At 70.3% G+C, this 115343-nt stretch carries 88 protein-coding genes and 1 pseudogene (1 of these 89 running past the window's edge); 38 read left to right on the top strand and 51 right to left on the bottom strand.

The window, feature by feature from the left end:
- The 3 genes from WMF26_RS13500 to WMF26_RS13490 form a co-directional block, all read left to right on the top strand.
- On the top strand, window positions 1-636 hold the 3' portion of the coding sequence (locus WMF26_RS13500; protein ID WP_438000667.1) for a metal-dependent hydrolase. Its footprint begins 192 nt before the window's first position; 636 of the gene's 828 nt are visible here — the last part of the coding sequence; its start codon lies off the left edge, out of view; its stop codon occupies window positions 634-636.
- 293 nt (window positions 637-929) lie between these two features.
- A complete protein-coding gene (locus tag WMF26_RS13495) occupies window positions 930-2555 on the top strand; it encodes a protein kinase domain-containing protein (RefSeq protein WP_438000666.1) in 1626 nt (541 codons plus the stop codon).
- 118 nt (window positions 2556-2673) lie between these two features.
- Window positions 2674-3915 carry a hybrid sensor histidine kinase/response regulator gene (locus tag WMF26_RS13490; RefSeq protein ID WP_061623227.1) on the top strand — a complete coding sequence of 414 codons (1242 nt, stop codon included), beginning with the start codon at window positions 2674-2676 and terminating at the stop codon, window positions 3913-3915.
- Window positions 3916-4072: 157 nt separating this feature from the next.
- On the opposite strand, the gene WMF26_RS13485 is transcribed toward WMF26_RS13490, so the two are convergent.
- The 3 genes from WMF26_RS13485 to WMF26_RS13475 all read right to left on the bottom strand — a co-directional run bounded on the left by WMF26_RS13485 (window position 4073) and on the right by WMF26_RS13475 (window position 8431).
- Window positions 4073-5674: a glycoside hydrolase family 43 protein gene (locus WMF26_RS13485; RefSeq protein ID WP_438000665.1), complete on the bottom strand. Its 1602-nt coding sequence runs from the start codon at window positions 5672-5674 to the stop codon at window positions 4073-4075.
- A 280-nt stretch (window positions 5675-5954) separates the two neighbouring features.
- Window positions 5955-6881 (bottom strand): response regulator, encoded by a 927-nt coding sequence (locus WMF26_RS13480; RefSeq protein ID WP_438000664.1) that lies wholly within the window; start codon window positions 6879-6881, stop codon window positions 5955-5957.
- Window positions 6878-8431, bottom strand: a complete 1554-nt coding sequence (locus tag WMF26_RS13475; protein ID WP_438000663.1) for a sensor histidine kinase — start codon at window positions 8429-8431, stop codon at window positions 6878-6880. The genes WMF26_RS13480 and WMF26_RS13475 overlap by 4 nt, the downstream gene beginning before the upstream one ends.
- Before the next feature lie 682 nt (window positions 8432-9113).
- On the opposite strand from WMF26_RS13475, the gene WMF26_RS13470 reads away from it, so the two are divergent.
- On the top strand, window positions 9114-12452 hold the full coding sequence (locus WMF26_RS13470) for a beta-propeller domain-containing protein (protein ID WP_438000662.1): 3339 nt from the start codon (window positions 9114-9116) through the stop codon (window positions 12450-12452).
- A 162-nt stretch (window positions 12453-12614) separates the two neighbouring features.
- Here the strand turns inward: WMF26_RS13470 and WMF26_RS13465 are convergent, their stop codons facing one another.
- Window positions 12615-13532: a hypothetical protein gene (locus WMF26_RS13465; protein ID WP_438000661.1), complete on the bottom strand. Its 918-nt coding sequence runs from the start codon at window positions 13530-13532 to the stop codon at window positions 12615-12617.
- The gene (locus WMF26_RS13460) at window positions 13532-14317 is read right to left on the bottom strand and encodes a hypothetical protein (RefSeq protein WP_438000660.1); all 786 of its coding nucleotides are present in this window, start codon (window positions 14315-14317) and stop codon (window positions 13532-13534) included. The genes WMF26_RS13465 and WMF26_RS13460 overlap by 1 nt, the downstream gene beginning before the upstream one ends.
- Before the next feature lie 1038 nt (window positions 14318-15355).
- On the opposite strand from WMF26_RS13460, the gene WMF26_RS13455 reads away from it, so the two are divergent.
- Window positions 15356-15811, top strand: a complete 456-nt coding sequence (locus WMF26_RS13455) for a hypothetical protein (RefSeq protein WP_438000659.1) — start codon at window positions 15356-15358, stop codon at window positions 15809-15811.
- A 386-nt stretch (window positions 15812-16197) separates the two neighbouring features.
- Here WMF26_RS13455 and WMF26_RS13450 read toward each other — a convergent pair whose 3' ends face one another.
- Together WMF26_RS13450 and WMF26_RS13445 are read right to left on the bottom strand one after the other, a co-directional pair.
- The gene (locus tag WMF26_RS13450; RefSeq protein WP_438000658.1) at window positions 16198-16947 is read right to left on the bottom strand and encodes a phytanoyl-CoA dioxygenase family protein; all 750 of its coding nucleotides are present in this window, start codon (window positions 16945-16947) and stop codon (window positions 16198-16200) included.
- 1021 nt (window positions 16948-17968) lie between these two features.
- Entirely contained in the window at window positions 17969-19102 is a 1134-nt protein-coding gene (locus tag WMF26_RS13445; RefSeq protein WP_438000657.1) for a substrate-binding domain-containing protein, read from the bottom strand.
- A 567-nt stretch (window positions 19103-19669) separates the two neighbouring features.
- Between WMF26_RS13445 and WMF26_RS13440 the strand changes: the two genes are divergently transcribed.
- Window positions 19670-20095, top strand: a complete 426-nt coding sequence (locus tag WMF26_RS13440; protein WP_438000656.1) for an STAS/SEC14 domain-containing protein — start codon at window positions 19670-19672, stop codon at window positions 20093-20095.
- Between the two features lie 85 nt (window positions 20096-20180).
- Complete coding sequence (locus WMF26_RS13435) at window positions 20181-20606, top strand: STAS/SEC14 domain-containing protein (protein WP_438000655.1); 426 nt, start codon at window positions 20181-20183, stop codon at window positions 20604-20606.
- 281 nt (window positions 20607-20887) lie between these two features.
- Here WMF26_RS13435 and WMF26_RS13430 read toward each other — a convergent pair whose 3' ends face one another.
- Entirely contained in the window at window positions 20888-22399 is a 1512-nt protein-coding gene (locus tag WMF26_RS13430) for an ArnT family glycosyltransferase (protein WP_438000654.1), read from the bottom strand.
- Complete coding sequence (locus WMF26_RS13425) at window positions 22381-22788, bottom strand: nuclear transport factor 2 family protein (protein ID WP_438000653.1); 408 nt, start codon at window positions 22786-22788, stop codon at window positions 22381-22383. The genes WMF26_RS13430 and WMF26_RS13425 overlap by 19 nt, the downstream gene beginning before the upstream one ends.
- A gap of 368 nt (window positions 22789-23156) precedes the next feature.
- Here WMF26_RS13425 and WMF26_RS13420 point away from each other — a divergent pair, with 368 nt between their 5' ends.
- The gene (locus tag WMF26_RS13420; protein ID WP_438000652.1) at window positions 23157-24638 is read left to right on the top strand and encodes a PQQ-dependent sugar dehydrogenase; all 1482 of its coding nucleotides are present in this window, start codon (window positions 23157-23159) and stop codon (window positions 24636-24638) included.
- Here WMF26_RS13420 and WMF26_RS13415 read toward each other — a convergent pair.
- The 3 genes from WMF26_RS13415 to WMF26_RS13405 all read right to left on the bottom strand — a co-directional run bounded on the left by WMF26_RS13415 (window position 24571) and on the right by WMF26_RS13405 (window position 27039).
- The gene (locus tag WMF26_RS13415) at window positions 24571-25953 is read right to left on the bottom strand and encodes a hypothetical protein (RefSeq protein WP_437337444.1); all 1383 of its coding nucleotides are present in this window, start codon (window positions 25951-25953) and stop codon (window positions 24571-24573) included. The genes WMF26_RS13420 and WMF26_RS13415 overlap by 68 nt on opposite strands.
- Before the next feature lie 163 nt (window positions 25954-26116).
- On the bottom strand, window positions 26117-26608 hold the full coding sequence (locus tag WMF26_RS13410) for a DUF6691 family protein (RefSeq protein WP_438000651.1): 492 nt from the start codon (window positions 26606-26608) through the stop codon (window positions 26117-26119).
- Window positions 26605-27039: a YeeE/YedE family protein gene (locus WMF26_RS13405; protein ID WP_437946526.1), complete on the bottom strand. Its 435-nt coding sequence runs from the start codon at window positions 27037-27039 to the stop codon at window positions 26605-26607. The genes WMF26_RS13410 and WMF26_RS13405 overlap by 4 nt, the downstream gene beginning before the upstream one ends.
- Window positions 27040-27370: 331 nt before the next feature.
- Between WMF26_RS13405 and WMF26_RS13400 the strand changes: the two genes are divergently transcribed.
- Both WMF26_RS13400 and WMF26_RS13395 read left to right on the top strand, forming a co-directional pair.
- The gene (locus tag WMF26_RS13400; RefSeq protein ID WP_438000650.1) at window positions 27371-29122 is read left to right on the top strand and encodes a protein kinase domain-containing protein; all 1752 of its coding nucleotides are present in this window, start codon (window positions 27371-27373) and stop codon (window positions 29120-29122) included.
- Window positions 29123-29300: 178 nt separating this feature from the next.
- Window positions 29301-32216 (top strand): TonB-dependent receptor domain-containing protein, encoded by a 2916-nt coding sequence (locus WMF26_RS13395; protein ID WP_438000649.1) that lies wholly within the window; start codon window positions 29301-29303, stop codon window positions 32214-32216.
- 204 nt (window positions 32217-32420) lie between these two features.
- On the opposite strand, the gene WMF26_RS13390 is transcribed toward WMF26_RS13395, so the two are convergent.
- Window positions 32421-34637 carry a M12 family metallopeptidase gene (locus tag WMF26_RS13390; RefSeq protein WP_438000648.1) on the bottom strand — a complete coding sequence of 739 codons (2217 nt, stop codon included), beginning with the start codon at window positions 34635-34637 and terminating at the stop codon, window positions 32421-32423.
- A 513-nt stretch (window positions 34638-35150) separates the two neighbouring features.
- On the opposite strand from WMF26_RS13390, the gene WMF26_RS13385 reads away from it, so the two are divergent.
- The 5 genes and pseudogenes from WMF26_RS13385 (at window position 35151) to WMF26_RS13365 (ending at window position 38895) form a co-directional block, all read left to right on the top strand.
- Window positions 35151-35906, top strand: coding sequence for a transposase zinc-binding domain-containing protein (locus WMF26_RS13385; RefSeq protein ID WP_438000647.1), 756 nt, complete (start codon window positions 35151-35153; stop codon window positions 35904-35906).
- A gap of 113 nt (window positions 35907-36019) precedes the next feature.
- Window positions 36020-36178 (top strand): hypothetical protein, encoded by a 159-nt coding sequence (locus WMF26_RS13380; protein WP_438000646.1) that lies wholly within the window; start codon window positions 36020-36022, stop codon window positions 36176-36178.
- Between the two features lie 149 nt (window positions 36179-36327).
- Window positions 36328-37428, top strand: a complete 1101-nt coding sequence (locus WMF26_RS13375; RefSeq protein WP_438000645.1) for a transposase — start codon at window positions 36328-36330, stop codon at window positions 37426-37428.
- Between the two features lie 284 nt (window positions 37429-37712).
- Window positions 37713-38165, top strand: a pseudogene (locus WMF26_RS13370) (SDR family NAD(P)-dependent oxidoreductase); the annotation flags it as partial.
- Between the two features lie 136 nt (window positions 38166-38301).
- Window positions 38302-38895 (top strand): cupin domain-containing protein, encoded by a 594-nt coding sequence (locus tag WMF26_RS13365; protein WP_438000644.1) that lies wholly within the window; start codon window positions 38302-38304, stop codon window positions 38893-38895.
- A 20-nt stretch (window positions 38896-38915) separates the two neighbouring features.
- Here the strand turns inward: WMF26_RS13365 and WMF26_RS13360 are convergent, their stop codons facing one another.
- Window positions 38916-39314, bottom strand: coding sequence for a hypothetical protein (locus WMF26_RS13360; protein ID WP_438000643.1), 399 nt, complete (start codon window positions 39312-39314; stop codon window positions 38916-38918).
- Window positions 39315-39577: 263 nt separating this feature from the next.
- On the opposite strand from WMF26_RS13360, the gene WMF26_RS13355 reads away from it, so the two are divergent.
- Window positions 39578-39937, top strand: a complete 360-nt coding sequence (locus WMF26_RS13355) for a hypothetical protein (RefSeq protein WP_438000642.1) — start codon at window positions 39578-39580, stop codon at window positions 39935-39937.
- A gap of 664 nt (window positions 39938-40601) precedes the next feature.
- Window positions 40602-41081, top strand: coding sequence for a hypothetical protein (locus WMF26_RS13350; RefSeq protein WP_438000641.1), 480 nt, complete (start codon window positions 40602-40604; stop codon window positions 41079-41081).
- A 71-nt stretch (window positions 41082-41152) separates the two neighbouring features.
- Here WMF26_RS13350 and WMF26_RS13345 read toward each other — a convergent pair whose 3' ends face one another.
- The gene (locus tag WMF26_RS13345; RefSeq protein ID WP_438000640.1) at window positions 41153-42712 is read right to left on the bottom strand and encodes an amidohydrolase family protein; all 1560 of its coding nucleotides are present in this window, start codon (window positions 42710-42712) and stop codon (window positions 41153-41155) included.
- A 159-nt stretch (window positions 42713-42871) separates the two neighbouring features.
- Here WMF26_RS13345 and WMF26_RS13340 point away from each other — a divergent pair, with 159 nt between their 5' ends.
- The gene (locus WMF26_RS13340; RefSeq protein WP_438000639.1) at window positions 42872-43207 is read left to right on the top strand and encodes a hypothetical protein; all 336 of its coding nucleotides are present in this window, start codon (window positions 42872-42874) and stop codon (window positions 43205-43207) included.
- Window positions 43208-43759: 552 nt separating this feature from the next.
- Here the strand turns inward: WMF26_RS13340 and WMF26_RS13335 are convergent.
- Both WMF26_RS13335 and WMF26_RS13330 read right to left on the bottom strand, forming a co-directional pair.
- Window positions 43760-44176: a hypothetical protein gene (locus WMF26_RS13335; protein ID WP_438002521.1), complete on the bottom strand. Its 417-nt coding sequence runs from the start codon at window positions 44174-44176 to the stop codon at window positions 43760-43762.
- The gene (locus tag WMF26_RS13330; RefSeq protein ID WP_438000638.1) at window positions 44161-45714 is read right to left on the bottom strand and encodes an eCIS core domain-containing protein; all 1554 of its coding nucleotides are present in this window, start codon (window positions 45712-45714) and stop codon (window positions 44161-44163) included. The genes WMF26_RS13335 and WMF26_RS13330 overlap by 16 nt, the downstream gene beginning before the upstream one ends.
- Before the next feature lie 570 nt (window positions 45715-46284).
- Between WMF26_RS13330 and WMF26_RS13325 the strand changes: the two genes are divergently transcribed.
- Window positions 46285-47358, top strand: coding sequence for a hypothetical protein (locus tag WMF26_RS13325; RefSeq protein ID WP_438000637.1), 1074 nt, complete (start codon window positions 46285-46287; stop codon window positions 47356-47358).
- A gap of 148 nt (window positions 47359-47506) precedes the next feature.
- Here WMF26_RS13325 and WMF26_RS13320 read toward each other — a convergent pair whose 3' ends face one another.
- The 4 genes from WMF26_RS13320 to WMF26_RS13305 form a co-directional block, all read right to left on the bottom strand.
- Window positions 47507-49360: an RCC1 domain-containing protein gene (locus tag WMF26_RS13320; RefSeq protein ID WP_438000636.1), complete on the bottom strand. Its 1854-nt coding sequence runs from the start codon at window positions 49358-49360 to the stop codon at window positions 47507-47509.
- A gap of 35 nt (window positions 49361-49395) precedes the next feature.
- On the bottom strand, window positions 49396-50391 hold the full coding sequence (locus WMF26_RS13315) for a hypothetical protein (protein WP_438000635.1): 996 nt from the start codon (window positions 50389-50391) through the stop codon (window positions 49396-49398).
- 21 nt (window positions 50392-50412) lie between these two features.
- The gene (locus WMF26_RS13310; RefSeq protein ID WP_438000634.1) at window positions 50413-51891 is read right to left on the bottom strand and encodes a protein kinase domain-containing protein; all 1479 of its coding nucleotides are present in this window, start codon (window positions 51889-51891) and stop codon (window positions 50413-50415) included.
- A 504-nt stretch (window positions 51892-52395) separates the two neighbouring features.
- A complete protein-coding gene (locus tag WMF26_RS13305; protein ID WP_438000633.1) occupies window positions 52396-52842 on the bottom strand; it encodes a nuclear transport factor 2 family protein in 447 nt (148 codons plus the stop codon).
- A 290-nt stretch (window positions 52843-53132) separates the two neighbouring features.
- Between WMF26_RS13305 and WMF26_RS13300 the strand changes: the two genes are divergently transcribed.
- Window positions 53133-55208, top strand: coding sequence for a hypothetical protein (locus WMF26_RS13300; RefSeq protein ID WP_438000632.1), 2076 nt, complete (start codon window positions 53133-53135; stop codon window positions 55206-55208).
- A gap of 114 nt (window positions 55209-55322) precedes the next feature.
- Here the strand turns inward: WMF26_RS13300 and WMF26_RS13295 are convergent, their stop codons facing one another.
- From WMF26_RS13295 to WMF26_RS13260, 8 genes are all read right to left on the bottom strand, one after another.
- On the bottom strand, window positions 55323-55754 hold the full coding sequence (locus WMF26_RS13295; RefSeq protein ID WP_438000631.1) for a class I SAM-dependent methyltransferase: 432 nt from the start codon (window positions 55752-55754) through the stop codon (window positions 55323-55325).
- Entirely contained in the window at window positions 55744-56403 is a 660-nt protein-coding gene (locus WMF26_RS13290) for a hypothetical protein (protein ID WP_438000630.1), read from the bottom strand. Before WMF26_RS13290 ends, WMF26_RS13295 begins: the two co-directional genes overlap by 11 nt.
- Before the next feature lie 215 nt (window positions 56404-56618).
- Window positions 56619-57827 carry a right-handed parallel beta-helix repeat-containing protein gene (locus WMF26_RS13285; protein WP_438000629.1) on the bottom strand — a complete coding sequence of 403 codons (1209 nt, stop codon included), beginning with the start codon at window positions 57825-57827 and terminating at the stop codon, window positions 56619-56621.
- A gap of 341 nt (window positions 57828-58168) precedes the next feature.
- Window positions 58169-61144 carry a glycoside hydrolase family 3 C-terminal domain-containing protein gene (locus WMF26_RS13280; RefSeq protein ID WP_438000628.1) on the bottom strand — a complete coding sequence of 992 codons (2976 nt, stop codon included), beginning with the start codon at window positions 61142-61144 and terminating at the stop codon, window positions 58169-58171.
- Window positions 61145-61176: 32 nt separating this feature from the next.
- Window positions 61177-63495 carry an alpha-xylosidase gene (gene yicI / locus WMF26_RS13275; RefSeq protein WP_438000627.1) on the bottom strand — a complete coding sequence of 773 codons (2319 nt, stop codon included), beginning with the start codon at window positions 63493-63495 and terminating at the stop codon, window positions 61177-61179.
- Entirely contained in the window at window positions 63492-64271 is a 780-nt protein-coding gene (locus tag WMF26_RS13270; protein ID WP_438002405.1) for a carbohydrate ABC transporter permease, read from the bottom strand. The genes yicI and WMF26_RS13270 overlap by 4 nt, the downstream gene beginning before the upstream one ends.
- Window positions 64272-64375: 104 nt before the next feature.
- Window positions 64376-65272, bottom strand: a complete 897-nt coding sequence (locus tag WMF26_RS13265; protein WP_437946506.1) for a carbohydrate ABC transporter permease — start codon at window positions 65270-65272, stop codon at window positions 64376-64378.
- A gap of 11 nt (window positions 65273-65283) precedes the next feature.
- Complete coding sequence (locus WMF26_RS13260; RefSeq protein ID WP_437946505.1) at window positions 65284-66570, bottom strand: ABC transporter substrate-binding protein; 1287 nt, start codon at window positions 66568-66570, stop codon at window positions 65284-65286.
- Between the two features lie 826 nt (window positions 66571-67396).
- Here WMF26_RS13260 and WMF26_RS13255 point away from each other — a divergent pair.
- Window positions 67397-68179, top strand: coding sequence for an SDR family oxidoreductase (locus WMF26_RS13255; RefSeq protein WP_061621278.1), 783 nt, complete (start codon window positions 67397-67399; stop codon window positions 68177-68179).
- A 9-nt stretch (window positions 68180-68188) separates the two neighbouring features.
- Here WMF26_RS13255 and WMF26_RS13250 read toward each other — a convergent pair whose 3' ends face one another.
- Complete coding sequence (locus WMF26_RS13250; RefSeq protein WP_438000626.1) at window positions 68189-68458, bottom strand: hypothetical protein; 270 nt, start codon at window positions 68456-68458, stop codon at window positions 68189-68191.
- Between the two features lie 229 nt (window positions 68459-68687).
- On the opposite strand from WMF26_RS13250, the gene WMF26_RS13245 reads away from it, so the two are divergent.
- On the top strand, window positions 68688-70235 hold the full coding sequence (locus WMF26_RS13245) for a DUF4215 domain-containing protein (protein WP_438000625.1): 1548 nt from the start codon (window positions 68688-68690) through the stop codon (window positions 70233-70235).
- A gap of 106 nt (window positions 70236-70341) precedes the next feature.
- Here WMF26_RS13245 and ribB read toward each other — a convergent pair whose 3' ends face one another.
- Both ribB and WMF26_RS13235 read right to left on the bottom strand, forming a co-directional pair.
- On the bottom strand, window positions 70342-71445 hold the full coding sequence (gene ribB, locus WMF26_RS13240) for a 3,4-dihydroxy-2-butanone-4-phosphate synthase (protein WP_438000624.1): 1104 nt from the start codon (window positions 71443-71445) through the stop codon (window positions 70342-70344).
- A 434-nt stretch (window positions 71446-71879) separates the two neighbouring features.
- Window positions 71880-72830: an aldo/keto reductase gene (locus tag WMF26_RS13235; protein WP_438000623.1), complete on the bottom strand. Its 951-nt coding sequence runs from the start codon at window positions 72828-72830 to the stop codon at window positions 71880-71882.
- A gap of 228 nt (window positions 72831-73058) precedes the next feature.
- Here WMF26_RS13235 and WMF26_RS13230 point away from each other — a divergent pair, with 228 nt between their 5' ends.
- A complete protein-coding gene (locus WMF26_RS13230) occupies window positions 73059-73865 on the top strand; it encodes a class I SAM-dependent methyltransferase (RefSeq protein WP_438000622.1) in 807 nt (268 codons plus the stop codon).
- Between the two features lie 94 nt (window positions 73866-73959).
- Here the strand turns inward: WMF26_RS13230 and WMF26_RS13225 are convergent, their stop codons facing one another.
- The 3 genes from WMF26_RS13225 to WMF26_RS13215 form a co-directional block, all read right to left on the bottom strand.
- Window positions 73960-74925 carry an NADP-dependent oxidoreductase gene (locus WMF26_RS13225; protein ID WP_438000621.1) on the bottom strand — a complete coding sequence of 322 codons (966 nt, stop codon included), beginning with the start codon at window positions 74923-74925 and terminating at the stop codon, window positions 73960-73962.
- Window positions 74926-75129: 204 nt separating this feature from the next.
- A complete protein-coding gene (locus WMF26_RS13220; RefSeq protein ID WP_438000620.1) occupies window positions 75130-75714 on the bottom strand; it encodes a protoglobin domain-containing protein in 585 nt (194 codons plus the stop codon).
- A gap of 354 nt (window positions 75715-76068) precedes the next feature.
- Complete coding sequence (locus WMF26_RS13215) at window positions 76069-76728, bottom strand: MarR family winged helix-turn-helix transcriptional regulator (protein WP_437337422.1); 660 nt, start codon at window positions 76726-76728, stop codon at window positions 76069-76071.
- A 251-nt stretch (window positions 76729-76979) separates the two neighbouring features.
- Here WMF26_RS13215 and WMF26_RS13210 point away from each other — a divergent pair, with 251 nt between their 5' ends.
- From WMF26_RS13210 to WMF26_RS13195, 4 genes are all read left to right on the top strand, one after another.
- Window positions 76980-77234 (top strand): hypothetical protein, encoded by a 255-nt coding sequence (locus WMF26_RS13210; protein ID WP_438000619.1) that lies wholly within the window; start codon window positions 76980-76982, stop codon window positions 77232-77234.
- Window positions 77235-77256: 22 nt separating this feature from the next.
- The gene (locus tag WMF26_RS13205; protein ID WP_438000618.1) at window positions 77257-79014 is read left to right on the top strand and encodes a hypothetical protein; all 1758 of its coding nucleotides are present in this window, start codon (window positions 77257-77259) and stop codon (window positions 79012-79014) included.
- Between the two features lie 18 nt (window positions 79015-79032).
- On the top strand, window positions 79033-80007 hold the full coding sequence (locus WMF26_RS13200; protein WP_438000617.1) for an alpha/beta hydrolase: 975 nt from the start codon (window positions 79033-79035) through the stop codon (window positions 80005-80007).
- Window positions 80008-80211: 204 nt separating this feature from the next.
- Window positions 80212-82935 carry an nSTAND1 domain-containing NTPase gene (locus WMF26_RS13195; protein WP_438000616.1) on the top strand — a complete coding sequence of 908 codons (2724 nt, stop codon included), beginning with the start codon at window positions 80212-80214 and terminating at the stop codon, window positions 82933-82935.
- Window positions 82936-83049: 114 nt separating this feature from the next.
- Here WMF26_RS13195 and WMF26_RS13190 read toward each other — a convergent pair whose 3' ends face one another.
- Window positions 83050-86076 (bottom strand): WD40 repeat domain-containing protein, encoded by a 3027-nt coding sequence (locus WMF26_RS13190; protein ID WP_438000615.1) that lies wholly within the window; start codon window positions 86074-86076, stop codon window positions 83050-83052.
- On the opposite strand from WMF26_RS13190, the gene WMF26_RS13185 reads away from it, so the two are divergent.
- Window positions 86075-86932 (top strand): FRG domain-containing protein, encoded by an 858-nt coding sequence (locus WMF26_RS13185; RefSeq protein ID WP_438000614.1) that lies wholly within the window; start codon window positions 86075-86077, stop codon window positions 86930-86932. The two genes, WMF26_RS13190 and WMF26_RS13185, sit on opposite strands and share 2 nt — an antisense overlap.
- A 24-nt stretch (window positions 86933-86956) precedes the next feature.
- On the opposite strand, the gene WMF26_RS13180 is transcribed toward WMF26_RS13185, so the two are convergent.
- The 3 genes from WMF26_RS13180 to WMF26_RS13170 form a co-directional block, all read right to left on the bottom strand.
- Window positions 86957-89119, bottom strand: coding sequence for a serine/threonine-protein kinase (locus tag WMF26_RS13180; RefSeq protein WP_438000613.1), 2163 nt, complete (start codon window positions 89117-89119; stop codon window positions 86957-86959).
- A gap of 272 nt (window positions 89120-89391) precedes the next feature.
- Window positions 89392-90474, bottom strand: a complete 1083-nt coding sequence (locus tag WMF26_RS13175) for a transposase (RefSeq protein ID WP_438000612.1) — start codon at window positions 90472-90474, stop codon at window positions 89392-89394.
- Window positions 90475-90681: 207 nt separating this feature from the next.
- The gene (locus WMF26_RS13170; protein WP_438000611.1) at window positions 90682-91338 is read right to left on the bottom strand and encodes a hypothetical protein; all 657 of its coding nucleotides are present in this window, start codon (window positions 91336-91338) and stop codon (window positions 90682-90684) included.
- 22 nt (window positions 91339-91360) lie between these two features.
- Between WMF26_RS13170 and WMF26_RS13165 the strand changes: the two genes are divergently transcribed.
- On the top strand, window positions 91361-91606 hold the full coding sequence (locus tag WMF26_RS13165; RefSeq protein ID WP_438000610.1) for a hypothetical protein: 246 nt from the start codon (window positions 91361-91363) through the stop codon (window positions 91604-91606).
- Here WMF26_RS13165 and WMF26_RS13160 read toward each other — a convergent pair.
- The 5 genes from WMF26_RS13160 to WMF26_RS13140 all read right to left on the bottom strand — a co-directional run bounded on the left by WMF26_RS13160 (window position 91587) and on the right by WMF26_RS13140 (window position 95890).
- Complete coding sequence (locus WMF26_RS13160; RefSeq protein WP_438000609.1) at window positions 91587-91802, bottom strand: hypothetical protein; 216 nt, start codon at window positions 91800-91802, stop codon at window positions 91587-91589. The two genes, WMF26_RS13165 and WMF26_RS13160, sit on opposite strands and share 20 nt — an antisense overlap.
- A 125-nt stretch (window positions 91803-91927) precedes the next feature.
- Window positions 91928-92284 carry a hypothetical protein gene (locus WMF26_RS13155; protein ID WP_438000608.1) on the bottom strand — a complete coding sequence of 119 codons (357 nt, stop codon included), beginning with the start codon at window positions 92282-92284 and terminating at the stop codon, window positions 91928-91930.
- Window positions 92281-92844 carry a sigma-70 family RNA polymerase sigma factor gene (locus WMF26_RS13150; protein WP_438000607.1) on the bottom strand — a complete coding sequence of 188 codons (564 nt, stop codon included), beginning with the start codon at window positions 92842-92844 and terminating at the stop codon, window positions 92281-92283. The genes WMF26_RS13155 and WMF26_RS13150 overlap by 4 nt, the downstream gene beginning before the upstream one ends.
- A 540-nt stretch (window positions 92845-93384) precedes the next feature.
- On the bottom strand, window positions 93385-94365 hold the full coding sequence (locus tag WMF26_RS13145; RefSeq protein WP_061629236.1) for an ABC transporter substrate-binding protein: 981 nt from the start codon (window positions 94363-94365) through the stop codon (window positions 93385-93387).
- A gap of 283 nt (window positions 94366-94648) precedes the next feature.
- Entirely contained in the window at window positions 94649-95890 is a 1242-nt protein-coding gene (locus WMF26_RS13140; RefSeq protein ID WP_438000606.1) for a methyltransferase, read from the bottom strand.
- A 121-nt stretch (window positions 95891-96011) separates the two neighbouring features.
- Between WMF26_RS13140 and WMF26_RS13135 the strand changes: the two genes are divergently transcribed.
- The 3 genes from WMF26_RS13135 (at window position 96012) to WMF26_RS13125 (ending at window position 99232) form a co-directional block, all read left to right on the top strand.
- Window positions 96012-96314, top strand: a complete 303-nt coding sequence (locus WMF26_RS13135; RefSeq protein WP_438000605.1) for a hypothetical protein — start codon at window positions 96012-96014, stop codon at window positions 96312-96314.
- Window positions 96315-96396: 82 nt separating this feature from the next.
- The gene (locus WMF26_RS13130; RefSeq protein WP_438000604.1) at window positions 96397-97233 is read left to right on the top strand and encodes a hypothetical protein; all 837 of its coding nucleotides are present in this window, start codon (window positions 96397-96399) and stop codon (window positions 97231-97233) included.
- 553 nt (window positions 97234-97786) lie between these two features.
- On the top strand, window positions 97787-99232 hold the full coding sequence (locus WMF26_RS13125; protein WP_438000603.1) for a DUF2334 domain-containing protein: 1446 nt from the start codon (window positions 97787-97789) through the stop codon (window positions 99230-99232).
- A 1-nt stretch (window position 99233) separates the two neighbouring features.
- Here WMF26_RS13125 and WMF26_RS13120 read toward each other — a convergent pair whose 3' ends face one another.
- The 4 genes from WMF26_RS13120 to WMF26_RS13105 all read right to left on the bottom strand — a co-directional run bounded on the left by WMF26_RS13120 (window position 99234) and on the right by WMF26_RS13105 (window position 104183).
- Complete coding sequence (locus WMF26_RS13120; RefSeq protein ID WP_438000602.1) at window positions 99234-100277, bottom strand: DUF4434 domain-containing protein; 1044 nt, start codon at window positions 100275-100277, stop codon at window positions 99234-99236.
- Window positions 100262-101461: a non-hydrolyzing UDP-N-acetylglucosamine 2-epimerase gene (wecB, locus tag WMF26_RS13115; protein WP_438000601.1), complete on the bottom strand. Its 1200-nt coding sequence runs from the start codon at window positions 101459-101461 to the stop codon at window positions 100262-100264. The genes WMF26_RS13120 and wecB overlap by 16 nt, the downstream gene beginning before the upstream one ends.
- 131 nt (window positions 101462-101592) lie before the next feature.
- Entirely contained in the window at window positions 101593-103077 is a 1485-nt protein-coding gene (locus WMF26_RS13110) for a glycosyl transferase family protein (RefSeq protein WP_438000600.1), read from the bottom strand.
- 2 nt (window positions 103078-103079) lie between these two features.
- Window positions 103080-104183 carry a hypothetical protein gene (locus WMF26_RS13105; RefSeq protein WP_438000599.1) on the bottom strand — a complete coding sequence of 368 codons (1104 nt, stop codon included), beginning with the start codon at window positions 104181-104183 and terminating at the stop codon, window positions 103080-103082.
- A gap of 674 nt (window positions 104184-104857) precedes the next feature.
- Between WMF26_RS13105 and WMF26_RS13100 the strand changes: the two genes are divergently transcribed.
- The 5 genes from WMF26_RS13100 (at window position 104858) to WMF26_RS13080 (ending at window position 110771) form a co-directional block, all read left to right on the top strand.
- On the top strand, window positions 104858-106192 hold the full coding sequence (locus WMF26_RS13100; RefSeq protein ID WP_438002404.1) for an ATP-dependent 6-phosphofructokinase: 1335 nt from the start codon (window positions 104858-104860) through the stop codon (window positions 106190-106192).
- Window positions 106193-106272: 80 nt separating this feature from the next.
- On the top strand, window positions 106273-106755 hold the full coding sequence (locus WMF26_RS13095) for a hypothetical protein (protein WP_438000598.1): 483 nt from the start codon (window positions 106273-106275) through the stop codon (window positions 106753-106755).
- A gap of 285 nt (window positions 106756-107040) precedes the next feature.
- Window positions 107041-108546 carry a hypothetical protein gene (locus tag WMF26_RS13090; RefSeq protein ID WP_438000597.1) on the top strand — a complete coding sequence of 502 codons (1506 nt, stop codon included), beginning with the start codon at window positions 107041-107043 and terminating at the stop codon, window positions 108544-108546.
- A gap of 7 nt (window positions 108547-108553) precedes the next feature.
- Window positions 108554-109939, top strand: coding sequence for a hypothetical protein (locus WMF26_RS13085; RefSeq protein ID WP_438000596.1), 1386 nt, complete (start codon window positions 108554-108556; stop codon window positions 109937-109939).
- Window positions 109932-110771 (top strand): class II glutamine amidotransferase, encoded by an 840-nt coding sequence (locus WMF26_RS13080; protein ID WP_438000595.1) that lies wholly within the window; start codon window positions 109932-109934, stop codon window positions 110769-110771. The genes WMF26_RS13085 and WMF26_RS13080 overlap by 8 nt, the downstream gene beginning before the upstream one ends.
- Before the next feature lie 23 nt (window positions 110772-110794).
- Here the strand turns inward: WMF26_RS13080 and WMF26_RS13075 are convergent, their stop codons facing one another.
- The 3 genes from WMF26_RS13075 to WMF26_RS13065 form a co-directional block, all read right to left on the bottom strand.
- Entirely contained in the window at window positions 110795-111169 is a 375-nt protein-coding gene (locus WMF26_RS13075) for a zf-TFIIB domain-containing protein (protein ID WP_438000594.1), read from the bottom strand.
- Between the two features lie 76 nt (window positions 111170-111245).
- Entirely contained in the window at window positions 111246-112025 is a 780-nt protein-coding gene (locus WMF26_RS13070) for an N-acyl homoserine lactonase family protein (protein WP_438000593.1), read from the bottom strand.
- 70 nt (window positions 112026-112095) lie between these two features.
- Window positions 112096-112932, bottom strand: a complete 837-nt coding sequence (locus WMF26_RS13065; protein ID WP_438000592.1) for a DUF1206 domain-containing protein — start codon at window positions 112930-112932, stop codon at window positions 112096-112098.
- A gap of 501 nt (window positions 112933-113433) precedes the next feature.
- On the opposite strand from WMF26_RS13065, the gene WMF26_RS13060 reads away from it, so the two are divergent.
- The gene (locus tag WMF26_RS13060; protein WP_438000591.1) at window positions 113434-115257 is read left to right on the top strand and encodes an ArnT family glycosyltransferase; all 1824 of its coding nucleotides are present in this window, start codon (window positions 113434-113436) and stop codon (window positions 115255-115257) included.
- Window positions 115258-115343 lie beyond the last annotated feature (86 nt).

Genomic DNA, 115343 nt, shown 5'->3' with positions numbered 1-115343 from the left:
GCGCTGCGCGCGCAGGTGAAGGCGTTCTTCGGGCAGGAGGGCCACCACGCCAAGGCGCACGAGCGGTTCTTCGACCTGCTCCGCGGGCAGGGCTACGAGATCGACCGCTTCCTCCGCGCCTACGAGCGGGTCGCCTACGACGGCATCGAGCGCGTCTGCTCGCCCGAGCTGCGGCTCTCGGTCACCGCGGCCCTCGAGCACTACACCGCGATCATGGCGGAGGACGCGCTCCAGGCCGGCACGCTCGACCTCGCGCACCCGACCGCGAGGGAGCTCCTGCTCTGGCACGCCGCCGAGGAGATCGAGCACAAGACCGTCGCCTTCGACGTGCTGAAGCTCGTCAACCCGAGCTACGCCCTGCGCCTCGCCGGCTTCGCGCTCGCCACGATCACGCTGGCGATGTTCTGGCTCTCCGCCCTGCTCGTGCTGCTCGCCCAGGAGCTCCCCCGCCGCGGCGAGCGCGACGCGCGCGCGGCGCCGACGACAGCGCGCCTCCCGCCCCCCAGGTACAGGTCCGTGCTGAGGGGCGTGTTCCTCCGCGGCATCCGCGAGTACGTGCGCCGCGACTTCCACCCTTCGCAGAACGACAACATCCACCTCGCGCGGGCCTACCTCGCCGGGATCGGGGCGGCCTGAGCGCCGGATGGACGTCATGAGCGGCCGCGAGCAGCGCGCCTATGCCGATCGCTCCGGGCTCCGCGAGCCCATCGCCTTCCGCCCCCGCGCCCCTTTCCGCAGGATCCTTTCCAGCGGCTCCGCTCAGTCCGCATCAGCGAGCGCCGCTGCCGAGGCCGCCCCGCCCGGCGCCGCTCCTCCTGCGAGGGGCCCAGCCATGCTGGCGCGCGCCGCTCCGCGCGAGGGGCCAGCCGCGCTGAGCAGCGTGGCATTCCGACACACTCTCGACATCGTGCTTGACGCCGCGCGGACGCATGCACAGCCATGGCGGCGGACGTGACGCTCCCGCGACACGTCCACAGGCCGTCGCGTGCACGCCGCTTCGCAGCTGCAGCACGTGTCGCTCTTCGTTGATAGGCATGAGCAGGGCACGTATCATGCGCTCCATGGCAGATGCGGCGGGCGGCCCGCCTGGCTTCAGTTCCGGAAGCGAGAACGGCGGCGATCCCCCGGCGCCCCTCGTGCCCGACGTCGCGGATACGCTGCCGGGCGTGGACACCGTCGTGCGCGACCGGTCCCCCGCGCGGGTCGAGCCGCCGATCGAGCCCCACAGCGACAGCTCGACGCTGAGCGACGAGGACCTCGCGCTGGCCGCCACCCGCTCGAGCATGCACGAGGGCGGAGGCCACGTTCAGGTGCCTCCCGACGGCACTTTACTGGGAGGGGTCTATCGCATTCTGGGTCGGCTCGGCGAGGGGGCGATGGGCGTCATCCTCCTGGCGCGCGACGAGCAGCTCCAGCGCGACGTCGCCATCAAGCTGCTCCGGCCGGAGCAGCTCGACAACGCGCAGATGCAGGCCCGGCTGCTCGCGGAGGCGCGGGCGATGGCGCGCGTCCACCACCCGAACGTCGTCGAGATCTACGCCTTCGGGGAGTACGTCAACGCGCCGTACTTCGTGATGCAGTACGTGCCCGGGGTCACGCTCGACACCTATGTCCACAGCAAGGGCGGCCGGCTCGGGCTCGACGAGGCGCTGAGCATCCTCGACCAGGCCTGCCTCGGCGTGTCGGCGATCCACGCCTCGGGCATCGCCCACCGTGACGTCAAGCCGAGCAACATCCTCGTCGGCCAGGCCCTCCGCGTCGTGGTCGCCGATCTCGGCCTCGCGAAGCGCATCCCCCGCGGCGACCGGGTCGAGCTCGCCTTCTCGGGCACCCCGGCGTACCTGGCGCCCGAGGTGGCGCTGGGCCGGCAGCTCGACCCTGCGCTGCTGCCGCGGATCGACGTCTACGCGCTCGGGGTGGTCGCCTACTACCTGCTCGCCGGCCGCCTGCCGTTCCAGAGCACGAGCACCGTCGATCTGGTGATGCAGCACGCCTATCAGCCGCCGATCCCGCCGAGCGAGCTCTGCCTGGACCTGCCGGCGTCGTTCGACGCGCCGGTGCTCGCGGCGCTGGCCAAGGAGCCCGACCAGCGCATGGCGAGCGCGGACGCGCTGCGCGAGGCGCTCCTCGACGCCCGCAGCGCCATGCCGGCCTACGCCCGCACGACGCGCGTCATGGTGGCCGACGACAGCCCGTCGTTCCGCACCTTCCTCGCCAGCGTCCTCGCGCAGGCGCTGCCCGGCGCCGTCATCGAGACCGCGCCCGACGGCACGGCGGCGCTCGCCGCCATCGAGGCGAACCCCCCGTCGCTCGGCGTGTTCGATCTGGACATGCCCGGCCTGGACGGCATCGCCCTCACCGCGGCGGTGCGGAAGCTGCCGCGGGGGGACTTCCCGATCATCGTGGCGACCGGGACCGGGGGCGCGGCGGACTGGCAGTGCCTGTCGCGCCTCGGCGCCTCGGCGTTCCTCGTCAAGCCGTTCGACGCGGGGCAGCTCATCACCCTGGCGCGCGCGCTCGTGGGCGTCGCGGACGAGCAGAAGCGCAAGCAATGATTATCAAAACGGGGACCATGCCCACGGCGCCGGCGCTCTCGGCGCGGGCGGCGTGGCGCGTCGCGCGCCGGCGCGAGATCGCCGGTGTACCGACGGGTCGGCGACGTCGAGGCTCCTGATGAACGACAGCGAGATCAAGGTCCTGGTGGTCGATGACGACGAGGTCGATCACCTCGTCACGCGCAGGCTCCTCCGCGAGGTGTCCCGGACCCGCTACGACGTCACCTGGCTGAGCACCTCGGACGAGGCGATCGAGGCGCTGCTCGCCGGCGGCTACGACGTCTGTCTCCTCGATTACCGGCTCGACGCCCGCACCGGGCTCGACGTCGTGCACGAGGCGAACCGCTTCGGCTGCGCGATCCCCATCATCATGCTGACCGGGGTCGGCGACGAGGAGATCGACATGGCCGCGATGAGCGCGGGCGCGGCGGATTACCTCGTGAAGGGGCGGTTCGACGCGCAGATCCTCGAGCGCACGATCCGCTACGCCATCGAGCACAAGCGGAGCCAGCTCAAGCTCAAGCAGTACGCCGACACGCTGGAGGAGAGCAACCGGCAGCTCCTCCAGATGCACGAGGAGCTCGCGGCCAAGAACGCCGAGCTCGTCCGGCTGAACGAGGAGAAGAACCGCTTCGTCGGCATGGCGGCCCACGACCTCCGGAACCCGCTCGGCGTCATCCTGGGCTACAGCGACTTCATGCTGATGACCCACCGCCGCGGGGAGCAAGCGTCGCTGCTCCGGGAGGACGGGGTCGAGATCATCCAGATGATCCGGAGCTCGAGCAAGTTCATGCTCTCGCTCATCAACGACCTGCTCGACGTGTCGATGATCGAGCTCGGCAAGCTGAACCTCGACCGGAAGAGCACGGATGTCGTCCAGCTCGTCGAGTCGAACGTGGCGCTCAACATGGTGCTGGCCGGGCAGAAGAGCATGAAGCTCGTCGTCGAGAGCGACGAGAGCGTCCCGCGGGTCGACGTGGACGTCCACAAGCTGGAGCAGGTGCTCAACAACCTGATCAGCAACGCGATCCACTACTCCCCGCCGGGCACGACCATCCGCGTCCGGGTCGAGGGCGCCCCCGCCGCCGACGGGGGCGCGACCGAGGTGCTCCTGTCGGTCCAGGACGAGGGGCCCGGGATCGCGCCGGAGGACATCGGCAAGCTGTTCCGCCCGTTCGGCCGGGCGAGGACGGTCAGCACCGGCGGAGAGCGCTCGACGGGCCTCGGGCTCGCCATCGCGCAGCGCATCGTCGAGGGGCACGGGGGGCGCATCTGGGTCGAGAGCGTGGTCTCGAAGGGGGCGACGTTCTTCGTGGCCCTGCCCGTGGCGCCGGCGCCCGACGCCGAGGCGGCCGCCTAGAGCGGCGGTCACCCGCTTCGGATACGGGCCCATCTCGACGTTTTCGGTGCTCAGCGCACCGGAGTGCGCTTCCGCGCCGAAAACGCCGAGCTGGACACGTCTCCTGTGCGGGTGAACGCCGCTCTGTAACGCAGGGCGAAGACCGCTCTAGAGGGGATCAGGGCTCCTGCGGGAGCTCGGCGTAGTCGAGATAGTCGAAATCGGCGGGGAGGCCGCTGCCGGTGAGGTCGTGGGCGCACAGCGCCGCGAAGGCGCCGGTGAAGCCCAGGCCACGCGAGGTGCGCTCGTCGGACAGGAGCGACGCGTCGAGCACCGGCCCGAGCGGGTCGAAGCGCTCTCCGTCGCTCGAGGACGAGAACTGGAGGTCCTTGCCGGAGAGCTCGAAGCGGAGGTGGACGCGCGGGGCGGCGCAGGCGGCCGGGCGCGCGAGCCAGGTGAGCCGCCCGTGCTCGCTGCCGAGGAGCGCGATCGAGCGCCCGGCGCGCTCGTCGTGGCTGACCAGCGCGTAGAAGTAGCTCTCGTCGTCGTACATGCACATGAGCCCCGCCATCTGCTGGAACGAGGCGGGCTCGACCTCGAGGCAGGTCTCGACGCGGCAGCGGAGCGACTGGATGCGGCGGCCGACGACGCTCTGCCGGTGCAGCGACTGCGGCGACTCGCGGCCGCGGACGCGCAGGTAGCCGGGGCGCTCGCGCAGCGACACCCAGCTCTCGTCGGGCACGTCGCGCAGCGTCTGGTACGCGACGCCCAGCGCCGCTCGATCGAAGTGATCGCGCGCCGGGGGCTCCTTGAAGGGGTGGTCCGGCAGGCGTGGCGCCGGCACGCGGACGGCGGGCGCGGGCGGTCGCGGCGCCCCGTCGAGCGCGAGCCAGCCGTCGTCGGTCCATCGCACCCGCTGGATCGCCGTCTCGCGGCCGAGGATGCAGCGGCGCTCGCCCGGGAGCGGCCGCCCGACCAGGTGGGCGAGGTACCACTCGCCCGTGGTGGTCTCGACCAGGCAGCCGTGCCCGGCCTTCTGCAGCTCGATGGCCGGGTCGTGGACGGAGGTCAGGAGCGGGGAGCTCGGGTCGACCTCGTAGGGCCCCTCGATGCGGCGGGAGCGCGCCACGACGGCGGCGTGCTCGTAGCTGGTGCCGCCCTCGGCGACGAGGAGGTAGTAGTGGTCCCCGCGCCGGTAGAGGTGCGGCCCCTCGGTGCAGCTGCGGCCGCTACCGCTGAAGATCCAGCGGCGCTCGCCGACCAGGCGGCGCTGCTCGAGGTCGAGCTCCTGCAGCACGATGCCGGGGAACTGGTTGTTGCCGGGGCGGTGGTCCCACACCATGTTGACGAGCCACGCCCGGCCGTCCTCGTCGTGGAACAGCGAGGGGTCGAAGCCGCCGCGGTTCAGCGCGACGGGCTCGGACCACGGCCCCTCGATGCGGCTCGCGGTGACGTAATAGTTGTGCGCGTCGACGAAGCCGCCCCAGGACTTCACGTCGGTGTAGACGAGGTAGAACACGCCGCCGGCGTGGGTGAGGCAAGGCGCCCAGACGCCGCCCGAGCGGGGGTTGCCGAGCAGGTCGAGCTGCGAGCGGCGGTCCAGGGCATAGCCGATGGGGTTCCAGTGGCGGAGATCGCGGCTGTGGTGGAGCCGCACGCCGGGGAACCACTCGAAGGTGGAGGTGGCCAGGTAGTAGTCCTCGCCCACCCGGAGGATGGAGGGATCGGGGTGAAAGCCCCGGAGCACGGGGTTCTCGATGAAGGTCGGTTCGCTGGTCATCGCGGGGGCTAGGGTCCGAAGGAGGGAAGTCGGGTGCGGTTCGACGGCCGCGCCGGCGGGCGCGGGGGGCCGTGCGCGCGGGCATCTTGCAGCGGAGTGGCCCGGCGGCGCAACGGGGCACGGCGGGGCGGCCAGGCGCCGGGAGGCTCGTGCGGCGCGGCGGCCTCGGACCAGGGCGAGGCGAGGCGGGAGCCGCTGTCGTCGTTCTGGATGCGCAGGCGGGTGGGCTGCCGGAGCGTGCCGCGATCAGTCGAGATACCCGGCTCGGTGCAGCCCGTCGTCAGTGGCCATTGAGCTCGACGACGGCCCGCTCGTGGAACGTCTTGAGGCAGGCGTTGCGATCCGAGGCGAGGACGAGCGCGCGGAGGTCGTCACGATCGAGGAGGAGGACGAGGTAATCGTCCTTGCGCTCGCCGCGGAGGTCGTCACGAAACGCGCTCGTGAACCCGCCCACGGCGACGAAGAGGCCGAGCCGACACCGGCCATAGCGTCGCTCAAGCTTCCACATGAAGCTGCGTAGCTCGTTGACACCGGCAGGCTTCGTCCAGTTCTTGCACTCGATCAGGATGTAGGACGTCCGCTCGTTAACCCAGAACGGGTCCGTGGATTCGTTGCGGATCAGAAGGTCGATCTCCTCGACATCGTTGCGACGCCGGGCCTGGGCCTGACGGAAGCCCGGGATGGTCTTCACCAGGAGCAACATCAGATCTTCGAGGAGCTTCCCTTTCCGGTTCGGATCGGCCTCGGACTCGACGGCTGCCCAGGCTTCTCGAAGGGTCACCTCCGTCTCCTCCCGGGTGAGTTCGCCGAGCTGTCGCGCACGAACTGCCTCGATCGCGTTCCGGAGCTTCGGGAGCAGAAGAACCTGGAAGAATTCGTCCTTCTGTAGGTAATCGTAGACCCCCTCTTGAAAGGCCCGCATGATCGCGCCAGGCGTCGCGTAAGCGGTCACGAGGAGCGTCTTCGCGGAAGGCGCACGGAGACGGACCTCGGCGAGGAGGTCCAGCCCTGAGTCCGGCCCCTCGCGCCCCTGGAGCTTCTGGTCGAGCAGCACAACATCCCACCCCGGTTGATCGAGCTTGACCAGCGCGGCGCCCGCGTCGGGCGCCGTTTCGACGAGGTATCCTTCCTCTCCGAGGCGACTCTCATAGAGCCTCACGAATCTCGGATCGTCGTCGATGATGAGAACTTTTCCCGTCGATCTCATTGGTCCACCCTCTGTCGTACCGGGATCCGGAGCCTGAAGCGGGCGCCCCCGAGGGGGCTCTCCTCGCAGCGCGCCTGCCCATGCATCTCCTGCTCCACCACCTCGCGCACGAGTGCCAGCCCTTCCCCGGTACCGCCCGGTCGCATCGAGAACCCTCGCCTGAAGATGGCCTCCCGGTGCTCGCTTGGCACGCCGGGGCCGCTGTCGTCCACCAGAATCAAGAGCTCGTTCCCCCCGGCGGCTGCCTCCGCCGTGACCCGCACCTCGGCCGACGCACCGGAGGGCGCCTGCGCCGCGTTCCGGAGCATGTTGACGATGGCCAGGGTGAAGCGACGGCGATGGCCTACGACGGGCGGCAGCGGACCGCTCTTCGGAAACGACATGCGCGCGCCGAACTCTTCCGCTACCGCGGCGAGGGCCTCCTCGATGGCCGGCGCGACGTCGAACGGCTCTGCCGGCTCGGCGCCCAGGGCGGCGACGTTCAGCATGTCCCTCAGGAACCGGAAGATCCGGTCGATCCCGCCGTCGATCGCGTCCTGATGGGACGCGAGCGCAGCTCCTGCGCCGCTCCGCTCGACGTCGCGATAGAGGTCGTCGAGCGCCCCGCGCACCGGCACGAGCGCGTTTCGAACCTCATGGACGACCATGCGCGCGTGCCGCGTGGTTGCGGCCGCCGCGCCGTCGCTCTGGATGCGCGTCACGACGGGGCGGACCTTCCCAAGCACGGCGGACGTCTCATCCTGCAGCAAGGCCTCTGCGAGGACGGATAATGGCGTGTCCGCACCGGAGGCGACCTCCTCGAGAAGCGGACGGCCCTCGGGACGAATCTCAAACTCTGTGAGCCCTCCTCCGATGTACCTATCGTAGGCGAGGATCTCCAGGCTCGAAAGCCGACGGAGCGTCGCGCTCGCCACAGGCGCTCCTAAGTGTTGATCCTCGTAGATCGTCCCATCGGAGCTTCTCAGAAGTTCGGCGGCAGAGCTACGCGACAGCCGCCACTCGTCCTTGGATCCTCGCGACTGCACAGCCTCGACTGTGAGCAGCCACCGGACGGCATCGCGGGCGGGAAGATCCACGAGAAGCTTGCCGATAGGCGTCAATGTCCAGTGCTCACCGGCGCGAGCGACGGCACGGATCTCATGAGCGTACCGGGCGAAGTCGAATTCAGGCTCCTTCGTTCCCGTGACAGCTTGGGCGGCCAGCTTCCGCAGGCGATCGAGCTCTCGGTCCTTGACAGCGGAGCCGGCTGTCACATCCAGCCCAAGCGCGCGACTCAAAGACACGTTGATCAGCGCCGAGATCTCGTCGACCGGTAAGCCCTTGGCGAATCCTTCAAGAAGCAATCTGCCCAGCTCCGAAGCGAAGGGCTCGAGACGCCACGCCCAGTAACTCTGGTGCCACCGTACATCGATCTCAGGCTTGCCGCGCCGCTCGAGCTCCTCCAGGGCGGACAGCAGATGCCGCCGGTGCGCCGCGACGTCGGGCACGAAGGCAGGTCTCGCCTGCCCGATCCCCTCCAGGTAGTCCTTCAACTGATCGAGGAACGCCACGGCCAGAGCAGATGACCGCGCCGCGCCGACGTCAAGCGCGCGCTCCTCTACGCCGATAAACTCGGACGTTTCCGCTGCGCTCGGCGCCAGCAGGCGGTCACGGCAGGGGCACGGTCCTCGTCACCGCGAGCAGAGGAGGCCGGTCGGCTGGGGGCGCGGCTCGTCACCGGTGGGACGGAGCGCACCGCTCTGGGGACGCCCCCCGGGCCACGGGCGAGTACCACCGACGCTGCGCGGCGGACGCAAGCCTCCGCCGTCCGGACCTCGGTGTGGGCACGCGGCTCCCCGTGTGAGGACTCCGGCGCTCCACTCCAAACAGATTCCATCCATACGCGCCCCGCTCTGCAACGATGCCGTCCTGCGTCATGGAGAGATCCGCTTTCGCCCCCGTCCCGTCACCGCATTCCGCGTTGAGGATGTCATCCAGAACGTGGATAATCCGCGCAATGCAACTTCACGGCTCATGGTAGCGCGCGGCCGCGGACGCCAGGGGGATCGCAGGCCGCGCCGTGCCGGACGCGCCTCGATCGCCCGCCGGGAAACCGAGGTTCCATCGACCTCGGACCTGAACGTCCAGACCGCGGCTCGGCCGTGGAGGACACATCGATGTGCGCAGGCTCCGTACCTCGCGCGAGGTACTAGGGAGGAGTAGGCAGTGGCGAAGAGAGCTCGATTCAGAGGCGTGCTGTCAGCGCAGGCCAGGGTGATGGCCGCGCTCCTCTTGGTGTACGGACAGGGATGCGGGGGCGACGAGAACAAGCCCGATCCGCAGGAGCAGATTCCGCCGGAAGAAGAAGAGAACGAGAACCCGCCGCCCGAGGAGGAAGAGCCCGATCCTCCCGAGGAGGAGGAGCCCGAAGAGGAAGAGCCCGAAGAGGAAGAGCCCGCTACCCCGGAGGGACCCACCGAGTTCGTCTCGGCCGACGATCCCTTCACCGAAGGCTACCTCGGCGAGGAAGAGGAAGAAGAGGAGGAGGAGGAAGAGGAAGAAGAGGAGGAGGAAGAGAGCCGAGAGATCGAGGAAGGCGACATCTACCGCGTCCTCGGCGGCGGGCAGCTCCTCAACCTCAACCCCTACCGCGGCATCCAGGTCATCGACATCCAGGACCCGTCGAACCCGAAGTTCCTCGGCCAGCTCCAGGTCGCCGGCACCCCGGTCGAGATGTACGTCGTCGGCGATCGCGCGGCCGTGCTCCTCAACGACTGGGCCGGCTACCAGCTCAAGGCCGACGGCTTGACCGTGGAGCGGCGGACCGGCGGGACGGTCCTGTTCATCGACATCGCCGACCGCACCGCGCCCAAGATCCTTTCTCAGTACCCGGTCGCGGGCCGCATCATGACGAGCCGCCTCGCGCGCGGCACGAGCAAGACCTCGCTCTACATCGCCTCGAACGGCTCGGAGCTCGAGGAGTTCGCCCCAGGCCAGTTCCACTGGGTCAACAAGACCCTGGTCAGGAGCTTCGATGTCGGCACCGCCGCGCTGACCGAGCGCCCCGGGCTCGAGCTCGACGACGCCGTGACCGCCATCCACGCCGAGGCAGACGTGCTCCTCGTCGCGCGCAACCGCTTCAGCTGGTCGGAGGAGCCCAGCACGATCTCGGTCATCGACATCTCGAACACCGATGGATCCATGGTGGAGCGCGGCAGCGTCACCGCGAAGAGCTTCGTGCGCTCGCAGTTCCACATGGACTTCCGCGACGACATGCTGCGCGTCTTCTCCGGCCCGCGATGGGCGAGCGGGGCGCCCAGCTACCTCGAGACGTGGAACGCCGCCGACCGCGACGACATCACGCCGATCGACAGCGAGGACTTCGGCGCCGAGCAGTCGCTCTACGGCGCCATCTTCATGGACGACAGGGCGTTCGCGGTCACCTACCGGCGGCAGGATCCGTTCCACGCCTTCTCCATCGATCCGGCCGGGAACGTCACCGAGGAGAGCGAGTTCGTCGTGTCCGGGTGGAACGACTTCTTCCGCCCCGTCCTCGGCGCGACGCGCCTGATCGGCATCGGCGTGAACGACGCGAACGGCCGCCGCCTCGCCGCCAGCCTCTACGACATCACCGACCTGACCAGCACGGACCCCCTCGTGGCGCGGGCCGAGGTCGACAGCGCCGCCGACGGCTGGAGCTGGTCGGAGGCCAACTGGGATCACCGCGCGTTCACCGTGCTCGACGACGCCGTCGAGGCCGTGGCGCCGACCGGAGAGCCGGAGACGGGCCTCGTGCTGCTCCCGTTCTCCGCGAGCAGGGTCGTGGACAACTACCGGCGCCCGTTCTCGGGGGTGCAGATCTTCACCTTCTCGGACACGACGCTGACCCGCCGCGGCCTGATGGAGCACGGGACCCCCGTGCGCCGCACGTTCCGCGCCGAGGACATCGCCACGGCGAACGTGTCCGACGAGCACCTCTCCCTCTACGCGCAGGGCGATCTCGACGCCCCGACCAAGCTCGGGCAGCTCGAGCTCGCGCCGGATTACCAGAAGGTCTTCGCCTTCGGCAGCCACCGCGTGCGCGTGAAGCTGCCGTACGACACCTACTGGATGCCGTACGAGAACCGGAAGCTGAAGGCGGAGGTCGTCCCGACCGACGGGGTGACGCAGCTCGAGCAGCCGGTGGCCACCTTCGATCTGCCGCTCGACGCGCAGCTCCACCAGGTGGGCGATCTGCTCGTGTCGCTGACCACCACGTTCGAGAACTGGGTGGGCAAGGTCGTCCATCTCCAGGTGATCGACCTGTCCGATCCGACCGCGCCGCGTCTGGCGGGCACGCTCGACACGGGCGATCTCCCCTCGATCGGCGGCTACTACGGCGGGGGGAGCTCGTTCCCGACCGTGCACGCCGGGCGCGACGCCCTCGCCTTCCTGCGCGTCATCGGCCACATCGAGGATCTCGGGGTCGGCTGGACGTGCCGGACGAACGCCATCCAGAACCCGCAGTGCTTCGGGCAGGAGGGCTGCACGTACATGGCCGGCGATCGGCAGTGCCGCAAGATCGGCAACGACGAGTACTGCAACGGCGGGTTCGCCGAGTGCACGGACCACGTCGGCGCCGACACGACCTGCACGCCCGTCGAGGTCGACAGGAACGACATTCCGGGGGTCACCTCGACCTACTGCTACGAATACGTGCCGCGCCGCAGCTGGGCTCAGATCGAGATCAGCGTTGTCGACCTGTCCGATCCGGACAGCCCGGCCGTGAGGCCCGCCGTCACGCTGCCGGACGACAGCGAGACCGTGAACGTCCTCAACGACGACGGGGAGCTCTACTTCAACATCAAGCGCTCGATCGGCGCGCCGGACGATCCGCGCCCGCACACGCAGTACTTCCTCACGCACCTCGACCTGTCCAACCCGGCGCAGCCCGCGCTCGATCCGGGGATCAACGTGCCCGGCGAGATCATCTCGATCCAGGGCACGTCGATCTACGCGCGGGACAAGGTGTGGGGCCAGCAGTACATCGAGACGGCGCTCGCGCGGCTCAAGCTGCACGAGGGGCTCGCGTACCTCCAGGAGTACCAGCAGTTCCCGAACCGCCGGGTCAACGCGATCTCCATCGACGGCCGCGGGCTGCCGGTGCTGAGCCACAGCCTGATCTGGCAGCCGGTCTACGGGATTTACTACGGCTGGGATCCCAACCAGAAGCTGACCACGCTGTCGCCCCTCGCCGCCGAGGAGGAGCCGCCGCCGCCCGAGAACGAGAACGAGAACGAGAACGAGAACGAGAACGAGAACGAGAACCCGACGGTCCCCGAGTTCGACCATCTCTCCACGGTCCGGCTCGCGTCGTGGGCGTCGCTGCGCCACACCACCGACATGCGCGCGCTGTTCGAGGTGCCCGGCGGCGTGCTGGTCATCTCCCTCGAGCAGCCCGAGGCGCCGAAGGCGCAGGCGTTCTTCCAGACCTGGGGCTGGCCCGAGAAGTTCGTGGCGAGCGGAGAGGAGGTCCTCTTCGCCGCCGGCCGCTTCGGGATTCACCAGCTCGACCGCGACACCGTCAACCTCGTCCCCTACCTCGGCGAGTAGCCGAGCGCGGCTCGAGCCGGCCCGGGCGATCCCGCCGGGCCGGCTCGCCGCGGCGGCGTCCCGGCCGCCTCGCCTTCCCCCGCATCCCTCCTTCGCGCGGCGCCTTCGAGCGGCCCCCGCGGCCCGCGCGGCGATGCGACCGCCCTCGCGGGCGGCGCGCGCTCAGAACCCGATCATCAGGAGGTGCGCGCGCACCTCGGCGCCGAGGCGGAGATCGGCGATCTCGGCGGCGAGCGGATCGCCGCCGTCGCCCGCGCCGAGGCGCGCGATCAGGCGCGCCTCGGCGCCCATCCCGTACCAGCCGTCGAAGAGGTGCGCGCCCGCACCGAGGTGGGCCCCGAGCAGGGCATCGGGCGTCCTCGCGAGCTTCGTGACCGGCGCCCAGACGTCGAGCCCCGCGCGCGCGAAGCCGTGAGAGCCCGTGAGGCTGCCCTTGCCCGAGACGAACGAGTAGGTCGCCGCGGGATGAACGCCCAGGGTCGCGAAGTCGAGGGCGCCGTGGGCCATCCGCAGGATCGAGGGATCGAGCGCGAGCCCCCACCGCCGGCCGAGCCGCACGCGCACGTCCGGACAAACGCCGAGGTGCGCCGGTCTCCCCCGGCCGGTCCACACGCCGACGCACACACCGAGGACGCCGAGCTCGACGCGGGGGAACGTGACCGGCCTCGGCGCGACCCACCGGGTCACGGGTGAGGGGGTCTGCAGATAGGGGTCGGGCTTCGCGCGCTCCTCGGCGAGGAAGCTCGCCTCGAGCTGCGCGCGCACCCGGGCCTCGGCTTCGAGGCGAAGGCGCGCCTCCCATCGGTAATACGCCTCCCATTCGAGGCGCGCCTGCGCCTCGAGGCGGGCGCGGGCCTCGGCCTCGGCGCGGGCCTGGGCCTCCAGATCCACGGCAGGCGGCTGCACCCGCACGGGGGGCGGCTCGATCCGCACGGTGCCGCCGATGCACCAGGGCGGGACGCAGGGGTTCGACTGGGCCGCGGCCGCCTGCGCCCAGGCGAGGGCGCAGAGCGCGAGCGCGAGCGCGGCGAAGCGGACCATCGCGGGGCGGAGGCGGAGGAGAGGGCTGCGCGGGCGCATCAGAACCCCACGCTCGGGCCGAGCAGGAGCTCCACGCCGACGTGCGGCCCTCTCATGGCGGAGATCGCGCCGCCGAGGCCGCCGCGGACGAGCCCGCGCCCTTCCAGGAACCACCCCACGAACCCGCCGCGCCCGATGCGCGCGGCGCGGAACTGGAACCCGAGGCCGACGTGCCCGCCGAGCATCACCTCCGGCGGCCGCGCGCCGTCGTCGAACGGGAGCGTCACCTCGAGCCCGGAGCGCAGGTAGAGGTCGATACGGTCTCGCCGGCCCCAGAGGAAGACCGCCGAGGGCTCGAGCGTCACGGCGCCGACGCGGGCGACCCCGACGGCGTCGAGCGAGGCGTACGCGGCCGCGATCTCGACCGCGAGCGGCTCGCCCGGGCGCAGGCGCGCGCCCAGGCCGACCCCCTCCTGCGCATACGCGTCCTTGCCGAACGTGGCGAGCATCCGCCCGGCGGCGGACACCTCGAGCAGGGGCAGCCGGATCCGTACGGGGTTGGGCTCTCGCTCCACCCCGCGCTCGATCCAGGCGCGACGGCGCTCGTCGTGGACCTGCTGCGCCGCGGTCGCGCGCGCCTGCGGCTCGAGCCGCGGGCGCGCTTCGGCTTCGAGCCGAGCGCGCGTCGCGAGCTCGACCTCCGGCGTGAGCGGCGGGGGCCGCGCGGGCGCAGCCGGCGCGGGCGGCGGGCACGTTCCTGGAAAGCAAGGGAGCTGCGCGCGCAGGGCGCGCGGCGCGAGCAGGACCGACGCGAGCGCGAGCGAGGCAAGGGGACGGGGGACCATGGGCACGCGAGCTCGACGCCTCGGCCGGGCGGACGTCGACGGTGGCTCACGCCGGGCCGTGGGTTCGGAGAGGAACACGCATGTTCGACGATGCACGAGCGCGGATTCAAGCGCGCGCGGAGGGCGCGAGCATCAACGCGACGATTGCCGGGGGCGCGGGGCGGGGCGAGGGCGCCCTGCGGCGCGAGGGAGGCGGAGGGATCCGGTTTCGCGGAGCGCCGGACAACGCTATGGAGGAGCCCCATGGTCGAGCAAAACACAGCGGAAAACGGGGATGGGCGGCCGGAACGCGCGGAGCCCGTCGCGGAGCGCGCGCCGGACCAGGAGGCCCGCGAGGCCGCCGGAAGGGCGGCGGAGGGCGGCGGGGAGGCCTCTCCCGATGGCGCGGCGGCATCCACGACGGCGGCCGCTGCCGCAGAGTCCGCCGGCACGTCGCCCGCCGCCGCAGAGTCCGCCGGCGCGGCGCCCGCCGCTGCAGAGTCCGCGGGCGCGGCGCCCGCCGCTGCCGCGCCCGCTCGCACGCGCCCGCCGCGGGTCATCGACATGCGCCGGCCGCGCACACCGGCGCCCGCGCAGGAGCCGCCGCCGCGGCGCTCGGCACGCGCGGGGGAACGCGGACCGGACGAGCGTGGGGCCCGCGAGCGCGGGTCGACAGAGCGCGGCGCGCGCGACGGCGGCGCGGCCGAGCGCGGGGCGCCGGACAGGACCAAGGCGCCGCGGGAGGGGGCGCCCCAGCGCGGACCGTCAGGCGCCGACCGCGTCGGCGGCGCTGCCCACACGCGCGCGCCCGCGCCCGGCGCCGCGCCGGGTGCGGCCAAGCGGGAGCGCCGCGCGGCCGCCGCAGCGGATCCTGCGCCGAGCGGCGCTGGCAAGGCGGAGCCCGCCGCGGCGAAGCGCGCGGCGGCCGGCCAGGGGCCCGAGGCTCCCCGCAAGGCGGCCCGGCAGCCCCAGCGCGCCGAGGCCCACAAGGCGGCCCCGGCCCCGCCGCCGGCACCGGAAACGGCGGCGCCCTCCGAACCGCGCCGGGAGGCCGCGTGGGTGCCTCCTCCTCCCAGCCCCGCGTTCCCGAAGAAGAAGAAGCCGGCGATCACCGCCAAGGAGGCGATGAAGGCCAAGGTGCAGGCGCGGGCCGGCAAGAAAGCGGCGAAACCCGCGCCGAGCCCGGCAGCGGAGCGCGCGACGGACCAGGCCACGGAGGCCGCCCGCGAGGAGCCCAGGGCGTCCGCCGCGAAGGCCCGCGACACCGCCACGGCGAAGGGTCGCGACACCGCCGCGGCGAAGCCTCGCGACAACGGCGCAGCGAAGCCTCGCGACAACGGCGCAGCGAAGCCCCGCGACAACGGCGCGGCCAAGCCCCGCGATGGCGCCGAGGCGAAGCCCCGCGACGCCGCGCCCAGGTCGGCACGCCGCGCCCAGGCGGCAACGCCGGAAGCGCCGGCCAAGAAGCCCGGGCTGCTCCGGCGGCTGCTCAACCTGTTCCGGCGATCCGGCTAGCTCCGCGGGTCAGAAATCCCGCCAGGATTCCGCCTCGGTGGCGAACCGTCGCGATCCGTTGCTTTCGGCGGGATTTCGGGGGGCGTGACGACGGATCGCACCCCCTCGAAAGCCATGGACCCAGCCCGGGCCCAACCGCCGAGCGGTGGAGCCGCTGGAGTGCCGCGCGCGGTACCCGGCGGACCCCGCGTGACGAAACCGACAGGGAGGGGCGCTGCTCGACGACGTGGCCGGGGGAAGTCTGCCCGGAGGTGCGTGCGCCCGCCATCACGACGCGCCGCGAACCGCGACGGCGGCCGTTTGGACGAGCTCAGCAGGGTACAGCTATACGGTAGGATGCCTTCCGCTTGGTGCTACGTTGCGGCAATCCCAGGCTTTTTGCGTGATTATTTTAGGTAACGCTGGGTGAGCATCATGCGTGCGCCCTTGGATGCATTGATAGACGGAGCGTGCAAAACGCGCATATCCATCACATAAACGTCGCCTGCCTTGCCGCACATCTCAATGATCTGCACAGGAACGCCGTTTACGGATTGAGGCGTAAGGAAACGAGCACGGTTGGACTCCGTGGATAAAAAGAGCGCGGAGCAAACAGGATCTTCTCGCAGCGCTTGATGCGCACTCACCGGAGAGGAGCCCTTCGCACTGTGCAGTCGATGGGAACCAGCGATCGCCAACGTAGCCCCTCCTCGGGGAGGAACATCATCCAGCAGCACAAAAATCTGGATGCCGGGAAGCACATCGCGAGACGGTGAGTTCACATCGAGATGCCAACCCAAATACGGAACATCCCATTCAAATTTCTGCGGTGGCGTTACGAGGATTTGCGGATGAGGTTGAGGGCCGAGCTTAAACCCCGCCAGCTCATGGACGAAATGCACAAGATCGTCGGGAATAACTTCATCAAATGCGGCTTGATGGCGAAGCCTTTGTAAAATTTGGCCGGTGACGTTAAACGGAGCGACATGATCGAATTGTTTGGTATGCCATTTTCCGTTTTCCCGCAGGCGCAGCCGCGTGAGCTCATTGAGAATGGCTTCTTTGGCGGGACTTGTCTTGTTTCGCGGAACGAGACCCTTAAAACAAAGAACCCCCTTTTCCGCGAATAGATTTTGATCTTTCGAACTTAGTTTCATCGAACGAAAACTTATTTAGTACCAGTAGGGTACAGCTATACGGTAGGATGTCTTCCGCTTGGTGCTACGTCGCGGTAATCCCAAGCGTTTCAGGCGTGGAAGACCTGCCCCCATCGCAAAGGCCCGTTCTGTCAATGAGCTCGTACAGTCGGACTGCCGAGTCAGGAACGGCTCCGAGAATCTTGACTTTGCGGAACGCGTTTGCTTGTCCTATCCGCGAGCGCTCGCGCCCGATCTCGCCGGCCTCTATCGGCTGAGCATCATTGCTCGTGGCGAGGTTCGCGTGATTGAGCCCCCGCGGAACGAGGTCCGACATGGCGAAGCTACGCCCGCGGCCCGAAAAGGGCCAACAGATCGATCCGTCCATCGACAGCTCCCCCCATCCGTACGATCGCTTCTCTCACCGCCGAGCACGGCGGTCCAGCACGGCAGCCCGAGCAGACGACCGATTGTCTCGTGAACGACCCGGGCCGCCACCTCGTCCCCGAGGGCGACGGCGCGGCTCAGGGTGCTGGCCAGCGAGGCGACCACGGCCGCCCGAGGCGACGGATCGGTCACGGCGAGCGCCCCAGGCCCTGGGCTTGACAATCGGGCCCGGGTTGGGCCCACGCCTTCCGAGGGGCTCCGATCCGATCTCCTCGTCCGACAGCGTCACGCCGAGGTTGGGCATGACGTCGTTGTACAGCGCGCCGTTCACCTCCATCGGTCCGGTGACGCCGAGCAGCGTGATCCGGATCGGCGTCTCCTTGTCGTCGAGCAGCCACGAGGCACCGACGAGGGGCGGATAGAACCGGACCGGCACAACGGGACCAGCGAATCGCGCTGAGGCACTCTACAAGGGGGTGGAGTCGCTCCGCCGCCCAACTTAGCTGCCGGTCCGAGGACTTGCGCTCCTTGCTGGGGACGACACCGCCTGGCCGTTGCATGCAGCCGACCTGCCTCCGCGTCGGGTGCTGCCCGCCTCTCACCGGGCCTTGTGGCGAACCGCGGCCGGAGCCGATCCTCCTCGAGCCGCGCGCCGCTACTGCTCTGCGCCGACCTCGTAGAGGAACTCGTTGTAGGCGTCGACCTTCTTCCACGGGACCACGTCGACGCCGAGGTCGAACTGGCTGCCTTCGACGAGCTGCGGCGCGAGGATCTCCTTGACCGCGTCGAGGCCGATGCTCTTGATGCCGTAGACGATGTAGGGCCCGAGGTACCCCTCGTAGTACTGCCGCTGGACGTGCGTGGCCTGGATGCGACCCTGGCGCATATAATCGGCGGTCTCCGGCGCGAAGTCGAAGGTGACGATGGGGAGGTCCGGCGCGTCCGCGGCGTCCGCGGCCAGCACGCATCGATACGAGTCGATGAACATTCCGATAAGGCCCACGACGGGCGGGTCGGCGTCCTCGATCTCGCCTCTCATCAACTCGACGTCCATGGCTTGGTCATGATAGATGGACTGATGTACCAGAACGTGGTAACCGGCTGCCTCGAACACGTCCCTGGCGCCCTGAGTTCGATTGACACCGTCGACCCAGATCGGGTCGGCCCAGCCGTGGATGAGCACCGTGCCCGGCCCATCGGGCAGCATCTCGAGCAGGGTGTTCCCTGCCACGGCCCCGGCATACGCGTTGAGTACCCCGACGTAGATCTGGCGCTTCGAGCTCACCAGGTCAGCGTCGAGCGTCACCACGGGGATCCCCTCCGCGATGGCCTCGTCGAGCGCGGCCGCGTTGCCTTCGCCGACGGGCGTGATGACTATCCCCTCGGCGCCTTCCGCCACCGACCGTTCGATGTGCCGAGTCTGGAATTTCATCAATTCCTCTAGCTCTGTCTCAGTGGTGTAAGGCGCGAGCACGTTCCCCGTGGCCCTCCCGGAGGCCCCGAGCTCACCCATGGCTCGGTTCGCGCCCGTGGCGATCGGCGCAAAGAAGCCGTCGAGGGACTTCAGCAACACCGCGATCTGCATCGGTTCGATCGAGGTCTTGTTGATCTCGGCGACGAGCTCGTCGATGGTCGCCTCGATCTCGAGCGGGATGAACTCGCTCCGAGGAAGCGGCGTTCGCTGGATGGGCGCGGCTGTCTGCGCCGCGTCCGGATCGCTCGAGCCGCATGCCGCCGTCGTCAGCATGAGCCCGATGGCCACTGCCCAGTTTCGCCCAATCATCGTCATGAGGCCCCCTGCTACGTTGTCGCTCGTTCGTGCGTGGTTCGCGCGGTCGCGCGCGGCACCCTTGCGCGCAGATCAGACCTGATGCGCGCCCGGCGTTCGGAGACGGCCCACTCGATCACGACGATCGAGTCGGCAGCGGGACAAGCGGCCAGCGCATCACGTGCCTGTTCCCCCGGAGCGATGCGACGCGACAGGTCACATCGAGTCCTTGCGCGACCTGATGGACATCGCATCACAGCGAGGAGCCGCATGTCAAGCGGCGTCCAGGGCGAAAACTTCCAATCTGGGTGGCTGGATCACGCCAAGCTGCTGTGGAAACCTCTGGGACCAGGATCCATCCTCGGAGATCGCGTTCCTTGTACGTGCTTGGCGGCTCCTCAGCCGAGAGGTGAGCACGAGGACGCCGAGGCGGATCCGCGCCGACCTCGTTCATACGCGCCGGGCGACGCGCTCGGCGGCAGCGCGCGGAGCGGCGCTCGGTGAGGCGCGTCACCCGGCGAGCGCTCTCCCGCGCCGGCCCGACGAGCGCTCGTCGTGCCGTGCGCCCGATGCGCTAGCCTGCTGGAGATGAGCGAGCCACGTTCCGAGGACGCATGCCCTTTCCTCCGCGAGGACGCCGACGGCGTTCTTTGTTTCGCCATCGAGGGCGATATCTCGGACGAGATCGCGCGCTCTCTCTGCGCCGTGTTCCGGCGCGTGTGGGAGAGCGGTCGCGAGGTCTTCGTGCTCGCCGACGCCCGCCGCGTCGGGACCCTGACGGCGGCGGCGCGCAGCGCGCTGGCGGAAGAGCTGCGCGGCGTGCGCTTCGGCGGGGTCGCGAGCTTCGGGGCGAGCTTCTCCGTGCGCGTCGTGACGACGCTCGCCTCGAGGAGCGTGCAATTCTTCACGGGCGAGGTCTATCCGCTGGCGTTCTTCGACACGGAGGACGAGGCGCGCGCGTGGCTGCTCGCCCGGCGAGACGCGCTCCGGTCCACGCAGGCGCAGGGCGCATGACGCCCGCCGCCCGCCGATGCGCGCGCCATCGGCGCAGCGCCGGCGCGCAGGACGCGCGTCGCGGGGATGGGCTACCATGCCTGGCATGAGCGATCCCCGTCCGGCGGGCGCGAGCTTCGAGCTCCGCGAGGAGCCGGATGGCCTCCTGGTCATCGCGACCGACGGCGATGTCCTGGAGGACAACGCGCGCGCGCTCGTGGACGCCTTCCAGCGCCTGACGGACAGCGGCCGCGAGGTGCTGGTGCTCGCCGACGCGCGTCGCTGCGGGGCGGTCACGCCGGCGGCGCGCAAGGTGTACCTGGACGGGCTGCGCACGGCGCGCCTCGACGGGATCGCGGTCTTCGGAGCGGGCTTCCATATCCGCGTCATGGCGACGCTCGTCGTGAAGAGCATCAATCTCCTCACGAAGCGGTTCCCCTTGCTCGTGTTCTTCGAGACGGAAGCCGAAGCGCGCGCGTGGCTCCTCAAGCAGCGGGGAGCGCTCCGGGCCGGGCGGCGGATCCAGGCGTGACGTCACCCTCCGCGGCGCGCCTGCGGGGGCGGAGTGCGCCTTCTTCGCGTCTTCCGTGCTCGAAGCTCCATGCGCTGCCGCGGCGCTCCAGCGCCCCCGCTGACGGGCGCGCGCGATGACGAGCGGTCGCCGGAAACAGCAGCGACGACCGAGACAGGCAGACGGCCAGTGACATTCTGACCGCCAGTGGTGACGCCGCCGGCTACGTTCGGCCGCCTTCCCGGGGGTTCGGGAGCGCCTGGAGGGGCGCGGCGGACGCAGAGCCGGAGGTATCGCGCGGCTCAATCGTAGTGGATCAGGCTCGGCCAAGCTGCGGCCAGGGACACGCGGGGCTTCCTGCAGCGGTACACCCAGGACTCCGCCTCATAAGGCATGCACAACCCGCAGCTCAATGGAGTGACCGGCGTCACCTCTTCGAAGAGCGCATCGAGCCGCCCTCGATCGCGCGGAGAGACGACGACCAAAAGCACATTTCCGCGCACGCCGCGCGGCCCCCAAAGCCCATAATTGTTGTGACCGCTGATGGCCCGCGGCAAGCCCCGGCTCGGCCCCAGCAGGTCGACGGCGCCGGCCTCGCCGTAGTTGGCCGTGAAGATGCCGGCCTGCGCGCGCTCTTCGGGCTCGAGCGTGGCGTAAGCTCGGGCGACCGCCGCGACCACCGCGTCCCAGCCGTGCATGTCCGCGTACAGCTGCGGGAGCGCCGCGACGTGCTTCTTTTCTTCCGTGGCCGGGGCGACGCCAAGAGCGCTCGCGTACGCCAGATAGCGGTTCACCGGCAAGATCGGCAACGCCAGAGGCGCCGTCGCGACCCCGCCGAGCGCGACCGCGACGATGACCAGCGGCTTCACCCAGCGTCGACGGAGGCCGCCGACGGCGACCGAGCCCGCCGCGAGCAACACCGTGTAATACGGAGCCAGGTAGCTCGCGCGGCTCTTTCCGCTCAGGGCGAGCAGCGCAAAGATCGCCAGATACGCGATGGCCACCGGACGCAGCCGACCGCGTGAAGCGATCCAGAGATAGCCGAGCCCGGCCAGCCAGATCGGCGCAAAAAGCGGATGCATCATCTCGATTTGCCCGAGCAGGAAGCCAGCCCAGGACACCTCCGCCATCTTCGACTGGGTGGCCCCTCGCAAGAACGCGGCCGTGGGCCAGCCGTGCTTCATCTGCCAGAGCAGGTACGGAACGCCGCACGCCAGCGCGCCCAGCAGCGTTAGCCAAGGCGCGCGTGTCCGCAGCAGATCGCGGCGCGTCAACAGGAGCCCGCCGCCCATGCCCGCCATCAACCAGAGCGCGCCGAGCTTGTTGAGCAGCGCGAGCCCGAGCGTCGCCCCGAGCGCCACCCAAGACTTCGAGTCGCCCTCTTGAAGCACGCGCACGAAGAACAAGGTGCTGGCGCCCCAGAGCGCCAGATCCAGCGCGTTCATCGAGTAAAATGAGCTGAGGCCCAGGACCACGGGCGCGAGCGCGGTCGCCAGCATGGCGAGCGCCTGCGCCGCGCGCCCGCCCCCCAGCGTGCGCGCCGTACACGCCGCGATCGCTACCGTGAGCGCGTGCGCCAGCGCGGGCACCCACCGCAGGGCGACCAGCGATTCGCCCAGCGTGCGGCGCACGAGCCACAACAGCGCAATCGAGAGCGGCGGGTGGTCGACGTAGCCGAAGTCGAGCTCCCGAGCGCAGGCCAGATAATAGAGCTCATCGCGGAAGTAACCATATCCGCGCAAGAACGGCAGGTGCACCAGCGCCGTCGCCGCAGCGCCCATCAACGCCGCTCGGTCTACCCGGATGCGGCCCATGGGCCCGTGAGATCCGAGCGGTCAGCAGCTTCACGTAGAGGGCCGGCGAACGTGAGCACCAGCGAGATGCGGCCCGTAGCGTCTACCTCACCCGCGTCGAAGAACTCGATATTCTCGCCATTACTACGCTCGACGACCGAACGGAACCGAAACGTGGTGTTCCCCGCGTCGATGACGCTGAGCATGCGGACTCGCACCAGCAGCGGATCCGCGAGCAGCTTCGCGATTTCGTCGGCGACCGCTGCTCGCCCTCGGATCTCGCGGCTGCGTGAGACGACGCGCCCGTCGGCCGCGAAGCACGCCTCGAGCATCGCTGCCCGCTTTTCGGGGTCCCGCTCGCTCGCCGCGTCGATGTAGGTCTTCACCGCGGCCTCGACCATGCTTTCCATCGCGGGGCCAGGAAATCCAAACGCGATCCGAAAGTCAAATTGCCGCCCGCCCCCGGGCCGGGCGCCGCTCGCCGCCGCCGCTCGCTCGCGCCTCGCCGGAGACCTCCGGGACGCTTCGGCGCGCGACCGCCGCGCGCGGGCGATCTCGGCAGAGCCCGCGGGCGCTGGCGAGCGGCGAGGCTCCGGCAGCGCGTCGACGTCCTGCGCTCGATGTCCTTCGGGCAAACCAGCGCATCCACGACCGCTGCCCGTCGGGCGCGTGGAGAGCGCAGATCCCCCTCGACGGCCGTCTTGAATGCGCCACGTTCGTTGCGCCGACCCCCGTGGGAGGGGGCCGGACGCGACGGGGGGACTCGATGCAGCCGCAGATGAAGCGCGTCTCGATGGAGGCGCTGAAGGACCTGCCCACGCCCGTGCGCCGCCGCGTGGACGCGGCGGATGTCTGGGCCCCGGAGGGCTACGAGGTGGAGCCCGTCGTGGCGGGCCTCTCCTTCCCCTGCGCCCTCTGCTTCGGCGAGGACGGCACGCTCTTCTTCGCCGAAGGCGGCAGCACCTGGCCCACCCGGCCTTATATGACACCGCGCATCTGGCGCATGGCCCCGGGGCGGGCCCCGGAGGTCTTCGCGGTGGAGGACCTGGGCGGTCCCCGCGGCATGGCGGTCCGCGACGGCCATCTCTACGTCTCGCTCAAGGGCGGCTACCACATGCGGATCACGCGCCATGACCTGCGGACCAGGGAGCGCGTCGTGCTCGTGGACGGGATCCCCTCGGGCGGCTGGCACGAGCCCGGGGGGCCGGTCTTCGGGCCCCACGACGGGAGGATGTATTTCGGCCAGGGCTCCGTGGGCTTGCAGGGCGTCGTGGTGCCCGAGGGCTTCACCGTGGACCTCGCCAAACACCCCCACGCGCACGACGTGCCGGGCCAGGACGTCACGCTCACCGGCAACACCGTCTGGGCGCGCGACCCGCGCCTGCCCTTCCCCTACTATGCCGAGACCGGCCCCTTCCAATCGTTCGGCACGCCCGTGACGAAGGGCCAAGTCGTCAAGGGCCAGCTCAAGTGCAACTCGGCCGTCTGGCGCTCCAGGCCCGACGGGAGCGAGCTCGAGCTCCTCGCCTGGGGCATCCGCAACCCCTTTGGGCTCGCCTTCGGGGAAGACGGCCACCTCTACGCCACCGACAACGACTTCGAGGAGAAGGGCGAGCGCGCCATCGGCGAGGACCCGGACCGCATCTGGCGGATCAAGAACGCTCGGGTCCCGCCCGGAGAGGTCGAAGCGCCCGAGTGGTTCGGCTATCCGGACCTCTGCGGCGACGGACTCCCCGCCTGGCACGAGTCCCATCGGCCCATCCGGGGCAAAGCGGCCGAGCCCTTCCTCGAGGACCCGCCGCCGTGGGCGGGCCCCGCGGTCTTCCTCTTCCCGCCGCACACGGCGCTCGGGAAGCTCGCCTTCAGCCGCTCGGACGCGTTCGGCTTCCGCGGCCATGCCTTCGTCTGCCAGTTCGGCACCTACGCGCCGCTCAACACGAACCGCGAGGCCGGGCGCCTTCGCCATCGCCGAGCAGCTGGGCCTCGCCCTCGCCCATCGCGAGCTGCGCGACCTCGCCTTCGACGTGGAGGCCGAGAAGTCCACCGACCAGCTCATCCTCAAGGAGCTGATGCTGGAGATGGCGGCGGTCTCGATCCTCTACGGCGAGCGGGTCTGAGGCGTGGCCGCGCCGCGCTGCCGGGGACGCCCCGGCCGGCGCGAGCGGCCCCTCGCCTCCCCCGCCGCGGCGCGCTCAGAGCAGGCGCACCCGGATCGCATGCGGGTCGGCCCGCTGCACGCCGCCGGCGTCGATGTTGGTGATCGGCGTGATGCGCTTGAGCTTGCCGCGCTTGCCGCCGCGGGTGACCTGGACCACGCCGACCCCGGGCGTGCTGCCCACCGACGCGTGCGGATCGCCGCTCAGCGGCGTCGGGCCGCGCAGGGTCACGAAGATGCGGTTGCCCGACGGCGACAGGTCCATGAGGTCCGGCGCAGGGTCGCTCGACAGCGGGCCCTTCAGGTCGACGGTGGCCACGTGCGCGTTCGTATTGACGTTGAAGACCTCGGCCACGCCCTGGATCCGGTCCAGCGCCCAGATGGTGCGGCCGCGCTTCGTCAGCAGCATGCCGTGGGCGTCGCGGTCCGCGGAGCCGTCGGTGAACACCACCTGGGGCGCCGGGGTGTTGACCGGGTTCGTCGGCGCATAACCGGCGAGCGGGAATCGGTACACGTCGAACTGATCGAGGTTCGCCGCCGTCCCCCCGCCGGAGTTGATGAACATCGAGCCGCCGGCCTCGACGCCGCCGCACCCGTTCCCGTGCACGGCGCCGACGTTGTACTCGCCCACGATCTGGATCGGCGTCGCCGCAGGGTCGACGACGAACAGGCCCCCTCCGCGCAGCGTGATGAAGCCATGGGCGCCCGCCTGGTCGATGATCGGGCAAATGGGCGCGTTGTCGGGCCGGATGCCCGGGAACTGGCAGGGATCGCCGCTCGGCGCGACGCACGTGGCCAGGTTGAGCTTCGCGGCGGGATCCCACGCGAAGGTGCCCGTGGCGTAATCGGTCGAGATGCGCTCGAGCAGCTTGCCGTTCTGGTTGGCCACCAGGATGTACGAGTCGTCCGGCGCCGGCACCGCGGCGTGCGCCTGCCGCGCCCCGTCCGCGCCCTGCGACGCGCGGAGGCACGCGACCGGCGCGCGGGTCGCGGCGTCGAAGATCACGACGTGGCCGCTCGCCACGAAGGACAGCACCGCGTGGGTGCGCGTGGCGTTGAAGAAGAGCATGTGCGGCCGGACCGGGTTGGCGCCGGTCTGGTCGAAGCACAGCGACGCGGTGTCGCCCCCGAGGTCGATGACCTCCGCGACGGCCGGCGTGACCCCGCGGCCGGTCGAGAGCGCCTGTCCATCGTAAATGTAGAGCGTGCCGCCGTACGTCAGCCCGTTCGTGTCGGACTGGTCGACGGCCCAGACCTCGAAGGGCTGCTCGTCGCTCGCCGCCTCGAGGGCCGCCTCGGCGTCGGTCTCGGCGGCGGCCTCGGCGGACTCGAGCTCGGTCGAGTCGACGTGCTCGACGCAGGCGGATAACAGACAAAGGGAAACCGTCGCCCCCAGAAAGGGGCGGAATGAAAGCTTCATGGCTCGCTCTCCCAGCGTTGGTAAAGGCCGATGATGCTCGTCCACCAGCCCGCGGCGGACCGCGGCCAGCATCAAGCATTGGGAGAGGAGCATTACATCGCGGGGGCGTGCGCCGCAAGGCACATTGCCCGGGGCGCGCGCCAGCGTGCCCGGGCGCGACGGGTCACGGGTCGCGCGCTGTGCGGCCCGCCGTCGCCGCGTCCGCCGGCGCGCTCCTCGGCGCGGCGGCGAAATGCGCGATCGCCATGCCCGCCGCCATTGCCAGGACAAAGGCGAGGACGGCGCCGGAGCCGGTCGCGAGCGAGACGAGCGCCGGCCCGGGGCAATAGCCGGCCAGCCCCCAGCCGACGCCGAAGATCGCGGCGCCGCCGAGCAGGCGCGCGTCGACCCCGGTGCGGGTCGGCAGGGACAGGCGATCGGCCAGGAGGGGAAAGCGGGGGGCGCCCTCGGGGGCGGCGCGCTGCTGCCGGCGAAGGAGGCGATAGGCGAGGAAGTGCACCGAGATCGCGCCCGCCATCACGAACGCGAGGCTCGGGTCCCAGCCGCCGGCGACGTCGAGGAAGCCGACGACCTTGGACGGCTGGGTCATGCCGGAGACGCCGAGCCCCACGGCGAACAGCGCGCCGGCGAGCAGCGCGAGCGCGATCTGCTTCATCGCGCCGCTCCGAGCCCATGAAGGCTGACGTAAACGGTGGCGGCCGCGGTCGCCATGAACGTCATGGTGGCGACGAGAGAGCGGAGCGACAGGCGGCTGAGGCCGCAGACGCCATGGCCGCTCGTGCACCCGTTGCCGAGCCGCGCGCCGAGGCCGACGAGCAGCCCGGCGGCGACCAGGAGGCCGAGCGAGCGGCCGCCGCCCGCCGGCGGAAAGGCGGCGGGATGCGCGGCGGCGAGGGCGAGGCCGCCGAGGAGGAGGCCCACGACGAACGCCGCGCGCCAGGCGGTGTCGCCCCGCTCGCGGAAGAGGAGCCCTCCGAAGATGCCGCTGATGCCGGCGACCCTCCCGTTGAACAAGAGGAGGAGCGACGCGCTGAGGCCGATGAGCGCCCCGCCGACGAGCGGTCCTGTCACGGTGAAATCATGCACGATGAGACCTCGTGGGGTGACTCGTGGGGTGAATCGTCGGGTGACCGACCGACAGCATAGCAACGCGCCGCGCCCATCCTCCAGGCGAAGCCAGGCGCGGCGCTCGTGGCCGCGCGGACATGCCGAGATCCGGATCGTCGCGGGCGATGCGCGGCGTCCCGCGCGCAGCGCGTCGCACACCGCAGGTGGGGCTGGAAGCGGGCGTATCGCACACGCGGCCGGCGCGGCCGACGCGGCCGACGTGGACGGCGTCGAGGGCGAGGATTCTGCCGGGGCCCCGGGGGTGCTGGTGTATACTCATCGGTCGATGGCCCAAGCAGGCTGGGAAGCGGTGGAACCGGCTCCGTCGCGCAGGATTCCCCGGGTCGGGGACATCATCGGCGGCAAGTACCGCGTGGAGCGGGTGCTCGGGCGCGGCGGCATGGGGCTCGTCGTCTCGGCGCACCACGTCTCGCTCCGCCACCGCGTCGCGCTGAAGTTCCTGCTCCCCGAGGGGCGCACCACGCCGGGCGCGCTCGAGCGCTTCTTCCGCGAGGCGCAGGCCGCGGCGGCCATCGCCAGCGAGCACATCGCGCGCGTCATCGATGTGGGGCAGACCGACGAGGAGCTGCCCTACTTCGTGATGGAGCACCTGAATGGCATCGATCTGGAGGCGCTCGTGGAGACGCGGGGCCCGCTGCCGGTCGAGCAGGCGGTGAGCTACGTGATCGAGGCCTGCGACGCCCTCGCCGAGGCGCACGCGCTCGGGATCGTCCACCGCGACCTCAAGCCGGGCAACCTGTTCCTGGCGAGCCGCGCGGACGGCTCGACCCTGATCAAGGTGCTCGATTTCGGCATCTCGAAGGCGTCGGAGGCCGGCGCGCTCGGCCTGAACGCCAAGCTGACCGCCTCTTCCGTGGTGCTCGGCTCTCCCCGCTACATGTCGCCGGAGCACATCCGCAACACCCGGACCGTGGACGCCCGCAGCGACATCTGGGCGCTCGGCATGACGCTCTATCAGCTCCTGACCGGGCGGCTGCCGTTCGAGAACGAGGCCGTCTCGGCGCTGTTCGTCAGCATCGTGACAGACCCACCCGTGCCGCCGCGCGCGTACCGGCCCGAGATCCCGGTCGAGCTCGAGTACATCCTCCTGATGTGCCTGGAGAAGGACCCAGCGCGCCGCCCGCAGACGGTCGCCGAGCTGGTGTCGCTGCTCGAGCCGCTGGGGTCGGAGCGCGCGCGGCTGACGGCGGCGCGCATCCTGCGCAGGGCCATGGGGAACGAGACCGTGGACGCCCCGCCGCCTCCGGACCGCCCGAGGGTGGTCGATGAGGATGCCCCGACCCTGACCGGGTCGCGCGGCGCCGCGCCGGGGTCGTGGTGCGTCGTGGCCGAGCGGGCGCAGGGGTCGGCGCCGCCCACGCAGCCGTCCGCGGTCGACCCGCCGCCCGCGGTGACGATCGCGGCTTCCGTGCCGCCCGCGGCGGGCGCGCCGCCCGCGGTGACGATCGCGGCTTCCGTGCCGCCCCCCTACGCCTCCCCCGGCGTCGCGTCGGCCGCGGTGGCGTCGCACCTCGGCGAGCCGCTGGCGCCGACGGCGGCGCCGCCCGAGCGGCACGAGCGCGATCCCGCGGGGGACGCCCGCGGGCGCCGCGGCCGGCGCAGCGCGGCCTTGCCCGCGGCGGCGGCGCTCGCCGTGCTCCTCGGGGGCGCGGCGGCGCTCGCGTGGCTGGGGCGCGGGGCGGCACAGGTCCCGGGCACGCCGCCCGCCGGCGAGGCGGCCTCGCGGGGCGCGCCGGGCCGGGACGAGCCGGCGGCGATGCCCGCGGCGGACGAGGCGCTCGAGGCCTCGCCCCTCCCGCCGTCCGCGATCCTCACGCCCCCTGCGGCGGCCGTGGCCGCCGCGGCGAGCGGCTTCGCTGCGGCCGGCGCCGCGCTCGCGCCGTCGAGCTCGGCGCGGCCCGCGCGCCCGCGCGCCGTGCTGGCGGCCCCGGCGCCGCCAGCGGCCGGCGGCGAGCCGGCGGCGACCACGACCGGCGGCGAGCCGGCGGCCGGCGGCGACGCGCCGGCGACGAGGGCGGTGCGCCTGCGCGAGCACCGCTAGCGCCGCGGGTCAGCAACCCCGCCAGGGCTCTGCCTCGCGAGCGAAGAGAGATCAACGCAGAGACGCAAAGAGCGTAAAGACGCGAAAATGCACAGATTTTGTTCTTCTTGCGCCTTTGCGCCTTTGTGCCTTTGCGTTGAAATCTCCCTCCGGATCCCTGGCGGGCGGGACTAGCGGCATGCCGAGCTCGCCCTCGAGCACGCGCGCGCGCTCTCGGCGGCGCGCTCGCCGGTCTTGCCTCGCGGCGCTTCCCCTCCTCGCGGGCGCGCTGCTCCACGCCCCCGCCGCCCGCGCCGACGGCGAGGGCCAGGCCGACGAGGCCGACCTCCACTTCGAGCTCGGCCGCGACAGCTACAAGAAGGGGCAGTTCCGCGCGGCCCTCGAGCATTTCCTCGCGTCCAACCGGCTCGTGCCGAACCGCAACGTCGTCTTCAACATCGCGCTCACCTACGAGGAGCTGGGCCGCTTCGCGGACGCGCACCGGTACTACGACGACGCGCTCGCGGGCGAGACCGACCCGGAGATCGTCGCCGAGGCGCAGGCCGCGCTCGAGCGGATCGCGCCGCGCGTCGCCGTGCTGCAGATCGTCACGTCGCCGCCGGGGGCCACGATCTACGTCGATCGCAAGGACCTCGGCGCCCGCGGCACGGCGCCGCGCCGGCTCGCCCTGGCCGAGGGCCGCTACCGGATCCTCGTCGAGCTCCCGGGCTACGAGCCCGTGGCGGTCGAGGACACCGCGGTGAAGCTCGGGCAGACCAAGGAGGTGCTCATCGTGCTCCGCCGCATCGTGGGCACGGTCCGGGTGGACGTGCGCGGCGCGAGCGAGGCCGCGGTCCACGTCGACAACGAGGGCGCGCCGCCCGCCTGCGCCGCGCCCTGCGACCTCGACCTGCCGCCGGGCCGCCACGTGCTCTATTTCTCGCGCGCCGGCTACCAGGCGGCGCCGCAGCCGCTGACCGTCGCCGCGCACGAGACCGTGCCGATCACGGCGACGCTCAGCCCGCTCACGGGCTCGATCCTCGTGCGTGCCAGCGAGCCCGACGCCCTCGTCGAGATCGACGGCCGGCCGATGGGCTTCACGCCGTCGGTCATCCAGGGCGTCCCCGTGGGCCGGCGCCGGGTGCGCGTCAGCCTGCGCGGCTTCGCGCCCGTCGAGCGGACGATCGAGGTCGCGGCCGGCCAGCAGGCGGCGCTGCGCGATCTCACGCTGGAGCCGATCCGCGAGGTGTCGTCGGCCTCGCGCGTCCTCGAGCGGGTCGAGGACGCGCCCGCCTCCATCAGCGTCATCGAGCAGCAGGAGCTGCGCGCCTTCGGGTACCCGACCATCGCCGAGGCGCTGCGCGGCACGCGCGGCGTCTACCTCTCGAACGACCACGTGGTCTACTCGGCCGGGATCCGCGGGCTGGGCGAGCCGCTCGACTACGGCAACCGGCTCCTCGTCCTCTCCGACGGGCACTCGACGAACGACAACGTCCTCAACGCCTCGTTCGTGGGCTCGGACGCGCGCGACGACCTCCACGACGTGGACCACATCGAGGTCGTCCGCGGCCCGGGCTCGCTGCTCTACGGCACGGGCGCCCTCTCCGGCATCGTCAACCTCGTGCCGCGCGGCCGCGACGAGCCCACGGGCGCGCACGTGGCGGCCGGCACCTACTACGACGGCGTGGCCCACGGGCGCGCCGGGTTCCACGTCAACGCTGGCCCGGACGCGGGCGTGCGGGCGAGCGTCACCGGCGCCCGCTCCGACGGGTTCGACGTGCCCGTGGCCCTGCGCGACCCCCGGGGCGGCCCGCCCGTACCGATCGCCGAGCGCGCCGAGACCTTCCGGGCCGGCGGCACCTCCGGGCGCGCCTGGTACGGGCCGTTCACGGCGCAGTGGATGTACCACACGCGCGAGCAGCGCATCCCGACGGGTTACGTGGGCACGCGGCTCAACGACCTGGGGACGACCTACGACGACGCGCACATGATGGCCGAGGTGCGCTACGAGCCGCGGCCCGCGCCCGACCTGCAGCTCATGGCGCGCGGCCACGTGAACCGCTTCGTCTGGCGCGGGGTGTACCGGTTCGACGAGGCGACGGTCTTCGAGCAGCAGCACGGCACCTGGCTGGGCGCCGAGCTCCGGGCGGCGTGGACGCCGCTCGCCGGGCTCCGGGTCACCGGGGGCGGCGAGGTCCAGGGGCACCCCGAGGCGACGCTGCGCGGCGTCTTCGCGGACGGGCGCATCCGCACGAAGCGCGAGCCGTTCGGCTTCGGCGCCGGCTACCTCATCCTCGACGGCTCGCCCGCGCCCTGGGTGCGCTTCTCGGCGGGCGCGCGCCTGGACGTCTACAGCACGTTCGGGCCCATCTTCGTCCCGCGCGCCGCGGTCATCTTCCGGCCAGCGCCCGGAGGCGTGCTGAAGATCATGGGCGGGAGCGCATTCCGCGCGCCGAGCGTCTCCGAGCAGTACTACGAGGACGGCGAGACGCAGGTGCCCGCCGTCGACCCCACGGCGGGCCTCACGCTCGAGCCGGAGTCCCTCCATTCCGCCGAGGTCGAGTACACGCAGCGCATCGGCGACGCCTGGATCGCGCTCGGCGCCGTCCACGCGAGCCTGCTGTCGGGCGGGATCTCCCTCGAGGACCACGACGGGCTGCAGCGCTACGCGAACAGCAAGCGAGGCGCGTTCGTCGTGGGGGGCGACGTCGAGCTCCGCCGCGAGTGGCGGCAAGGCTGGATGCTCGCGGCGATGTACGGCTACCAGCGCGCCCAGCGAGGGGGCGGAGGGCGCCTCATCAACGCCCCGGAGCACCTCGCGTCGTTCCGCGGCGTCGTCCCGGTGGTGGAGCGGCTCGCCGCCGCCGGGCTGCGGATCAACCTGGAGGCGCCCCGGCGGATCTCCCGCAGCGCGGGCGGCGAGACCCGGGGCGCCATCGTCGCGGATCTCACGGTGTCCGGCGAGCTCCAGCGCTTTCACACGCGCTACGTGCTCGGCCTCTACAACGCGATGGACACGCGGTACGACTACCCGGCCGCGGAGACCTACCTCTCGTCCACGAGCCGGCAGAACGGCAGGACGTTCCTCGCCGAGATCACGGTCAGCTATCCGTAGCTCAGCCCGCCGGAAATACCGCCAGGACTCTTCTGCGGCACCGAACCGTCGCGACCCGTCACTTTATCCGGCGATCCTCGGGGTGGTGCGGGAGTCTGGGAGCTCACCCGAGAGGCTTGCGTTCCGGCGACGCACCTCCGGGGCGCGCCAGAATGCAAGCCCCGGAGGTGAGCCGAGCGAGCTCCCTCACACGTCCTGCGCGTGTCAGTACTTCTTGTGGCCTATCAACCCGATGGTGGTGTCGCCCCAGAAGAGGCTGAATCTAGAGGCGTACGGGCTCCCGACCACCACGTCGGGGATCCCCTGCCCGTCGACGGCATTGAAATCGTCGCTGGTCACGAAGCTGTCGCCAAGGCCGTTGATGCTCCTGGCGGCCAGCGCGTCGCCGAAGCGGGCGCCGGCCTGGTTCGTCTCCTCCGGGATGTCGCTCTGCTGCACGAACTGAAACGCCTGGAGGCTGGTTCCCCCCTTGAAGACCGAGACGGCCCCTGCGTTCGAATCCTCCCCGGGCGCTCCGACGATGAGCTCGTCCTGCGACGTGGACTGGATGATGTTCGCCGCGGCCAGCGTCGTACCGAACACATCCCCCGATTCAGGCGTGCTATTCTGCACGAGGGTCTGCTTGCGATGGAAGAGTTTCGGATCGGCGAACAGGCTCTCGTACTCGTAGACGTAGACTGCGCCTTTGAGGCTTTGCGCCCACGGCGCGCCGACGGCGATATCATTGGCGCTGCTTCCGCGGAAATTACCAATCGCGATCGAATAACCAAACCCGATCGTGTCGGCGTCGGGAGCGAGAACACTCTCGAAATGCGTGACTATCGGCGCCGAGAGGTTGGATGCCGCGACCGTCGCCGCGCCATCGAAGACGTCGATCTGGCCGTGGGTGTTGAAGGGCGAACCGACGACGAGGTCGACCGTGGTATTGGCGGTGACGCTGCCGATGGCGAGGGTGGTGCCGAACTGGGCACCGGCGACCGGGGCTGCGAGCTTCTGCGTGCGCCGTACTGAGCTCCCGCTCACGGGGTTGGTCTCGCTGTACAAGAACACGGCCCCCCCGCCATCCGTGCCCGGGGCGCCGACGACCAGCGTCAGCGCCGGATCGGTCGGCCCAGAGGAGCCGGAAGTAAACGTCTGCGCGATGCGACCTGCCGCGACCGCGAAGCCGAACCGGGCATTGGCGCGCACGACGTCGGCGCCCTGGGTCTTCTGCGTGTACTTGCGCCAGACTTGCAGCTTGCCGACGTCGTCGGGGTGGAACACGGCGACCGCGCCCGCGCTATCCAGGCCATCGACGTCAAGGTACGGAGCACCGACGATCAACTCGCTTCTACCGTCGTTGTCGATGTCTGCTGCAGCGAGCGACCTACCGAATCTAACGCCCTCCGCGGTAGCCCAGTTGGCGGTGCTCTGGGTGATGGTCTGCCAACGATAAATTCCCCGGCTCGTGCCCTTGTAGACACGGACCTCGCCCGCATCCGCCATGCCATCCACCGTCCTGAGCGGAAGACCGACTGCAACGTCGGAGTAACCGTCGCCATCGAAGTCGCCGATGGCGACCGCTCTGCTCGCATCATCATCGCTGGCGGGCGTCGGAAATGGATTGGAGTACATATAGAACACCGAATTGATGTCCTCTCGAGACATCACAGAATTAAACAGTATCGGCGATCCGTCTTTCTTCACAATCGTCGCGCAGAAGGTCCCGCCCATGCCATCCGAAATATTGCACGAGCTCGGCCGGCTGCTGGCGCAGAACTGCCCTGTCGGGTAATGCATGATGCTCTGATAATCGTAGACCCCCGACGTGATGGCCTGGCCCGGCTTGGTTTCATACTGGTCTTCGTCGCTGTCGTTGATGCAGGAATTGTTGATCGTCACGTAGTCCAAGCGATCCGAGCGGGACTGCTCGTGGAACAGGCCGACGACGTGCAGCATCTCGTGCATCACCGTGGGCGCGTTCGGCGGCACATTCGGATCGTTCGGATCTTGGTAGAACGTGACAACTTGCGCTCCGCCGTCGTAGCCTATCTCGTCCGACACCCCCCCCGTGCCGTTGAGTCCTAGGGCGATCATGACATGCGGCTGGAATGGCAGGGGTGAGAAGGGGCAGGTGATTTCCGTGAACGTGACGGGCAATCGGCGCGCCATCTCCGCAAGAGTGCTTCTAATACTCGGTTTCCACGCTTCCGGAACAGTCGAATAAAGCCCGGCCGGAGCAAAGCAGTAGACGATGTTGTCGTTCGGCCAGAATCGATCCCCACCAGTACGCGCGAGCGGCGACTCGGCGCTCGCGATCTCTTCGGAGGCGTCTTCGTCGATTGCGGCTCCGCTCGAGTCATCGATCGCGACGCACGCGGGCAGCATGCATGCGGTGGCGCTGATGGACAGGGCAGCGAGCGCGCGGTCAAATCTAAACATGGTCATATCTCGTGTTGGGGTGCGATGTTAATGGCGCGTTTCGTCCGTGGAACGTTACGTTTACGAGCGCGTGGGACATGGCAGCAGGCACCGTGGGTAGCCCATCCGCTCGAGTCGAGCGGCCCGGGATCCCACGGGTGCAGGTGGCCTCTTATCCGTAACGTCGGTCACTCGGCAGGATCGTTCGGGGTGTGCCGGACGAGAGCCGCGCGACCTGCTCGTCGCCATCGTCAAAGCAGGGAACGTGCCATGACCGTCCCCGCTGGACCGGACCCGCGATCAGCAGCGGAATCGACGGATATGCCGACCGATCCAGGCTGCGCGGGGGTTCGGGAGGCCGCTGCCCAGCGTGACAAGCGGCTCATAGAGCGTGACATGTCACGCCCGGCAGCGTGACATGTCACGCCCGGCCCCCTGGCATCGCAACCTCTGTGCGCTGGACCGGCGCAGGATCGGCTGTATCGCCTCGACGCACGCCGCCGTCGTCCCGAGAAGACGACGCTCTACGAGATCGTGCGCGACAACGTGGAGACGCTGTACGGGGCCATCGACGACGGCGCCATCGCCGTCCGGATACCCAAGCACGCGAAGAAGGAGCTCGAAGCCTACCTCGACTGCGGGCTGCTCTGCCGCGGGTTCGCGCGGTTTCGGTGCGAGCGCTGCGAAGAGAGTCGGCTGGTGGCCTTCAGCTGTAAAGGACGCGGTTTCTGCCCGTCGTGTCTGGGCCGACGCATGTGTTCCACGATGGCGAACCTGATCGATGACGTCCTGCCCGAGGTGGCGCACCGTCCGTGGGTGTTGACGTTTCCGTTTCCGTGGCGGCGCAGGCTCGCCCAGGACGGGGCGTTGTTCGGCGTGCTGACCCGCATCTTCGTCGAGAGCGTGGAGCGGTTCTACGAAGAGCGCGCCGCGCGCCGAGGCGCGTGCGGCGCGGTCAAGAGCGGCGCGGTGACCATCGTGCAACGCACGTGCGGCGACATGCGGCTCAATCCGCATCTGCACGTGGTCTTCCTCGACGGGGCTTATCACGAAGACGGCACCGAGCTCGTGTGGAACGAGCTCGGTCACCTCCGAACGCGCGAGGTCGGTCAGGTCCTCGAGCACGCCGTCGGGCGGATGCTCCGTTCCCTCCGGCGGCACGGGCATCTCGAGATCGAGCACGACGTCGAGGAGGACGACGAGCCCGAGGCAGCGCTCTGTGCCTCCGCCGCGCAAGCGCATCGGACCGCGCCCTGCGAAGCCAGAAGAGCCTACCAAGGCGGACGATGACGCCGCTTCGAAACGCAAGCGTGGCGGCTATCGGGCGATCGACAAACCGCGCCGAGCTCTTGCGCCGAACATTTGCGCTCGATGTCCTCGAGTGCCCAACTTGCAAGGGGCGGATGAAGCTCGTCGCCATGGTCACCGAGCCCCGGAACATCGTCCGCTTCCTCTCCGCGCTCGGCGAGCCGACCGATGTTCCAGCACGCTCTCCCAATCGGGGGCCACCGTACTGGGAAAGCACCGTTCTGCGCCGCAAGGCGCTCGGTGACGCCGTATAGCGTCTCGCGTCGCGCCTACCGGGCCAGACCAACGCCCGGACGGACACGTGTGCCCCACGGCACGCCGATGCGCCCCCGTAGCGAACGGTAGCGGGCGTCAGGCCTTCCGCGAGATCGGCGCGCCATCACACGAGGAGCTCGAGGACATCGTGCAGCGCATCCGAGAGCGCACGCTTCGCTGGCTGCGAAAGCGCGGCCTGCTCGACGAACGTCCGAACGAAGAGCGCTCGAACGAAGCGCCGGAACGGAGTGCGCTTGACGCTTGCGCTGAGATCGCGCTCCGCGGGGGCGAGTTCGTGAGGATTGAGGACGAGACCGTCGTGCCGCCGGACGATGGAGGCGAAGCGCGGTTCGAGCCGAAGCGCCGTGGGCCGCTCACGGTGGAGCTCGATGGTTTCAACGTCGAGGCGGCGGTGCGCATCGAGGGCTACGACGACGAGGGGCGCGAGCGGCTCGTCCGGTATTACGCGCGTCCCTGCTTCGCTGTGGAGCGGCTCAGCATCCTCCGCGACGGTCGGGTGGCCTATCAGGTGAAGTACCCGCGGCGAACAGGAACGCATCGGGTGATGACGCCGATTGTGTTTCTCGCGAGGCTCGCCGCGCTGGTGCCGCCGCGCCATCCGCTGGTGCGCTACCACGGTGTGCTCGCGCCGCATACGAAGCAACGCAGCGTCGTAGTACCGAAGGCGACGGGGAAGGCGTGTAAGCGCGAGCAGCGCGCCGGAGCTGATAGCGCAAGCAGCGATGACAAGAAGACGACGATCACGCCCATGCCGACGAGGCAGGCGCCGAGGGGGCGGGCGAGAGGCATGGCGAAGCCGTCGCGCAGAGGAGACGAGCGAAGCGAGGCGGCGCCGTCGGCAGTGTCGGAGCGAGGCGCTCGGGACGTGGCGGTTGGGGCGCTGCTGACGATGGTGCATGGCGAAGTCGAGCGCGAGCGGGTGTCGACTGCGCTGGGCGCTGTGCTGCCGTGGGCTGATGTTGGATTCGTGTCGGAGGGGATCTCGGTCCGGCACCTTGATCGGCTGCTGGATGGGCTCCTTCTGGCGACGTCGCTTCGCGTCGAATGGGCGAAGCTTTTGCGGCGGACTTACGCCGTAGATGCTCTCGCGTGCCTGCGATGCAGCGGACGGATGCGCCTCATGGCCGCCATCACGGATAAGGCGACGGCGAGGAAGATCTTGAGCCACCTCGGTCTGTTCGCCGAGTCGCTGGAGTGCCGCGCGCGGTACCCGGCGGACCCCGCGTGACGAAACCGACAGGGAGGGACGCTGCTCGACGACGTGGCCGGGGGGAAGTCTGCCCCGAGGTGCGTGCGCCGGCCATCACGACGCGCCGCGAACCGCGACGGCGGCCGTTTGGACGAGTTCAGTAGGATACAGCTATACGGTAGGATGCCTTCCGCTTTGTGCTACGTCGCGGTAATCCCAGACGTTTCAGGCGTGGAAGGCCTGCCTGATCGCATAAGGCCCGTTCTGTCAATGAGCTCGTACCGTCGGACTGCACGAGTCAGGGACGGCCGAGAACCTCGATTTTGCGGAACGCGTTTGCTTGTCCTATCCGCGCGCGCGGGCTGGCCGGCGAGCTCGCGCGCGAGGGCGAGGTGCACGCGCTCGCGCTCGACGGCGACGGCGACGGCGACGCGAGCGTGGGCGCCGCCGCGGACGAGGTCGCGCGTCGCTTCGGCCGGCTCGACGCCCTCGTGAACAACGCGGTCGGCGGCTTCGACCCCCAGCCCCCGTCGCTCGAGGTGACGATCGACGGTGCGAGGGCGGCACTCGAGACGGCCGTGCTCGAGGCGTGGCGCACGATCCGCGCGTTCGCCCCGCTGCTGCGGCGGGGCGGCCGTGGCCGGGTGGTCAACGTCTCGAGCGAGGCGGGCTCGTTCGGGTCGCCGCGCGGCATCGCGACGACAGAGTACGCCGACACGCTTGTTGCCTACGTCGTGTCGAAGGCGGCGCTCAACGCGCTCACGGTCAAGTTCGCAGCGGCGATGCGGCGCAGCGCTTGGTGGGCCTTTCTCTCGGTCCGGGCGGCGTCGTCAGCGCGTCGAACCGGCGCGACGCGACGGCGAGCGTCGATCCGGGGCATCGATCGGCGCCAGGTGCTGTACGATGGGTGCCATGAAGCAACTGGCGATCTCCCTCCTCGTCTCCATCACGGGCGCATGCGCCAGCAGCGCGCCTGCGCCTCGCTGCCCGTCGAACGAGGCTCCGACTCCGGGTTCCGCCCGGGCCACGCCCGCGGCCGACCAGCCTGCGCATGCGCACGACCACGGCCATCCGCACGGCCACGCGCATTCTCACCCGGGTGAGGAGCCGCCCGCGGCCAGCCAGGCGCTCGCGGTCGCGATCCCGCATGCCGGGGTGCGGTCCTTCGAGAACAACGGCAACACCCTGCGCGGCGTGGCCACGGCCAGCATGGGCGCCAAGACCTTCGAGGTCTGGCAAAGCAGCATCGCGGTCGGCTCGCGCACCCCACCCCATCGCCACGACGTGGAGGAGGTCTTCATCCTCCTGCGCGGCAAGCTCCGCGCGCAGATCGGGGATCAGGTGCTCGATTTCGAGGCACCGGCGACGCTCATCGCTCCTGCCAATGTGCAGCATCAGCTCTTCAACACTGGCCAGGTGCCCACCGAAGCGATCGTGGTGACCCATGTCGGCTCGCAGATCTGGACCCCGACCGGTGAGGAGATGACCCTGCCCTGGCGCAGGTAAGCGGCGTTTTGAGGAGGATGTCAGCGCGCCTCCTCCGCCCGCCTCCGCTCGATCAGCTCCGCCTCGATCCGCTCGCTCCGCTGGCGGCTCCGCTCGATCAGCAGCGCGTTCTCGACCGCGATCGCCGCCTGCGCCGCGATGAGGCCGTGAAGGTGACGCGCGAGGGGGTGAATGCGCCGGAGGCGGCGGAGTGCGCCCTGCGGCCCGATGCACTGACCGCGGCGGGCCGCATCTTCGTCGAGGAGATCGCGCGCTGGCAGGAGCAGAAGGCGACTGCGCGTGGCACGCCCGGCGGCGAGACCGGTTCGGTCACCTTCGTGCAACGCTTCGACTCCACCCTCGGAAGCTCCGTGCACTTCCACGTTGTTGCGCTCGATGGCGTATTCACGCGAAAGGACGGTCCCGAGGTCGTCTTCCACGAGGGCCCTGCGCCCGCGCGCGACGACATCGCCGCTGTCGCCGCGCGCGTCGAGAAGCGCACGATGCGGTGGCTGCGGCGAAGGAAGCTCATCGACGACCGGCCGATCGAGGAGCGCTCCAACGCGGTCCCCGAGCTCTCCCCGCTCGAAGCGTGCATGCAAATGTCGCTCTTCGGCGGCACCTCTCTGCGCCTCGACGAGGCCGACGTCCCCCTCGCAGAGGCGGACGACGAGGAGCGCTTCCGCCCCCGGGGCAAGAGCCCGTGGCGGAGACGAAGACGAAGACGAAGACGAGGACGAAGACGAGCGCGACGGCGCCACCGACCTGCGCCAACGACATCACGGCGCCGCCTCCCGCGGCGACCCAGCACCCTCCGGCGAGCGCGCGCACGAGCCTCGGCGACGGCATCGTCCGGCCCGTCTACGCGCGCATCGATTGGGCTTCCCTCATCCGCCGCGTCTACTTGGAGGATGTGCTCGCGTGTCCGTGCGGTGGGCGCCGGCGGGTCGTCGCCGACATCTCCGAGCGCGAGGCCATCGTGGCGATCTTGACCCATCTCGGCATTCCCACCGAGCCGCCGCCCATCGCGAGGGCCAGAGACCCGTCGTTTGACGCGGCGTGAGCCTCTCGGCCTCGTCCCTCGGCGTGCCGCCCGCGCGTGCCTTTGGCCGACGTCTGCCCGTTGCTCGACGCATGCCAGCGGCGTGCTCGTTTCTTGGGCATTTTCGTGCCCCGCGAATCCCCGATCGCCAGCCCGCGTCGGTGGCCCGCGCGGTTCTGCCTCGCGTGATCCGGCCGGCTCGTCCTATCCTCTCGAGCTTCCATTCCTGACGAACCGCGTCAGGTTCGAGCTCTCCGGCTCCGGAGGTGCTCCGCCGGGGCACGCCGCGCACCTGCTCGGCATACGCCTCGCCGATCGCGCCACCGTCCTGCGGGGCGCGGGAGCGCCTGTCGCTCTGCCCTGCGTCACCAGGTGAAGCGGCGCTTCACCTGGTGACGCAAGACCTCGCCGCCCCCTCCCGGCGCGGCGCGAGACCAGCCGAGCCGCGGCGCGCACGCGCCTGCGCGTAGATCCTGGGGAGGGAGCGCCCCTGTACCGGGCGCCCTGAGGGCCGACCCGGGCGGCATCCCACTTGCAATCCCTCGCGCTACGCCGAGGCCGGAGCTGGCGGTTGCGGCGTCAGGGCTGCTCTGGGATGGTGGAGGCTCGTTCGTGCTGAACGCCGCTCCCCGCGCGCTCCCGCGCCTCGTTCCTCGCGAGGCACGCCACGACATGGAGGAAGAACATGGGTGTATCCAACAAGGAAACCATTGGAAGCAAGCAGTTCACGATCTTCGATGACGGGAATGTCAATATCACGGCCACAGTACCTCAGGCGTTCTTGCTCGACGCGCAGGATCACTGGGAAGGGTTCCCCGTCTCCCTCTCGATCTCCAACAAGAGCCCCAACGTCCTGACCGTGACCTCGATCAGCCTCGTGGTCGGCATGGAGAACTCCTACAGCAACTTCTACACGCGGTGGAAAGACACGACCACGGATGAGCTCTCTGTCCCCCTTCCTTCGGGCGGGCTGCACGTGAGGCCGGACAGCACCTCTCTCATCAACGCGGGTAACTGGCAATGGCGGACGACGGCCGGCGCCGGAGCCACCATGCAGTGCAGCTTGGAGGCACAGGCGGTGTCGTACAACAATACGACGACAAGCAAGAACAACGCGCCCGGCGACGGCCAGCAGAACGGTCCCCAGATCATCGCTCCCTCGTGAGCCGTGCGACATGCTGAGCTCGTTGCCGCGCGGGCGACGCCCACGGATGGCCCCCCCTCAGCGCCAGACGCCTACGTGGTCGGCCACGCGCCGGGGTCCACGCCCAGCAAGCCGCACGGGCTTTCCCAGAGGATAGCCCGCAGCGCCTCATCGCCGAGCGCGATCCGCTGGGCCATCATCTCGTCGAGCATCCCGGGGCCGTGGTCGAGGTGGGGGAAATCGGTCCCGAACACCATCCGCCGAGGGCCGATCTCCCGCACCACCTGGTCGAGCATCGCCTCGCCGGGCTCGAGCGCGATCCAGCACTGCCGCTGGAAGTACTCCGAAGGCGGCCGGCGCACCCGGCGACGCACCTCGCCGCGCATCTGCGTGTACTCGACGCGGTCGAGCCGCCAGAGCCAGTAAGGCAGAAAGCCGCACCCCGCCTCGAGCAGGCCCACCCGCAGCGTCGGGTGGGCCTCGAGGACGCCGCCCTCGATGAGCGAGAGCAGCGCCATCATCGCCTCCATCGGGTGAGAGCACGCGTGCTGGCCGAACCGCGTCTCGAAGCGGTCGGCCCCCGCCGTGGCGACGCGCGCGTGCGTACCCTCGTGGACGCGCGCGTGCGTACCCTCGTGGAGGAGCACGGTGATCCCGTGGTGCTCGCAAGCCGCCCAGAACCGCGCGTGGGCAGGCGCGCTCAGCGTGCGGCCCTGCACCGGGTTGGGCCGGAGCACCACGGAGCGCGCGCCGTCGCGCGCTGCCTGCTCCAGATCGCCCGCCATGGCCTCCGCATCGTGGCGCGAGAGCAGCGCCGGGCGGAGGAGCCGCCGGAACGGCTCGGCGACGGTGACAAGGTTGACGTCCCCGCTGGCGGCGTCGGCATAGAGGCTCGTCGCGTCGGCGTTGAGGCCGGACACGAGCGCCAACCCCGTGGGCGTAGCGACGTAGATCCGGGGCAGGTTGATCACGGGGTCATGGGCCTGATACAGGTCGGTGAAGCCCAAGGGGCACTCGGGGCAGAAATACCTGTCTTTCAGGTTGATGGCGTCGGGCGGGATGATCGGCCTGTTCGTGGCGACGAGGGAAGCGTTGCCGGAGAAATAGTAATTGCCGAACTCGATGACCTGGGTCTGGTTGTACCCGGCCACCGGGGAAAAGCTGGTCAGGTGACTGAAGAGCACCCCCTGGGCGCGGCGGCTATAGGTGGTCGTCTGCACGTGGTTGACCCCGAGATCGAGGAAGTCCCAGTCGACGGTCCGCTTGATGTGCTCCGGATTGCGGTCGAACGGCAGAGTGTACGAGGCGCCAAGGCTCTTTCCGTTCGCCCACCCGTTGTCGCCGGTGCTCGATCCGCTCGCCTTGGTGGAGAGATTGAGCCACTTGGGGTGCGAGATGAACTCTGCGGACTCTCGGTTGCAGTCGGTCTGCGGGTCGAGATCGCGGAGGAGCCGCCCCGCCAGCGTGTTGGTGTCGTGGTCGCGGCAGTCGCACCACTTCAGTTTGAGTGTCCCGTTCGTGTTATTGGCGCCGACGCTGCCGATGACCGGCTGGGCCTTCGACTTTTCGGCGGGCCCAACGTCTACGCCGGAGGCGAGCGCGGCCCAGATCGGCGCGGGGGCCGGCGGTGAACGGTGAACGCCGGCGATCACCTCGCCGCGGTCTTCACCGATCGGACGCGGGACGCGACGATCACCGACACCAGCGCCCGGAAGAGTGCCAGGGTGTGCCAGTCGCGGAGGCGAGGGTGAGGCATTTCTCGAGGAATCACGCTGCGTAGCAATGGCACGGCCCTTGCCTAGGTGAGCGGTATGTCTTGGATCAACGCAGTTGCGGTTGCTGGCATGGCCTTCGCAGTGCTGGGGTGCAAGGGTGAGTGTGACCAGGAAACGGTGGATCGTGCGGTAGCGTTCCTCGACGCCCATCAGAGTTGTGAGACCGACGACGACTGCGTCGTCGTGTCCGACTTTTGCGCGGAGATTCCTGGAGGCTACTGTGGTCAGCTGGCGGTGAACCGCGAGGGCGCGGAATCTGCCGAGTGGCAAGCGCTCGAGCGCGCCCTTTCCGATTGCGGCCCGAACTCCTGCACGGTCTGCGACGCCGCGCTGGAGGTCGCCTGCACGGGTGGTTCGTGTCGGGGGCGTTGAACGTCGGCGTAAGCACGAGAGCACATCACGAATAGGCGCGCGCAATCTCCTGCGAGTCGAGCGCGCCGACAGTGGCCGAGGGTGATTGGCGGCCACGGATTTGTTTCAAGCGGGAGGGATGCCTCGCGGTGCTCGCCGCTCTTGGAGAGCGGCTGCGCCAACCTCAACGAATAGGCGTTTGCGGGACTGCGCCTGAGCAGCAGCGACGGCGAGGTCTCGGCGCAGTCCCGCAAACTCCTATTCGTTGGGCCCGCGTTGGGCCACACCGGCGCCTAGCGCGGCGGCAGAACAGCCGAAAGTGATTGAAATAGTTAACGTTTCTTCCGCTTGCCCCGCATCCGCACGGAAATCCCGCCAGAAACACCGGTCGATGACGAGCGGCCGCCGGAAACAGCGGCGGTTTTCATAGCGTGCTCGCGGGCACCGCGATCGTCATGACCGTCGACGCGTACGGCCCGATCGCCGACAACGGCGGCGGCACCTCCGAGAGGACGGACCCGCGACCGATGACAGCAGGCCCAAGGGGGTCGCGCGCCGGCGCGACGTGGCGGACTACTCTCGAGGCGAGAGCGACGCGAGCACGCGCGCAGCGACGTCCGCCACGGAGATCTCTTCGTCGAGGTCGCAGAACGTGGCGGGGTCGCGCGTCAGCGCCTCGACGAGCGGCGCGAGGGCCGCAGCGCGCGCCTGCTCGACCTTGTCGAGCGCCACGACCCGGAGCACCGGCAGCGCGTCGCCGAGCAGCGTACGCAGCGCGTCGATTGCCCCTTCGTCGGCCGGCAGGTGGCGCAGGGCTGTGACGCGCACCGCCTGCGGCGCGCCTCGATCGGTCGCAACCTGCACCAGCACCCGGGCCCCGTCGCGGCCGGCGGCGACGAGCTTCGTGGCCGCGACCTCGCGGTCGAGAAACCCCTCCGACCGGAGGCCGGCCTCCAGCGCACCGAGGTCGTCCGTCACCATTGCTTCCATCCCGGCAAGCTCCAATCGCAGACAAGCTGGGGCCCCGAGGGGCCGAACTTGAGACTCACGTGCTTGCCCCATGTCCCGGTCATGACGCGCCCGTCCGACGTGATGACGAGCGCCTTCGATTGCGCCTCGCCGTGATAAACGCGCGCGCCGTCGGGCGTCTGGCCGGTGTAGTCCGCCGTCCAGCCGGTCCGCTGCTTGAGCTCCGCGGCGTGAGTCTCGAAGTACTTGGCCTTTTCGGCCTGCCCGCCGGGCGCCTGGGCCGTCTGCTTGAAAAGGTCGGGGCCCGTCTGCGGTCCCGTCTGCGCGGCGGGCGCCTTCGCGGTCGGCGTCGTCTTCGGCGTTTCGACCTTCGGCGTCTCGACCTTCGGCGTCTCGACCTTCGGCGCCTCGACCTTCGGCGGCTTCACCGTCGGGTCGACCTTCGCCGGCGGCTTGCTCTGGTCACCCCCCCCGGACTTCACGTCGGACGAGCGCCTCGGCAGCTTGATGTTGCCCCCGCCGCCCCCGCGGGCCCAGCTATAGGCGCCGCCGAGGATTTTACCGGCGACCATGCCCAAGGCCACGCCCGCGAGCGCGTGCTGCACGTAGTTGGCGTAATTGACACGCGCCTGCCACATGGTCTCGGTGGTCTTCGGCGCCGACCCCCGGCAGATCGTGGTGGGCGCGATGATCAGCCCGCCCGCACCCCAGTAGTACGCGAAGGGGTGCGACCCGTCGGCCGGCTTGGGCGCCGCGGCGACCGCGGCCTTCGCCTCGGCGTGACTCTGGTAAATGGTCTTGTTGATGGGCGTCGCGCGGTCGATGGTAAAGTCGACGTCCGATTCGGGTACTTTGATGCCCGGGCCGCCGGGCGTCATGTTGCCGACGTACAGCATGAAGCCGTTGAGCCAGATGGTGTACCCGGCGGCGGTGATCGAGCGATCGATCCACTGTGGGTAGTCGGTAGGGCCGCTGATGATCTCGACGTCGATGTACGTCGGGCCCTGCTTGGGCGCCGGCTGCCGCGCGATCGCCGAGGGCGCCGCGCCGATCGGCCCCGCATGCCTCCCGGCGCTGACCGCCTCGGCCGCGCGGTCTGCCTCGCGCTCGGCCGCGTCGCCCGGCTCGCTGACGCGTCCGGCGGACCGTACACCCGCGCCCTGCTGCACGACGTGCGTCAGCTCGTGGGCGAGCAGCTTGCGCCCTGCCAGCGAGTCGGGGGCGTACTCGCCGCGACGGAACGCGATGTCGTGCCCCACGGTGAACGCCCGCGCGTCGAGCGCGCGCGCCGAGGCGTCGGCCCGCGCGTCGGCGTGCACGCGGATGCGGCTGAAGTCGTGGCCGAAGCGCTGCTCGAAGTGCGAGCGCACGCTGTCGGGAAGCGGCCTGCCCGGGCCCGAAAGCCCGGCCGCCGCCGGCCCGACACCTGGCGACAGGGCGCCCAGATCGGGCTGCGCCGCGGGGCCGAGCGACCGAAGGGCCTCGTCGGGTTGCGTCACCGGGCCGGCCGCCCGCGCCGCGAAGGGCCGCGCGGGCGCGGCGGCCTTACGGAAGACCATCGAAGGCGTCGACGGGTCCTTCGCGCGCGCGAGTCTTGCGTGGTGCAGCATCGTCCCCCTCACGTCTGAGTGTAGCGAGCGCCCGGGCCCCCACGCAACGCCCTCGCGGACGAATCGGCCGGCGACGCGAATGCCGTCGTTTCAGGTTGAAACGGTCGCGCGGCACGCATTCAGCCGAGCCGCGGTGGCCGCGAGCCCGTTGCGCCGTTGTTGCTCAACCCGCGCAGGGGTGGCTCGTCGCGCGAAGCCGAGGAGCGCTGGAGCTCGGCGGAGGCGCGCCGCCGGCTGGCTCGCCGGGGGTGATCGGGCTCGACGCCTCGTAGAAATCCCTGGCAGACGCCGCGCGCGCCATTCTGGCATGAGCGCTGCAACACGTACGAACCGCGTGAACGTCAACCGACTTGCTTGCATGCCCGGTACATCTCTCTCGCCGAGGACTCCATGAAGATTGATGAACGCAGTCTCCACTCCAGGATCTGGCAGCTCGCTGCAGCAGCAGCGGGCATACTGTCTCTCGTCGCCTGTGGGACGGAGGAGAGCACGGCCGAGCCAGCGCTCGACGAAATTGGCGTGGCCTACGAGGGGCTGAGCTCCCACTGGGGCTGGGCCCACACGGACCACGCGAACCCCTATACGAACCGCTGCGTGAACGATGCCGCCAGCAGCATCAACGCGCTCTATGACCCGAGCTATGTCATGGCCTACCGCAGCGGCAGCGACGCCTGCAGCGCGTATGCGCCCACGACGGGAACCGGGCTCATTCACCACCAGGGCATCCAGCGGCTCGCGCGTGACTACAACTATCTCCTGGTGACGACCTCGGTTCAGGGGGGCGCGCGCCCGGGCTTCGAGGTCGTGCGCCTCGGATCGCTGAGCAACAACCCGTGGCTCTTGGGTCGGAACGCTTCTCCCTCCCGGCTCCCGTCCTGCAGCGACGCGATCGTGCGTTACCAGCCCGACGACTCAGGGATGCCGTACGATCACTCGGGCGGCCTTCAGGTGAACGGCGATTACGTCATCGTGCCGTTCGAGAAGAGCGACGATCAGGCGACGGCGGGCTTTCGCGTCGCCAGGGTGTCGACCCCCTCGAACCCCCAGTGGGGCCCGCTGGTCTTGCGAGCGCGAGGCCAGACGGTCAACGCGGGAGCGGCGAGCCTCACGCTGCTCTCCTCGGGCCGCTACCTCGCGCTCGTCTTTGGCAACGACTCGGACGACGTCGAGGTGTTCGTGTCCTCGGAGGCGGCGATGCCCTACTTCGGCAGCTCGACCTCCACCTGGGTGTCTCAGGCGAGCGCCTCGACGCCCTTTGGCGGCGCGGATTATCAGGGCCTGCAGCTCGTGACCCAGTGCGACGGTCAGCTCTTCGTCGCGGGCACGCACAGGAACAAATGGTATGACGAGGACTGGGTCGACCTGTGGCGTGTGGACCTCGGCGAGACCTTCGTGCCTAGCTTCACCAAGGTGGCCAGCCGACACATGTCGTGCAGCAGCTCGGCCACGGGCAACAAGCGCTACTGCGCGTTCGACGCAGGGGCCGGGATCTATGTGGATCCAGACGGCGAGATCCTGCTTTATGGGGTGGAGCACTACAACGATGCCTACCCGGGCACGACACGCGCGGTCAAGGTGCGCGAGTTTCCGTAGACCCTGCGCCGAAGCCTGCCCTCACGACGCCGATCCGCCCCGAGCGCTTCGTACGTCCACGAGCGCGCTGCTGTCGTTGCTCCCCGGCAGCCCGGCGCCGGGCGCGGGTCCGGCTCGCCGGGGGTGCCGCTCGCGATCCATGGATGGGTCAGGGGCTCTTGAAGAGCTCCACCGCAGAGAGGGCGTCCCCCATCGTACCTGGCGCGTGGCCGCGGGGCAGGGAGTCGCCCAGGCCGAGCTGGCCCACGTGGTTGCGCCCCCAGCACTTGACGCGGCCGTCGGTCAGCAGCGCGCAGGTGTGATGCGCGCCAGCGGTGATGGCCTCCGCCTTCGCTCCCTCACCGAGGTCGACCGGGGGTAGCGCGTCGCCCATCTCGTCTGTGGCGTCACCGCGGTTCGCCATGTCACCCAGGCCGAGCTGGCCGAAATCGTTGAGCCCCCAGCATTTGACGCGACCGCTGGCGAGCAGCGCGCAGGTGTGATACCCACCTGTGGCAAGCGCCGTGACGGCCTCGCCCACGTCCACCTGGTCGAGGTTGTCCCCCATGTGGCTCGTGGCTGCGCCGCGATGGCCCGCGTCACCCACACCGAGCTGACCATATGCGTTGTGGCCCCAGCACTTGACGCGGCCATCGGTGAGCAACGCGCAGGTATGATGCATCCCCGCTGAGAGCGCCAGGGCGGGCTCACCCCCTAGGTCGACAGCACGAAGGTTGTCGCCCATCTCGTTCGGATCGTCTCCACGGGGCACAGGATCACCGAGCCCGAGCTGGCCAGCACCACCGTTGGCCCCCCAGCATTTGACGCTGCCGCCGCTCAGCCATGCGCAGGTGTGTGTCTCGCCCAAGGCGAGCGCGAGGGCTACCTTGCCGCTACCCAGGCTCACGGAGGAGCCATTGGCCACGTTCCGGTTTTCTCTATCACCGAGCCCGAGCTGCCCATTTTGATTCCAGCCCCAGCATCGTGTCACGTCGCTCACGAGCGCACACGTGTGTGAATGGCCCGCGGCCATCACAGTCGCGACTCCGCCCAGATTCACCACCTCGAGGCGATCGCCCATCTGGTTCGCCACGGCGCCGCGCGAGGTGATCGTGCCGAGCCCGAGCGCGCCGAAGCCGCTGCTCCCCCAGCACTTGACCGCGCCGCTGGTCAGCCGCGCGCACGAATGCGAGACGCCCATCGCGAGCGATTCGACCCTTGCATCCGCGCCGAGGTCTGTTACCGGCAGCGCGCTGCCCATCTGGCCATCCAGATTGCCGCGGTTCACTGTATCACCTAGCCCGAGCTGCCCGCCAATATTATGTCCCCAGCACTTGATTCGCCCGGTGTTCGCCACCACGCATGTATGGTGGTACCCCGCCTCAATCTTGACGACTCTCTCCGTCACGCAGCTCGCCGAGCACCCGTCCCCGTCGACGGTGCCGCCGTCATCGCACTCCTCTCCCGCTCCCGCGGACACCCAGCCATCGCCGCACGCGCAGTCCTCGCCGTCCTCGTTCGTGTCGCCATCGCAATCCTCGTCGCCGCTGCCGCTATCGCATACCTCCGCCTGGGGCGTCACCTCGCCATCGCAGCTTCCCACTGGCTTGCCCTGGTCATCACACCGCTGGAGTCCCCCCTGGCAGACCCCGACGCCCTCCGTCCCTGCAGGGCCCGTGTAGCAAGGCACCGAATCGCCCAGGGTGTGCACGGGCGTCGTCCCGTCGCAGCCATCGATCGTGCAGACGTTCCGGTCGTCAGGCACGTCCGTGGGCAGCGGCACCTGCTTGGCAGAGCCCGCGCCGTCGCACACGAGCAGCGCGCAGTCGCCGGCGGTCTGCTCGGGCAGCGGCTTGCCCTCGGCGGCGTCCTCGAAGACGCAGGCGCCCTCCTGACACGCCACGGCGGTGCGGCAGACCGGCTCGCCGGCCTTGCACTCGGCTACCGTGCGACACCCCCCATCGGGAAGGCCCTCCCGGATGCCAGCCACCTGGTTGCAGCTCGCTGCGACGACGAGCGCCACCGTCGCGCCCGCCATCCTTCTTCGCGTCGCTTCCATCACCACACCCCCTGAACCGCCACGCTGCCCGGGAGCAGCGCGATCTCGGCGCGCCACCGGGCTCCCCTCGATTGCACGCGCTCGTCGCGCTGCGCCTGCGAGGGCGCCGTCACGAACAGCACCGCGCCTCCCGCCGCCAGCAACCCGCCCGTGATCAACGCGACGGTCGACCCATTTCCGAGGCCCACCGCCTGCCGGCGCAGATCGAGCCCTGCCGGGTCGCAACGATCCTGCGCGCTGCAATGTCCGTCGTTGCTCTCCTGGTTCCTCGCGATCGCCAGCCCTCCGAGCACCGCCCCCGCGGCGAGGCCCGCGCCGCCGAGGCCGATCGCGACGATCGCCGCCGGGCGCTGCCACGGCCGCTCGGGGCTCGGCCCAGCGCTCGTCAAGGATTCGAGCGGCGGAACGGGCACGGCGACCCGGTGCCCATCCGCCGCGATCTCGATCTGCTGCTTCCTCGTCTTGTATCCTCGCCCGCTGACGACGATCTCGTGCCGGCCAACATCGAGCGGCAGCGGCACGGACCATTGCGCCTCGCGAACAGGCAACCCATCGCGCGTGATCGTCAGCCCGGGGACGGACCGCACGGACGCGGGGACCTCGATCGTCAGCGTCGCGAGCTTCGGCTTCAGCGCGGCGGACTTGCTGGCGGCCTTCATCTGGCGATCGAGGTCCCCGACCTTGGTTGCCTCCCCCTCGACCAACACATACTGGGACCAGGCGCTCGCGAGCTTGCCCCAGCCTTCGTAACATTCGCCGAGCGTGAGCTTCGCGCCGAGCGCGTCGGGCGCGAGGCGGACCACCTCCTCGAGCCGGGGACACGCGCGCTCGTAGCGCCCCGCATCCATCTCCGACGTCGCTTGCTCATAGAGCGCCTGGACGGTGGTCTCCCTCTGGGGAGTGACCGGCTGCGCCCGCGCCGTGACGGGCGCGAGCAGGCACAAAAAAAGGACGAACGCGCGTGGCGATCGCGCGCAGCACGCAGGGCTGATCATGAGCTGCTCTCCTGGGTTGTGTCAGCGCAGAGGTTCGCGCGTCTTTTTTTGCGGGACGCCGCCTGCTTCCGGGGCTTCAGGTGACTCCGGGACGCGGCTGGGGGCCTCGTCGGGGGCTGGTCCCGGGCTCATGGGCGTCTGCCTTGGAGCGCTCTCGGGGCGGCGCTTGCGACCCCCCTTCGAGGTGGATGACCCCGCGGGCGATGGCGTCTCGACCGTCACCGGCGGCGGGGGTGGCGAGGACGACCTCGCGAGCTCCCCGGCCCCTGAGGGCGCGGTCTCGACGACCTCCGAAGCCGACCGAGGCTCGGCGTCCGGCTCCGCATCCGGAAGGTTCGTCGAGGCGGCGGCTGGCACCTCGACGCCGTCTGGCGCGGCACACAGAGCGAGCCACGAAACGCAGGCCACGAGCGCGCTCACGCCCAGCGCCGCGCTCGCGAGGGCACGCGCCCGATGCCTGGCCGCCGGCCGGCCCTGCGCGCCGGTATGGCCCCAGGCGGAGCCCGTCGAGACGAGCGCCGGCGGCGCGCTCGCCGGCACGGGCTGCGGCGGGCTCGCCGGATTGGCAGCCTGCGGCGGGCTCGCCGGCGGCGCGAGCGAGGGCTGCGACGCGACGTCCGGCCGCGATCCAAGCCCTCTCCACGCCCCGCCGAGGAGCGCTGCCAGCGCGGAGGCGAGCTCCTCGATGCGCTGGTATCGATGCTCGGGGTGCTTCTGGAGACAGCGCGCGACGATGACGTCGAGCTCCGCGGGCAAGCCGGGTCGCAATCGGCTCGGCGGGACGGCATCCTCCTGCAGCACGCGGCCAACGAGCTCGGTCAGCGTGTCCGCCCGGAAGGGCAGTGTGCCCGTGACCAGCTCGTACAGAGACACCCCCATCGCCCAGATGTCGCTCCGCCGATCGACCTCCTTCGTGCGCACCATCTGCTCGGGCGACATGTAGAGCGGCGAGCCGAGCACGGCGCCAGTCGCGGTGAGCTCCAGGCTGTCCGAGGCGATATGCTTCGAGATACCGAAATCGAGGACCTTCACGTACGGTGAGCCGTCGGGCCGCTGGGCGAGGAACAGGTTGGCCGGCTTGATGTCACGGTGGATGATGCCGAGCGCGTGCGCTTCGGCGAGCGCCTTCGAGGCCTGGAGCGCGTAGGTCGCGGCTTCCTCGACAGACAGCGGGCCATGCGCCTTCACGATCTGCTTCAGGTCCGTGCCCGAGAGGAGCTCGAGCACCATGAACAGCTCGCCCGTCTGCAGCCGCCCGAAATCATGGACACGCACCGCGTGCTCGCCCTTGAGGCGGGCCGCCGCGCGCGCTTCACGGAGGAATCGCTCCTCGGCGTGCGCGTCTCTGGCCGTCTCGGGCAGCAGGAGCTTGATCGCGCGGAGCTCGTCGAGATCGAGGTGGCGTGCCGCCACGACGACCCCCATTCCCCCCTTCCCGAGGACGCGCTCCACGCAGTATTTGTCGAGCAGCAAGGCCCCCGGACGAATCAGCGCTTCCATGACGCTCGAGCGCGCTCCCCCCCTCGGGGCTGCGGGCGAGGAATACGCCGCAGCACGACGCGACGGCGCTACGGTATCAGGACAATGCGAGATGTCCAGTCACGCCCCGTTTCGCGAACCGAGTATTCCGAGAACGAATGACCGCATCCGTCTTCTCCGGAAACGCTCGCCTCCAGCGCCGGCCTGGACGAAGCCGCGCCGCAGCAGCATTTGGCGAGAGGGCGCCATCACGCTCAGCGGCAGCACGCTCCGGCGGGAGAGCAGGTCGCCGAAGTCCGGGGCAGAAACGGAAATCTCTAACCATCCACAAGATCGCCTGGACTGCCTACCCATGGTGGCCTGGATGCGCACTGAGGTCCGAAGCGGGACGCTCGCCTCGCTGGGGCTCAAGGGCGGACGACCGTTCTGGCGCCGCGTAGCTCAGCCCGTCGGAAAGCCCGCTCCTATCGTCGCGGCGAATGCTGCGCCTCGGCGCATCCGAGATGTATCGAAAGACGCTACACCTCAATTCATCGAGCCTATTTTTTTCGCCATCGAATGCACGAAGTGGAGCTTCCATTCATTTCCAACCTTTTTGAAGGTCACGCTCTCCAGAAAGTCGCGCTCAATGGCGCTCGCGTCATGATTCACAAACTTGCCATGATTGACGTAAATCATGCTTCCTGAGCTGACATCGACGTTGATCCTGACGTCATCCAACGAGAAAGTGGCCTTGGCGATCGGGGACCCCTTGATGATCTCGATCATGCCGTCGTTGTCCACGATCTTTCCGTTCTCGTAGATGACAAAGTCAGGCGTCGTCAAGGCTTTCATCCGCGCAAAGTCCTTCCGGGTGACGCAGTCGAAATACGACACGATGACCGCCTTCAGCTCTTCGGGACTATCGGGTCTATTGGGCTGACAAGCGGACAACGCTCCGGCGAGCGCGAAGGGAACGAATGCTGTCTTCATGGATGAAATCGACATTTTGTCATCGCCAAAGCCTGTTTTCAATTATTATTTACTGGTGTCCGCTCACGGGCAGACGCAGCGTTCTGCCACCCCTTCCGTAGTGCGAAGCGCGTCGTTCCTCCAGGCTGCAGGAGCTCTTCGGCAGCCCGCCCGAGGTAGCCGTCGATGAAGGCGCGCCGAGATCGAGCCGCTCCGGCGCTCCGGTCCCGGCGGCGGAGCGCCTCCCGAGGCACGCCCTGTCCGCCCCCCGCGCGGGAACCGTCGCATCGATGTACTGTCGCTCCCCTCGCATGCCCCCCGTCCGCCCCCGTTCGCGCTCCCGCCGCCCTGCCGTCCGGCCGGCGCCCGCGGCCGCGCCGACCGCCCCCCCTCGCCTCGCCGGCGCCGTCCTCGCCGGCGCCGCGCTGCTGCTCGCCGCCGCGGGCGCCCGGGCCGATGGCCGCGACAGCGTCGAGGGCACCGAGACGAACGCGCTCGTCGAGAAGGAGCACCGCATCGCGCTCCGCCTCGACCGCGGGCACGCCGAGCTCGTCGTCCAGCGCACCGTGCATAACGGCGGCCCGCGCCGCGATCAGGCGCTCTTCCTGCTCAACATACCGCAAGGCGCGGTCGCGACCGGGCTCGCCTCGCTCGGGCTCAAGGGCGGACGACCGTTCTGGCGCCGCGCGGACCTCATGGAGGCCGAGACCGCCGCCGCGAGGTACATGGCGCTCCCCGGGGTCGAGGGCTCCTCTCCCACGGATACGGCGCTCCTCTCGTGGCGCTCGCAGGGCTTCCTCGCGCTCCAGGCCTTCCCGTGCGCGCCCGGCCAGCCCAGGACCGTCGAGTACACCCTCCGCCTGCCCACGGCCTACCGCGAGGGCCGCCATCACCTCACCTTGCCGCGCGTGGGGACCGAGACCCTCGCCGCCACCGTCATGGTCTCCGCGGCGCGCCCCGGAGATCGCCTGTTCCTCGACGGGAAGCCCATCTCCCCCGGCGCCACCTTCCAGCTCGCGCAGGACGAGACCGACCTCGCCCTCGCCCCGCGCCCCTCGCTCGCGCTCGACGGCGCCTTCTCCTCCTCGCTCCTCGGCAGCGGCCGCGAGCTCGTCGCGCTCCGCATCGACGCTCCGCTCCGCCTCTCCGAGCCGCCGCGCAATGCCCGCGTCGTCGTCCTCCTCGACGCCTCGCGCTCGCTCCCCGAGCGCGACGGCGCCGCGGCCCTCGCCGCCGCCCGGGCTTATCTCTCCCATCTCGACGGCTCCCTCGTCGAGGTCCTCACCTTCGACCGCGAGGTCCGCCCGCGCCACGGCCGCTTCGTCCCCGCCGCCCGCGCCGCCGCCGACCTCGGCACGCTCGTCCTCCCCCGGCGCAACGGCAGCCGCCTCGACGACGCCCTCGCCCGCGCGGACGCCCTGCTCGCCGCGACGCCCGCGGGCCTCCCGCGCCGCATCCTCGCGCTCACCGATCTCCGCACCCGCTCCGCGCTCACGCCCCGCCGCCTCGGCGCGATCCTCAAGAGCGGCGCGCTCGTGCACGTCGGTATCATCGGCGAGGGCGCGCCGGGCCTCACGCGGAACGAGCACCCCTTCGCCGCCCCGGTGCGCGCGACCGGGGGGCTCGTCTGGACGGCGCGCGCGAGCGCCAGGCCCGGCGACGCCGGCGCCATGCGCCGCGTTTACGAGGAGTGGGTTCGCCCGCTCCGCATCGACCGCCTGGACGTGCGGTTGCCCGGAGCCGGCCTTTCGCAGGTCGCCTTCGGCGAACAGCTGCCCGAGGGCGACGGCCTGGAGCTGCTTCGCCTCCACCGCGGCCGGGCCGCGCGGGCGGTGCTGACCGGTGAGCTCTGGGCGCGGCCCGTGCGGCGCGTGTTCACGCCGGACCCGGCGCACGGCCGGCTCTGGTCCGCGCTCGTGTTCGGCTCCGAGCTCCTCGAGTCGCTCACCGAGCCGGAGATGGCAGCCCTCGCCTTCCGCGGCGGCGCCGTCTCGCCCGTGACGAGCTACGTCGCGAGCGCGCCCGGAAAGCGTCCCAGGACCGTGAGCCTGGGAGGCGGCACGGGAAGAGGGGCCAGCACCCACGAGGGGCTCGGGGGCGGCCTTGGCCACGGCGGCCCGACGGGGAGCGGGAGCGCGTTCGACCATCGCGCGTACCTCCGCGCCGCGCTGCAAAAGGCGTTCGGCGGCTGCCCGCCGGGTCCGAAGAGCGCGCGTGTCACGCTCGAGACCACGGTGGACGAGGTGGTCGACGTCCCCGCGGTCAGGCTCGCGGGGAGGCATGCCGCGGCGGTGCGCCAGTGCCTCGGCGAGGCCGCGTGGTCGCTCGCGCTGCCGGGGGAGTTCAGCGAGCAGCTCGCCAGCTATGACATCGAGGTCTCTCGCTGAAGCGCCCGTCCGGCGTCCGTCCTAACCGGCGCCGATGAGGATGGACAAGAGAAACCATGTCTCGGCGTCGCGGAGGTTCAATCCTCGCTCGATTGCCGAGATCGGCGTTCTCGACTACTCGTCGAGGGAGACCTCACGAAGCGGATCGCCTCCATCGATGTAAAGGCGGCCCCCCTCGCGCAACGCTCTGCGAATCCGCTGCCTGGCGATATGCCCAGCCTCCGGGTGGCGGCCGTCGAGCGCGCCAACCCGAACAGCGAACGCAATGTCATAGGGCCCCTCCCCCTCCTCCAGCGCGAATTCCTCGATCGCCACATGGCGAAAGCTAAGATGGCCAGAGGCCAGCTCGACCGCCGATCCCGCCATCGCCTGTGCGATCGCCTTGGCCGAGCGGTCGATCGCCAGAACATGCCCCTCGCCGATCCGCCTGGCGACGACGCGCGCCGCGACGCCGGGGCCGCAACCGATCTCCAGGACACGAAGCCCAGGCCTCAACGGCAGGGCCTCCACGATCGCCGCAAGTCTGGGCGATAGCTCACGGGGCATTCGGGTCGACCTTGCGGGCTGGCCGCGGGCTGAAGGCTTGTGCCGCGAGCGCCGCAGCCGCCGCGAGCTTGTGCTTCGCTTGCCACGGCGGCCCGACCGATCGGCCCATCGCGCGCAGGAAAGCGTCGACATCCTCGAGGCCGAGCGTCGCCGCCGCTTCGCGAAACACGCGCTCGCTGTCGTACCAATGCACGGACCAGCCGCGCGCCTCGGCGGCGGCCGCGAGGGCCTCGCGGTACATGACGGAATCGGCGACGGTCTGCGCGCGATTGTCGGCGATCCGCTCCTCGGTCGTCGGCGGCAGCGCGGGACACACGCGGATCGCGATGCTCGCGATCGGCGCGGGCACCGCCGCGGCCAGCGCCTCGAGGCCCGCGCGAGCGCCGCGCACGGCGGACGCGCGCACGCGCTCGACGAGCCCCACGGCGTCGGCGAGCGAAATCGGCCGCGCCCACGGGCTGTCGAGGTAACGGCCGACCGCCCACGACCCTTCGTGGTGATGCGGGTGCGTCGGCAGACCGGGATCGGTGAGGTCGACGCGCCGGCGATCGAGGAGCTCACCGCCGGGCGCGAGGGTGACGAGGACCGCCGAGCTGCCGTGCTCGGCGACGCCGACGGTCGCGGCGCGCTGCGTGCGTCCTCTCGCCATGTCTTCCTCCGTCGTGGGCGCGTCCTTCGGATGGTTCCGTCGCTCACGCCCGTCCGGACAACCATCCGTCGATGGGTCGACCGAAGCCGCCGGACCAGGCCTGTCCAGAGGGTCGCCTTTGGCGATCTCTCCCACCGAAAGTCTCACGGATCGGCGCTGCACCGCAAGACCCCAATGGTGGGCGGGGCGTCCCCAGGGGCGAGGCCAACAGCCTGCTAGTCGCAGCCGGGCGGAGCGGACAGCCCGATCAGCGAGAAGAACGTGTCGAACGCGTTGTCCTCGAAGCAGTTGCCGTGCGTGTCCGGCTGGGTGAGCAGCGTCAGGTCGCTCGCGACGAAGAAGAAAGGGTTCTCGGCCGGCGATCCCGGGTTCAGGCCGTTGTCCGTCGCCGTGTTGCCTACCACGTGGTTGTCGCGGGCGTCCTGGTCCAGCAGGTAAGGAACGGTGACGGACGGATCCGTCTGGCAGTCGCGGCCCGGGGCGCCGCTGACCAGCACACAGTAGTCCGCGATGGCGATGCCCGTGAGATCGTTGCCGAAGACCTGGTTGCCCGAGATCTCCGACTCGTCCACGCCGACATAGAGAATGCCCGACCCGGGATGGACGGACGAGAGGATGCTCCCCGGCCGCGCCGTGTTCGGCCTGTTGTTGTCGTATACGTAGTTGCCGCGAGCGTTGACGCGCTTGGAGCCCGCTCGGACGTCGAAGATGCCCGGCAACAGCAGGACCGAGATCCCCACGGAGTTGTTCCTGGCCACGTTGTACGTCAGGTCGACATCGTCGCTGTTGGACGTTTCGAAGCCGTTGGTGTTGTTCTCCACCAGGTTGTGCGTGACCAGGACGCGCTCGGAGGTCTCGATCCAGACGCCGCTGTCGTTGGCCCCCGTGGCCTTGCTCAGCGCGATCAGCCCGTTGCGCGATTGCGTGGGAAAGATCCCGTAATTCTTGTTGTTGTCCGAGTGGACGTCCACGATCCGGAAGCCGTCGACGCGCTCCGTGAACAGGCCGTTGTTGGAGAAGTCGCGGATGGTGATGCCGCGGATCTCGACGTCGTACAGGACCGGCTCGCCGTCGGTCATCGCGCTGTCGATGCCGGGCTTGAGCGCGAACGGCGGCGCCATGCTCTCGTGGCAGCCCATGCAGTCGCTGCGCTCGCTGGGCACGACGACGATCCCGTTGCGCTGGCTGCCGGCGTTCTCGAGGACGACGCGCTCCGTCGGCCTGTTCAGCCCGATGAGCGAGATGCCGCTCTTGTTGATGATCAGGCCGTTGGTCGCGTCGGCCGTCTCCCGGTACACGCCTGGCAGGATGAGGATCCTGGCCCCGTCGTCCGCCTGGTCGATGGCGTCCTGGATCGACTGGCCTGGGCGGACGACGAGGGTCTGGCGCCCGTGCTGGCCGACCGGGAGTCGCCCCTCCTCCATCGCATCCCAACCATGGGCGTTCCAGGAACCACCGTCGTGGTCATCCTCGTGACAGGACTGGCAGGCGGCATTTTCTTCCCAGGCGAGCATCGGCGCATGCTGCGAGGCCGGCTCCGCCGGCAACTCGTCAGAGGCATGGGCCTGCGCAGGTACGGAGCCTGCGGCAACTGCGCCCAAGGCGGCACAAAAGACGACCAGCACGTCGCGATGGCACTTCATGGAGCTCCTTCCTCTGGTGATGGAACGACGACCTACCACCAGAGATACGCCGGAGCTCGGAGCGATCTGACAATGAAGGAGACGAGACGGCCGCGCCCGACGCTGCGCTGGGCGGACCGCCCTCAGTCGATCGCGAACGTCGACAGGCGGGCGGCGCCACGGAACACGAGGTAGACGTCGCGTCGCCCATAAGCGCCGTCGAGCTCGGCGGTCGCGGTGACGTAGGCGTACACGTCCCCCGTGCTCGGCACGACGGCGGTCCCGACCCGCTTGCCGCGGACCGGATCGTCGAGCCGGATCTCGACGAGCGCGTCGCCCGCCTCGGCGCGGGCGAACCCGCCGCTGAAGTGGCTGGCGCCGCTGCCCAGCTCCACATCGGAGAAGCGGATCCAGTCGCCCGCGGTGGCGCCCACGGCGTCGCCCCACTCCATGCTCTCGTCGACCAGCTCGACGCCGGCGTAGTCGTCGAAGTCGACCGCCCGCGTCTCGCGGGCGAGGTCGCGCGCCGGAATGCGCTCGCCGCGCACGCGCACGGTCGTGCGGTGGCGGATGTCCGCCGAGGAGGAGCCGACCATCAGCTCGACGCCGGCCGCCTCGAGGACCCAGCGGCCCCGGGTCACGTCCCAGTGGGCGAGGTCGGAGGCCGCGAAATCGAGCTCGACCGTCCGCTTCTCGCCCGGCGCGAGGTGGATCCGCCGGAACGCCCGCAGCTGCTTGGCGGGCTGCGGATCGCGCGACGACGGCTGGCGGCTGTAGAGCTGAACGACCTCGTCGCCGGCCCGCACGCTCCTGTTCGTGACGTCGACGCGCACCGAGATCGTGTCGCCGGCCTGCACCGACCGGGCGCTCAGCTGGAGGTTGTCGTACCCGAACGTCGAGTACGACAGCCCGTACCCGAACGGATAGAGCGGATCGCCCTCGAAGTAGAGATACGTCCTCCGGGCCTTGATGATGTCGTACTCGAGGATGTCCGGCAGGTCGTCCGCCGAGCGATACCAGGTCTGGGTCAGCCGGCCGGCAGGGTTGTGGTCGCCGAAGAGGACGTCGGAGATGGCATGGCCGGTCTCCTGGCCCGCGTGGGTGGTCCACAGGATGGCCGGCACGTTCGACTTCTCCCACGGGATGGTCATCGGATAGCTGGTCTCCAGCACGACGATGGTGCGCGGATTGGCGGCGAGCACCGCCCGTACCAGCGCGGACTGCCCCTCGGCCAGCGCCATCGTCGTGCGGTCATGATCCTCCCGCCCGTTGATGAACGGCATGCTGCCGACGACGACCACGGCGGCATCGGCGCCTGTCGCCGCGCGCACGGCTTCGTCGACGCCGCTCCGGACCACGTCGACCTCGAAGCGCGCCGCGTCGGCCGCCTCGGTCGCGGTCAAGGCGAGCGCGCCGTCCTCGGCGATGGTCAGGTAGACCTCGGGTCCGGCCCAGTCGAACGCCTTCTCGTAGCCGGCGTAGCGGATGACGTGCGTGCCGTCGCCCTGCGGCTCTAGGACGAACTGCTGCTGGACGAACCAGTCGTACGGCTGGGCGGCGCGGTTCGCGAAGTTGGCGCCGAAGTTGAAGCGGTCGACCACCTTGCCGTTGGCCGCGCTCCGCAGCGTGACGATGCCCTGACCCCAGTCGAACACGTCGAACTCCTCGGTGGGACCCGCGCTGGCCGCGCTGACGCGGAGGATGTCCCCGTCGTCGTCCGCGCCGGCCGTCACGTAACGGCCGCTCGCGACGTCGCGCAGCACGATCCGGTCCACGCCCTCGCTGGAGAGGACCGTGGCGCCGCCGAGCCGCTCGCGGATGCCGTCCAGGGGCGTGACCCGGTACGGGAGCGCCCCGGAATACCAGTCCGTGTAGAGCGTGTCCGCGAGCGGCCCGACGACCGCGATCCGCCGCGTGGCCGACGGGTCCAGCGGCAGGAGACGACGCTTGTTCTCGAGCAGGACCATGGCCTCGTCGGCGGCCCGGCGGGCCAGCTGGCGGTGCGCCGGGCTGTCGATGACGTCGGGCCCGATGCCGGCATAGGGGCCCCCCTCCGGATCGAAATCGCCGAGCCGGAGGCGGACGGAGAGGACGTGCTCGACGGAGGCGTCGATGTCCTCCTCGGCGAGGAGCCCTTGCGCGAGCGCCGAGCGGAGGATTGCGATGGTGGGCGCGCTGTCGTTGTTGTCGACGGTGAAGCTGTCCACGCCGGCCAGGAGCGTCGCCGCGAAGGCCTCCTCGCTCGTGGCGAAGTAGCGCTGCGAGCTTGTCAAGTTGGAGGGGGCCCAGGCGTCGGACACGTTGTAGAGCGTCTTCTGCGTCCAGCTCCGCACGACGTCGCCGACATCGGGGTTGACGGTGGCGGGCCTGCCGTTGACCAGGTTATACGAGGTCATGACGCCGGTCACGGCGTCGGCGGCGATGGGCATCTTGAAGGCCAGCTCGTCGTACTCGTGCTTCACGCGCGGGCGCAGGTTCGACGACGTGGTGTCACGGCGGATCTCGTTGTTGTTGGCGAGGAAGTGCTTGATGACCGGCGCGGTCTTCAGGTAGAGCGGGTCGTCCCCCTCGAGGCCGCGCCCGTAGGCTGTGGCGATCGCACCGGAGAGGAGCGGGTCTTCGGAATAGCCCTCCTCGTTGCGCCCCCAGCGCGGGTCGCGCAGGAGGTTGACCACGGGCGCCCATACCTGCAGACCCCAGACGCGCGGGGCGAGCGCGTGATAGCCGCGAACCTCGTCGCCGACAGCCTCGCCGACCCGCAGGATGAGATCCGGGTTCCAGGTCGTCGCCAGGCCGATCGCCTGCGGGAACACCGTGCCGGTCGCCGTCACGACGGCGCCGCCGTTGTCGCGATCGGTCGACCAGCCCACTCCATGCAATGCCTCGGTGCCGGCCTTGAAATCCGGAATGCCGAGCCGCGGAATGGCAGGCTGGAACTGATGCAAGAGCGAGAGCTTCTCGTCGAGCGTGAGCCGGCCGAGGAGGTCGTGGACGCGGACCTCGATCGGCAGACCGGGGTCCTGGAACGGCAGCGTGTCAGCCGCGCTCGAGGCCGAGGGGTGAAGCGCCAGCGCGAGCGCGAACGGAACGGAAGCAGCAATTAAGCGAAATCTCTTCATCGATCGTCTCCTTTGGGGCCGCGTGCCGTGGCTCAGCCCTTCTCTTCCAGCGTGATGACCAGCGCGCCGCCGGCCGCCCTGACCAGCGCTCCCCGCGGGTGCTCCGCGCTCTCCCCGCCTTCGACCGCCACGACGCGGCGGTTGACGAGGAGGACGTTCCAGGCCCCCGGGGCGCCCGCGGCCTCCACCCGCACCACCGGGCCGCGCCGGGACGTGGTGAACGTCGTGACCGCGTCCCCGTCCGCGCCCGGGATCACCGTGGTGACGCTGGCGCCGTCCGCCGGCTCGTACACGCGCAGCGTCACCCCATTCGCATGGTCGTAGTCGGGACGGTCCTCCACCGCGCCCTCGGGGATCACCGCCCCCGGCCGCACGAGCAGCGGCACGCTGTCGAACCCGTGGCGCTCGCGCACCCAGCGACCGCCCTCGACGCGCTCCCCCGTGAGGTAGTGCGTCCACACGCCGCGCGGCACATAATAGGAGAGCTCCCCGTCGGCGGAGAAGACGGGCGCCACGAGCAGGTCGTCGCCCAGCATATACTGCCGCTCCAGGTGCGTGCAGGCCGGGTCGTCCGGGAACTCGACGACCATCGCGCGCATCATCGGCAAGCCCTCGCCGTACGCCTGCCGCGCGGCCCCGGCCAGGTAGGGCATCAGCCGCATCTTCAGCCGGGTGAAGCGCCGCAGCACCTCCACACACTCCTCGTCGAACAGCCACGGCACCCGGTAGGAGCCGCTTCCGTGCAGCCGGCTGTGCGACGACAAGAGCCCGAACGCGATCCATCGTTTGAACACCGCCGGGTCGGGGGTGCCCTCGAACCCGCCGATGTCGTGGCTCCAGAAGCCGAAGCCCGTCATGCCCAGCGACAGGCCGCCCCGCAGGCTCTCCCCCATCCCCTCGAACGTCGACTCGCAGTCTCCGCCCCAGTGCACCGGGAACTGCTGCCCGCCCGCCGTGGCCGAGCGGGCGAACACGACCGCCTCGCCCTCGCCGCGCCGCTTGCGCAAGAGCTCGAACACCGTCTGGTTGTAGAGGTGGGTATAGTAGTTGTGCGCGCGTTCGGGGTCGGACCCGTCGTGGTAGACGACGTCGGTGGGGATGCGCTCGCCGAAGTCGGTCTTGAAGCAGTCCACGCCCATGTCGAGCAGCGCGTCGAGCTTGGCGGCGTACCACGCGCGGGCCTCGGGGTTGGTGAAGTCGACAACGGCCATGCCCGGCTGCCACAGGTCCCACTGCCACACGTCGCCGTTCGGGCGCCGCAGCAGGTAGCCGCGCGCCCTGCCCTCCTCGAACAGCGGCGAGCGCTGCCCGATGTAGGGGTTGATCCAGACGCAGATGCGCAGGCCGCGCTCCCTGAGCCGGCGCAGCATCCCGGGCGGGTCGGGGAACACGCGCGGGTCCCACTCGAAATCGCACCACCGGAACTCGCGCATCCAGAAGCAGTCGAAGTGGAACACGCTGAGCGGCAGGCCCCGCTCGGCCATCCCGTCGATGAACGAGGTGACGGTCGCCTCGTCGTAATCGGTGATGAACGAGGTGGACAGCCACAGCCCGTACGACCAGGCGGGCACCCGCGCGGGCCGCCCGGTGAGCGCGGTGTACTTGCGCAGGATCTCCCTCGGCGTCGGCCCGTAGATGAGGAAGTAGCGCATCGATTGGCCCTCGACGCTGAACTGCGTCCGCGACACCGCCTCGGAGGCCACCTCGAACGACACGCGCCCGGGATGGTCGACGAATACGCCGTAGCCAGCGTTGGTGAGGAAGAACGGCGCGTTCTTGTACGCGTGCTCGCTGGACGTGCCGCCGTCGTTGTTCCAGATCTCCACGACCTGGCCGTTCTTGACCAGCGGCCCGAACCGCTCGCCGAGGCCGTACACGAAGTGGTCCACGCCTAGGTGGAGTTGCTCGCGCACGTAGTGGCGGCCGTCGTCGGTGTCGATGATCGCCATCGCCTTCCGCGCGCTGCCGGTGAGGCGGCGGCCCCCGGCCAGGAAGTCCAGCCTCCACCCCTCGCCGCGCCCGACCCGCACCGACAGCGCGCCGGAGGTCAGCGTGGCCGCGTCCTCGTCCACCGTCACCTCCCCGGTCGGGTCGGTGGCCAGCTCGAACGCCGGGCCGCGGGGCCGCTCGCCCGCGAAGTGCGTGATGGTGACGCCGATGACGTCCGGCATCGGGGATGCGCAGGTGACGGTCACCACCGGCCCCTTGAGCAGGTCGCCGCGGTGCCGGATCCGCTGGACGGGCGCGTGCACGACGAACGACGCCGGCCCGGCGTCGACGTCGAGGACCTCCATCGGGTAGACCGCGTGCACACCCTTGCACATCTCCCAGTAACCGTCAGTGAACTTCATTCTTTGATCGCTCCTGCTGTGAGTCCGCGCGATAGCGTGCGCTGGAAGATGAGGTAGAAGACAACGGTCGGCAGCAGGCCGAGCAGCGCGGCGGCGCTGGACATGGTGGCGTCCATCAGCCGCTGTCCCTGCAGCACGCCGAGCGCGACCGAGACCGTCTGGTTGTCGTTGGAGATGAGGAAGATGAGGGGGATCAGGAACTCGTTCCAGGTCCAGATGAAGAAGAAGACGAGCATCACCGCCAGCGTGGGCCGCACGACCGGCACGACCACCCGCCACAGGATCTGCCACCGGCTGGCGCCGTCTATCCGCGCCGCATCCAGCAGCGGCCGGGGGAACGCCATCATCACCGACGACAGCAGGTAAGTGCCGAACGCGCTCTGGATGACGGTGAACACGATGATGACGCTGACCCGGGTGTCGTAGAGCCCGAGCTGGTTGGCCAGGTAGTACAGCGGGTAGACCAGCGACTCCTGCGGCAGCGTGTTGGCCATCAGCAGCAGGACCAGCACCCACATCCGGCCCTTGATCCGGCCGATGCCCAGTGCGTAGGCGTTCAGCACCGACAAAAGGACCGCCAGCACGGCCACCGAGCCGCTGATGAGCAGGCTGTTGAGCAGCACGTGGCCGAAGCCGACGCGCTCCCAGAAGTCCCTGATCCCCTCGAGATGGAATCCCTCCGGCGGGGCGAGCGGGCCGTTGGCGGTGTACTCCGCCGGCGTCTTCAGCGCGTTGAAGACCACCACGGCAAAGGGGATCAGCATGATCGCGGCCATCGCGGCCAGCGCCGCCAGCACCGCGTAGGCCGACGGACCCCGGCGGCGCCGCCGCGGCCGGCTCCGCGCGGGTGCGCTCACCGGGCTTTGGGCCAGCGTCGTGGTCACCGCTCCTCCCCCAGCTCACGGCCCTGCAGCCGCAGAAAGACGATGGTGAGCGCGATGACGATCAGCGTCAGCACGGTGGCGATCGCCGAGCCGTAGCCGACGTCGGTCTTCTCGAAGAAATGGACGTAGGAGTAGTAGGACGGCACGTTGGTCGCGCCTCCCGGGCCGCCCCTGGTGAGCACGAAGATGTGCGGGAACGCCTTGAGCGCGGCGATCGTCGTCCACAGCAGCACCACGAAGATCTCGGGCCTGATCTGCGGGATCGTGATGTACCAGAAGCGCTGCGCCCACGAGGCCCCGTCGATCTCGGCCGCCTCGTAGAGCGAGGGGTCCACGCGCTGCAGCCCGGACATGAAGATCACGAGGGGGAATCCGATCTGGATCCAGACCATGACCCCCATGACGCTCCACAGCGCGGTGGCGGGATCGCCGAGCCAGTCGTGCGCGAGCGAGCCGAGCCCAATCGCGTGCAGCAGGACGTTCACCGCGCCGTTCTCGGGGGCGAGCAGCCAGCTCCACACGATGCCCGCGATGACGATCGGCAGGACCTGCGGCAGGTAGATGCAGGCGCGCAGGGCGCTGGCGGTGCGCGGGCCGAAGTGCCGGTCGATCAGGTCGGTCAGGACGGAGGCCAGCACGAGCCCGATCATCGTCGGGAGGATCGCCATCCCGACGATGACCAGCGCGTTGTGCCGGAACGACGCCCAGAACTCGCCGTCCGTCGCCAGCTCCCGGTAGTTGTCCAGCCCCACCCACGTCGGGGTGCCGACGCCGGCCCACTCGGTGAAGCTGGTCCCGATGTTCATCAGGAACGGCACCCCGATGACCCCGGCGAACAGCAGCAGCCCGGGGATCAGGTAGGGCAGGTAGGCGAGCCGGTCACGCCCTGTCAAGCTGCCTGTTGTCACTTGGGCAGGCCGCTGTCGTAGGTCTTCTGGAGGCCGCTGAGCACCGACTGCGGCGGATCGCCGTTCATGAGCTTCTGGGTCTGCGAGACCCACTGATCGTAAAAGCCCGGGGCCGGCCAGTCCGGGTAGTACGCCAGGCCGTTCGACTGGGCGAGGGTGTTGAAGCCGTCGATGAGCTTCTTGGCCCTGGGCTCGGTGATGGCCGAGCTGTCGGCCGCCACCGGGACGCCGCCCGCGTTGCCGAGGATGTTCTGGATCTTCTTCTGCAGCGTGATGTCGATGAAGTCGTAGGCGAGCTGCTTGTTCTTCGATCCCTTCGGGACGACCCACAGGTTGCCGCCCGAGCCGAGGGTCATCTTCGCGCCGGGCCACACGAAGGTGTCCCAGTCGAACTTGGCCTCCTTGGCCACGCGCCCGAACCACCAGTTCCCGGAGAACATCATCGGGAACTTGCCGCTCATGAACGCCACGCCGGCGTCCTCGCCCTTGGTGCTGACCGAGTTCTTGGCGATATAGCCCTTCGTCACCCAGTCGGCGAACGTGGTCGCCGCGTACGTCCATGCCGGGTCGGTGAAATCGGTCTTGCCGGTGTAGCGCTGGAACGCGTTCACCCACGGCTCGTCGGCCTTGTCCAGCGCGAGCTGGTAGACGTACTGCTGCGCCATGTACTCGGCGCCGCCGTTGGCCAGCGGCGTGACGCCCTTGGCGACGAACGCGTCCATCACCTTGGTGAACTCGTCGAACGTGGTCGGGACCTTGACGTCGTACTTCTTGAACAGGTCCTTGTTGTAGTAGACCTGCGTGTACTCGGCGTAGGTGGGCACGCCGTACCACTTGTCGCCGCCCATGATGCCCTTGTCGTCGTACTTGGCGACGACCTGCACGCTCGGGCTGATCAGCTTGTCCCAGCCGCGCTTCTTGACCTCGGGGGTGATCTCCTCGAGCAGGCCCTGCCTGGACAGCAGCCCGGCGGTCGCGTTGCCCTTGTTGTACTCCATGACGTCGGGGGCGCTGTTGGAGTTCACGATCATGGGCGCGGTCTTCTGGATCTGCTCGAAGCCCTTCAACTCGAGCTTGACCTTCACGCCCGGATGGGTGGCCTCGAACTCCTTGATGGCCTCGTTCCAGGCCACGCCCATGCCGCTCTCGGGAGCCTCGTAGTGCCAGACCCGCAGCTCCTTGCCGCCGGAGTCGCCGCCGTCGCTGCGGCCGCACGCGACCAGCGTCAGGGACCCTGCGGCGAGCACGGCGAGCAGCGCTGCGCCCGTGACTCTCTTGATCATAAATTTCCTCCGGGGTGAGAAACGGGCATCGGCCCTCCTTTTCGAAGCGCTCCGAGCGCAGGGATGATAGATCGCATGTGAACGTTAACACAACGGGCAAACCAGACAAACGCTCGTCGCATGTTCACCCGGGAGAATGTGGGTGGCCGTCGCCACCAGGCGCACCGGGAGGCAGCACCCATGAAGATCGTGGGGAGAGTGAAGCCGCCAAGGCACCGAGAGAACACAGGGATATCGCTTCTCGCGGCGTCCTCGGCGCCTCGGCGGTTTGTCGTTCTCTCGTCCTCGTCCGAGCACCGATTGGCCGCCTGTAGCTCTCCCATCCGAGCGCCGCACCAGGGTGGCGCCGGTAGGACGCCGCGCGGTCCGGTGGATCCAGGAGAGCGATGCGACGCAAGCCATCGATCGTGCTCTCCTCGGCGGCGCTCCTCCTCGCGACCGCCGGGGCCGGCGGCGCCCTCGCCAGCCCGCGCCCGGCCGCGAGCGGGCCGGGCGCGGGCTGGCGAGGACGCGGTCGTCCATGGACGGCCGGCGCCGCGTCGCCGTCGAGCGGCTCGGGCCGGCACAGCGCTGGGCGCGTCGGGCGGCGCGCTCTCGCCGGTGCGGCTCCACTCCCCCGGCGGCCGCACGGTCCAGGCGAGCGTGGGGTCCGGCGGCGGCAGCGACAGCACCGTCTTGGCCTTGGCCGGCGCTGTCGGGGATGGCGGCCGAGATGGCACAGGACCGGAGCAGGCGAGGACCAGCGCTACAATGGTTCACGCGGCGATGAAATTGAATTACATCTTTGGATACCGCAGCAAAACCCATAACCTCACAACAGAATAATATGGATCTGGGATTAGAGAACAAAGTCGTCATGGTCACCGGGGGCGCCAGAGGTATCGGAGAAGGTATCGTACGAGCGCTCGCAGAGGAGAAAGCCATCCCGGTAATCATTGGACGCGATGAGAGCGACAATTCAAAGGTATGCCGATCGATCGTTTCGCAAGGATCCAGGTGCGGATACGTGACCGCCGAGCTCACGTCAAATGACGGATGCAGACGGGCCACCGAAGAGACAATTTCAAAATTCGAGAGGATCGACGCGCTCATCAACAACGCAGGCGTAAATGACGGCGTGGGCCTGGCCTCGGGGAGCTATGAAAAATTCATCGACTCGCTTCACAGAAACCTGATTCATTATTATTTGATGGCGCACTATTCGTTGCCGGAATTGATTCGCAACAAGGGTTCGATTGTCAACATCGGATCGAAGACAGCCGAGACAGGGCAGGGCAATACGTCGGCATATGCGGCCTCCAACGGAGGGCGGAACGCGCTCACGCGCGAATGGGCGGTGGAGCTTCTGCCCTACGAGGTTCGGGTAAACTCTGTAATCGTCGCAGAATGTTATACCCCGTCATATGACACATGGATCAAGACCTTTCCTGACCCGGAAGAAAAATTGAAGTTAATAAACGAAAGAATTCCATTGGGGAAACGGATGACCACAAAGGAGGAGATCGCCGCGATGGCGGTTTTTTTGCTCTCACAAAAATCCTCGCACATCACCGGGCAGCTCATTCATGTGGATGGAGGATATGTGCACCTCGATCGGGCACTGCTTTAATTTGATGCGTCAAGCTCCTCGACGCGGGCGCGCGAACGGTGGTCGGCTCCACCGGGGGCTCTGCGCCACGACCGTCGACGGCAAGCTCTTGAGAAGGGCTAGCTCCGCGTCGCCCAGCGATGAGGCAGCCCCGGGACCGGAGCCGTCCGGGGCCAGGTTGAACGCCGTGCCGACCTTGCCGCCGGAATCGCCGCCGTCGCTGCGACCGCACGCGACCAGCGTCAGGGACCCTGCGGCGAGCACGGCGAGCAGCGCTGCGCCCGTGACTCTCTTGATCATAAATTTCCTTCGGGACGAGAAACAGACATCGGCCCTCCTCGTCGAAGCGCTTCGAGTTGCCAGGATGTTTACCCGCATGTTAGCGTTAACACAACCGGTTAAGTCAATGAAATTCGCCGACCACGCGTTCATCGAGGCGGAGCGGTTGCGCCGAAGATGTCATCACGCTGCGCCGTGGAGTCAGGCTCACCCGCGTTATGACGGCTCTCTCTTGCGTTGGAGCAGATGGATGAACGTACGACTCGTTGCAGGTATTTTCGTGCTGGCGTTGTCGGCAGCCGCGGGATGCGGAGACGATGACGGCGAGGGCGGCGCCGGCGGCAATGGCGGCTCCGGCGGCGCTGGCGGTGCCGGCGGCGTCGACGCCACGAGCACCGGAACTGGCACCGCCGGCGGCGGCGGCGAGCCCACCGGCACTGGCGGCAGCGGCGGCGAGCCCACCGGCACTGGCGGCAGCGGCGGCGAGCCCACCGGCACCGGCGGCAGCGGCGGCGAGCCCACCGGCACCGGCGGCAGCGGCGGCGAGCCCACCGGCACCGGCGGCAGCGGCGGCGAGCCCACCGGCACCGGCGGCAGCGGCGGCGAGCCCACCGGCACTGGCGGCAGCGGCGGCGAGCCCACCGGCACCGGCGGCAGCGGCGGCGCCGAGCCCACAGGCACCGGCGGCAGCGGCGGCGAGCCCACCGGCACCGGCGGCAGCGGCGGCGAGCCCACCGGCACCGGCGGCAGCGGCGGCGCCGAGCCCACAGGCACAGGCGGCAGCGGCGGCGCCGAGCCCACAGGCACAGGCGGCAGCGGCGGCGCTGAGCCCACCGGCGAGACGGACTGCACGAACTACGAGGACGACGACGGGGACGGGTCCTACGACTGCGCGGACACCGACTGCGCCGCGACCTGCGCCCCGATCGCCGAGGCCGCCTGCGCGAGCGCGACACCCATCGTCTCGACGACGATCCACGGCGACACGTCGGAGGGCACGAGCGGCCTGGAAGGGACCTGCTTCCTCGGCAACACGGGCCACGGACCGGAAGAGATCCACCTGTTCACGCCGCCCACCGGGCAGTCGGGCACGCTCGTGGTCGAGCTCGAGTCGCCGACCGATCACAGCGTCTACGCCCGCAGCGCGTGCGCGGACATGCGCTCCGAGATCGACTGCTCCGACGAGAGCTCCCCCTACGACGGTCTGCCCGACCAGGAGCGGATCGAGATCTACGTGAGAGACGGCCAGGCCGTGCCGATCGTCGTCGACACCTATGAGCCGCGGGAGGCCGGTCCCTACACGCTGAACGTCAGGTTCACGCCGATCGTCTGCGGCGACGGGACCGTCGACGCGATCGAGGAGTGCGACGACGGCAACACCACGAGCGGCGATGGATGCTCCTCCACGTGCGTCTACGAGCTCGACGTGCTGTGCGAGGACGCCGCCGAGCTCTCCATCGGCGAGAACACGGGCAGCACGACGGCCAGCGCGTCGGTGTTCGAAGGCAGCTGCGTCGGATGGGACCTGCCGGAGGCGATCCACAGGTTCACGCCGCCGAGCGACGGCACGCTCACGCTGACGCTGTCCGCCGAGGCCGACCTGGGCTTCTACGTGCGCGAGGGCTGCGCGGACTTCGGCTCCGAGCTCGGGTGCGCCGACGACGGAGGCCGCGGCGATGACGAGACGCTCGCAATCGACGTCGCCGGCGGCGAGCCCCTGTTCGTCATCGTCGACACCTACCTGCCGATCGGCGGAGGCGCCTACACGCTCACCGTCGACTTCACCCCCGCGCCCTGAGCGCCCGCGCGCCGTCCGGCGCGCCCGGGTGCCCTCTCCTCGGGACGGCCGAGGCACGCCGCGCGCGCGCTCGCCGTCCCGCGCGCGCCCGGGCAGCGCTGGCGTCTCAGGGTTGCAGGACGGGGACGCCGGAGAGCCCGTCGGCCGCGCGCCCGCGCCGCGGAAGCGACGCGCCGTGGGCATCGACCGGCGCCGGCGGATCGCCGGTCTCGAGGTCGATCTCGCGCCTCGCCGCGGCGGGCCGGAGCGCCCTCGAGTCGAGCAGCGTCACGCGGCGGTATCCGAGCTCCACGAGCTCGCGGGCGGCGACGGCGAGGTCGAGGCCCGCCGTGTGCTCGGCGCCCGGGTCGGCCGAGGGCGGGCTGTAGATCACCGCGCCCGCGCCGGCGGCCTCGATCTCCCGCAGGGCGCCGAACAGGTCGGCGTCGCCGAGGAGGTCCGACACGAGCGCCGCGCGATGGGTGAACACCACGGCGCGGTCGCCGGAGAGCGCGGGCGCGCCGTGCGTCAGCAGGAGCAGCTGCCGATCGCGGCGCAGCTGGTAGGTGTGCGCCCGCCACTCGCCGCTCAGGCCCGCGGGCCGGAACGGGGTGGTGCCGACGCGCGCGGCGACGTCCTCGCGCTGCACCCGGTGGCGGATGACGTCCCCGATGGAGACGATCGGCAGCCCGTGCCGCGCCCCGAAGCGCGCCAGGTCCCGCCGGCGCGCCATCGTCCCGTCGTCGTTCATGATCTCGCAGATGACGGCCGCCGGGTTCGCGCCGGCGAGCCGCGCCAGGTCGACCGCGCCCTCGGTGTGCCCCTCGCGCTCGAGCACCCCGTCGCGGCGCGCGCGGAGCGGGAAGACGTGCCCCGGCGACACGAGGTCGCGCGGCGACGCGTCCCGGGCGATGGCGGCCGCGACGGTGCGCGCCCGGTCGCGGGCGCTGATGCCGGTCGTGACGCCCTCGCGCGCCTCGATGCTCACCGTGAACGCCGTCGAGCGGCGGGCGCCGGCCCGGGTCGCCATGAGCGGCAGCGCGAGGCGGTCCACCTGCGCCTCCGTGAGCGCCAGGCAGATGAGCCCCCGGCCGTGGGTCGCCATGAAGTTGATGGCCGCCGGCGTCGCGTGCTCCGCCAGGACGACGAGATCGCCCTCGTCCTCGCGCTCCTCGTCGTCGACGAGAATCACCATGCCGCCGGACCGGAGCTGCTCGACGGAAGCCTGCACACGCACCGCTGATGACGAAACTGCCATGGGCGGCCCGCCACGCACGAGGCGTGCCACGGGCGCGACCTCGCTCCTCACCCGCCTCACCGGCGGTGGTCGGATCGGAGGCCGAAGGTGGAAGGCGGCCCAGTCGCATCCGCGAGGAGTCCGGCCAGGGATCCGGAGAGAGAGTTCAACGCAAAGGCGCAAAGGCGCAAAGGCGCAAAGGCGCAAAGGCGCAAAACGAAATTATGTATTTTTGCGTCTTTGCGCCCTTTGCGCCTTTGCGTTCAAATCTCTCCTCGCTCGCGAGGCCAATCCCTGGCGGGACTTCTGCCCCGCGGAACTGGCAAGCCGAGGTGCTGCTGGAGCAGCAACGGATGCGCATCGGGTGCTGCTCCAGCAGCGGCTCGTCCCGGGGGGCGCGCGAGGCGCCGGCGCGGCGGCCGGTGCGGTCACGCGCCCGGCGAGGCGGCAGGCGGCGGCGCCAGGCGATCGATCTCGTGCAGGTCGGCGTCGGTCAGCCGGAAGCCCACGGCGGCGGCGTTCGCGCGCACCTGCTCCGGCGATGTCGCGCCGGCGATCACGGAGGCCACCGCGGGCCGGCTGGCGAGCCACGAGAACGCCAGCTCCAGCAGGGTGCGGCCCCGGGACGCCGCGTAGGCGCCGAGCGCCGCGGCGATCTGCCGGTTGCGGTCGGTGAGGAAGCGCGCGGTCAGCGGCGCGTCCGGCGCCGAGAGGCGGGCGCCGGCGGGCGCCGCGCCGTCGGCCTGGTACTTCCCGGAGAGCAGCCCGCTCGCCAGCGGGAAGTACGGCAGGAACGCGATGCCGCGGCGCTTGCTCTCCGACAGCACGTCTTGCTCGGGCTCGCGCTGGAGCAGGCTGTACTCGTTCTGGACGCTCACGAAGCGCGCGCCCCCCGGGCGGACCGCCTCCTCGGCGCCGCGGATCTGCGCGGCCGAGAAGTTCGAGCTGCCGATCTCGCGCACCTTGCCGGCGCGCACCAGGGCGTCGAGCGCCTCGAGCGTGTCCTCGATCGGCGTCTCGGGGTCGGGGCGGTGCAGCTGGTAGAGGTCGATCCAGTCGGTGCCCAGCCGGCGCAGGCTGTCCTCCACGGCGCGCTGGATGTAGGCCGGCCGCGCGCCGCCCCTGCGCTCGTCGTCGAGCCGGACGCCGAACTTCGTCGCGATGATCACCGAGCTCCGCCGGCCGCCGAGCGCCCGGCCGAGCAGCTCCTCGCTGCGCGTCCCGCCGTAGACGTCCGCCGTGTCGAAGAAGTTGATGCCCGCGTCGAGCGCAGCATCGACGACCGCCGCCGTCCGCTGCTCGTCGATGCGGCCGCCGAAGTTGTTGCACCCGAGGCCCACGACCGACACCTCGAGCGATCCGATCCGTCGCTTTTCCATCGGGCCGCGGGACTGCACGGCCTGTGCCGCTGACGGACGCGGCGGGCGGCGCGGCGGTCCAGGGGCCGATCGATCGCCGGCGGCTGCTGGCCGCGGCGCAACAACGGGCCAGCAGCCGTGCTCGCCAGGCAGCAGCAGCGGGGGGGCGGCGAGCCGGAGGTGAGGTGCGGGGGATGCGCGGAGCGCGCGTGGTCGGAGGCCCGGCACGCCTTCTGCCTGGGCGCCGGCATGACCACCACCATCCGTCTCACGCTCGACACCCCGGAGCTCGCGCAGGCCTACGAGACCGGCAGCCACCGGCAGTTCAACCACGGCAAGCTCCTCATCGCGGCGCTGGGCGTGCGGCGGGGCCAGCGCGTGCTCGACGTCGGCGCGGGGACGGGCCGCCTGGCCGCGTACGTCGCGGAGATCGTCGGCGCGGAGGGCAGCGTGGTGGCGATCGATCCCTTGCCCCTGCGCGTGGACATCGCCCGGCAGAAGACGCGCGACAACCTCGCGACCGCGGTCGGGCGCGCCGAGGACCTCTCCGCCTTCGCCACGCACAGCTTCGACGTGGTGTACCTGAACAGCGTCCTTCACTGGCTGGACCAGGGCCAGAAGGAGCGCGCGCTGAGCGAGGCGGCGCGCGTGCTCAAGCCGGGCGGCAAGATCGGGTTCAGCACCGGATCGCGGGAGAAGCCGCACCAGCTCGACCCGATCCAGCGCAAGGTGCTGGCGGACCTCGGGAAAGAGGCGCAGGGGACGATCCCGCACAAGTTGACGGTCGACGAGGTCCGGGAGCTGCTCCAGCGCACGGGGTTCATCGTGGACACGGTGGAGATCCGCACGTTCGTCGACCACGCCGCCGACATCGACGAGATCTTGCGGCAGAGCGGGTCGGGCTCGTTCGGCAACCACCTCTCCCACCTGAGCTTCGACGAGAAGCGCGAGGTGCGCGACCGGCTCGCGAAGGAGCTCGAGGCGTGGCGCACGCCGCAGGGGATTCGGCTCGAGCGGAACCTCATCTTCGCGATCGCCCACACGGCGGGCAACTAGCGCCGCCGGAGCCTCGCCGCTCGCCAGCGCCCGCAGGCTCCGCTCGGGAGACTGGCCTCGTCGGACGCGCCCGGAGGGCCGCTGCTCTCGGACCTCAGCGAGCAGGCGCCATGGCCAGGACGATCTTGCCACGCGGGCGGGGGCGGGTGCCGTCGAGCATCTCGTGCGCGCCGCGGACCTCGGCGAGCGGCAGCACGGCGCCGACATCGACCGAGAGCTCGCCCGCGTCGAGCAGGGCGGCGATGCGGTCGAGGTGGGCCGTCGTGACGTCGACGAGAAAGAAGCTTGCCCGCACCCCGCGACGGGCGGCCTCTTCTCGATCAGGGGTCGACACCGCCGAGACCAGGGTGCCACGTGGCTTGAGCACGGCGAAGGACCGCGCCTGGGTGTCGCCGCCGACGAGGTCGATGACGGCATCGACGTCCCTGGCGGCGTCCTCGAATCGCTCGCTCCGGTAGTCCACGACGACGTCCGCGCCGAGGCTGCGGACGAAGTCGCGATCCTTCGCCGAGGCCGTCGCGATCACACGGGCGCGGGCTCGGCGCGCGAGCTGCACCGCGTACGCGCCGACGCTGCCGGCCGCGCCGTGCACCAGCACGGTCTGTCCGGCGTCGAGCTGGGCGTGATCGAACAGCGCCTGCCACGCCGTGACGGCGATGACCGGCACCGAGGCGGCCTGCACGTCGTCGAGCTGGAGCGGCTTGCGCGTCACCCTGCACGCCTCCGCCACGGCATGGCCCGCGTGTGCGCCGGTGAAGCGCCTGTTGGTGACGCCAAAGACCGCTGCGCCCGGCGCGAGGCCGGTCACCTCGGGGCCGACCGCGGCCACCGTACCAGCGAGGTCCGAGCCGAGCGTCAGCGGCAACGGCTGGGGCAGCACGCTCTTGCCGGCACGAATCCAGGCGTCCCACGGCCCGACCCCGGCCGCCGCGACGCGGACCAGCACCTCGCCCGGGCCGGGCAGCGGGACCGGCACCTCTTCGAGGGTGATGACCTCGGGGCCGCCGAACCGGCGGACTCGGGCGGCGTCGGTCGAGCTGGGGAGCATCGCCGTGAACATGGTCTGGACTTCGTGCGCGTCGAGGGGATCATGCCCTATCGGGCCTCGATCGGGTCGGCGCACCCGCCTGAGGCCTCGGGGGCGCCCACCTGCTCGTGCGGCTGCGCCCTTCGCGCGCAGTGTTTGCTCACGCTCGAGTCGCGGGGTGGCGCGATGGGCCGCCGTGCACCAGCCTCGCGCGCCTGCCACGAACGCGGCCAGCGGTCAGAAGTCACCCTCCTTCACGTAAGGGTAGCTCCACAGCGTCAGCTGCAGCAGGCAGGATTTGACCCACGCCGCGTGCATCCTCTCGACGTCATCGGCGGGGTGGCCCTTCTTGGCGAGGAACGGCTTCAGGGTGAACGTCACCGGGAAGATGAGCGCGAAGAGGTTGCGAAACGGCACCAGGTCGGTCGACGGCGCCCCGTCCGTCTTGTTCTTCTTGATGCGGTGGTGGCGGAGGCCGATCTCGTGCTGGTAGTCGAGCCACTTCTGGTCGTACTCCGCGCGGGCCGTGTCGAGGATCCACTGGCCGAAGCGCTTGCGGACCCCGCCGAGGTAGTCGCCGAGCGGCTTGCCGTCGGCCTTGCCGCTGAAGGACGCGAGGAGGTGCGGGTTCGCTCCGACGAAGCCGTACCAGACGTCGAGGATCTGCTCGACCTCATCCTTCACGATGTCGTGCGAGAGGCGCAGGTACTTCATGTCCTCTTCCCCGAAGAGGGCGCTCTTCTTCATGTCCTCGAAGTCGGCTGGCGAGACCGGGGACTTCGCGACGGCGCCTGTTCCAACCGTGTATCCATGGATGGTCATGATCGTCCACTCCTTCTGCGGGCGATAGCCCGCGCTCACCCCGAGCGACGCGCTGGGGAAGTCGAAACGGTCGTCGCGACGGCGACTGGCCGGTAGATCGTTCCGCGGAAGCTCGGCCTCGATCCCTCACGACGGTGCCGGCGCGCGTGCCGGCTGCGCTCCGAGGCCGCGGGCGGGCAGACCCGGAGTGAGGGACCAGGGAGAGGCCCGTCTCTGGCACATGCGTTCCAGAGCGGCGGTCACCCGCACAGGAGACGGGTCCAGCTCGGCGTTTTCGGCGCGGAAGCGCACTCCGGTGCGCTGAGCACCGAAAACGTCGAGATGGGCCCGTATCCGAAGCGGGTGACCGCCGCTCTAGTCAGGCTGAACGAAGCGCCGCCACGCGTCTTCGCGCTGCTGCTCTTCAGCCAGCTCGTGTTCACCGCAATCGATCCTCAAGTGTCGACCCGCCATCGGCGCGTCGACGAAAGCACAGTGGTGGGGCAGCGCCCCTTGATGAGCGTTCGGCCGGAAGTACTTGCAGGTGACGCACATGCGGCTCACGGGGATATGCCCGCTGATCTGCAAGGAACGGATGATCTTCACGACCCCAGCCAGGAACGCCTCCTGCTCCGACGCCGAGAGCGCGCTCACCGCGGACACGATGGCGTCGGGCAATGTCGTCACCTTCTCCGCGAGCGCGCGCCCCTGGGGCGTGAGCTCGATCAGGCTCGCTCGGGGGTGGCGCGGGTCGGGGCGCTTGACGACAGCGCCCTTGTCGACGAGCGCTCGGACCGACTCGCTGATGGTCGCCAGGGTGACGCCCAGGCGATGCGAGAGCTCGCTCCCGCTGAGCGGCCCCTCGAGCGAGAGCGTCGCGAGGATCTGCCCCTGCGTGGGCGACAGGCCCTCGTGGCTCGCCTGCTCCCACGCCTGCAGCTTCATGGCGAGCCCCAGCTTTCGAAGCCCTACCGCGATGCGCCGATCGATCGGCTCCGAGTTCTCCTCGAAGAAGAGCGGGAGCGAGCGACCCATGACCCTCATCTAACTTAGGAGTCCTAAGTTGTCAAGCGAGGCGTGCGGTGCTCCGCGCCGGGGGCAGCCCGAGGGAGCGCGCGGCGGGCGACGCCCGCCCCCGGCGTCAGGTCGCGGGTACAGCGCGAAGTCGAACCGCCACGGTGACCGACCTGGACCCATCGGCATTTCAATTCTGGTGCCTCCCACGGGTCCAGATCGGCGCTATCTCCACGGCACCGCGAGCCGATCGCTGCGCGGAAGGAGAAACCATGAACGAGAATCTTCGCTCGGCGCCTCTCGACGAGACGCCAAGAGCACGGACGAACATCCTCCGCGCCTTGCCCATCGTACTGGCGCTGCTCTGCGGCGCTTGCAGCAAGGAGCTGGGCGATGGCCCCTGGGCGGGCGCGGCGGGCGGTCCGACCCACCCGACCGGCTCGACGCGCGCCGGCGCGGCCCGCCAACTTCCTTCCGCGGAGCCGCTGGTGGCGCACCGGGTTCAGCAGCCCTCGCGCTCGCGCTAGCGAGATCAGACGCGCAGCTCCGATGAACACCCCCCTCCAGGAACGCGCCAGTGCAGCCGGGCCCGCCCCGGACCGCCGTCCTTTCATCGCCTGGTGCCTCGCGGTCCTCGCCGGCACCGCGGCGCTCTTCTCCCTGATCCATCGATACGCCGCCGACTACCCCCTCGCCTTCGACATCACGAAGGGCGCGATCGCGTCCTCCGCCGCGCTGGCCCTCCTCTATGAGGCGCGCCGCGGACGGCAGCGCCGGCCGATCGCCGAGCGCTGGAAGAAGCGCGCCGCCTTCGCGTTCTCGGCCGTGGCGGTCGTCGCCTACTTCGACGGGTTTCGCTTCGCCTACCCCTCCTTCTACCACCGATGGGAGCACTATCATTACTACCTCGGGGCCAAGTACTTCCCCGAGATGGCCTACGACGACCTCTACAAGTGCACGGTCATCGCGCAGGACGAGCTCGGGGTCGTCACGTATACGGACGAGCGCACCGGCCAGCCCGTCACGCTCGACATGAGCGCGGAGGTGCGCGAGCCGGACAAGAAGATCCGGAACCTCGGCGTGGACAACCTCTTGATCCCCGTGGGCGGGCTCCTGGAACACCCCGAGGCCTGCAAGGCGCGCTTCTCTCCCGAGCGCTGGGAAGCCTTCAAAGCGGACGTGCGGTTCTTCCGGACCGCCTCGGAGAAGGGCTACTGGGAGGACATGGCGAAGGACCACGGCTACAACCCGCCGCCGGTCTGGACGATCATGGGGCGCATCCTGGCCGAGCTTCACCCGGCCACGACAGGCTACCTCCAGCTCCTCGCCAGCTTCGACATCGCGTATCTGGTCGGGGTGTTCGCCGCTCTCTATTGGGCCTTCGGGTGGCGCGTCTGCGCGGTGGCGGTGATCTTCTGGGGGTGCCAGTCGCCGGCGCCGTTCTTCTGGACGGGCGGCGGCTTCCTCCGGAATGACTGGCTCTTCTTCCTCGTCCTCTCGGCCTGCCTGGTGCGCAAGAGGTACTTCAAGCTCGCCGGCGCGAGCATGGTCTACGCGGGCCTGCTCCGCATCTTCCCGGGCATCGCCGTCCTCGGGTGGCTCGCCGTCGCGGGGAGCTACCTCCTCCGGCACAAGCGCATGGCTCCGTCCCACGTGCAGGTGCTGATCGGCGGCGTCCTGGCCGCGGCCGTGCTGATCCCCGTGAGCGTCGCGGTCGCTGGCAAGGACTCGTATCGGCAGTTTTACGAGCACACGCTCAAGGTGCACGACCAGACCCCGGTGACGAACCACATGGGCCTGCGGGTCCTCGTGGCCCACAGGTTCGGAACAGGGGTCGAGTCCGGCAGGATGAAGTACACGAAGGACGTTGCGCTCGCCGATCCCTTCGAGGTGTGGAAGCGAATGCGCAGCGAGCGTTATGCGAAGCACCGAAGCGTCGCCTACTGCATCATCGCCGCGAGCTTCGCGTTCTTCGCCTACGCAGCTCGGCGGGTACGCTCGCTCTGGGTGGGGGGGTGCCTGGCGCAGATTTTCATCATCCTGCTGTCGCAGATCACCTGCTATTACTATGTGTTCATGATCTTGAGCGCCCCGCTCACCCGAGTGAGGCGGCGCCTCGAGATTCCCTTCCTCGGCCTGGCGGCGCTCAGCCAAGGCATCTGGAGGTGGAGCTCCTGGAACGACGACAGGTACACGGTTCTCACCGTGGCGATGCTCGCGTTCTGCTGTTTCCTGCTGTACACGTTCGCGAGGAGGGCGCCGCGGGGGAGGGCGCGCGTGCCGCTTCCCGCGCGCCTGAAGATGTAGTACTCAGAAGCCATGGACATGGCACATCTCGCATCCGTCCTCTTGCCGGTGTGCACGAGCTTCCGGTACGCGGTCGCGCTCGCTCCTGGGGCGCCGGCGGACTACGAGGTCGCCGCCGAGCTCTGCGTGCCGCAGGACAGCCCGCGGGACACGGTGCTGCTCACCGTGCACGGCACCACGTACTCGAGCGTGTACTGGGATTTCCCGTACCAGCCGGAGCGCTACTCGTTCGTGCGCTACGCCAACGCGGCGGGCTACGCCACGCTGAACTTCGACCGCATCGGCACCGGAGACAGCGACCGACCGCCCTCCCTTCTGGTCACACCGACCGCGCAGGCCTACGTCCATCATCAGCTCGCGGAGGCGCTCCGGAGCGGCGAGCTCGGGCGCGCATGGAGCCGGGTGGTGCTCGTCGGCCACTCGCTGGGATCGATCATTTCGGTCCAGCAGGCCGCGACGTACCACGACGTGGACGGCGTGGTGGTCACGGGGTTCTTGCACACCTACGGCCCGGGCTTGCCGCAGCTGCTCCTGAACATTCATCCGGCCGCGATCGACCCGAGCTTCGCGAGCGCCGGCCTCGACCTCGGCTATTTGACGACGCGGCCTGGCACCCGCGGCTCGCTCTTTTATCATCTTCCGAACGCGGATCCGGCGGTGATCGCCCTGGACGAAGCGACCAAGGGGCTCGGCACGTCCGGCGAGCTCGCCGAGTTCGCGCTGGTCAACACCGCGCTCACGAGCCTCCAGGTCGACGCGCCGGTGCTCACCGTCGTGGGGCGGCACGACACGGTATTCTGCGGGATCGCGCCGTGCGGGACCCTGTTCAGCGGGACCACGCTGGAGCCGGCCGCCTACGCGCCGGCCGCGGAGCTCGAGATCGTCGTCGTGCCCAACGCGGGGCACGATCTGAACCTCCAGATCAACGCGCCCACCGCGTACGCGGCGATCCGCGGATGGCTGGACGAGCGCTTCCCGCCGCTCGGGGACTAGGGTTCGCGCCCCTTCTCTCTATCGGAACGAGCTTGCTGGCCTTTCGCTTCCCCTCTGCAGGCGTGGCTCGTATCCTACGTGCCGCATGCCGAAGCCGCGGGTGAGCGTGGAAGAGCTATGGGTCGCCGGGTGCGCACCGCCGCCCAGGCGGCGCTCCACGGGATGCGTGACTCCCGGAGAGGTCTTCGGAGCTCCTCGCCGTCCATGAACCACGTTGCGCGCGACCGGCGCAAGCCGCTCGAGAAGCTGCTTGACCGGGAGAACCCTGGCCGGATCGGCCCCTTCCAGATCGTGAGGGAGCTCGGCAAGGGCGGGTTCGCGCCCGTGGCGCTCGCGCGGGAGCTCTACCGCGTCAGTGACGCCGAGGTCGAGGTCCGCCGGGTGGCGATCAAGCTGTTCGTGCCCGATGAAGCGCGCCAGCAGCGCGCGCAGGTGATCGAGGAAGCGCGGCTCCTGTGCCAGGTCGAGCACCCCAACATCGTCCGGTTCCACCGCCTGGTCGAGGATCCGGAGCACCCGCGGGTCGTGGGCCTCGTGATGGAGCTCGTCGAGGAGGACTCGCTCGCGAAGCGCATCCGGAGGGGCGAAGCGATCCCGCTCGCGAAGGTGCTGGCCATCGGCGCCGCCGTGGCGTCGGCGCTGTCCGCCGTCCATCGCGCCGGCCTCGTGCACCGCGACGTCAAGCCCGACAACATCCTCGAGGCGCACGGCCACGTGAAGCTCATCGACTTCGGCATCGCCTTCGGGGCGCGCAGGAGAGGCGGCAAGGAGCGGAGCGGCGTGCGCGTGAAGCTGGGCCACCTGCCGCCCGAGACGCTCGGCGCCAACATGTCGACGCTGACCGCGGCCACGATCGAGGGCACCGTGGATGCGGGAGGGAGCAGCGCGGACCTCTTCCCGAGCGGGACGGTGGGCTACATCGATCCGGCCTGTGTCGGCGAGGGATTGCCCGCGACGCCGGCGAGCGATCTGTACGCGCTCGGAGCCACGCTCTTCGAGTGCATCACCGGCAAGCTACCCGCCGTGCTGGCGACGAGAGAACGAGGCGGCCTGCGCGGGGAAGTGCTCGACGGGAGCGAGGCGGCGCCACGGCTCGGAGAGGTCGCGCCGGAGGTGCCGCCGGGGGTCGCGAAGCTGGTCGATGCGCTGCTCTCGCCCGCCCGGGAAGGCCGCCCGCGCTCGGCGGAGGTCGTCGCCGTCGCGCTCGAGCGGCTGCGCGGCGAGATCGGCGGCCGGGCGCGCAGCCTGCCTCCGGAGGAGTGGGGGCCCTTCCGCGGCCTCGGGCGCTTCGAGCAGGAGGACCGCGACGTGTTCTTCGGCCGCTCCGCGGAGGTCGCTGCGACCGTGGAGATGCTGCGCAGCCGGGGGCTCGTGGCCGTCGTGGGCCCCTCGGGCAGCGGCAAGAGCAGCCTCGCGCGCGCGGGCGTGGCCCCCGGCGCGGCCGATGGTGGGCTCGGCGGGTGGATGACGCAATGGGACGTGCGGGTCGCGTCGCCCGGCGCGGACCCGCGCGCCGCGATCGCGGCGGCGCTGAGCGATATCGTTCCCGACGCGGCGGCGCGCTCGCCCGAGCAGGCGGCGGCGGCGCTCGCGGCGCGCGCCGAGACGGAGTCGCGCGGGACGCTGCTCGTCGTGGATCAGCTCGAGGAGCTCGTCACGGTGAGCGCGGGAGAGCCGGCCGGGTGGGCGTCGCGCCTGCTCGCGGCCATCGCGGAGCCGCCCGTGCCGGGGGTGCGCGCGCTGGTGGCCGCGCGCCGGGATCTGCTCGATCCGCTGCTCGCGATGCCAGAGCTCGGGCGGGTGTTGCCGCGAGGGCTGCTCCAGATCGCGCCCGTCGGGGATGAAGCTTGGGGAGAGATCATCGAGCAGGCGCTGAATGTGTACGGGTATGCCTTCGAGGACGAAGCGCTGCGCGAGGAGGTGTCGAGGCAGCTCCGGAAGGCGCGGGCGGCGATGCCGCTCGTGCAGTTCGCGCTGACCGAGCTGTGGAAGAAGCGCGACAGGAGGAACAAGAAGATCACGCGCGCGGGTTTGCTGGAGATCGGCGGGATCAGGGGCGCGCTGGAGCATCACGCGGACGCGACCGTGAAGCAGCTGGCGGCCACAGTGCCCGCGGATCGCGTGCGCGCGGTGCTGCTCGCCATGACCACGGTCCAGGGGACGCGCGCGGAGCGGACGCTGGAGGCGCTATTGCGCGAGGTGGGGCCCGGGGCGCGCGCCGTCGTCAGGGTGCTGGAGGAGGCGAGGATCCTGGTGCGCGAGGAGTCGGGGCTGACGTTGGCGCATGAGACGCTCCTCTCGCAGTGGGGGACGCTGCGCGGATGGGTGGCCGAGGCGCGGGGGGATCGCTCGCTGGCCGAGGAGCTGGAGCAGGCGGCGGAGCGCCACGCGGCGGAGCGGGACGACTCGCTGCTCTGGACGAAGCGGCGGCTGATCGCCGCGGAGGACCTCGTGCGATCGGGGCGGGTCGCGCTGTCGGAGAGGGCGCGAGCGTTCGTGCGGCGGGGGCGCGTGGTCGAGCGGCAGGGGAAGATGGTGACGGGGGCTGTGGGGCTGGTCGTCGTGGCGCTCGCGCTGGCGGGAGGCTGGAAGTACGCGCAGGACATCAAGGCCGGGGAGGCGATGGCGACGGAGCTGGCCAAGCAGGCCCAGGAGAACGAAGCCAGGGCCAGGGAGAACGAGCGCAGGGCCAAGGAGAGCGAGGACAAGGCGCGACAGGCGGAGCGTGACGCAGCCGCGGCGCGCGATCAGTTCAAGAAGGACCTGAGCGAGCTCGAGCGTCGCCTCGAGCGCGCGAAGACCAAGGCCGAGTTCGAGGCCATCCAGAAGAGCATCCGTGGCACGCGGGAACCGGTGCCGGGGCCGCGCACGGAGCCCCGGCCGACTCCGACGCTGTCGGTGGGCTCGGTTGCTGGTGAGCCGCCGTGAGCCTGCTCTGCTAGCGTGCGCCGCCCGCGATGACTCTGTTGGTCTGCCGCTCGCTGCACGGACCGCGCCTGGCCCATAGGAGCAAGCCGTGGTGCAGCACACCCGCTGGTTGTCTCACGGCTCGCACGGCAGCGGCTCGACCGCGTACTCCGGTTCGGTATAGGACGTGTCGCCGGCCTGCAGCTTCGCGAGCAGGTCCTTGACGTAGACGCGCTCTTCACATAGGTCGATGGGGAAGCTCAGGGAACCGAACTTGCAGATAGAATATTTGCGGGCGGCACACCGATCCGAGCCCGTGAAGTCGATATGCTCGCTCGTGAATACATAACCGGCATCCTGCCCCGTGATGGCCCGAAGTGTGGCGAGTCGGCTGCCGTCGGACACGCGAAAGAGCATCATCGAGCCGCTTTCCCCAGCGGACGCGAGCACGTTGCTGTTCGGCGAAAACGCCACCGCTTTCACCTGAGAGGTGTGCCCCTCTAGCGTGCTGAGCAGCGCGCCTGTGCTCGCTTCCCACAGCCGCACGGTCTTATCCTGCAAAGCCCTGGATGCGAGACGATTGCCATCCGGCGAGAACGCCACCGCGCTCACCCCGCCGGTGTGCCCCTTGAGCGTGGCGAGCAGCGCGCCCGTGCGCGCATCCCACAGCCGCACGGTCGTGTCCTCAGCCCCCGACACGAGACGCTTGCCATCCGGCGAGAACGCCACCGCGCTCACCCAGCCGGTATGCCCCTTGAACGTGGCGAGCAGCACGCCCGTGCTCGCCTCCCACAGCCGCACGGTCGTGTCCTCAGCCCCCGACACGAGACGCTTGCCATCCGGAGAGAACGCCACCGCTGTCACCCCGCCGGCGTGTCCCCGCAGGGTGGTGACCAGCGCGCCCGTGCTCGCTTCCCACAGCCGCACGGTGTTCTCCGCAGCCGACGCGAGACGCCTACCATCCGGCGAGAACGCCACCGCGCTCACCCAGCCGGTGTGTCCCCGCAGCGTGCTCAGCAGAGCGCCTGTGCGCGCTTCCCACAGCCGCACGGTCTTGTTCTCAGCCGCCATCGAGGCGATACGCTGGCCATCCGGCGAGAATGCCACCGCTGTCACCCCGCCGGTGTGCCCCTGTAGCGTGCTCAGCAGCGCGCCTGTGCTCGCTTCCCACAGATGCACGTTGTTGTCATCAGCCGCCACCGATGCGAGACGCTCGCCATCCGGCGAGAACGCCACCGTTGTCACCGGGTATTTGTGCCCCTGCAGGGTGTCGAGCACCGCGCCAGTTCTCGCTTCCCACAGCCGCACGGTATGATCTTCAGCCCCCGATGCGAGGCGCGTGCCATCCGGCGAGAACGCCACCGCTGTCACGGAGTCGGTGTGCCCCCGCAGCGTGCTCAGCAACGCGCCAGTTATCGCGTCCCACAGCGGCACGGTCCTGTCCCACGCCCCAGATGCGAGACGCTTGCCATCCGGCGAGAACGCCACTGCTGTCACGGAGTCGGTGTGCCCCTGCAGGGTGCTCAGCAGCGCGCCGGTGCTCGCTTCCCACAGCCGCACGGTCCTGTCCCACGCCCCAGATGCGAGACGCTTGCCATCCGGCGAGAACGCCACTGCTGTCACGGAGTCGGTGTGCCCCTGCAGGGTGCTCAGCAGCGCGCCAGTCCTCGCTTCCCACAGCCGCACGGTCCTGTCCCACGCCCCGGACGCGAGACGCTTGCCATCCGGCGAGAACGCCACCGCGGTCACGTAGTCGGTGTGCCGCTTCTGGGTACTCAGCAGCGCGCCAGTTCTCGCTTCCCACAGCCGCACGGTCCCGTCCCACGCCCCCGATGCGAGACGCTTGCCATCCGGCGAGAACGCCACTGCTGTCACGGAGTCGGTGTGCCCGGGCAGGGTGCTCAGCTGCGCGCCCGTGCTCGCTTCCCACAGCCGCACGGTCTTGTCCTCAGCCCCTGAAGCGAGACGCTTGCCATCCGGCGAGAACGCCACCGCGGTCACCGCGCGGGTGTGCCCCTGCAGGATGTTGAGCTGCGCGCCCGTGCTCGCTTCCCACAGCCGCACGGTCCTGTCCCAAGCCCCCGACACGAGACGCTTGCCATCCGGCGAGAACGCCACAGCTGCCACCGCGCCGGTGTGCCCTCGGAAGCGAGCGCGCTCCCTCGATGTGATGGTGTCGATGATTGAAATCTCATTCCCATGGGCCACGGCCAGTTGCTTCCCGCTCGGCGACCAAGCAACCGACATGGTGGGACCTGAAAATCCATTGGGCATATTGAGCGAAAGCGCCTTTCCTGTCGCCTTCTCCAGGTCCACCATCGCCCGGTCGAACAGCCGCTGCGCCATGGCCCTGTCCCCGAGCTTCTTCGCACAATACCCCGCGGCGACCAGCGCCTGGCCATTCGGACGCCACGCTTCCCACGCGGCGACGAACTTCTCCATCGCACCCCGCAACGAGCCAGCGTCCCCCTTCGCATACAGAACGTCCGCCTCCCCGTACAGCCGGCGCATCTCCGCCTTGGCCTCGTCTGTCTCGGGAAAGCTCCGGTCGAGCCTCTCGCTCTTCGCCATTGCCGCCATTGCCGCTCGCCTGGCGTCTTCCGGCGCCGCCGTGGCCTTCTCGATCTCCTGCGCCACCCGGCGCACGTCGGCGTAGCGCCCCAGTTCCGCCAGCGTCTCGACCTCCGCGGCCCACGTCTTCGCCGCCGTCGCAGGACACAGCCGATTCGCCTTGCCGATCACACGCACCGTGCGATCCAGCCTGCCCTCGGCCAGCAGCGCGGGCACCAGCTTGCGCAGCCCCGCGGCGGACTGGCATGGCTTCGGCTGCGACGGCCTCTCCAATCCGGAGGGTGCGGTCCCGGAGCAAGCGAGGACCAGCACCAGCAGACCGAACACGGACCAAGCGATCGAGCGCACCGCGAGCCGCATGGCGCCGGACTTCACCACCGCGCCAGCGCGCGTGCAATCTCCTCCTAGGTCATCGGCCCCGCCGCCCCCGGCAGACTGTGCGAAAGTTCCCTCCACCAGCCGCTCCGGTGCCGCCATCGCTCGCGCCCGCAGCACCTCGTCCGTCTCTTCCGGCCTAGGCACGCGCGTGGCGCCTGCCATATTCTCCCCCTCAGTGCAGACGGTCCACATCTCCCGCCTCTCGGAGCTCATGGCGCTCCTCGAATCCGCGCCTCATGCGCGGTTCTGCTACCGGGGCCACGCGAGCGCCGCGTGGAGCCTGGTGCCGACGCTCTACCGCGACGTGGAACGCACCTCGCCTCCGCTGCAGCCCGTCGACGGCGCGTGGCTCGGCGCGCTCGAGCGCGACGTCGCGCGCCGCTTTCGGCTGGCGGCGCGCGGCGAGCCGGACATGCTCTCGGACGAGTGGCGCGCCCTGTGCCTCGCTCAGCACCACGGCGTCCCCACCCGCTTGCTCGACTGGACCTACAACCCCCTCGTGGCGGCGTTCTTCGCGCTCTCGGACCGCTCGCCCGACGACGCGGCCATCTTTCGACTCAACCTCTCGGACTATCCCTTTCCCGCGACGCTCGGCCGGCGTCTCCCGGAAGGCGCCTTCCGGATCGAGAACCTCCGCGCGCACCTCGGCGGCAGGACGCCGCCGTTCTTCACGCCCGTGTCGAGCCTGCTTCCCCGCGACGACGCCGCGGCCACCACGCTCGCCGCCGAGTCCACGCTGGTCGTGTTCCGGGCGCCGCTCGACGTGGCGCGCATCGAGCGGCAGCAGGGCATCTTCTCGGTCTATCTATCGAGGGATGACCACGATTTCGCGCTCGATCACCTGGCCCCGATCCTCGGCGCCGAGGCCTCCTCCGGGAGAGAGCTCCTCACGAAGGTGGTCATCCCCCGGACAGCGGCGGACGGCATCCGCAGGCAGCTCGCGAGCCAGGGAATGACGGCGAGCGTGCTCTTCCCGGACCTGACGGGGGTCGGGCTGGAGCTCAGGGCGAAGCTGCGCGACGAGCTCGAGGTCGAATTGCAGGACCGGCTTCGCCAGCGCGCCGACTGAGCCACCGTCGCCGCCGGCCCGCCCTCATCCATCGATCGGCCGCGTCGCCATGAAGTCCGCCGGCCGCAGCACCACCCCACCGCCGAGCTCGTCGACCACGCGCACCCCCGCCGGATGGAACCCGATCGCCACTAGCCTGGGCGCCCCCTCGGCCTGCGCGTGGTACCGCTTCCAGATCGGCACGCCCGCGCCGTGCCGCCGCAGCACCTCGCGCTCGGTCACGAGCCACGGCACGCCCCCCTCGTCGAGGCCCATGGCCATCGGTCGGCCGTTGCCCTCCGACGCTTCGACCGCGGCGCCGCTCTGGTCGAAGCGCATCACCACCCCGGCGCCCGCGGCCCACGCCCCGCCTTCGGCGCCCGCTACGGCCACCTCGAGCGGGGGCTTGTCGTTCATCCCCGCCGCGAACACCTGCGCCTTGCCTTCGTAGCCAAGCCACATCGCCCGGCCGCGCTTGCCCCGAAAACTGCCCGCCACGAAGAAGCCGAGCGGCCCCGACGCGATCGCGTTCACCTCGCCGCCGAGCGGCAACAGCAGCGGCTCGCTCCACCGGGCGCCGTCCTGCGACAGCCACAGCTCCGGTCCGCCCTCGCCGTCCTCCGTCTCCGCCGTCACCACGCCGAACGCGCGGCCGTCGCCCAGCACGGCGACGATCGGTCCGACCGCGCCCCCGCTCGCGCGCCGCGGCAGGGCGGCGAGCGCGAAATCGGTGCCGCGGACCAGGAGCACGTGCGCCGGGCCGACCAGCGCGACGCCGCCGCCGGGCCCGCGCGCGAGCCACTTCGTCGCTGCCAGGTGCGGGAGCACCTCCTCCGGTACCGCGACGTCGAACAGCTGCGGCTCCCGCTGCGAGAAGCAGTAGAGGCCGCCGTTGCTGCACGCGAACGCATAGCTCCCCGGCTGGAAGACGACCTCGCCCGGCGCGAGGCAAAGCGCGCGCCCTCCGGGGATCGGAGACGGCGGGACCACCTCCCTGGTCGCCTGAACCCCCTCGTCCGACGGGACCATCCGGGTCCGCCGGAACTGCGTCACCGGCCGCTGCTCCTTGCTCTCGCGCTCGATCCATCGCGCCGCCACCGCCTCGAGCGGCGGCAGGACCGCCGCGGCGAGCGCGTCGACGGTCGCGACCCGCGCCGGCACGTCCCCGAACATCGACGCGCCGAAGAGCTGCTGCGCGCGCCGCTCATAGAGATCCGCGCCCTCGCGACCCCAGGTGCCCGGCGGCAGCTTCGGCGACGCGCCCGCGCGGAGCGCGCCGTCGAGCGCGTCGAGCAGGGGCTCGTCGGCGAGGAAGCCCCGGTGCAGCCACCGCGAGGTGCGCAGGCTGCGGCGCTCGCCGGCGTTCCAGGCGGGCTCGGAGCGGCACCAGTCCTCGCCGGCGATCACGAAGAAGATCGTCGCGGCCAGCGCGTGCACGTCGCTCCACGGCCCGACCAGCGGGTTGCGCTCGCTCGGCCGTTGCGCCGAGAGTATCTGCTCGGGCGCGCCATAGCCCGGCGTCATCGCCTGCAAGGTGGCGAGCCGCAGCCCCTCGACCCGCGCGATGCCGCAGTCGGCGATCTTCGGGGTCTCGACGTCCACGGGGCCGGCGACGAACACGTTGTTGGGCTTCAGATCGCGGTGGATGACGCCGAGCCTGTGCAGCACGCGCACGCCCTCGATCATCCCGCGCGCCAGCCGGTGGGCCCGCACCGGGTCGACGCCGGCCTCCCCGGCGCACTCGATCCGCTCGGTGAGGGTGGTCCCCGCGCTGGACCCCTCGACGTGCTCGAGCGCGATCCAGGGCAGGGCGAGGGCGGCGTCGTTCTCGGCCTGGACGAGCGCGCTGCCGCTGCCGTAAAGGCCGATCACGAACTCGCTCGGAGGGCGCAGGTTCCTCACCCGCACGAGCGCCTCGACCTCGCGGCGGGCGATGTCCGTGCTGCGCATCCCGAGCCGAGCGAGCCCGTGCTCCGTCTCGGGCTTGACGATCTTCACGGCGAGGAGCATCGGCGCGATGTCGGAGAGGTGACGCGACGGGACGGCGGGATCTCGCTCGGCGAGGAACACCGCGGACATGCCGCCGGCGCCGATCCACCGCACGAGGCGCAGCCCGGAGGCCGCGCCCGTGGGGGCATCGGTGAGCGCCGGCCGGTCACGGGCGAGGTCGCGGAGGTCGGGATCGCTGCTCCGAAGGACGAGCGTCATGACGAGCGATGCTACGCGGAAGGGGCCGCGAGCGGGAGCCCGACGGTCCAGGACGCGCCGTCCGAAGCAGCCTCATCCTGCGCAGGAGCTCCCTCCCGGGCGGCTCCCCGCAGCCTCGGGTCTGAATTTCAATTCTCCCGGGCGGCTCCCCGCAGCCTCGGGTCTGAATTTCAATTCTCCCGGGCGGCTCCCCGCAGGTGGTGCTGCACTTTCCCTCAAAGTGCAGCACTCGTGCTCAAAGTACAGCACTCTGCGGAAGCGAAGTGCAGCACTCACGACCCCTCCGGGGGATCGAACAGGGACAGTTGGACCGGCCCGCGCGGCGGCTCGGCAGGAGGCGGAGGAACGACCTGGACCGGGGATGCCGGCGGAGGCGGAGGCTCGCTGCGGCGTCGCTGCTTCAACGCGGGCGTCGGCTCCGTCACGAGGCGCAGGAAGCCCCGGTTGTTCGGGAGCGGCCTCGCAGGCGCGGAGGGCTCGCGATGAGTGAGCGGCTTCGCCTCGGGAGCGGCGGCCTCCTCCTCGGCCAGGAGCGTCTCCAGGAGCTCGTCCAGCGTCCACACGTGGTCGGCGATGCCGGCCTGCATCGCGGGCGTGACGCGCAGCGTGCGGATGACGCGCGTCAGGTTGTAGGCCACGTAGTTCAGCGCTACGGCGGCGCGGTGGTGGTCGGCCTTCTTCGAGAAGGCCAGGCACAGGCGACGCATGCGCCCGTTGGTGTGGCGGGTGGAGCCGTTCAGGCGCTCGACGTAGGCCGTGGACGCCTTGGCCGGGTCGGGCGCGCCGTAGACCACGGACTTCGTGATGAAGGGGTCCCGGGGCGGCTCGTACCGGTGGTCGTCCCGGCGCCCACGGCTGCCGGAGTGGTAGTTCTTGACCGTCTGCATGTAGTCGATGCTCGTCCCGAAGGACGCCCCGACGGCGGGGATGTACGGCGCGAACCCGTCGCTGGTCAGCTGGGGCATCACCAGCATGCGGGCCCGCAGGTCGGCGATGAAGGCGTCCGTCGTCGCCTGGTCGCGCTTGCCGACGCGCCAGGAGATGACCATGCGGCTCGTCGCGTCGATGGCGACGAAGGTGTACGCCTCGCCGACGTCGGGCGGGTCGGCCTCGGTCACGCGGGACTGCTTCTTCTGGACGAAGGACCAGATCTCGTCGACCTGGACCAGGCTGCACTGCACGTCTCGCACGATGCGGTCATGCAGGCGCACCGCGCCGGCACCCAGCGCCAGCAGGAGGCGCGTGATGGTGCGGTGGTTGACCTCGGTCATGCGCTCGGCCGCCCGGATGCTGTTGCCATCCAGCAGGGCAGCCAGGACGCGCAGACGCTTCTCCGCCGGGAGCACGTTCGCCACGGGACCCTTGCCTTTCTCCGGCGGAGGGCCCACGATCCGGTCTGCCAGGACGTCGGACGGGTCGCACCGCTCGGCTTCTGCCGCCCTGCCTTCGGGTCGCAACCGGAGGCAGGGCGTTTTCGTCTAAGGTCCTCTGATTATAGCGTTTTTGCCGAGGAAAACCGCTCGGAAGCACGCAGAGCAGATGCCGACAGGACGGGGTATGTCCTAGCGAAGGCGGCCGCAAAGCCCCGGGACCTCCGACACGATCCTCTTGGCTTCTTCCGGAGTGGCGTTGGCTTCGTGCGCGGCACTGTTCCTGATGGCGCCAAGCGCCAATATGTGCTTCTGCGTGTTCCCATCGTACGCATCGGCCTTGTAGAGTGCGGCGTTCAGTGGCTGAAGCGTAAGCGGATTCCCGTTCTCGTTGTGCGTGGCGACACCATGGCGCGCGCACATGGACCGCAGATGCTGTTCCAGCACCGAGCCAGCGAGAACGGCCGCCGGCTGGTGGTAGCCCTTCGAGAGCAACTCTTCGGCTTGGTCCATGAGGCTAGCCTCCACCTCCGCCTCGGCGAGTTCCTTTATCTCAAAAACGTACCCTCGGTCCCACGCCTCAGCGGCGGACTTCAGGACGCCGAACATCTCTTGGGCGAGCTGGTGCTTCCAGACGGCAATCTTCTCCTGAAGATTAATGGCCGTCTTGTAATGCGATCCGTTTTCTCCAAAAACAGATCTAATGAGTGCCGTAACGCTCGTTACCCACTTGCGGCTTGCCTGCACATCTACTTCGATATAATAGTCTCCAGTCTTCTTTGTTCGCAGTACAGCTTCACCTTCATCGAGAAGAGCGTTAAAGTTCGATCGGATGCGCTCCGGTGTCATGCGTTGCCCAATGGAGGTTCATGTGGATGATATGGATAAGGCGAGGTCGGCGGTGCTCAACAGTCTCGGAATGTGCGCGGTCACGGCCCGCGAAGTCATAGAGAAGGACATCGTCAAGTCGACGGCGGTGGTTCTACTGTCCTCTCTTGGCCTATATCTGTGCTCTCTCGTGGAGAAGCAGTTGCCGAGGCTAGACGCGCCGAGTGAGGAGATGGCCTTGCGAAACCTCTCCAAGGCTGCTCGTGAGCTCACTCAACCCAAAACTTGACATCTGGGAAGTGCTGCTCGCCGAACTCCTTCGTCATCTCAAGTACCATCTTCGCCTGCTCGTCTGTGTATCCCACGGTGGCCTGCTTGATGCCGAATGCCGCGAGCATCGCTTTGCCGTGCACGTCGATAAGTGCATTGATAATTTGGCGCTCGCGTTCAGTGATATTGTGACCAACGAATTTGACCCGCTTCATGGACACTACCGTACAGCCGACGCCAGCGGTAGTTCTACTAGCCGCCCGTCCAGCGGCAGACGTTCAGGATGTGGCTGTGGCTGGATGAGGAAGAGGCGGGAGCGATGAAGGCGGGAGGAGGCGGGCTACTCGTCGGCCATCTGCGCCATGACGGCGATCTCGCGCAGGACCTCGCCCGGGGTGCGGCCTTCGTTCTGGGCGATGGTCTCGATGACCGATTCCAGCGGCTGCGAGCACAGCCGCGGGCCTCGGACGAAGCGGGGTTCGATGCCGAACCGCGGCGCACGCGGATCAGGCCGCTCGGGCGGGTACCAGGCGAACGGGATCTCCTTGGGCCAGCCGCGCTCGACCGAGAGGTACGACGTGTACCCCTTCGCCTTGAGGTACTCCTCGATGTCGCGCGGCGACACGCGCCGGGTGATGGGCTTGCCTGGGAAGCTGAGATCCATGCGGTAGTCGGGGTCGCGGAAGTTGAAGGTCATCGGAGTCTCCTCAGCCGCAGGGCCAGCGCCTCGCGGGCGATGCGGAGCCGCGACGCCGCCGTGCCCGGCTTCATGCCGCGCCGTCGGGCGTACGCAACGAGGCTCTCGGGGTCGTCCACCGAGAGCAGCGCCTCGCGTTGCCAGTCCGGCAGGTCGGCCAGCGCCTCCAGGACCTCGCGCGCCTCGGTCTGGGCGTGGAGGTCGATGCCGACGGGCTCACGGAGCCTGCCGAGGGGCTGCGCATGAAGCACGGCCCGCCGCACCCAAGCGCTGCCGAGGTAGTGCCCCGTCTTCCGCCACGCGATGCCGTAGAGCCACGCGCGGAGCGCCTTGCGGGCGTCCTGCGCGGGGTCCGGACGGTACATGCCGCGCTTCACCGAGCGCCACGCGCCGAGCAGGATGTCCTGCGCAACGTCCTCGCGGTCTCGCTGCGGCACGCCGCTGGAGATGAGCACGGCGACGATGACGCCGCGCTCGGCGAGGAGCGCCTCGATGCTCGGTCGCTTCCGGCGATGTCGTGCGGCAGGCGGGCGGCGAGCCCCCTTCCGCGGGCGGCTCATCCGCTCCTCCCGCAGGACGGGCAGCGGTCGGCCGCCACGGGTGGGCTCAGCAGGCGCTCCACGGTCGTCTCAGCGACCCGAGCGGCCAGCAGGACGAGCGCGGGCGACCCGCGGCCGATGCCGCAGGCGACGCCGGTTAGCGTGCGCGTGTGGACGCCGCCCATCGCGGCGGAGACGGCGCGCCAGCTGCCCAGGCGAGCCTTCAGCCCGCGCAGGGCAGCGCGGAGCCGTCGGGTCTCGTCGGGCGTGAGGGAGAGGGATCGGCTTCGATGGTACGAGCGGCGTGTAGGTACACGTCCGCCTTGCCCACCGTCGGGTGGGATCAGGTACAACTGCATCGTCGGACCTCGTTTGCGCGGGGTTCGGCCACGCAGCCCGGAGCGCGCCAACGCTCGCGGGCTGCACTACTTCCGGCCGAACTTAGCCCGTCACGGCGAGTCCGGAGTCAAAGTGCAGCACTCAGATCCAAAGTGCAGCACTACCTCCCCGCAGCCTCGGGTCTGAATTTCAATTCTCCCGGGAGGCTCCCGGCAGCCTCGGTCACCCCTTCGCCTTGCCGTTCGCGTCCCACTCCGCCCAGAAGCGCTCCAGGCCGAGGTCCTTCAGCGCCCGGTTCAGGAAGCGACGATCGGTCCAGGGCTCGACGTCGAAGGTGTTCCGGATCAGGCCGAACTTCTTCGAGTCGGCGACCGCCGACTTGTACCGGGCGATGACGTACTCGTCGAGCAGCGGGCTCGCGTTCTGCTTCATGTCCTCGCCCTGCTGCGCTTCCTTGTAGTTCGCGTAGGGCGTGCCCGACTTCGACCACAGCTGGAACACCTGGTTGCGGTTCTTCTCGTCCGCGACCCACGCCGACGACTTCACCGCCAGCGTGATGATGCGCTGCACGATCTCGGGGTGCTCGTTGATGAAGTCCTCCCGCGCGATGATGCCTGAATTGCTCGGGTAGGTCGGCGAGTCGCCCTTCGTCGAGTAGACGATCTTCGCGATGCCCTGATCGCGCAGCGACAGGAAATCGGTGCCGCCGAACGCCGCGTCGATGTCCTTCGTGGCCAGCGCCGCCTTCGACGTGGACGTGTCCATGTTGATGGAGCGAATGTCCTTCTCGGTCAGCCCGTGGCCCTCGAGGATCCGGTTCGCGGACAGCTGCGTCGCCGTGCCTTTGGCGAATGCCACCTTCTTGCCGCGCAGATCCTTGACCCCGTTGATCGGCGAGTCGGAGGGCACCACCAGGTAGGCGTGGCCGCGCCGGCTGGCGCTGCCCAAGAGCCGCGTCTTGAGGCCGCTCGCCCGACCCACCACCGAGGGCAGGTGTCCGTGCGTCCAGATGTCGAGCAGGTTGTTCGCCACCGCCTCGTTCACGGCCGGACCGGCGCCGCGGAAGAAGTTCCACTTCACCTCGATGCCGTCCTTCTTGAACTCTTCGACGAGGCTCCCCTGAAGGTGCAAGAGGGAGAAGAAGCTGCCCCCGGTGACGGGGCGATTGCCCACGCCCACGCCCGGCACGCCGACGCGGATCACACTGGGCCCAGCAGCACGGGCCCTGCCTGCGAGGAGCGCTCCGGACACCGCCGCCGCAGCGCCCCCCAAGAACTGACGTCTATCCATGGCGCGCCGATTTGCACCGGACATGCCATTCGCTGAGCACCCCCGAAATCAGCGCTCCGGCGCGCCACGCTGCTTCCAGGGGAGCACCCGATCCGCAACGATGCTGGCGGCGGTCCATCCCGCAGGCCGGCCGGGGAGCCGCGCCCGGCCGCGCGCGCCCCGCCCGCGGCTCGCCGCCGGTCCGGGCGTCGCGGCCTCAGCCGCCGAGCCCCCCCGGCCGCGCGCTCGCGAAGACGGCGACGTTCCGCGGCGTCACCTCGGGGTCGAAGACGATCGCCGCCTCGACCTCGTGCCCCTGCTCGCCGAGGGCCATCGCGCGGTCGAGCGAGACCGCGACCTCCGTCAGGCGGGCCAGGAGAGAGCGCGGCAGCGTGAGCCGGCGCATCCGGCCGAACGCCGCGCGCGCCGCGCGCTCGCGCTCGCGGAGCTCGACCTCGGTCGCCGGCGGGAGGCCCCGCAGCGCGAGCGCCCGCGCCGCGAGCTCGCGCAGCCCGCCGTGCGCGCGCCGCCGGTTGATCCCGCGCATCTCCTCGCCGAGGGCGACGTCGAGCCCGCGGCCGCGGAGCAGCGAGAGCAGCGCGTGCCGCCGCTCGCGCGCCGCGAGCTCCTCGTCCAGGCTGGCCTCGACCCCCGCGCGCCGCGCCGTGAGGTTGGTGAGGCCCAGCGCCTCGCGCCGGAGGACGAGCCCCGCCGCCCTCGCCGCCGCCGACAGCGGGGCGCGCGCCGGCGCGCCGATCTTCTGCAAGCAGCACGAGACGAGCGCGAGGTCGCAGCGCGCCGCCGCCGCCGCGGTCACCATGCGATCGCCGAGCTCCCCGCACGCGTGCAGGCCGACCGGCAGGTCGTCCGGCGCGAACGCGAGCGCCTCCTGGAAGGCGTCGAACGCGACGAAGCGGGCCCGGCCCCCGGCGGCCAGCGCCGAGGCCGTCGCGACGCGGTCGGGCTCGCGCTCGAGGCCGATCGCCTCGCGGTCGAAGCGCGCGGCGGCGAGGCGGGTGAAGTGCCCGTGTCCCGCGCCCACGTCGACGAGGCGGCGGGCGCGGGCGGCCATCGGCGCCACCGCGCCGAGCAGCGCCTCGAGCTGGAGCCGCTTGCGCGCCGGCACCGCCCGGAGCTCGTCCAGCGACGCCGGCGGGAGCGGCTGGACCGGCCGCCGCGGCAGGCTCGCGGCCTCGTCCGCGGCGCGCGCCAGGGCCGCGAGGCTCGCCGGCGCGCCGCCGAGCCCGGCGATGCACGCGGCGAGCCCCTCGCCCTCGCAGCGGGCGAGATCGGCGTCCGTGAGCGAGAGGAGGAAGCCCGTCCAGCCCCGCGCCTCGCACCAGGCCGGCGGCGCGCCCTCGTCGACGCGCGCCTCGACGATGTCGAGCGCCGGCACCAGCACCTCGAGGGCGCGCGCGAGGCGCTGAGCGACGGTGGGCAACCTGGGCGACGGGGGCATGCGAGAACCGGAGCGGGGCGAGCAGTACCGGATCCGCGCGGCGCCAGGAAGCCGCCTCTCGCGCGCGCCGCGGGGCCGGCGGGGGGGTTGCGGCCGGACACCCCCGCTCCATGAGACGCGCATGGAGAAGCAGAACAAGCAGAGCGCAGCGGGCACGGATCAGCGGCAACAGCACGTCGATGAGCGCACGCAGCGGCGCGCCGGCGAGGCGCACCACGGCGGCAAGGGCTCGCAGGAGAGCGCGGAGGCGTACCAGAAGGGCGAGAACCCCGGCGGCACGCACCAGGGCGGCGACACCGAGGGCGCGGTGGGCGCGACGCACGGCCACGGCGGCTTCGGCGGCAAGGGCGCGACCGGCGGCGACGAGGGCGAGGGCAGGCCGAACCCCTACGAGGACATCGGCGTGAAGAAGGGGCGGGACTGACCCGCCCGCCCGAGCGCGCGGCCGGAGCCATCCGGCGGGCGCGGGCTTCCTACCCGGCGGCGCATGGTAGCGTGGGGGCGCCATGCGCCTGCTCGCCTTCGCGTCTCTCTGCCTCTGGACGTGCGGTTGCGCTCCAGCCCTCTCCACGTTCCAGCCCGCCCACGTGGCCGACAAGGGCCATGTCCAGGCCGAGCTCGGACTCGACGTCTCGATCCCGACCGGCACCATCGCCTCGCTCATCGACGCCGGCGTCGTGCTCGCGGAGGTCGCGGAGTCCCGGGAGCTGTCCGAGCGCGAGCGGCAGACGCTCTTCGAGGCAGGCGGCGCGCTCACGCTGAACCCGCCGTCGGCGACGCCGCACCTCGGGATCGGCTACGCCGCGCTCGACCGCTGGGAGCTCAACCTCCGTTATACCGGCAGCGCGCTTCGCCTGGGCACCCGCTACCAGCTCCTGAAGCGCGACAAGGCCGGCGTCGACCTGACGGTCGGCGCCGGCGTCGGGCGTTATGTATTCGGGTTTCCTGTCGTGAGCGTCCTCGACATCGTCGAGCTCGAGGACTTCACGCGGTGGCAAGTCGATCTGCCGATCCAGGTCGGGACGGCGGGCACGTGGTACCGGGTCTGGGGCGGCCCTCGCCTCATGCTCACGACGTTCGACGCCGGCCTCACCGTGAACCTGCCCGCCGTCACCGGATACCCGGGCGAGCTCGAGATCGCCTCGCTCTCCGGCCTCGGGCTCTACGTGGGCGGTCAGGCAGGCGTCGCGTTCGGCTACAAGCATGTGTTCCTGGGCGTCGAGCTCACGCTCGCGGAGATCTTCACGGGCGGCGAGCTCGCCGTGCTCGGGAAGCGGGCGGCCGCGGTCGATCTCGACGGCTTCATCGTCTACCCGGCGGTGGGGCTGATGGTTGAGTTCTAGAGCGGATTTCTGCTGAACTGGCGCCCCCGGCGCGCGCAAGCGCCGTATCGATCAAAGACAGAACGAGCACGCCCTCGGCGAGCGCGCCGCGCCCGGAGGATGAGCGCCGCTGCGCAGCGCACGTCTCCAACGCTCGCGGGACGAGAAATGAGCCCACAACGAACCTGCCGCAGAGCGCAGACGACAACACCAAATCTTCCTTGCGTGAACCGCCATGTACGAGCATCCATTCGCGGGAGGATGTATCAATATGAAGATTCGCGGTCTAAGCAGAAATTACACCCGCGCATGCGTGCTGTACATGTCCCTCGCAGCCGGCTGCGCCACCGTTGATGAGCCGGACCGACAAACCGGTGCAGCACGGACGGCGCTCAGCTCACACCACCACGGCACACACGAGCAGCGCAGCGAGCGACTCAACCCCTTCCCCTTCGACGACGGCACGGGTCGCCGCCCATCGGCCCCGCGCAGCAGGCCGGCGCCGCGGCCCCTCGCGGAGCGCAGCGCGCTGCGCGAAGGCGTCACGTCCGCGCCCGCGACCACGCGGGCGCTCGTGCTTTATGACCAGGCCGGCGATTGGGCGTGGCTCGGTCAGTTCTACGCCGTCGCCGCGGGCAACCTCGCGAGCCACTTCGGCGGCTGGGATCCGATGCCCGTGTCGAGCTACCAGGCAGGCGACATGAACGCGTACGCGGCGGTGATCTACGTGGGGTCGACCTACGACGAGCCGCTCCCCGGCGCGTTCCTCGACGACGTCCTCCTGGAAAAGACGCCCGTCGTGTGGCTCAACCACAACATCTGGCAGCTCTCGAGCCGCGTCGCCGACTTCCCGACGAGGTATGGCTTCCAGCCGTGGATCTTCGAGACCGCGGCGGTCGGCGAGGTGCTCTACAAGGGGTCGCGCCTCACGCGTTACACGATGAACGGCGCCGGCATCATGACGTACAGCGGCGAGATCGACGCGACGAAGGTGAGCGTCCTCGCGCAGGCGGTTCGCTCCGACGGCGTCACCTTCCCGTGGGCGCTCCGCTCGAAGAACTTGACCTACATCGGCGAGATTCCGTTCAGCTACATCTCCGAGACGGATCGCTACCTCGTCTTCTGCGATCTTCTGTTCGACGTCCTCGCTCCGACCACGCCGGAGCGTCACCGCGCGCTCGTCCGCATAGAGGACGTGGACCCGACCGTGGAGCCCCATCAGCTCATCGCCATCGCGAACTACCTGTCGAGCGAGCGCGTCCCCTTCAGCATCGCCACCATTCCGATGTTCGTCGATGCGCTCGGCGCGTACTCCGGCGGCGTGCCCGAGACGGCGCGGCTGCGCGACGAGAGCGCGGTGGTGAAGGCCCTGAAGCACATGATCACGCGAGGGGGAGAGCTCGTCATGCACGGCTACACCCATCAGTACGGGGCGCGCCCGAACCCCTACTCGGGCGTGAGCGCCGACGATTTCGAGTTCTGGCTCAGCCACATCGACGCCGACGATTACGTGATCTACGACGGCCCCGTCCCCGAGGACTCGGCGGCCTGGGCCCTCGGCCGCATCGAGGAGTCGTACGGGGAGCTCAGCGCCGCCGGTCTGCCCATGCCGACCATCTTCGAATACCCGCACTATGCCGGCTCCGCCGTCGACTCGCGCGCCCTCGCCCAGCGGTTCTCCACGGCGTACCACCGGGGCCTGTACTTCGGAGGCGCCCTCGGGGGCGGGGCCGACGATCACAGCCGCATGCTCGGCCAGTTCTTCCCCTACCTCGTCCGCGACACCTACGGCTGGCAGGTCATCCCCGAGAACCTGGGCTCTTACGAGCCCGAGGCCTACAACCACCATCCGGCGAGGCTCCCGGCAGACCTCATCGCGAGCGCGCGCGCCAACCTCGTCGTCCGCGACGGCGTGGCGAGCTTCTACTTCCACCCGTTCCTGGAGCTCGACGCGCTCCGGGAGATCGTGCAGGGGATCAAGGCCGCCGGGTATACCTTCGTGCGCCCGCGGGATCTCTGATTCAGCGAACAGCGCCGCCGCTCCCTCGCTCGCGGCACCACGCCGCATAGCCGTCGAAGAGGCGGGCGGCGGCGGGGCCGCGCTCGGGGTTCATGTAATCGAGCACGGAGAAGGCCGCGAGCCGCGCCCCGGCGGCGCGCTCGAGCGCGGTGCTCCGGAGGACCGTGGCGAGCTCCGCCGGCACGGCCTCGAACGGCAGGTCGTCGCGCGGCGGCCCATGGACCTGACGGAACAGCTCGACCGTGGACCACAGCTCGACGCCGCGCGCGCGGGTCACCGGGCGCAGGGCCGCCAGCATGCGGCTCGCCGCCTCGGCGCTCCCGTGACCGCTGCCGACTCCATCCTGCAGCATGAGCACGTCGACCGGGCGATCCGAGAGGAGCTCCCCCCACCACCGCGCGTGCTCCTCGGGGCCGAGCGTCCCCGTGAAGAACGGCGATATCGCGACAGGGCGGCCCGGGCTCAGCCGGCGGAGCTCGCGCGCCGCGCGGGAGAGGAAGCGCCGGATGCTGTGGGAGCGCTCCGCCGAGGACCAGGTCGCGTCGTCGATCTCCTGCGGCAAGTACCAGCCCGCGCACGCGGGCGCCGCGGCGCACGTCCGCGCGAGGCCCGCGGCCGCGTCCGGCCGATCGAGCGGCGGCGGCAGGGCGACATCGACGGAGAACCCCTTCGGCCAGCGTGGGTCCAGGTAGAGGCCCAAAAGCACGCGCATCCCGAGGGGCTCCGCCGCCCGCAGGAGCGCGCGCACCGGCTCCTTCCCCGGCAATCGGCCGTCGAAGGGGCCGAGCTCGTCGCCGCTGTACTGGAGCACGATGCTCGTGACGCCGAGCGGCTGGAGCTGGACGAGCGCGCGCGTCCACTCGGCGACGCCGTAGCCGAGCTCCCGCTCGCTGATCTGGATGAACGTCGACTCGAACCCCCCGGGGCAGGCGCGCTGAGGATGGCGCGCCCACGCCCCGTTGCACGAGGACGTCAGGCTCAGGCAGACGCCTATCGCCGCCGTCCGGGAGAAGATCGTCAGGCTTTTGCTCAGAGCAGATTCCACGGTTGCGCCGCGGGGCTGCTGGCGGTGCGCCCGCGCCGCTTCTCGCGCGGCGTCGCGTCGAGCCCCGACATCGTCTCGAGGAGCTCGGCGATGCGCCACGCGGCCGCCCCATCTCCGTATGGATTGATGCCGCTGGCCATCGCCCGATAGCGCTCGGGCTGCGTCAGGAGCGCCATGGTCTCCTCGTAGATGCGCTCCTCGGCCGTCCCGACCAGGCGCGCCACGCCCGCCTCGATTCCCTCCGGGCGCTCCGTGACGTCCCGCATGACGAGCAGCGGCTTGGCGAACGTCGGCGCCTCTTCCTGCACACCTCCGGAGTCCGTCATCACGAGGTGCGCGCGATCCATGAGGGAGACGAACTGCACGTAAGAGACGGGCTCGAGCAGGGCGATGCGCTCGTGATGCCCGAGCATGTTGCGGACGGGGCCGGCGACGTTGGGGTTCATGTGCACCGGATAGACGATGCAGGCATCCGGCACGTCGCGGGCGACGCGGAGCAGGGCCCGGCAGATGCCCTTGAGCGCATCCCCGAAGCTCTCCCGCCTGTGCGCCGTCACCAGGATCATCCTCCGTCCGGCGAGCCGCTCCGGCGAGAAACCTGGTATCTCGGGAGGGCTCCGGCGCACGAGCTCTCGCGTGGCGAGCAAGGCGTCCACGACCGTATTGCCGGTGTTGAACACCCTGTCCGGGTCGAACCCCTCGCGGAGCAAGAGCTGACGCGCGGGCTCGGTCGGCGCGAAGAGCACGTCCGACAGCTGATCGATCATCCTGCGGTTGATTTCCTCGGGGAACGGCGCGTAACGCTCTCCCGAGCGGAGCCCCGCCTCGACGTGCGCGACGGGGAGCTTCCCGTAGAAGCCCGCGAGCGCGGCGGCGAACGCCGTCGTCGTGTCCCCCTGAACGACCACCCACGCTGGACGGCGCTCCTGCAAGACATGCCGGAGGCGATCGAGCGCCCGCGTGGTGATGTCGTGCAGCGTTTGCTTCGGGCTCATGATGCCAAGGTCGATGTCGGGCCGCAGGCCGAACGTGCCCAGGGCCTGATCCAGCATCTGCCGGTGCTGACCGGTCGAGATGATCAGCGGCTCGAAAGCCCCGCTCCGCGACAGCCGCTGCACGAGCGGCGCGAGCTTGATGGCCTCCGGGCGTGTGCCCACGACGATCGCAACACTTCGCCTATCCATGTTCCCCCCTATGACAATGTCGCTCTCGCCGTCTCTACGCGCGGGGCAGCGGGCCCCGCGCTCCTGGAGCGGCGCTTCGATCTTCATCGCGTCATGGCCGCGGCCTCGAGGCGCGCGGCCGTGAGTCTCCGTCACCGCGCGTCGTCGAGCTGGCCCGGACCGAGCGCCTGCTCCTTGAGGACGAGCGGCTCGCGCTCGGGCTGCCGCTCCCGGAGCGCGTCGGGGCACGGGAAGACGTGGGCCGTCTTCAGCCACCGGAGCGGCTTTCCGGTGATCCGGTGGTTGACGTACTGCACGACGGCGCGGCCCATCGCCGCGACGCTGATCACGTTGCCGACCGCCATCCGCGGGAAGCTGAGCAGCGCGTGCCCCGCGCCGTACAGCCTGAGGACGAGCCAGCCCTTCATCCACGTGCGCCAGACGAGCATGGCCAGGTTGAACCACAGGATCCACTGCAGCGCCGAGCCCTCCGGGCAGATCTGGGCGAAGCTCCACGACGCCGCGGTCGCGAGCGCGACGCTGCTGCGGACCGCCGCGTACGCCGCGAGCGCGTAGGCGAGCACGAGAAGGAGGTTCGTCACGAGCGCCTTGCGATCGCGGAACAGGCAATACAGGACCGGGAGCGGCCCTCTCCAGCCGAGCTGCTCCCACGTCTGCAGCGTGATGCCGAGGATCCACCGCGAGCGCTGGCGGATCGAGGCGCTGAACCCGTCCGGGAAGAACTCCCGCGTGGCGATGTACTCTTCCCCGCCCGCCACGGCGGGATCGTTGCCCACGACGGTGCGGCACGCGAAGCACACCTTCTTGCCGGCCAGCCGGAATTTGAGGCCGAGCTCGTAGTCCTCGGTGACGCTCTCCGTGTTGAACGCCCGCTGCGCGTGGGAGACCGCGATGTCCTCGAAGGCATCCCGGGCGAAGGCGCTGCCCACGCCGGCCGAAGGCACGAGGCCGCCGATCGCCTGGCGGACGAGCATCTCCTTCAGGTGATGCTCCGCGAACTCGTCGATGTACGTGCCCGAGACGAGCGCGCGCCGCGGGATGCGGAGGGAGAAGACGGGCGTCTGCACGAAGTCGTAGCCCGGGATCAAGAGCGAGTAAAGCCTCAGCGACATCGGGTGGATCAGATCCTCCGCGTCGTGCATGAGGAGGATGTCGAACCGCCGTCCGCTGCGCTGCTCCTCGAGGACGATGCCTTGATAGACCCAGTTGAGGCAATCTGCCTTCGACGTCGGGCCGTCGTGGGGCACCACGACCTTGTGGATGTTCGGCGCCCGCCGCACGACGGCGTCGACCCGCGCCTGGGTCTCGGGATCGTTGCTGTAGGTCCCGCAGAAGATATGGTAGCTGTCTCGGTCGTAATCGAGCGTCGACAGGTTGTGGTCGAGCATCTCCTCGATCACCTCCGCCTCGTGCCACGCCGGGACGAGGATCGCGACGCGCTTCTGCTCGACGGACCGGAGCGCCTCGATCGGCACGGCCCGCTGCGCGCGCCGATGCAGGCCGCGCGCCAGGTAATTGACGTCGACGAACAGCTCGTCGAGCTGGTTCGCCAGGATGGCGCCGCCGGCCGTGTAGGCCACCGCGCGGATGCTGAGATCGAGCGCTTCGAGGATCACACTCAGAACTCCACGTAAGTGGCGGCCTGGAGACGGAGATCGACGTACCCGAGCTGGCGCGGCGCCGGGTCGCGGCCTTCCCGCCCCAGGTAGGAGCCGGCGTGGAGCCCGAGCGCGAGATCGAGGCGCAGCGGCCGGAGCAGCCGGAGCCGGGGCCCCGCGCCGGCGTCCACGAAGTTGTTGAAGAAATCGCTGTTCGTATCCGCCGCTGCGCGCCCCTCCGCGACCACCTGCCACGCGAGCGGACCGGTGACGAGGTAGGTGGCCGAGAGCCGCGGCCGCGCGAAGGCGATGACGTTGTCGTCGAACCTGCTCACGAACACCGCTTCGGCGTAGAGCTCTGCGCACGGGACGAAGGTCCACGAGACGCCCTCTCCTCCGGGCGCGCAGCCGCCGGTCTCCGCGCCGAAGAACGCGCCGCCCCTCGCGTCGAAGGCGACGCGCTCGCGGCCGTCGTCGAGCAGGTTGAGCGCGGGCCCGGCCTGCACGAAGAGGCCGATCCGCCGGTCCCAGAGGCGCAGCATGGCGCCGAGTCCGGCGAGGGCGTAGTTGTCGGCGTAAACGAGCGGAACCCCGCCCGCGCCTCTCCCGCGGGAGGCGAGATCGCGGGTGACCTGCGCATACGCATAGAGCCCCAGATCGAGCGAGAAGGACGGGCGGAAGAAGCCGCGGGCCCTCAGCGTCGGGACGAGATCGCTCTGCTGCGCGGCGCCGAGGACGCGGCTCCATCCATAGGTCTCCGCGTAGAGGTCGGCCGAGAGGCGCTGCGGGAGCAAGCGCAGCTCTGCCTGGGCCTTCCGCGCGAGCGCCTCGTCCGGTCCGCGGCCCGCCTCCTCGAAGCGGCGGCGCGCCTCTTCTCTATCTCCTTGCTGGCTCGCGAGGTACCCGAGCTCGAGCGCCACGAGCTGCGCGTCGGCGCCCGCCGCGCGGGCCGCCTCGAGCGCCGCCGCGGCGCCGCGGGTGTCATGGGCGGCCTTGCGCGCGTAGGCCTCGTCGAGCAGGCGCCGCGCCGCCTCCGGGCCTTGCGCCGCACTCCCCTGCTCCGCGCGGGCCGCGCGCGGCGGCGACGAGAGCAGCGCGCACGCGAGCAGGGCCCGAGCCGTCACCCCCAGAATGGCCGGCGTCGCACGGCCTCTTTCGAAGGCAGCAAACATCGACGAATAAGTAGCACACACCAAAACAACGCACGACCGAATTCACGGAAGAACTCTAGTCGACACCGGCGTTCGACAGCGACAAACGGACACGGTAACTCGAGCGCAGCAGCCGCATCTCGAGGAGATAAACACCCCTCGTCCAAGGCGCATGACCGCGCCGCGGCGCCTGCGGCGAGCTGGCTTAAAGCGCGGCCGACGCGGCCGCGCGGAGCGCTTGTCCGAGACCGGATCTTCGTAAACACAGTTTGTAACAAATGTCGCAATCACCCCTGACGCCGCGGAGAGGGGCACGCGCGCGCTCGTCAGGGTGGCTATGCGCGGTCCCTCGCCGAGCGGAACACCGGACGTCGACCGCTCGCCGGAGCGCTGGCGCGTCGACGACCTCGGCCAGGGCGGTAGCGCCGCGGAGCCCCCCCCGAGGTGCGAGCGAGCTCCGGGGCTCCGGGGGGACCTGCGGCGGCCCGGCGAGCGCCTCGGCCGCCTTCGGCCGGGGCGTGTGACGCGGGCCGCGCGGCGCGCGTTACGACGGCGTATCGCGCATGAAATGCCGACGAAACCAGCGCCGAGAGACAATGCCGGCGTCCCCGCGGCGGCCCTCGCCGCGGGGCGGTCCTCTCCTCACCATGGAGGCCTTCCGCGTGGTGACCTCTGCAGATCTCGCCATCAAGGATCTCGGCCCTTGCCGCTACCCCTCGCCCGTCGCCGAGAAGCTCGGCGAGGAGGCCACGGTGTACGTCGGCGAGGCCGACAAAGTGCTGTTCGACGATCGCCTGTCCGCCGTCCTCTCGGGCGCCGCCGGCCCGCGCCCGCCGGCGTTCGAGCTCGCCGGGCCGCGCAACCGCGCCTTCTGGGCGCCGGAGGAGATGCGCGCCGGCATCGTGACGTGCGGCGGGCTATGCCCCGGCGTGAACAACGTCATCCGCGGGCTCGTGCTCACGATGGCGCACAGCTACGGCGTGCAGGAGATCTTCGGCTTCCGTTACGGCTACGAGGGGCTCGTCGCCCGCTTCGGGCACGCCCCGGTGCGCCTGGACCCGCGCACTGTCGAGGAGATCCACCGCATGGGCGGCACCGTCCTCGGCACTTCCCGCGGCAACCAGGACCCGCACCAGATGGTGGACACGCTCGTGGCCATGGGCATCAACGTGCTCTTCGTCGTCGGCGGAGACGGCACGATCCGCGGCGCGATGTCGATCGTCCGGGCCATCGAGGAGCGCCGGCTGTCGATCGGGGTCATCGGCGTGCCGAAGACCATCGACAACGACATCCACTTCATCGACCGCAGCTTCGGCTTCGAGAGCGCCTTCGCCGCCGCCGTGGACGTCATCCGCAGCGCGCACGTGGAGGCCTCGGGCGCGAAGAACGGCATCGGCCTCGTCAAGGTGATGGGCCGGCACTCGGGCTTCATCGCGTGCTCGGCGGCGCTCGCGTCGGCGGACGTGGACGTGGTGCTCATCCCCGAGGTCCGCGCGGAGCTCGACGGCCCGCGCGGCCTGCTCGCGCACCTCGAGCGCCGGCTCGCGCGCCACGGCAACGCCGTGGTCGTGGTGGCCGAGGGCGCGCTGCAAGAGCACTGCGCCTCGAGCGCGGAGCCGATGGCCACCGATCTCAGCGGCAATATCAAGCTGAAGGACATCGGCCTCGTCCTGCGCGATCGCATCAACGCGCATTTCCGGGCGCGCGGCGTCGAGGCGACGCTGAAGTACCTCGACCCGAGCTATCATATCCGCAGCGTCCCCGCGTCCCCGTCGGACAGCGTGTTTTGCTGGAACATGGCCAGGAACGCCGTCCACGCGGCCATGGCGGGCAACACGGAGATGCTCATCGGCCGGTGGCACGGCCGCTTCGTGCACGTACCGATGCCGCTCGCCGTCCGCATGCGCAAGCAGGTCGAGCCGACGGACGATCTGTGGATGGCCGTCGTGGAGGCCACGGGGCAGCCGCTCACGTTCCATTAGGCCGGTCTCCGGGTCGAGGCGCCGCCTCTCGTGCATCAACCAGGCGCGGGGCGCGACGCGCTCGTGGCATGATGCCCGGCATGAACATCTCGTCGCTCTCGCGCCCGCTCGTGCTCGTCGTCGGTCTCGCCGGTCTCGCCGGCTGTCACAAGGAGGCCCCGGCGCAGGCCCCGCCGCCGGTCGAGGCCGCGGCCCGGACGCAGGACCCCACCGCCGGGACCGGCGCCCCGACGGGCGACGGCAGCAGCGCCGCGCCAGGCGACGGCAGCAGCGCCGCGCCGGGCGACGGCGGCAGCGCCGCGGCGACCGAGCCCCGGTGCGCGGCAGACGCCGACTGTGTGGTCTCCTGCGCGCGGGTCGGACAGTGCTGCGACCAGCTGTGCCCGCCGTGCGACCAGGCGTACCACCGCGATGCGCTCGCCGCGCTCCAGCAGTGGCGCGCCGCGCGCTGCGCGGCCGAGAGCTGCCCGGTCGCCAAGTGCATGGCGCCGAAGGAGGACTCGGTCGCCCGCTGCAAGGCGGGGCAATGCGTCGTCGAGCGCGTACCGCACGTCGACCAGTGATCGGCCGCCCGCGCGAACATCGGTGAACGGCGCGGCCGAGCGCGCCTCACGCTGCGTTTTGCCACAGGCCGCACCTGCGCCACACCGATCGAGCTCGACGCGACTCGACCCGATCGCACAGCCCGTCTCCGCCGTCCTTCCCGCCGAGATCGCCAGCCCCTGGCCCTGCGCTTGCATTGCGTGGGTCCGAGAACATCGCGATCCCGGCCGCGGACGTCGCCGGCCCACGGCTGGAACGTGGAGAATCGTGGATCGGCTCTCGCCGAGATCGCCGCGGGAGGTCCCTTGGGCATCGAGATCCAGCAAGACCATTTCAAGACCGTCGATTACGGGCTCTTCAAGGCGCGCCTCCAGCAGAACCTCACCGCGCTCGAGATGGTGCTCAGCCGGCCGGGGTTCGGCCTCGGCGACACGACGATCGGCGCGGAGCTCGAGATGTTCCTCGTCGACCGGGAGGCGCGCCCCGTGCCGCTCGGGCCCGAGATCGCGCGCGCGGCGGCGAGCCCGATGATCACGCCGGAGATGGGCGCGTTCGACATCGAGCTCAGCACGCAGGCGGTGCCGCTCGCCGGCCGGCCGCTGTCGGCCCTGCGCGAGCAGATGCGCGCGACCGTGGAGGCGATCCGCGAGCGCGCCGCGGCGCGGGGCGCGCGCGTGGTCCCGGTCAGCATCCTGCCGACCTTCCAGCGGCAGGACTTCAGCCCCGCGACGATCACGAACCTCCCCCGGTACCGCGCGCTCGCCGCGGGGCTCTGCCGGCTGCGCAAGGCGCCGTTCCACATCCGGATCGACGGCGCCGAGCCGCTCGAGCTGATGTCGGACGACCCCGCGATGGAGGCGGCGAACACCGCCTTTCAGGTCCACCTCCGGGCGTCGCCCGACGCGTTCGCGCGGCTGTTCAACGCGGCCATGATGATGACCGCGCCCGTCCTCGCGGCCGCGGGCAACTCTCCCACCTTCCTCGGACACCGGCTCTGGCACGAGACGCGGGTGGCGGTGTTCAAGCAGGCCGGCGACGACCGCCCCCCGGAGACCGACGCCGACTGGAAGAAGCCCGCCCGCATCGGCTTCGGGACCGGCTGGGTGCGCGACGGCGCGGCGGAGCTCTTCATGGAGAGCGTCGCGCTGCACGAGCCCATCCTCCCGGTCTGCAGCGACGAGGACGTCATCGCGTGCGCGCGGGCCGGCGGCGTGCCCCAGCTGCACGAGCTCCGCCTGCACCACGGCACCGTCTGGAAGTGGAATCGGCCGGTGTACGACCCGGCCGGCGGCGGCCACCTCCGCATCGAGCTGCGCGCCATGCCATCCGGGCCCACCCTCGACGACATGCTCGCGAACGGGTGCTTCCTGCTCGGGGGCATCCTCGCCCTCGCGCCGACCGTCGGAGAGCTCCTGCCGTCGTTCCCCTTCGGGCTCGCCGCGCGGAACTTCTACCAGGCCGCGCAGCACGGCCTCGACGCCGAGCTGGTCTGGCCGGAGGGGCCGGGCGCCGCGCCGAAGGGCGTCCGCGCGCGCGATCTCCTCCTCTCGCTCCTGCCGCGGGTCGAGGAGGGCCTCGTGAGCGCGGGGGTCGACGGCGCGGAGGCCCGCCGCTACCTGCAGATCTTCGAGGCGCGCGTCGCCAAGGGCGTCACCGGAGCCGTGTGGCAGCTCCGCGCGCTCTCGGCCCTGGAGCCGCGCGCGCCGTCGCGCGAGGAGGCGCTCCGGCGGATGCTCGAGCGGTACATGGCCGAGGTCGACTCCGGCAACCCCGTGCACGCCTGGGCAATCCCGGGCGCCGGCTCGACGTGAGGTCGCCATGAGCCTTACCGCCACGAGCTCGCTCGCAGCGCAGATCGACGCGCGGCTCTCCGCGCCGGGGGCGATGGACGCGGCGCGGTTCGCGTCGTTCCTCGGAGGCCAGCGGAGGCTCGGCCTCACGCACGGCGGCCGCGCGCTGTGCCGCCACCTCAGGCCCTACCTCATCGCGGAGCACGACTACGCCGCGATCGCGCGCGCCGCCGAGCGGATCGCCGCCGCGCTCGAGCGCGTCGCGCGGCGCGCGCTCGTCGACGCCGCCCTGGCCGAGGAGCTGGGGCTCTCCGCGGAAGAGCGCGCCCTCGCGGCCCTCGATCCCGGCGAGGGGCCGTTCCTCACGGTCGGGCGGCTCGACATGCTCGTCACCGAGGGCGGCTTCTCGTTCATCGAATACAACGCCGACTCGCCCGCTGGCATCACCGACCAGCTCCTCATCGAGGAGACGTTGATGGCGCTCCCCCACCTCGCGCCGCTCCGGCGCGGGCGGGGCGTGCGCGCGCCGGCGCCGCACCGCGCGCTCCTCTGCGCCCTGCGCGAGGGGTACGCCGCGTGGGGCGGCCGCGAGGCGAGGCCCACGATCGCCATCGTCGACTGGAAGACCGCCGACACCTCGGCCGAGTTCAAGGTGCTCTCCGACCTGTTCTCGGCCGAGGGGCACCGGACGCTGATCCTCGATCCGGACGAGCTCGAGCTCGACGGAGGCCGCCTCTCGGCCGGCGGGGAGCGGATCGATCTCGTCTACCGGCGCGTCATCACGCAGGAGCTCGTCGGGCGGCGCGGCCTGGATCACCCGCTCGTCCGCGCCTACCGCGACCGCGCGGCGTACGTGGCGAACTCGTTCCGGACCAAGCCGCTCAACAAGAAGGCGGCGTTCGCGGTGCTGAGCGCCCCCGAGTTCGCCGACCTGTTCTCGCCCGAGCAGTGGGCGGCCATCGCGCAGCACATCCCGTGGACGCGCCGCGCGCGGGCGGGCCGGACCTCGTGGCGGGGGCGCGACGTGGACCTCCTCGAGCTCATCGCCGCCGAGCAGGAGAGCTTCGTGCTGAAGCCGAACGACGATTACGGGGGCAAAGGCGTGCTGCTCGGGTGGCAGACGCCCCCGGACGCGTGGAGGGCGGCTGTCCGCGACGCCGAGGCGCAGCGCGCGATCGTGCAGGAGCGCAGCCGCGCGCCCACGGCGCGCATGCCCGCGTTCCGCGACGGCCGCGTGGTCGAGGAGGAGGTCTACTTCGACCTTTGCCCCTTCGTGTTCGCCGGCCGCATGGAGGGCGCCATGGTGCGGCTCTCGGCCTCTGCGGTGAGCAACGTCTCCGCGGGCGGCGGGGTCACCGGGCTCTCGATCATCGACGATGCGCGCCTGAAACGAGAGGATAACCGCCATGTGTGAGCTCCTTGGCATGGTCTCGAACGTGCCGACGGACATCGTGTTCTCGTTCACGGGGCTCGCGCTCCGCGGCGGGCAGACGGGGCCGCACGCGGACGGCTGGGGCGTATCGCTCTACGATGGCCTCTTCGCGCGGACGTTCCTCGAGCCTCACCCCGCGTTCTCGAGCCCGCTCGCGCGGTTCATCCGCGAGAACCCGATCCACACGGCCCTCTCCATCGCGCACGTGCGCAAGATGACGCGCGGCGGGGCGGCCTTGAAGAACACGCACCCTTTCATGCGGGTGCTCCACCGGCGGCACATCGTGTTCGCGCACAACGGCACCCTGCCCAACGTCCGGGATCGGAAGCTCCACCTCGAGACGCCGATCGGGGACACCGACAGCGAGCATGCCTTCTGCGTCCTCCTCGAGGAGCTCCGGGCCGCCTACGGCGCGCAGTACCCGAGCGACGGGCGGGCGCTGGGGAAGACGCTCTACGAGCTGGGGAACGAGCTCGGCAGCGACGGCGTGTTCAACTTCCTGCTCGCGGACGGAGAGCACCTGTTCGCCCGCTGCGGCGACCACCTGTCCTGCATCCTCCGCCGCGCCCCGTTCGGCGAGGCCACCCTCGTGGACGCCGATCTCAAGGTGAATTTCAACGACGTCCACGGCCTGGGCCCCGACGCGCGCATGGCCGTGGTGGCCACCGAGCCGCTCACGCGGGACGAGCTCTGGAGCAAGGCGACGCCCGGCACGCTCTGGGTCTTCCGCGCCGGCGAGCTCGTGGCGACCTACCCCGAGGCCGCGGCGCGGGGCTCGATCGCGGACATCGCCGAGCCCGGCCCTCCGGGCTGAGGCGCCGTGTCCGCGGCGCGCCGTCAGCCGCGCGGCCGCGCGAACAGGTCCCGGAAGAAGTCGCTCAGCGTGTGCTCCTTGTAGTCGCGGAACTCGCCGGCATCGAAGTAGACGCCGCCGCACACGCTACAGCTCTCGTACCAGATGTGCGGCTGCTGCGGGTCGACCATGCGCACCATCGGCGTCGTGCAGCGGGGGCACGGCACGCGCCGGATCTGGTTGTTCTTCCGCCCGACCGCGGGGTCGCCGGTGTCGATGTGCTGCGAGCCCTCCATCGCCTTGAGCGACTCCTTCTCACGGCTGTCGAACCAGATTCCGCCGCACGCGGTGCATCGGTCGACGTCGATCCCGCCGAAGGTGACGACATCCATCGAGGCGGTGCATTTCGGGCAGTTCACGTCGCGCTCCAGTGCGGCCGGCGCCGCGGTCTGCCGCGATGCTATCAGACGGGCCGGATCGCGTGAAGCGCCGGCGTCACGTGTAGCACGCCGGCGCGAGCCGCAGCGCCTGGACGAGCGCTGGATCGTGGCCGAGGAGGAGCGCGCCGCGGCGCTCTCGCGCGATCTGCTTGAGGCGGCGGATGCTGGCGAGCGCGGCCTCGTCGTCCACGCTCTCGCCGGGGAGGATCTCCTCGCTGAAGTTCTCGGCGAGGTCGCCCGCGTCGCCGACGAGGACGACCGTGCCGGTGTCCCTCAGCTCGACCACCACGGACTGATGGCCGGGCGTGTGCCCGCGCGTCGACACGACCTCGACGCCCGGCATCGCCTCCCAGTCTCCCTCGACGAGGTCCCAGCGCAGGCCGGGCAGGTCATAGTCGCGCTCGAACCAGGCGGGCCCGTGATCCGGGCCGAAGGCATACGCGTGCTCTCGCCGCTGCACGGAGATGCGCGCGCCCTGGAACATCGCGAGGTTCCCGGCGTGGTCCAGGTGCATGTGCGTGAGGATGACGTGGCCCACGTCGGCGGGGCGCACCCCGATCCGGTCGAGCTGACAGGCGAGCTCGTGCTCCGGGAGGATGACCGGCGGGCGAATCCCCTGCTTCGTGTAGTGCTCTTCGCGGAGCGCCGGGTCGTGGACGAGCGCGCTGTTCAGCCCCGTATCGACGAGCACGAGCCCCCGCGCGGTCTCGAGCAGATAGGCCGACACCGGCTCGGCGAGGATGAAGCGCCCGCCGCGGTCGCGCGTCGAGACCGTCTTCTCGAGGATCTCGTACCCACAGAGCAGCACGTAGAGCCTCGAGACCTCGGTGCTCATGGGCGCGACCTCCCTCGCGGCGCCGGCCCGCGAGCGGGCCTGTCCAGCCTGGCCGAGCCTCGCGCCCGCGTCATGCGGCGGGGTGTGCCAGCTTCGAGTACTTCGTGCAAAAGAACATGTACACGCCGTAGGCGCACAGGCCGGCGGCGACGAGCACGAGCAGCATGGGCCCGAAGGGCGACGCCGCCACGGTCGAGAGCGCCTCGCCGACGCCCTTCGATTGCCCCGGATCGTGGGTGATCGCGGCCTTGATCAGCGCCGCGCCGATGATCCCGAACACGACGCCGCGCGAGACGAGCCCGACCCGGGCCATGCGGAAGACCCACGTGCGCTCGGGGGGACTCATGCCCTGGGTGCTGAGGTCCCGCGCGAAGCGAGATTTCATCGCCTTGCGGAGCTGCTGGACGGCGACGCCGATCACCACGAGCCCCGCGACGCCGACCAGCACGCCCCCGAACGGCTGCTCCAGCACCTTGCCGACCCAGGTCCGGGACCCGTCGCCGCCGCCGCCGCCGCGGCCGAGCGCGAGCTGGAAGGCCGTGATCGCGAGGCCCGCCGAGATCACGCCGCTCGCGGCCCAGCCCACGCGCTCGGCCTTCCCCTTCGCGTCGTGGCCGACGTGGCCCGGGTCCTTGAGCGCGAGGACCTCGCGCCACAGCGCATACCCGAGGAGCCCGATCCCCACGACGATCAGCAGCGCTTGCCCGAACGGCTGCTCGCCGAGGACCCCGACCGCCTCGTGGCCGCCGGCGGTGCGCCCGCCACCGCTGAAGGCCGCCTGGAGCGAGAGGGCGCCGATCAGCACATAGACGAGCCCCTTGGCCGCAAACCCGAACCTGGCCAGGGTGCGCACCCAACCGTTGTTTTCAGGCTGGGTGAACATGTTCTGTCCTACCGGAATTTCCATGGCTTCAGCTCTCCTGGGCGAGCCTGGTGCAGCGGGCATGCCACCGGTCGAGCGGGGCGCTTCGAGCGCGGGTGCGGGGGGCGTCGTGCGGTGTGGGGCGGGCCGCCACGCCTTGGCTCCAGAGTGCCTCACACCTGCTCGCCGAGCGTCGGTAACGTGCTTCGCCGCGCGCTCCAGGTGTCGCGGCGGGCGCAGCGGTCCTCGGGGGCGTGGGCGACGAGGGCGGGTGAGCGCACATGCGCTCTCGCAAGCGCGGGGATTTTCGGCGGGAAACCGGAGCGCTGGATGGAGGGGAGTCCTCTGGCAGCCTGCAAACGAGCCTACGTCCATCCTGGTCCGCGCTGGATCTTCGGTGGCCCACGCCGCGTGGTAGAGCATTGACACCCCGTTGCGGTTTGGGGTCTTCTCGCGCGCGATCTATCCCCCGCGCGGGCCGCTCTGGCCCTCCGAGCTGGCCGCGCCGGCTCTCTGTCGTCCCTGCTTCCGCTGTTCGGCCCCTCGATGACCCAGACCTCCCCTGACGTAGCGCCCGAGCCTGCGCCTGACGAGCCGCAGCGCGCTGGAACGCCCACGGCGCTGGCCGTCCCCTCGCCGTGGGGCGCGCGCGCCGCCCAGCTCCTCGCGCGCGTCCTGCCGTGGCTCGAGCGCCTCCCGCGCTTCGCCGTCGTGTTCCTGCGCGTGGTCGTCGCGCTGGCCGCGGCGGGCGCGATCGGCACCTACCTCGTGCTCGGGATCATCCACCTTCGTTTTCCGTTCGAGATCGAGTGGATGGAGGGCGGCCTCGTGGACGAGATCCGCCGCGCGCTCGCCGGGCAGAAGCTCTACGTCAAGCCCACGGTCGAGTACGTCCCTTTCCTGTACGCGCCGCTCTACTTCTATGTTGCGGCCGCGTTCTCGAAGGTGCTCGGCGTCGGCTTCTTCTCGGCGCGTCTGGTCTCGTATCTCGCCTCGATCGCGGGGATCGCGCTCATCGCGCGCATCGTCCACCGCGAGACCGGCGGCAAGCACGCCGCCCTGCTCGCGGCCGGCGTCTACGCGGGCGCGTATCCGCTCTCCGCCGGCTTCTTCGACATCGCGCGGGTCGACTCGCTGTTCGTGCTGCTGCTGCTCGCGGCGCTCTACGTCGCGCGGTTCGGCCGCTCGGTGAGCTCTGCCGTGGGCGCCGCGGCGCTCTTCACGCTGGCGCTGCTCACGAAGCAGTCGGCGTCGGTCATCTTCGTGCCGGTCGCGGCGTACCTCGTCCTCGCCGGGTGGAGGCGCGGCCTCGTCTTCGCTGCGTCTGGCGCCGCGATGATGGTCGGCAGCGTCGTCGTGCTCGACCGGATCCACGACGGCTGGTTCTGGTGGTTCGTCTTCTGGCTCCCGCGGCAGCACCCCTGGGTGGAGCGGATGTGGGTCGATTTCTGGCTCGAGGATCTGATGCGGCCGCTCTCGGTGAGCTGCCTCCTCGCGCTCTTTTACGTGATGGTCGATCGCCGGGTCTTCTCCTCGGGCGACGTGCGCGCGGCGGCTCCTGGCGACGCTCGTCGCGATGCCGAGCCGGCCGACGCGCCGCGCGTGGCGGAGGCGGGCGGCGCGCAGCTCGGGGGCACGGACGCCGCCGTGCCATCCCGGCCGGCCCACGGCTCGGCCTTCGCCCTCTCCTTCCGGGACTTCCGGGACGGCAGGTACTTCTATCTCTTCGCGGCCGTGGGGATGCTCGGCGCTTCCTGGGCGGGGCGGCTCCACGCGGGCGGCTGGCCCAACGTCATCATGCCGGGCTTCGCGATCCTCGCGATCCTCTTCGGCCTTGGCGTCCACGCTGCGATCGCCGCCGCTGCCCAGCTCTCCGAGCCCCGGCGGCACCGCCTCGAGGCGTTCCTCCTCGTGCTCGCGGCCGTCCAGTTCGCCTGTCTTGCCTACGATCCTTCTCGTTACGCGCCGAAGTCCCTGGATGCCAAGGCGGGAGAGCACCTGCTCGACAAGATCCGCAAGGTCGAGGGGGATGTCTTCATCCCTGCCCATGGCCACCTCGCGACGCTCGCGGGCAAGCGCCCTTACGCCCACGAGATGGCGGTCGCGGACATCCTCGGGATCAACGGCGGCCCCGCTGGCGCCGATCTTCGCGCCGACATCGAGAAGGCGATCTTGCAGAAGCGGTTCGGCGCGATCTTCTCGGACACCGACTTCTACAAGAAGGAGATCCAGCAGGCCTATCGCCAGGAGGGCAAGGTCTTCGAGGACAAGAAGGTGTTCTGGCCCGTGACCGGCTTCCGCGTTCGCCCCGAGCGCATCTACGTCCCCAAGAGCACCGGCGCATCACGCCCGAGCATCCCCCGGCGGTAGGTCCGCCCCTCCCCCGGGCGGCCCGGCTCTCCCACCGCAGCAGGCACGGCTCTCCGACCGCAGCAGGCCCGGCTCTCCCACCGCGG

Origin of the sequence: Sorangium sp. So ce185 (assembly GCF_051526825.1) — a bacterium.
GTDB classification, from domain to species: domain Bacteria; phylum Myxococcota_A; class Polyangia; order Polyangiales; family Polyangiaceae; genus Sorangium; species Sorangium cellulosum_D.
Note: the sequence above shows the minus strand (reverse complement) of the source record. Positions and strands in the feature narration are given on the sequence as shown.

Bases quoted from the DNA above. Each gene is read 5' to 3' on its own strand.
- WMF26_RS13365 (WP_438000644.1), top strand. From the start codon at position 38,302: ATGAAGCAACTGGCGATCTCCCTCCTCGTCTCCATCACGGGCGCATGC.
- WMF26_RS13250 (WP_438000626.1), bottom strand. From the start codon at position 68,458: ATGATCAAGAGAGTCACGGGCGCAGCGCTGCTCGCCGTGCTCGCCGCA.
- WMF26_RS13135 (WP_438000605.1), top strand. From the start codon at position 96,012: ATGGAGAAGCAGAACAAGCAGAGCGCAGCGGGCACGGATCAGCGGCAA.
- WMF26_RS13350 (WP_438000641.1), top strand. From the start codon at position 40,602: ATGGGTGTATCCAACAAGGAAACCATTGGAAGCAAGCAGTTCACGATC.
- WMF26_RS13200 (WP_438000617.1), top strand. From the start codon at position 79,033: ATGGCACATCTCGCATCCGTCCTCTTGCCGGTGTGCACGAGCTTCCGG.
- WMF26_RS13310 (WP_438000634.1), bottom strand. From the start codon at position 51,891: ATGGAAGCGCTGATTCGTCCGGGGGCCTTGCTGCTCGACAAATACTGC.
- WMF26_RS13220 (WP_438000620.1), bottom strand. From the start codon at position 75,714: ATGACCATCCATGGATACACGGTTGGAACAGGCGCCGTCGCGAAGTCC.
- WMF26_RS13440 (WP_438000656.1), top strand. From the start codon at position 19,670: ATGAGCGAGCCACGTTCCGAGGACGCATGCCCTTTCCTCCGCGAGGAC.
- WMF26_RS13155 (WP_438000608.1), bottom strand. From the start codon at position 92,284: ATGACCTTCAACTTCCGCGACCCCGACTACCGCATGGATCTCAGCTTC.
- WMF26_RS13225 (WP_438000621.1), bottom strand. From the start codon at position 74,925: ATGTTCACGGCGATGCTCCCCAGCTCGACCGACGCCGCCCGAGTCCGC.
- WMF26_RS13430 (WP_438000654.1), bottom strand. From the start codon at position 22,399: ATGGGCCGCATCCGGGTAGACCGAGCGGCGTTGATGGGCGCTGCGGCG.
- WMF26_RS13445 (WP_438000657.1), bottom strand. From the start codon at position 19,102: ATGACGATGATTGGGCGAAACTGGGCAGTGGCCATCGGGCTCATGCTG.
- WMF26_RS13435 (WP_438000655.1), top strand. From the start codon at position 20,181: ATGAGCGATCCCCGTCCGGCGGGCGCGAGCTTCGAGCTCCGCGAGGAG.
- WMF26_RS13245 (WP_438000625.1), top strand. From the start codon at position 68,688: ATGAACGTACGACTCGTTGCAGGTATTTTCGTGCTGGCGTTGTCGGCA.
- WMF26_RS13280 (WP_438000628.1), bottom strand. From the start codon at position 61,144: ATGAAGAGATTTCGCTTAATTGCTGCTTCCGTTCCGTTCGCGCTCGCG.
- WMF26_RS13230 (WP_438000622.1), top strand. From the start codon at position 73,059: ATGACCACCACCATCCGTCTCACGCTCGACACCCCGGAGCTCGCGCAG.
- WMF26_RS13425 (WP_438000653.1), bottom strand. From the start codon at position 22,788: ATGGAAAGCATGGTCGAGGCCGCGGTGAAGACCTACATCGACGCGGCG.
- WMF26_RS13215 (WP_437337422.1), bottom strand. From the start codon at position 76,728: ATGGGTCGCTCGCTCCCGCTCTTCTTCGAGGAGAACTCGGAGCCGATC.
- WMF26_RS13060 (WP_438000591.1), top strand. From the start codon at position 113,434: ATGACCCAGACCTCCCCTGACGTAGCGCCCGAGCCTGCGCCTGACGAG.
- WMF26_RS13140 (WP_438000606.1), bottom strand. From the start codon at position 95,890: ATGCCCCCGTCGCCCAGGTTGCCCACCGTCGCTCAGCGCCTCGCGCGC.
- WMF26_RS13330 (WP_438000638.1), bottom strand. From the start codon at position 45,714: ATGGTCTTCCGTAAGGCCGCCGCGCCCGCGCGGCCCTTCGCGGCGCGG.
- WMF26_RS13070 (WP_438000593.1), bottom strand. From the start codon at position 112,025: ATGAGCACCGAGGTCTCGAGGCTCTACGTGCTGCTCTGTGGGTACGAG.
- WMF26_RS13495 (WP_438000666.1), top strand. From the start codon at position 930: ATGCACAGCCATGGCGGCGGACGTGACGCTCCCGCGACACGTCCACAG.
- WMF26_RS13085 (WP_438000596.1), top strand. From the start codon at position 108,554: ATGAGCCTTACCGCCACGAGCTCGCTCGCAGCGCAGATCGACGCGCGG.
- WMF26_RS13460 (WP_438000660.1), bottom strand. From the start codon at position 14,317: ATGGTCCCCCGTCCCCTTGCCTCGCTCGCGCTCGCGTCGGTCCTGCTC.
- WMF26_RS13285 (WP_438000629.1), bottom strand. From the start codon at position 57,827: ATGGAGGAGGGGCGACTCCCGGTCGGCCAGCACGGGCGCCAGACCCTC.
- WMF26_RS13160 (WP_438000609.1), bottom strand. From the start codon at position 91,802: ATGAAGCGGGTCAAATTCGTTGGTCACAATATCACTGAACGCGAGCGC.
- WMF26_RS13180 (WP_438000613.1), bottom strand. From the start codon at position 89,119: ATGACGCTCGTCCTTCGGAGCAGCGATCCCGACCTCCGCGACCTCGCC.
- WMF26_RS13185 (WP_438000614.1), top strand. From the start codon at position 86,075: ATGGCGCTCCTCGAATCCGCGCCTCATGCGCGGTTCTGCTACCGGGGC.
- WMF26_RS13390 (WP_438000648.1), bottom strand. From the start codon at position 34,637: ATGTTTAGATTTGACCGCGCGCTCGCTGCCCTGTCCATCAGCGCCACC.
- WMF26_RS13415 (WP_437337444.1), bottom strand. From the start codon at position 25,953: ATGAAGCTTTCATTCCGCCCCTTTCTGGGGGCGACGGTTTCCCTTTGT.
- WMF26_RS13100 (WP_438002404.1), top strand. From the start codon at position 104,858: ATGGAGGCCTTCCGCGTGGTGACCTCTGCAGATCTCGCCATCAAGGAT.
- WMF26_RS13150 (WP_438000607.1), bottom strand. From the start codon at position 92,844: ATGAGCCGCCCGCGGAAGGGGGCTCGCCGCCCGCCTGCCGCACGACAT.
- wecB (WP_438000601.1), bottom strand. From the start codon at position 101,461: ATGGATAGGCGAAGTGTTGCGATCGTCGTGGGCACACGCCCGGAGGCC.
- WMF26_RS13490 (WP_061623227.1), top strand. From the start codon at position 2,674: ATGAACGACAGCGAGATCAAGGTCCTGGTGGTCGATGACGACGAGGTC.
- WMF26_RS13335 (WP_438002521.1), bottom strand. From the start codon at position 44,176: ATGGAAGCAATGGTGACGGACGACCTCGGTGCGCTGGAGGCCGGCCTC.
- WMF26_RS13420 (WP_438000652.1), top strand. From the start codon at position 23,157: ATGAAGCGCGTCTCGATGGAGGCGCTGAAGGACCTGCCCACGCCCGTG.
- yicI (WP_438000627.1), bottom strand. From the start codon at position 63,495: ATGAAGTTCACTGACGGTTACTGGGAGATGTGCAAGGGTGTGCACGCG.
- WMF26_RS13095 (WP_438000598.1), top strand. From the start codon at position 106,273: ATGAACATCTCGTCGCTCTCGCGCCCGCTCGTGCTCGTCGTCGGTCTC.
- WMF26_RS13195 (WP_438000616.1), top strand. From the start codon at position 80,212: ATGAACCACGTTGCGCGCGACCGGCGCAAGCCGCTCGAGAAGCTGCTT.
- WMF26_RS13235 (WP_438000623.1), bottom strand. From the start codon at position 72,830: ATGGAAAAGCGACGGATCGGATCGCTCGAGGTGTCGGTCGTGGGCCTC.
- WMF26_RS13485 (WP_438000665.1), bottom strand. From the start codon at position 5,674: ATGACCAGCGAACCGACCTTCATCGAGAACCCCGTGCTCCGGGGCTTT.
- WMF26_RS13255 (WP_061621278.1), top strand. From the start codon at position 67,397: ATGGATCTGGGATTAGAGAACAAAGTCGTCATGGTCACCGGGGGCGCC.
- WMF26_RS13340 (WP_438000639.1), top strand. From the start codon at position 42,872: ATGTCTTGGATCAACGCAGTTGCGGTTGCTGGCATGGCCTTCGCAGTG.
- WMF26_RS13270 (WP_438002405.1), bottom strand. From the start codon at position 64,271: ATGGCCGCGATCATGCTGATCCCCTTTGCCGTGGTGGTCTTCAACGCG.
- WMF26_RS13190 (WP_438000615.1), bottom strand. From the start codon at position 86,076: ATGAGCTCCGAGAGGCGGGAGATGTGGACCGTCTGCACTGAGGGGGAG.
- WMF26_RS13130 (WP_438000604.1), top strand. From the start codon at position 96,397: ATGCGCCTGCTCGCCTTCGCGTCTCTCTGCCTCTGGACGTGCGGTTGC.
- WMF26_RS13260 (WP_437946505.1), bottom strand. From the start codon at position 66,570: ATGATCAAGAGAGTCACGGGCGCAGCGCTGCTCGCCGTGCTCGCCGCA.
- WMF26_RS13450 (WP_438000658.1), bottom strand. From the start codon at position 16,947: ATGAAACTAAGTTCGAAAGATCAAAATCTATTCGCGGAAAAGGGGGTT.
- WMF26_RS13065 (WP_438000592.1), bottom strand. From the start codon at position 112,932: ATGGAAATTCCGGTAGGACAGAACATGTTCACCCAGCCTGAAAACAAC.
- WMF26_RS13465 (WP_438000661.1), bottom strand. From the start codon at position 13,532: ATGCGCCCGCGCAGCCCTCTCCTCCGCCTCCGCCCCGCGATGGTCCGC.
- WMF26_RS13380 (WP_438000646.1), top strand. From the start codon at position 36,020: ATGAAGCTCGTCGCCATGGTCACCGAGCCCCGGAACATCGTCCGCTTC.
- WMF26_RS13210 (WP_438000619.1), top strand. From the start codon at position 76,980: ATGAACGAGAATCTTCGCTCGGCGCCTCTCGACGAGACGCCAAGAGCA.
- WMF26_RS13395 (WP_438000649.1), top strand. From the start codon at position 29,301: ATGCCGAGCTCGCCCTCGAGCACGCGCGCGCGCTCTCGGCGGCGCGCT.
- WMF26_RS13410 (WP_438000651.1), bottom strand. From the start codon at position 26,608: ATGAAGCAGATCGCGCTCGCGCTGCTCGCCGGCGCGCTGTTCGCCGTG.
- WMF26_RS13480 (WP_438000664.1), bottom strand. From the start codon at position 6,881: ATGAGATCGACGGGAAAAGTTCTCATCATCGACGACGATCCGAGATTC.
- WMF26_RS13300 (WP_438000632.1), top strand. From the start codon at position 53,133: ATGCCCCCCGTCCGCCCCCGTTCGCGCTCCCGCCGCCCTGCCGTCCGG.
- WMF26_RS13080 (WP_438000595.1), top strand. From the start codon at position 109,932: ATGTGTGAGCTCCTTGGCATGGTCTCGAACGTGCCGACGGACATCGTG.
- WMF26_RS13205 (WP_438000618.1), top strand. From the start codon at position 77,257: ATGAACACCCCCCTCCAGGAACGCGCCAGTGCAGCCGGGCCCGCCCCG.
- WMF26_RS13305 (WP_438000633.1), bottom strand. From the start codon at position 52,842: ATGAAGACAGCATTCGTTCCCTTCGCGCTCGCCGGAGCGTTGTCCGCT.
- WMF26_RS13295 (WP_438000631.1), bottom strand. From the start codon at position 55,754: ATGCCCCGTGAGCTATCGCCCAGACTTGCGGCGATCGTGGAGGCCCTG.
- WMF26_RS13290 (WP_438000630.1), bottom strand. From the start codon at position 56,403: ATGGCGAGAGGACGCACGCAGCGCGCCGCGACCGTCGGCGTCGCCGAG.
- WMF26_RS13170 (WP_438000611.1), bottom strand. From the start codon at position 91,338: ATGACACCGGAGCGCATCCGATCGAACTTTAACGCTCTTCTCGATGAA.
- WMF26_RS13315 (WP_438000635.1), bottom strand. From the start codon at position 50,391: ATGATCAGCCCTGCGTGCTGCGCGCGATCGCCACGCGCGTTCGTCCTT.